The 115,343-nt window shown below is 69.9% G+C and carries 70 protein-coding genes and 5 pseudogenes (1 of these 75 running past the window's edge); 29 read left to right on the forward strand and 46 right to left on the reverse strand.

Annotation, left to right across the window (positions count from 1 at the left end; translation table 11 throughout):
• Positions 1 to 276: 276 nt before the first annotated feature.
• The 5 genes and pseudogenes from ACH4FX_RS34175 to ACH4FX_RS34195 form a co-directional block, all read left to right on the forward strand.
• Positions 277 to 783: pseudogene (locus ACH4FX_RS34175) on the forward strand (IS701 family transposase); the annotation flags it as partial.
• A gap of 696 nt (positions 784 to 1,479) precedes the next feature.
• Positions 1,480 to 2,532: a hypothetical protein gene (locus ACH4FX_RS34180; RefSeq protein ID WP_398485335.1), complete on the forward strand. Its 1,053-nt coding sequence runs from the start codon at positions 1,480 to 1,482 to the stop codon at positions 2,530 to 2,532.
• The gene (locus tag ACH4FX_RS34185) at positions 2,529 to 5,891 is read left to right on the forward strand and encodes a hypothetical protein (RefSeq protein WP_398485336.1); all 3,363 of its coding nucleotides are present in this window, start codon (positions 2,529 to 2,531) and stop codon (positions 5,889 to 5,891) included. The genes ACH4FX_RS34180 and ACH4FX_RS34185 overlap by 4 nt, the downstream gene beginning before the upstream one ends.
• Positions 5,892 to 5,896: 5 nt before the next feature.
• A complete protein-coding gene (locus ACH4FX_RS34190; protein WP_398485337.1) occupies positions 5,897 to 7,876 on the forward strand; it encodes a pPIWI_RE module domain-containing protein in 1,980 nt (659 codons plus the stop codon).
• A gap of 131 nt (positions 7,877 to 8,007) precedes the next feature.
• Complete coding sequence (locus ACH4FX_RS34195) at positions 8,008 to 8,661, forward strand: RNaseH domain-containing protein (RefSeq protein ID WP_398485410.1); 654 nt, start codon at positions 8,008 to 8,010, stop codon at positions 8,659 to 8,661.
• 70 nt (positions 8,662 to 8,731) lie between these two features.
• Here ACH4FX_RS34195 and ACH4FX_RS34200 read toward each other — a convergent pair.
• Positions 8,732 to 9,077 (reverse strand): annotated as a pseudogene (locus tag ACH4FX_RS34200) (citrate/2-methylcitrate synthase); the annotation flags it as partial.
• Between the two features lie 69 nt (positions 9,078 to 9,146).
• Here ACH4FX_RS34200 and ACH4FX_RS34205 point away from each other — a divergent pair.
• Both ACH4FX_RS34205 and ACH4FX_RS34210 read left to right on the forward strand, forming a co-directional pair.
• Positions 9,147 to 10,370, forward strand: a complete 1,224-nt coding sequence (locus ACH4FX_RS34205; protein WP_398485412.1) for a hypothetical protein — start codon at positions 9,147 to 9,149, stop codon at positions 10,368 to 10,370.
• 645 nt (positions 10,371 to 11,015) lie between these two features.
• A complete protein-coding gene (locus ACH4FX_RS34210) occupies positions 11,016 to 12,038 on the forward strand; it encodes an AMP-binding protein (protein WP_398485338.1) in 1,023 nt (340 codons plus the stop codon).
• On the opposite strand, the pseudogene ACH4FX_RS34215 reads toward ACH4FX_RS34210, so the two are convergent.
• Positions 12,001 to 12,952: pseudogene (locus ACH4FX_RS34215) on the reverse strand (IS481 family transposase). The gene ACH4FX_RS34210 and the pseudogene ACH4FX_RS34215 overlap by 38 nt on opposite strands.
• A 110-nt stretch (positions 12,953 to 13,062) precedes the next feature.
• Here ACH4FX_RS34215 and ACH4FX_RS34220 point away from each other — a divergent pair.
• Positions 13,063 to 13,284, forward strand: coding sequence for a hypothetical protein (locus ACH4FX_RS34220; protein ID WP_398485339.1), 222 nt, complete (start codon positions 13,063 to 13,065; stop codon positions 13,282 to 13,284).
• A gap of 123 nt (positions 13,285 to 13,407) precedes the next feature.
• Here ACH4FX_RS34220 and ACH4FX_RS34225 read toward each other — a convergent pair whose 3' ends face one another.
• Positions 13,408 to 15,333: a BTAD domain-containing putative transcriptional regulator gene (locus ACH4FX_RS34225; RefSeq protein ID WP_398485340.1), complete on the reverse strand. Its 1,926-nt coding sequence runs from the start codon at positions 15,331 to 15,333 to the stop codon at positions 13,408 to 13,410.
• A 99-nt stretch (positions 15,334 to 15,432) separates the two neighbouring features.
• Positions 15,433 to 16,806, reverse strand: coding sequence for a salicylate synthase (locus tag ACH4FX_RS34230; protein ID WP_398485341.1), 1,374 nt, complete (start codon positions 16,804 to 16,806; stop codon positions 15,433 to 15,435).
• A 671-nt stretch (positions 16,807 to 17,477) separates the two neighbouring features.
• Here ACH4FX_RS34230 and ACH4FX_RS34235 point away from each other — a divergent pair.
• Positions 17,478 to 19,172, forward strand: a complete 1,695-nt coding sequence (locus ACH4FX_RS34235) for a DUF885 domain-containing protein (protein ID WP_398485342.1) — start codon at positions 17,478 to 17,480, stop codon at positions 19,170 to 19,172.
• A 345-nt stretch (positions 19,173 to 19,517) separates the two neighbouring features.
• Complete coding sequence (locus ACH4FX_RS34240; protein ID WP_398485343.1) at positions 19,518 to 20,183, forward strand: TetR/AcrR family transcriptional regulator; 666 nt, start codon at positions 19,518 to 19,520, stop codon at positions 20,181 to 20,183.
• A 53-nt stretch (positions 20,184 to 20,236) separates the two neighbouring features.
• On the opposite strand, the gene ACH4FX_RS34245 is transcribed toward ACH4FX_RS34240, so the two are convergent.
• The 11 genes from ACH4FX_RS34245 to ACH4FX_RS34295 form a co-directional block, all read right to left on the reverse strand.
• Positions 20,237 to 21,850 (reverse strand): (2,3-dihydroxybenzoyl)adenylate synthase, encoded by a 1,614-nt coding sequence (locus ACH4FX_RS34245; protein ID WP_398485344.1) that lies wholly within the window; start codon positions 21,848 to 21,850, stop codon positions 20,237 to 20,239.
• 89 nt (positions 21,851 to 21,939) lie between these two features.
• The gene (locus ACH4FX_RS34250; protein ID WP_398485345.1) at positions 21,940 to 22,749 is read right to left on the reverse strand and encodes a thioesterase II family protein; all 810 of its coding nucleotides are present in this window, start codon (positions 22,747 to 22,749) and stop codon (positions 21,940 to 21,942) included.
• A gap of 7 nt (positions 22,750 to 22,756) precedes the next feature.
• A complete protein-coding gene (locus ACH4FX_RS34255; RefSeq protein ID WP_398485346.1) occupies positions 22,757 to 24,472 on the reverse strand; it encodes an ABC transporter ATP-binding protein in 1,716 nt (571 codons plus the stop codon).
• Positions 24,469 to 26,262, reverse strand: a complete 1,794-nt coding sequence (locus ACH4FX_RS34260; protein WP_398485347.1) for an ABC transporter ATP-binding protein — start codon at positions 26,260 to 26,262, stop codon at positions 24,469 to 24,471. Before ACH4FX_RS34260 ends, ACH4FX_RS34255 begins: the two co-directional genes overlap by 4 nt.
• Entirely contained in the window at positions 26,259 to 27,722 is a 1,464-nt protein-coding gene (locus ACH4FX_RS34265; protein WP_398485348.1) for an MFS transporter, read from the reverse strand. Before ACH4FX_RS34265 ends, ACH4FX_RS34260 begins: the two co-directional genes overlap by 4 nt.
• A 70-nt stretch (positions 27,723 to 27,792) precedes the next feature.
• On the reverse strand, positions 27,793 to 28,857 hold the full coding sequence (locus tag ACH4FX_RS34270) for a Gfo/Idh/MocA family oxidoreductase (RefSeq protein WP_398485349.1): 1,065 nt from the start codon (positions 28,855 to 28,857) through the stop codon (positions 27,793 to 27,795).
• A complete protein-coding gene (locus tag ACH4FX_RS34275; protein ID WP_398485350.1) occupies positions 28,854 to 34,382 on the reverse strand; it encodes an amino acid adenylation domain-containing protein in 5,529 nt (1,842 codons plus the stop codon). Before ACH4FX_RS34275 ends, ACH4FX_RS34270 begins: the two co-directional genes overlap by 4 nt.
• Positions 34,379 to 38,959 (reverse strand): amino acid adenylation domain-containing protein, encoded by a 4,581-nt coding sequence (locus tag ACH4FX_RS34280; protein WP_398485351.1) that lies wholly within the window; start codon positions 38,957 to 38,959, stop codon positions 34,379 to 34,381. Before ACH4FX_RS34280 ends, ACH4FX_RS34275 begins: the two co-directional genes overlap by 4 nt.
• 217 nt (positions 38,960 to 39,176) lie before the next feature.
• Positions 39,177 to 39,719 (reverse strand): MOSC domain-containing protein, encoded by a 543-nt coding sequence (locus ACH4FX_RS34285; protein WP_398485352.1) that lies wholly within the window; start codon positions 39,717 to 39,719, stop codon positions 39,177 to 39,179.
• A complete protein-coding gene (locus ACH4FX_RS34290) occupies positions 39,716 to 40,015 on the reverse strand; it encodes a hypothetical protein (RefSeq protein ID WP_398485353.1) in 300 nt (99 codons plus the stop codon). Before ACH4FX_RS34290 ends, ACH4FX_RS34285 begins: the two co-directional genes overlap by 4 nt.
• A 71-nt stretch (positions 40,016 to 40,086) precedes the next feature.
• Positions 40,087 to 41,886: a carbamoyltransferase gene (locus ACH4FX_RS34295; RefSeq protein ID WP_398485354.1), complete on the reverse strand. Its 1,800-nt coding sequence runs from the start codon at positions 41,884 to 41,886 to the stop codon at positions 40,087 to 40,089.
• 258 nt (positions 41,887 to 42,144) lie between these two features.
• Between ACH4FX_RS34295 and ACH4FX_RS34300 the strand changes: the two genes are divergently transcribed.
• Complete coding sequence (locus ACH4FX_RS34300) at positions 42,145 to 43,122, forward strand: alpha/beta hydrolase (RefSeq protein ID WP_398485355.1); 978 nt, start codon at positions 42,145 to 42,147, stop codon at positions 43,120 to 43,122.
• Positions 43,123 to 43,232: 110 nt separating this feature from the next.
• Here the strand turns inward: ACH4FX_RS34300 and ACH4FX_RS34305 are convergent, their stop codons facing one another.
• The 18 genes from ACH4FX_RS34305 to ACH4FX_RS34390 all read right to left on the reverse strand — a co-directional run bounded on the left by ACH4FX_RS34305 (position 43,233) and on the right by ACH4FX_RS34390 (position 64,276).
• The gene (locus ACH4FX_RS34305) at positions 43,233 to 44,981 is read right to left on the reverse strand and encodes a fatty acyl-AMP ligase (protein WP_398485356.1); all 1,749 of its coding nucleotides are present in this window, start codon (positions 44,979 to 44,981) and stop codon (positions 43,233 to 43,235) included.
• A gap of 254 nt (positions 44,982 to 45,235) precedes the next feature.
• On the reverse strand, positions 45,236 to 46,954 hold the full coding sequence (locus ACH4FX_RS34310) for a fatty acyl-AMP ligase (RefSeq protein WP_398485357.1): 1,719 nt from the start codon (positions 46,952 to 46,954) through the stop codon (positions 45,236 to 45,238).
• Positions 46,951 to 49,683, reverse strand: a complete 2,733-nt coding sequence (locus ACH4FX_RS34315; RefSeq protein ID WP_398485358.1) for an aminotransferase class III-fold pyridoxal phosphate-dependent enzyme — start codon at positions 49,681 to 49,683, stop codon at positions 46,951 to 46,953. Before ACH4FX_RS34315 ends, ACH4FX_RS34310 begins: the two co-directional genes overlap by 4 nt.
• Positions 49,680 to 49,940 (reverse strand): acyl carrier protein, encoded by a 261-nt coding sequence (locus ACH4FX_RS34320; RefSeq protein WP_398485359.1) that lies wholly within the window; start codon positions 49,938 to 49,940, stop codon positions 49,680 to 49,682. Before ACH4FX_RS34320 ends, ACH4FX_RS34315 begins: the two co-directional genes overlap by 4 nt.
• Before the next feature lie 34 nt (positions 49,941 to 49,974).
• Positions 49,975 to 50,541: a 4'-phosphopantetheinyl transferase superfamily protein gene (locus ACH4FX_RS34325; protein ID WP_398485360.1), complete on the reverse strand. Its 567-nt coding sequence runs from the start codon at positions 50,539 to 50,541 to the stop codon at positions 49,975 to 49,977.
• A 10-nt stretch (positions 50,542 to 50,551) separates the two neighbouring features.
• The gene (locus tag ACH4FX_RS34330; RefSeq protein ID WP_398485361.1) at positions 50,552 to 50,809 is read right to left on the reverse strand and encodes a phosphopantetheine-binding protein; all 258 of its coding nucleotides are present in this window, start codon (positions 50,807 to 50,809) and stop codon (positions 50,552 to 50,554) included.
• A complete protein-coding gene (locus ACH4FX_RS34335; RefSeq protein ID WP_398485362.1) occupies positions 50,802 to 51,665 on the reverse strand; it encodes an alpha/beta fold hydrolase in 864 nt (287 codons plus the stop codon). Before ACH4FX_RS34335 ends, ACH4FX_RS34330 begins: the two co-directional genes overlap by 8 nt.
• On the reverse strand, positions 51,652 to 52,653 hold the full coding sequence (locus tag ACH4FX_RS34340) for an NAD(P)H-dependent flavin oxidoreductase (protein ID WP_398485363.1): 1,002 nt from the start codon (positions 52,651 to 52,653) through the stop codon (positions 51,652 to 51,654). The genes ACH4FX_RS34335 and ACH4FX_RS34340 overlap by 14 nt, the downstream gene beginning before the upstream one ends.
• Entirely contained in the window at positions 52,653 to 53,480 is an 828-nt protein-coding gene (locus ACH4FX_RS34345; protein ID WP_398485364.1) for a hypothetical protein, read from the reverse strand. Before ACH4FX_RS34345 ends, ACH4FX_RS34340 begins: the two co-directional genes overlap by 1 nt.
• A complete protein-coding gene (locus ACH4FX_RS34350; RefSeq protein WP_103545809.1) occupies positions 53,477 to 53,722 on the reverse strand; it encodes an acetyl xylan esterase in 246 nt (81 codons plus the stop codon). The genes ACH4FX_RS34345 and ACH4FX_RS34350 overlap by 4 nt, the downstream gene beginning before the upstream one ends.
• Entirely contained in the window at positions 53,719 to 54,597 is an 879-nt protein-coding gene (locus ACH4FX_RS34355; RefSeq protein WP_398485365.1) for a diiron oxygenase, read from the reverse strand. Before ACH4FX_RS34355 ends, ACH4FX_RS34350 begins: the two co-directional genes overlap by 4 nt.
• Before the next feature lie 40 nt (positions 54,598 to 54,637).
• Positions 54,638 to 55,609, reverse strand: a complete 972-nt coding sequence (locus ACH4FX_RS34360) for a hypothetical protein (protein ID WP_398485366.1) — start codon at positions 55,607 to 55,609, stop codon at positions 54,638 to 54,640.
• A 255-nt stretch (positions 55,610 to 55,864) separates the two neighbouring features.
• Positions 55,865 to 56,470, reverse strand: coding sequence for a response regulator transcription factor (locus ACH4FX_RS34365; RefSeq protein ID WP_398485367.1), 606 nt, complete (start codon positions 56,468 to 56,470; stop codon positions 55,865 to 55,867).
• A gap of 111 nt (positions 56,471 to 56,581) precedes the next feature.
• Entirely contained in the window at positions 56,582 to 58,180 is a 1,599-nt protein-coding gene (locus tag ACH4FX_RS34370) for a (2,3-dihydroxybenzoyl)adenylate synthase (protein ID WP_398485368.1), read from the reverse strand.
• 314 nt (positions 58,181 to 58,494) lie between these two features.
• On the reverse strand, positions 58,495 to 58,998 hold the full coding sequence (locus tag ACH4FX_RS34375) for a GNAT family N-acetyltransferase (RefSeq protein WP_398485369.1): 504 nt from the start codon (positions 58,996 to 58,998) through the stop codon (positions 58,495 to 58,497).
• A complete protein-coding gene (locus ACH4FX_RS34380) occupies positions 58,991 to 60,247 on the reverse strand; it encodes an MDR family MFS transporter (RefSeq protein WP_398485370.1) in 1,257 nt (418 codons plus the stop codon). Before ACH4FX_RS34380 ends, ACH4FX_RS34375 begins: the two co-directional genes overlap by 8 nt.
• A 9-nt stretch (positions 60,248 to 60,256) precedes the next feature.
• Positions 60,257 to 62,242, reverse strand: coding sequence for a YcaO-like family protein (locus ACH4FX_RS34385; protein ID WP_398485371.1), 1,986 nt, complete (start codon positions 62,240 to 62,242; stop codon positions 60,257 to 60,259).
• A 564-nt stretch (positions 62,243 to 62,806) separates the two neighbouring features.
• Entirely contained in the window at positions 62,807 to 64,276 is a 1,470-nt protein-coding gene (locus ACH4FX_RS34390; protein WP_398485372.1) for an MFS transporter, read from the reverse strand.
• A gap of 142 nt (positions 64,277 to 64,418) precedes the next feature.
• Here ACH4FX_RS34390 and ACH4FX_RS34395 point away from each other — a divergent pair, with 142 nt between their 5' ends.
• Positions 64,419 to 65,102 carry a TetR/AcrR family transcriptional regulator gene (locus tag ACH4FX_RS34395; protein WP_398485373.1) on the forward strand — a complete coding sequence of 228 codons (684 nt, stop codon included), beginning with the start codon at positions 64,419 to 64,421 and terminating at the stop codon, positions 65,100 to 65,102.
• 17 nt (positions 65,103 to 65,119) lie between these two features.
• Here ACH4FX_RS34395 and ACH4FX_RS34400 read toward each other — a convergent pair.
• A pseudogene (locus ACH4FX_RS34400) lies at positions 65,120 to 65,520 on the reverse strand (transposase); the annotation flags it as partial.
• Positions 65,521 to 65,635: 115 nt separating this feature from the next.
• On the reverse strand, positions 65,636 to 66,406 hold the full coding sequence (locus ACH4FX_RS34405) for a transposase (protein ID WP_398485374.1): 771 nt from the start codon (positions 66,404 to 66,406) through the stop codon (positions 65,636 to 65,638).
• 71 nt (positions 66,407 to 66,477) lie between these two features.
• Between ACH4FX_RS34405 and ACH4FX_RS34410 the strand changes: the two genes are divergently transcribed.
• Positions 66,478 to 66,861 (forward strand): hypothetical protein, encoded by a 384-nt coding sequence (locus ACH4FX_RS34410; RefSeq protein WP_398485375.1) that lies wholly within the window; start codon positions 66,478 to 66,480, stop codon positions 66,859 to 66,861.
• A 306-nt stretch (positions 66,862 to 67,167) separates the two neighbouring features.
• Here the strand turns inward: ACH4FX_RS34410 and ACH4FX_RS34415 are convergent, their stop codons facing one another.
• A complete protein-coding gene (locus tag ACH4FX_RS34415) occupies positions 67,168 to 67,620 on the reverse strand; it encodes a hypothetical protein (RefSeq protein WP_398485376.1) in 453 nt (150 codons plus the stop codon).
• An 870-nt stretch (positions 67,621 to 68,490) separates the two neighbouring features.
• On the opposite strand from ACH4FX_RS34415, the gene ACH4FX_RS34420 reads away from it, so the two are divergent.
• Complete coding sequence (locus ACH4FX_RS34420; RefSeq protein WP_398485377.1) at positions 68,491 to 73,917, forward strand: sacsin N-terminal ATP-binding-like domain-containing protein; 5,427 nt, start codon at positions 68,491 to 68,493, stop codon at positions 73,915 to 73,917.
• 665 nt (positions 73,918 to 74,582) lie between these two features.
• Here ACH4FX_RS34420 and ACH4FX_RS34425 read toward each other — a convergent pair.
• Positions 74,583 to 75,839, reverse strand: coding sequence for an McrC family protein (locus tag ACH4FX_RS34425; protein ID WP_398485378.1), 1,257 nt, complete (start codon positions 75,837 to 75,839; stop codon positions 74,583 to 74,585).
• The gene (locus ACH4FX_RS34430) at positions 75,836 to 77,689 is read right to left on the reverse strand and encodes a DUF4357 domain-containing protein (RefSeq protein WP_398485379.1); all 1,854 of its coding nucleotides are present in this window, start codon (positions 77,687 to 77,689) and stop codon (positions 75,836 to 75,838) included. The genes ACH4FX_RS34425 and ACH4FX_RS34430 overlap by 4 nt, the downstream gene beginning before the upstream one ends.
• A 209-nt stretch (positions 77,690 to 77,898) precedes the next feature.
• On the opposite strand from ACH4FX_RS34430, the gene ACH4FX_RS34435 reads away from it, so the two are divergent.
• The 4 genes from ACH4FX_RS34435 to ACH4FX_RS34450 all read left to right on the forward strand — a co-directional run bounded on the left by ACH4FX_RS34435 (position 77,899) and on the right by ACH4FX_RS34450 (position 88,094).
• On the forward strand, positions 77,899 to 78,567 hold the full coding sequence (locus ACH4FX_RS34435) for a hypothetical protein (protein WP_398485380.1): 669 nt from the start codon (positions 77,899 to 77,901) through the stop codon (positions 78,565 to 78,567).
• Between the two features lie 91 nt (positions 78,568 to 78,658).
• The gene (locus ACH4FX_RS34440) at positions 78,659 to 79,885 is read left to right on the forward strand and encodes a serine/threonine-protein kinase (protein ID WP_398485381.1); all 1,227 of its coding nucleotides are present in this window, start codon (positions 78,659 to 78,661) and stop codon (positions 79,883 to 79,885) included.
• An 84-nt stretch (positions 79,886 to 79,969) separates the two neighbouring features.
• Positions 79,970 to 82,915 carry a DEAD/DEAH box helicase gene (locus tag ACH4FX_RS34445; RefSeq protein ID WP_398485382.1) on the forward strand — a complete coding sequence of 982 codons (2,946 nt, stop codon included), beginning with the start codon at positions 79,970 to 79,972 and terminating at the stop codon, positions 82,913 to 82,915.
• Between the two features lie 13 nt (positions 82,916 to 82,928).
• Positions 82,929 to 88,094, forward strand: coding sequence for a class I SAM-dependent DNA methyltransferase (locus tag ACH4FX_RS34450; protein ID WP_398485383.1), 5,166 nt, complete (start codon positions 82,929 to 82,931; stop codon positions 88,092 to 88,094).
• A gap of 50 nt (positions 88,095 to 88,144) precedes the next feature.
• Here the strand turns inward: ACH4FX_RS34450 and ACH4FX_RS34455 are convergent, their stop codons facing one another.
• Complete coding sequence (locus tag ACH4FX_RS34455) at positions 88,145 to 88,240, reverse strand: DUF397 domain-containing protein (RefSeq protein ID WP_398485411.1); 96 nt, start codon at positions 88,238 to 88,240, stop codon at positions 88,145 to 88,147.
• A gap of 103 nt (positions 88,241 to 88,343) precedes the next feature.
• Positions 88,344 to 89,189: pseudogene (locus ACH4FX_RS34460) on the reverse strand (helix-turn-helix domain-containing protein).
• 150 nt (positions 89,190 to 89,339) lie between these two features.
• On the opposite strand from ACH4FX_RS34460, the gene ACH4FX_RS34465 reads away from it, so the two are divergent.
• The 3 genes from ACH4FX_RS34465 (at position 89,340) to ACH4FX_RS34475 (ending at position 94,190) form a co-directional block, all read left to right on the forward strand.
• A complete protein-coding gene (locus ACH4FX_RS34465; RefSeq protein ID WP_398485384.1) occupies positions 89,340 to 89,780 on the forward strand; it encodes an ATP-binding protein in 441 nt (146 codons plus the stop codon).
• A gap of 112 nt (positions 89,781 to 89,892) precedes the next feature.
• The gene (locus ACH4FX_RS34470; RefSeq protein WP_398485385.1) at positions 89,893 to 90,318 is read left to right on the forward strand and encodes a hypothetical protein; all 426 of its coding nucleotides are present in this window, start codon (positions 89,893 to 89,895) and stop codon (positions 90,316 to 90,318) included.
• Positions 90,315 to 94,190 (forward strand): AAA domain-containing protein, encoded by a 3,876-nt coding sequence (locus ACH4FX_RS34475; protein ID WP_398485386.1) that lies wholly within the window; start codon positions 90,315 to 90,317, stop codon positions 94,188 to 94,190. The genes ACH4FX_RS34470 and ACH4FX_RS34475 overlap by 4 nt, the downstream gene beginning before the upstream one ends.
• A gap of 18 nt (positions 94,191 to 94,208) precedes the next feature.
• Here ACH4FX_RS34475 and ACH4FX_RS34480 read toward each other — a convergent pair whose 3' ends face one another.
• Positions 94,209 to 95,255 (reverse strand): beta family protein, encoded by a 1,047-nt coding sequence (locus ACH4FX_RS34480; RefSeq protein ID WP_398485387.1) that lies wholly within the window; start codon positions 95,253 to 95,255, stop codon positions 94,209 to 94,211.
• Between the two features lie 290 nt (positions 95,256 to 95,545).
• Here ACH4FX_RS34480 and ACH4FX_RS34485 point away from each other — a divergent pair, with 290 nt between their 5' ends.
• The 4 genes from ACH4FX_RS34485 (at position 95,546) to ACH4FX_RS34500 (ending at position 106,650) form a co-directional block, all read left to right on the forward strand.
• Positions 95,546 to 96,754 (forward strand): AAA family ATPase, encoded by a 1,209-nt coding sequence (locus ACH4FX_RS34485; RefSeq protein WP_398485388.1) that lies wholly within the window; start codon positions 95,546 to 95,548, stop codon positions 96,752 to 96,754.
• Positions 96,751 to 97,401 carry a hypothetical protein gene (locus tag ACH4FX_RS34490; RefSeq protein WP_398485389.1) on the forward strand — a complete coding sequence of 217 codons (651 nt, stop codon included), beginning with the start codon at positions 96,751 to 96,753 and terminating at the stop codon, positions 97,399 to 97,401. The genes ACH4FX_RS34485 and ACH4FX_RS34490 overlap by 4 nt, the downstream gene beginning before the upstream one ends.
• A gap of 79 nt (positions 97,402 to 97,480) precedes the next feature.
• Positions 97,481 to 104,410, forward strand: coding sequence for a DEAD/DEAH box helicase (locus ACH4FX_RS34495; protein WP_398485390.1), 6,930 nt, complete (start codon positions 97,481 to 97,483; stop codon positions 104,408 to 104,410).
• Positions 104,407 to 106,650 carry a UvrD-helicase domain-containing protein gene (locus ACH4FX_RS34500; protein ID WP_398485391.1) on the forward strand — a complete coding sequence of 748 codons (2,244 nt, stop codon included), beginning with the start codon at positions 104,407 to 104,409 and terminating at the stop codon, positions 106,648 to 106,650. The genes ACH4FX_RS34495 and ACH4FX_RS34500 overlap by 4 nt, the downstream gene beginning before the upstream one ends.
• Before the next feature lie 291 nt (positions 106,651 to 106,941).
• Here the strand turns inward: ACH4FX_RS34500 and ACH4FX_RS34505 are convergent, their stop codons facing one another.
• Entirely contained in the window at positions 106,942 to 107,640 is a 699-nt protein-coding gene (locus tag ACH4FX_RS34505; RefSeq protein WP_398485392.1) for a type 1 glutamine amidotransferase domain-containing protein, read from the reverse strand.
• Between the two features lie 337 nt (positions 107,641 to 107,977).
• Here ACH4FX_RS34505 and ACH4FX_RS34510 point away from each other — a divergent pair, with 337 nt between their 5' ends.
• Both ACH4FX_RS34510 and ACH4FX_RS34515 read left to right on the forward strand, forming a co-directional pair.
• Complete coding sequence (locus tag ACH4FX_RS34510) at positions 107,978 to 108,862, forward strand: helix-turn-helix transcriptional regulator (protein WP_398485393.1); 885 nt, start codon at positions 107,978 to 107,980, stop codon at positions 108,860 to 108,862.
• A 184-nt stretch (positions 108,863 to 109,046) separates the two neighbouring features.
• Entirely contained in the window at positions 109,047 to 110,447 is a 1,401-nt protein-coding gene (locus tag ACH4FX_RS34515) for an amidase (RefSeq protein WP_398485394.1), read from the forward strand.
• 122 nt (positions 110,448 to 110,569) lie between these two features.
• Here the strand turns inward: ACH4FX_RS34515 and ACH4FX_RS34520 are convergent, their stop codons facing one another.
• The 4 genes from ACH4FX_RS34520 to ACH4FX_RS34535 all read right to left on the reverse strand — a co-directional run bounded on the left by ACH4FX_RS34520 (position 110,570) and on the right by ACH4FX_RS34535 (position 113,773).
• Positions 110,570 to 111,010, reverse strand: coding sequence for a protein-tyrosine phosphatase family protein (locus tag ACH4FX_RS34520; RefSeq protein WP_398485395.1), 441 nt, complete (start codon positions 111,008 to 111,010; stop codon positions 110,570 to 110,572).
• Positions 111,011 to 111,157: 147 nt separating this feature from the next.
• Positions 111,158 to 111,643, reverse strand: a complete 486-nt coding sequence (locus tag ACH4FX_RS34525) for a PTS sugar transporter subunit IIA (protein ID WP_398485396.1) — start codon at positions 111,641 to 111,643, stop codon at positions 111,158 to 111,160.
• A complete protein-coding gene (locus tag ACH4FX_RS34530) occupies positions 111,640 to 112,899 on the reverse strand; it encodes an MFS transporter (protein ID WP_398485397.1) in 1,260 nt (419 codons plus the stop codon). Before ACH4FX_RS34530 ends, ACH4FX_RS34525 begins: the two co-directional genes overlap by 4 nt.
• A gap of 115 nt (positions 112,900 to 113,014) precedes the next feature.
• Positions 113,015 to 113,773, reverse strand: coding sequence for a DeoR/GlpR family DNA-binding transcription regulator (locus ACH4FX_RS34535; protein WP_398485398.1), 759 nt, complete (start codon positions 113,771 to 113,773; stop codon positions 113,015 to 113,017).
• A gap of 202 nt (positions 113,774 to 113,975) precedes the next feature.
• Between ACH4FX_RS34535 and ACH4FX_RS34540 the strand changes: the two genes are divergently transcribed.
• The gene (locus ACH4FX_RS34540) at positions 113,976 to 114,566 is read left to right on the forward strand and encodes an HAD family hydrolase (RefSeq protein ID WP_398485399.1); all 591 of its coding nucleotides are present in this window, start codon (positions 113,976 to 113,978) and stop codon (positions 114,564 to 114,566) included.
• 700 nt (positions 114,567 to 115,266) lie between these two features.
• Positions 115,267 to 115,343 carry the beginning of an aspartate aminotransferase family protein gene (locus ACH4FX_RS34545; protein WP_398485400.1) on the forward strand. 1,192 nt of this gene lie beyond the right edge of the window, so 77 of the gene's 1,269 nt are visible here — the first part of the coding sequence; it begins with the start codon at positions 115,267 to 115,269; the stop codon falls past the right edge of the window.

Consider the following 115,343-nt stretch of genomic DNA (forward strand, 5'->3'; position numbering starts at 1 on the left):
GGATTCCCCACACGTAGTGGTGGAGGTGCACTCCGCCGGCCTGCACGTCGCCGATCCCGGCCACGTCGATGTGGATGAGCCAGGTCAGCGGGCGCCTTCCGCCGAAGGTCAGGGCGAACCCCCACCAGGCCAGCACGAAGCACCGCCGCTTCGGGGAGATACCGGGCAGCAGTCGCAGTCAGGGCGAGGGACGGCTGGTGTGCCCGACCGGTGCGCGGCCGGATGTCTTCGAGGTCTTCATCCGGGCTCTCCCACCGTGAACTTCTCGATGATGCCTGGCAGCGGCTGTCCTGCGGCGACGGCGCGAAAGGCCCGCGCGTCTACGACTGGGCCGCGGCCAAGCTGCCCGCCAACCTGGTCTTCGACCCCGACCCACCGACCCATCATCGCTGGGTGATGGCCCGCCGCAGCCTGTCCGATCCCGAAGATGTGGCCTATTACCTGGCCTACGCACCCGTGGGTGTTGAACTCGCCGGGCTGGTCCGCATCGCCGGCTCCCGCTGGGCGATCGAGGAATGCTTCCAGGCCGCGAAGAACGAATGCGGCCTGGACGAGTACGAGGTCCGCCGCTACATCGGCTGGTACCGGCACATCACCCTGGCCATGCTCGCCCACGCCGTCCTGGCCGCTCTCGCAGCACAAGCCCGGGGCGGCGGCGAGGCAAAGGGGGCCGCCGAAACGGATCGGCCCCCGTCCCGCTTACCGTGGCAGAAATCCGGCGACTCCTGGATGCTCTCCTGCCCCGCCCACGAGCCGACCGCAATCTTGTCGCCCACGCACTGAAGTGGTCCGCCTGGAGAAGACATCGCCAGGCCGTCGCCCGCCGCTGCCACTACCGAAAACGCACCTCAGGACACGAACCGCTGCTGGAGTATTAGGCGGGCCGCGTTTTCGCAAGCCAGGGGCCATGCACGGAGTGATGGATCGAGCGCCTTCCGAGCACTTGACCGCAGACTCGGGGCAGTAGCTGAGCAGCGGTACTGCAGGAGGACTTCGTCGAGCGTTACAGCCAGCCCACCCCTCCCCGCCCCGCGCCAGGCCAGCCTGCATTCAGAAGTATCAGCCTGGGCACATGACATCAGGGGCACGAGCGCCCCGGCAGCGTGGGTGCGACCAAGGGAGTAGGCCAACCATGGGCTCACGCAGGCGCCGTACTCGACGCAGCGACTGCAGCCATCCCCCCTCAGCCTACTGACCACCACAGGCGATGGCGCGAACACGAAGCCGCGAAACTTAATACGCCCGCCACTACCACAACAAGCCACTTCTGTGCCACCCATCGAATACCCTCTGCTATGTTTCAATGGCGCTTCGTGATCACCGAGGGGTTCTGTTGGCCGCCCATGCAACGCTGCCCGGGAACTCAGTGCAACTATCGCGTCTGCAGCAGGTCTCTCCTGACCTGGGCGACGACTACATGACGCTCGAACTGCTGGCAGTGGGCCTGGCGGGAATTCAGGCCAACCAGCAGAAGGCACTGTGGAGCACCGCTCAGCCTTCTGGCGACCCTACGGGCTTCCCCCGGCGTGGAAGGCCGGGGTAACGCGTCTGCTGTGGAGGGCACTGGAGGCTGGCTGCCACGAACTAGTCTCATATGCAGATGCCTTCCGCTGGTGCTGTATGCCGCTCGGGAAGTGGCCCCTGGCACTGTCTGTTGCTCCGAGCGATTTCGAGCTCCGTTTGATCGAGAACGGTCGACCGTCGGCCTTTACCGAACAAGCAGCGCGACTGCTGTTGTCCAAGGACCCCGAAGCGGAGTTGATCGAGAATCGGTGCTACGAGCTGATGATCGCCGCAGCCGATCGCAATGGGGAGACCGAACAGGCGGTTCAAGACAACTACGTCCAGCTCCGAGGCTTTCTGACAACGCGCGCAGTCGCGTCCGACATCGATCTTCTGGGTCTGCTACGAGCCTTCCCTGCCAAGGATGCCAACGGACAGCCCTGGGTGAAGCGCTGGTTCAGTCAGTGCTACCGAGCCCAGCCAGCCAGCGGAGCCGTTACGCTCAGCTTCTGCGACGGCTGCGAAAACCCGGTCCCCGGTCAGCGTGACTGCGGCACGCCGGGCTGCATGGGAGCCCTAACCACTCGAACCGTAGAACTCATGTCCGAATACTTCGTTCAGAACAGGGCTGTTCGGCGCTTCTTCCATGATCCAGGGCTGGCAGAGCAACGGATGTTTGCCGCCCTGGAACCAGAATTCGGACAACGCCTGCGTCCCTGGTGGGGCATGGATGCGGTGGACGTGGCCATCGACTTCGACGGCACCGGGAAGATGGGAGTCGGCGAATGGTGGGCTGCCGACGTGAAGGATCACGCCAGCGCGACGCTTCTCGGGCGTTCCTTTCGCTGGAACCCTCGTGCTGCGTCGCAGCGGCGGGTCCTCGTCATCGCACAGCATCGTTTTGAACAGCCCGACTACGTGGATGACCTCACCACTTCTCTGGAAGGCCGTGCACAGGGCGTCGAGATTATGGGCGAGGACGCGTTCGTCGCCGCTGCGCTAGCGCATGACGGGCGGCGGCGCAGATGAGCCGGGATATCGAGAGCTGGTTCGAAGCGCTAGAGCGAACGGCCGTGTCGTCAGGCGTAGCTGAGACCGTCAAGCCCTTCTTGTCGATGCGTGAATTCTTCCGGGTAGAACTCGGGCTGTTCTTCATGTCTGAGTACGCGCTTGGCCAGCCGGCCACGCTAATGCGCAAGTTGCTTGACGGGTACGCCCTGCCCAGTGTCGGCACCGAGGCGGCCGTGCGGAACGTGCGACGCCGTATGGGGCCTACGGCGCGGGGCGGGCAATGGAGGCTTCGTCTGAACGACTACTGCAAGGTGCCAGCCTACTTGCGGTTGTTCGAGCTCGATGAGGGAGCCGGAACGCGTGTGGTCCACGGCAGCGTGTTCCGTCGCAGGGGAAGTTCCAAGCTGCCGGAGCGGGAGCAGGCGTATAGGGATGCGATGTCGGCGCCCGTGGCCTACAAGGTTGAGGCGGGCCGTGATTCCGCGTCCCCGGGGGTGCGAGTGCGGCTCAAACGAGCGGATGGAAGCATCACCCGGTTCCGGATTCCTGATTGGCTGGAGGAGTCTGCACCCGAGCGTCGCCTGGAGCCGAAGACGCACAGAATAAGGCGTCCCTTCCCGCAACTTACGGAGGCCGACTTCCGTCAAGCGGCCAAGGAGATGGATCAGCGGCTCAGTGCAAGCGAGCGATACCGGACGGAAGACTTCACCGGCCGCGTGGAGAGGATGGTCTTTTCGCGTACGGACAGCGAAGCCGGCCGCCTGACGGACGGCCTCGGCGTCTTCACCATCGACGGGCTTGCTCATGTCGTGGGCCTGATGAACTCGGGGAAAACGACCTTCAACGACGTTCTGGTCAAGATCTGTACTGACCGTGGGCTCCGGGTGGGGTACTTGGCCTCCTCTGTCGGGAACGTTCTGGAGAAGGTCCGGTTCTTCCGTGCTCTGGGCATCGACGCCGTTCCGTTGATCGGTCACAGGAACCGTCCCGCCCATGTGGCGCGCTACTGGGACGACCGTCTCTACGTACCCGACAACGGCCAGGCGCCGCCTTTCCCGGACGGCAACGACGAAGACGCTGTCTTCACTACCGACATCTGCCTGCTGGACAGCCTTCTGGAGCCTTCGGGTCCCCTCGCCACACCACTCTCCATGGATGAGCGTCCCTGCCGGGAAAAGCTCCGTATCGACACATCAGGCAAGCGAGCACCGATTATCGACTGTCCGCTGCTTTCGGTGTGCCCAGCTCAGGCCGCTGTACGCCGCATCCCGACGGCACAGGTTTGGGTTACGACGCCGGCTGCCCTTCTCGCCAGCAGGGCGGAGCCTGCGTCGTACAAGACGCAGTGGATTATTCCTGCCCAGCACGAACTCGATCTCCTTGTGGCCGACGAGGCCGACCAGGTGATGACACAGTTCGACAAGGCGTTCATGCACCACGAACCGCTGACAAGTCCCAACGGCTGGAGCAGCCGCATCGCGCTGGCCTGGCACGAGGGGCTGGCACGCACGTGGTACCGGCCGGTGGCGGACCGGCAAGGACGGCGATACCAGCAGTACGCGATCTATCATGCCGAGGCCCTGGCCGGGCTGCTGCCCCTGCTCATGAAGCCATCCGCCGAAAGCCACAAGGCCAGCCGAGACGCGGGCGGTGACCTCTTGGACGAGGTGACGGCTGACGGGCCGTTCGGCGGACATACCCTGCTCATGCAGCTCGCACGGGCCTTGCACGGCATCACCAGCCGAGTCGAAGAGCAACAGCAATCCCACCTGTGGGAGCGCGCCGAAGAGTACTTCCACACTCACTTCGCCCGGCTTGTCGAAGATCCTTTCGGTGCCCCTCCCACCGATCTGAAGCCGCTGGTCGACACGATGACCTCTGGCTACGACACCGAAGAGAGCGCCGAGGAAGTAGCCCAGGACTGGATCGCGCACCACGTCCCCGAAAACATGCCTGACCCCGCCGATCGCTTGGCCGAGCTTGCGCGAGTTCTCGTCGCGGGCTGCTGGAGTGCCCGCATCACCACCACCGTCTTCGAACTCTCCCACATGCAAGAGTCGCTCCGCGCGCTGATGGCCATGGAGAACACGAACAATCTGCTCGCCCACCAGCCAAGGCCAGAACTGCTCGCAGTCGTGCCCGAACAACCGATGGGCAACATGATGGCCCTCCAGTGGACCCCCAGCCATAAGGAGGGCAAAGGTTCTCTGGACCTGCTGTGGCTTCGCGGGGTCGGACGATGGCTGCTCTATCACCTGCACGACATGCTCGCCTGCGAAGGAGTCGAGGGCCCCCACGTCCTGCTGACCTCGGCGACCAGCCACAACCCGCTGTCCGCTCGCTACCACATCGACGTTCTCCCCACGCTGATTCTGCACGAGCCTCCTGACTGTGCCGCTGCCATCCGGGAAAGCAGGTTCTATACCCGCCCGCGGCGGCGCCCGGGACATGAACGCGGCATCTACATCTCAGGAGCCGGCGGTCGCGGCGCACGCCAGGCCGCCGTGCGGGCGATGACGGACGCCGTCTGCACTCCCGACCCCGGGGCGTCCCTGTCTCTCCTGGACCAGGTACTCCAAGGGTGCGGTCCTGAGCGCCGAAGAGCTCTTTTCGTGACGCTGAGCACCGAGGACGCAGCTACCAGCGCCCACTACATGAACACCCGGACGGCCGTTCGTGCCGTCCACGTCGTACCCGACCGCCAAGCTCCCGGGCTCTACGGCCTCAACCACCGCCGCATCTCCGCCTTCCCGAAGACCGATGCTCAGGTCATGGCCGCTGCCGAGGGGTCTGCCGGCCGCGGCCACAATATGCTCAACGTCCACGGGGTCGCCGCGATCCAGGCCATCTTCTACCTGGCGCGCCTCCACCCCCCGCCAACCGACCTCTCCTTCCCTCTCGCGGTCCTCAACGCCCAGGCCATGAAGCGGCTTCTCGATCCCGTTCTGTGCGACGCCCTGGGCACCGACGCGGCGGCAGAGATGAGAAAACTGGCGTACGGCGCCCGCACCACCTGGGGCACCATGATGGGCCGCCCCCTCAACTTCCGGGCGATGAAGGACGACTATCTCCGCCATGCCTTCGTAGCAGACCAGTCGAGCTCCCTCTACCAAACAACCGGTCGAGGACTTCGTGGCAATGTGCCCGTCCAGGTCTACCTCCTCGACGCGGCCTTCGCCCCTCGCGCGGCGGACCCCCGCGACACAGCGCCCGATACCGAGCGAACCAGTGTGCTCATCGCTTGCCGAGAACTGACGCACCGCATGCTCGCTGACCCAGGGCCGACAGCCGCCCCCCACGTGCGTCTCAACCACCAGGTCTATACCGCCGTATGGAGCCTCCTGGGGCACCTCCTCGACACCATCGATTGGGGATAACAAACATGCCCGAAGCCGACAGCGCAGCAACGGAATCCGACAGGAAAAAGCCGCCGCCTCGCTACGACCACATCATCACACCCGGCTTCGTGGCACGCCGCGGAGCCACACTGCCCATCACCGTATATACGGCGCACTTCCCTCCGTCGCTCCTGGCGCGGCTTGAACGTGCCTGGAGCAGCAACCCGAAAGCGCGCTCGCCATATCTGCCCACCTACGCCCTGCGCGAACTGATCGAACAGGTGGAGCCCGCCGTCCTCGCGGTCGAAGGCCGACTGGGAGAAGGCCCTTGGCTCCACGCCATGCGCGTTCCTCAAAACGAGCTCCCCCTGCAACTCGCCCTCGAATTCTGGATCACCGCACACGTCGCACCCCACCAGGATGACGTCGACTGGCCCACTCTCGTCAAGCGCGCCCTACCACTGGAATGGGCACAGGCCGAGGTCGACCTTCTGGCCCACGGAAGTGCCGCAAACGGGACAACAACCCCGCACACCAGCACATTCTCCCTGCTGGCCACCTACATCGCCGGACGCTGGGTGGACGACAAGCTCCCCATGCCTGGAGACACCGCGAAGGGATTCTCGGTTGTCGGCCCACTGACCGACCGCGGTGAGCGCAGCATCTTCAGCTGGCCTCCCCGAGAGCTCAACGGTGACGGGGCCTACGGCCTTTGGGCCCACCGAACGGCCCTACGCGTGGTGTCCATGCCCCACGACGGCCGGCTCATCCTCCGAGCCGTTCCCCACATCGCCCGCTTCGGCGGCACTCAGCCTGCCTACATTCCACGCCGCGGCGACAGTCTGGCTACGGCGACCATTTTGCTATACCTGGCCAAAGGCGCACTGCGTGACATCGAGCGCCCCATGCTGCTGCGCGCGCCGGTCACAGTCAGCGGCAAGAAACAGGACATGCGATGGCAGTGGCAGCCTGGCATCGCGCGCATCCTGCCCTCGCTCCCCTCCAGCAACCACTACCCCGACCCCGAAGAGGTCCGAACCGCCCCCCGCCGCACCGCCGGCATCGATTGCGTCGCCGGTGAAGGCACCGAGCCCACCGCGCTGCTGCTGCACGCCACCGGCTACACCTACCTCACCAGGACCGACCTCCCTGACGGCCAGCCGGAATTCAACACCCACGGCCATCCAGCGGAAAGCGGCCTGCAGCCCATCGACCACCTCACCCTCTTCGAGCACCTGAAAGAACCGCTCGCCAAGCTCAATTTCGACCCGCTCCCTGCTCTGGACAGGCCCCCCCAACGCCGAGCCCCGCAGCTCACCCCAGCACGTGAGGACGCCCACTACCACCTCGAACTCTGGCACTGCGCGCCAAAGACCTACCAAGCAGTCCACCTAGCCCTCACCAAGCAGCTGAACTACGAACACCTCGGAGAACGCGACACAGAACCCGGCGTTCACGACTACGCCGGCCCCACCAAGATCACCCTGGCACTACGCAATCCCGGAACCCTTGTCGCCGGTTTGCCCAAGCCACCACCGCACGCGACACCAGAGGCCCGCAAGACACACCGAAAGCTGGAACGGAAACGACGGGCCGAAGCCCTGCGCACGGCATTCCCCGAAGCCGACCATATGCTCGGCTGCCTCGTGGAGATCGACAAGCCAGTCAACTTCGCCATGGCCGGAGAGGACGATCCCAAGCGATTCCTCAAGGACACCCTCCCGGAACTGAACCGGCACGTACAGTGCTTGCACCCGGTCACCGCGGCTCCCCGGCCCAACGCCAAGAAAGCCGGGCTGAAGCCCTTCGAGGACAGTGACGTCCGCTGCGAGGACGTCCAGCGTGCCGCTTCCTCGGTAAAGGACCTCCTGCGCTCACTCGGACATCTGCCCCGCCTGCCCGCGCCCCGCAGCGTCAAGGACGGTTCGAACTGGCCACCGTGCACGTCGCCCAGGCCGGCCCATGGATCGTCCCCTTCATTCTGCGCATGGACACCGACGGCAACACGACAGCCCAACTCGTGACAGCATCTGGCCAATCGCATGAAGCGCCTATCCCCATCACACACCTACCCCGAGCGCTGGCAAGCGGACGCGGGCGAATGCGGCGACGTGACAGGGCCCAGTTGCATGACTTCATCAGCTAGGCACTCGCAATCGACTCCCGCACAGAACGGCTCTTCCTCGCCCGAGCGCAGACCCTGCGCCACAGGGAGGTGTGGTCCTGGCTACAGAACCCTCACATCACGCCGGATGTGCTCCGGCTTCCTGGCGAAGACTGCGCCCATCCCCACCGCGCCGAAGGGCGTCGCCCAGAGGATCTGCCGGGGCTGCGCATTATTCGCGTCAACGAGGAGCCCTACGAGATCCCTCTGGCATTCGGCGCCAACCTCGACGACGAGGACGACAGTCCCGCCGCCGACAACTCACCCGACGTGGTCATCGGCGAAGAGAAAGACGCAACGCCGACATGCAGTGGGGACGAGCTGCCATATGAGGAGTGGGGTAGGTACTCCGGCGTCGTCCCGTGGAACGACTACACCTTCCTGGCGATCAACCCAAGGCCAGATACTCATCAGCTGCCCAAGAACGTCTCCAAGTACGCGGGAGACGAACAGAACGCCACCCGTCACGGAGCCAACCCCACATCCCTGGAGATCCATGTCTCCTTCAAACAAGCCCACGACCACGCCCCCGACCTGGCCGCGTACGTGAATAACCTGCGCAGGTGCCACCTCCATACGGACACCGCGACGCGCATGCCGCTGCTCCTGCACCTGGCCAAGCTCATGGAGGAGTACATCAGCTAATGCCAGAATTGAGTCTCCCGGGGCTCGCTCCTCCCCCGAGAAATGGAGCCAGCCAGACTCCGCTCTGCTACGGGTTCGGCGGGATGGGGCGAGTACCCTGGCGGCGGCGCTGGTCGGCGGCGACAACGGTGGGTGGCTTCCTCATGAGGGTAATGAATTCAGCTCGGTTGGCGTCTTGGCTGCCGTCGTCCTCGGTGTGGGCCCTCGGCGCCGGCGCCGGAGAAGCTGACGGCGGTGAGCAGTGCGTCCATCGAGTGGCAGGGTCCTGGCAGCCGGGTCAGCAGTTCGGAGGTAGTGCGGCCCAGAGGGCGCTAGGAGCGTTCGCGAGCCTGTAAGTCGCGCAGCTGGGCCTCATCGGAGAGTTCACCGTGCCACAGCAGGTAGGCAACCTCGTCGAAGGTGCGGTGGACTGCCAGGCGCGGACGATTGTCAGACGCTCCCCGTAGCCTAGTGAGTCCTATTCGTGGCGGCTGTGGGGAGCTTCGATGGACGACGACCTTCAGATCGACAGCGACGAAGACCTGTTCCGTAATCCCGTCTACTACGAGCCGGCCGGTCGCAACCTCGACCTGGACCGCCCCGACCTCGGCGTTCCGCAAGGCCATGACCTCCTGAACGTGCTCCTGCGCATGCGCGGACGTGTACCCGTCGAAAAGCGCGGGCTCATCTGCCCCGACTGCCGGGATCTCCGCGGCCGGCGCGTCCCCATGTACCTCGTCCAGCGTGACGGCATATGGCTTGCCTCCCACTACCGGAAACCCGGGGAGAAGCCCATCAGCCATGAGTCCGACGAGCACCTCGCCCGCAAGGAACGCGTCGCGAAGGACTCCGAAGATCACGGCTTCCACGCCGACATCGAGTCGCAGAGCGCAGACGGGCACGCGCGCCTCGATGTGCGCATCAACGGCGCCGACGGCATCGTCCTGGGCTACGAGCCTCAGCTGAGCGCCCAGACAGCCCGCGGGATGCGTGCACGGGAGGGGTTCCGGCGCCGTGGCGGTATTCAGTCGGTCTGGGACTTCGCCGACCCCGACCACGCAGGTATCGGCACCGTCCCCTACGTCCGCACGCCCAACCTGCCGGCCTCCGTCATCCGCGTACAGAAGAACCCCATCGCGGTCCAGGACGGCAACTTCGTCCTGGAGGAGGGCCAGTGCAGCCCAAACGGCGCCCTCACCCGGTGCCCGGAGAAGCCGTACGACCCGGAGAACCCCACCGACACTGGGTACTGCGGAGGCTGGCACCGCGTCCTCGTGCCTGCCCATCAGTCGAGCACCTTCACAGGGGAAGGCGGCCTGACCCTCACCCAGTTCATCGTGGAAGCTGCGGCCGGTGAGCGGATCCCGTTCCAGCGGGGCGGCCACCACGGTTGGCTCCCCGCACAGCAGTGGCAGCAGTACCTGGAGGCGAACGGGCCCGCCCTGGACGACAAGGAGCGCCGGCCACCCGTACGGCAGGGGGCCCGGCGGGACAGGTGCACCGAGGACCGTCCGGCATCGGAGGTGCGGGCTGAACCGAAGCAGGGACGCGGCAGCCGCGCGATCGTCCTTGAATCCCGCCCCCTGGAAACCGAGGCCGCCAGGGTTCCGGTCGACGCATCGGGTCAAGCGATCCCGCTCTGCCGCTTCGGCTGCGGTCAGCCTGCCAGCCTTCCAGGACCCGAAGGGCTGCCCGAGCACTACTCGTGCCGCAGGAAGCATGAGGCGTGATCCATCGACCACCGCTGCCCGCCCCTCGCTGCGTCACCTGGCGCCAGAGCCGCCTGCCCGGTTCGGGGAACCGACGGAATCCGCTGATCAGTGGCTATCTAGGGGTCGGCAAAGATCCTTTCCCGCGCTGATGGAGATCGTTTCCCACAGCCCTGGTAAACGCCGTAACGACTCGGTAATGCCGTACCCCGCAAGCTCGCAGACGCGCGCGGGGCAGCGCACCGTGATGACGCCAGTGATCCAAACATAGAGAAGCGGACAGCCCGAGGATGGAGCCAGCGAGCCGCAGCATTGCGAGGCCAGAGAGTTTCGTCTGGTACGCCGAAGGTGGGCTCCGGGGGCTCAGCGCCATATGACGCACACGTTGCACGCAATCGCCGACCGTTCGGTGGCTGCACGCGCGATTCGGTGCCCACACTGTGGCCCACCGAAGCGTGGGCGTAGGCATCCATCTGCGTTCCCAGCGCCACTGTTGCGGGGAGTGCGCCGTCAGAGGAGGCGGGACGTTCATCAAGAACTTCCCCAGACGGGGCTACCAGGCTGGTTCCATCCCGACCGGGATGAAGCACCGTGACCACTGAACGCGCCATGACGCCAAGCCGCGTGCACGCCGTACGGACACCTCGCCCCGCACCCACCCTCGCCATGACGCGTGTCGCGAGCCCCGGCACGCGTACCACGACGGCCGGAGGGCCGCTCTCGTCATCGGAGGGCACCCTGGACGCCCTGTTCGCCCGGGCGGCCGAACGCCGCCCCGACGCGGTCGCCGTTCACGACGCCCACGGCGAACTGAGTGTCGCCGAGGCTGAACTACAGGCCACGCGGCTGGCGTCGGTGCTGATCCACGGCGGAGTCCAGCTCGGAGACCCCGTGATCATCCACTGCGACGACCACCAGCAGGCGCTGGTGGCGCAGCTGGCCGTCCTGAAAGCGGGAGGGGTATGCGTGCTGGCCGCGCACGGCCGCAGCCGATCGGAACTGAGTACAATCGCCGCGGTCAGCGGTGCCTCAACTGTCCTGTGCAGTCGTTCCACCCGAGGCGCATGGCCGCAGCGGTACACGGTGCTGCCACTCGATGACCATAGGACCGTGCGGCGCATCGCCGCTCACCGACGGGAGCCCGCACTCACCCTGTCCCACCCGAGGGAAGCCGCCTATTTGATGATCTCCGGCAGCCAGCGTGACGGATCCACCGGCTACCTGACCGACCACCACGCCTGGAGGCTCGCCACCGCTCAGCGGATCCGGGCGGCGGGCCCCGCGCCGCACCGAGTCTTCGTGGCCGGCCCTCCAGCCGGCCCGCGCGCGCTGTCCGCCATGTGGTGGGCGTTCACCTGCGAGGGCTCACTGTGCGCGCTGCCGGACACCGGGGCGCCGGTGGCACGTGACGGGCTGCTGTGCGCCGCCGTATTCAGTCCGGACGAGTACGACGCCGTCGTCGAGTCGCTCCCGATCCGGCCGCGACTCGTGCAGCTCCTCGGTGGCCCGGTGCCGGACGCACTGGCCGTCAGGCACTTCACGGCAATGCCGGGTACCCGGGCTGCGTGCCGACTTCGCCCCCATCGAAGGCGCGTTACCCTGGACCTCCCGAGAGGTCGGGCCGATGGGCGAGGACGAGTCACCGGACGCCCTAGGTATATTGAGTTGCAGGGTTGTCGACGCGGGTGATCGGTGGGTGGCCGCCGAGTGCGGTGTGGCAGCGGTGGTGGTTGTAGGCGTGGAGGAAGTCTGCCAGGGCTTCGGTCCGTTCCTCGTTGCTGGTGTAGGGCCGCTGGTAGGCCCATTCGTCGAGCAGGGTGCGGTTGAAGCGTTCGACCTTGCCGTTGGTCTGCGGTCGGTAGGCGCGGGTGAGCTTGCAAGCCGCGCCGAGGTCGGCCAGGGCCTGCTGCCAGGCGAAGCTCTTGCGGTAGGGCCAGGCGTTGTCGGTCAGGACCCGTTCGATGCGGTCGATGCCGTGTGCGGTGAAGAAGGCTGCGGCCCGGCGGAGGAAGGCTGCGCGGGTGGCGGCCTTCTCATCGCTGTGGATCTCGCTGTAGGCGAGGCGGGTGTGGTCGTCGACGGCGGAGTGGATGTAGTCGAAGCCCATGCCGCTGCACGTGGCCCGGCCCGCCTGGCGGCCGAGCACCTTGTGGCCGCCGCCGTCGGGGATCCGGCCGAGTTTCTTGACGTTGACGTGGAGGAGTTCGCCGGGGCGCTGTCGTTCGTAGCGGCGGATGAGCTGTCCGGTGGGCCGGTCCAGGAAGGCCAGGCGGTTCAGGCCGTGGCGGACCAGGACCCGGTGGGTGGTCGAGGCGGGCAGTCCCAGGATCGGGCCGATGCGGGCGGGTCCGAGTTTTCGGTCCTGGCGCAGGCGGCACACCTGGGCCTCGGTCGTCGCCGGTGTGCGGTGTGGTGTCGTCAGCGGGCGGCTGGGGCGATCATGGAGCCCTTGTTCGCCTTCCGTCCGCCAGCACCCATTTGTGGGCCATGACGCGGGAGATGCCCATCTCGGCTGCGACGTGTGCGACCGGGCGGCCGGTGCGGACACGCTCGACAAGCAGCCGCCTGCCGTGAACGGTCAGCCGGGCATTACGGTGGGACACGAAGACCTCCGTGCGGTGCAGTCCTAGACAGCTCCACCACACCGGAGGTCTTCGCCATGATCAAGCCCCATCGGTGTTAACAACGCTCGTGATCAATACACCTAGGCACCGTGGTGCCGCGTATCCGGGCGCGCGTGCTGGACCACCTGGGCCGCGCCCAGGAGGCGGGAGCAGCGGGTGAGCTCTGCGCCGCCGGTGACGCGCTTCCCTTCGACGCCGTCCGCCGCCCCGGCCGCGCGACGCCGACGTGGGAGGAGAGCACGCTGCTGCGCTCTGGAGTGTGGATTCGCCGTTCGGCGGACGGCGGCTTCAAACTGGCCGGACCGGCCTGACGAGGGCTGGCTGCCGCACCGCGCCGGATGGCAGGGCCATCCGGCGCGGTGCGGCAGCCACGATCCACGCGACGGCGGGAAGGGGCGGGTCCGGGGGGCGCCAGCCTCTTCACGATCAGTCGGTCAGACCATCGCCGCCTGGGGCCTCTTGTTTTCCTCCAGTGCCCCCACGCGGCGCGAGTCGACGTCCTCCTCCCAGCCGCGCAGCCGGAGACGCGCCAGGTCCTGGTGCTCCTTGGGCTCGTATTCGGCGCACTCTGCGGCGTAGAGCCCGATCAGGCCGTGGAACCGGTAGCAGTGCTGGGAGGTCCGCTCCAGCAGATGCCGGTCGGTGAGTACGTCAAGCAGGCGTCGGGCGGTCGCCGGGCTCGTGCCGACGAGGGTCGCGGCCTGCTGCACGGTGATCGGGCCCGTGGGATACAGGCCCAGGTAGCGGAACATGCGGGCCGCCTCCGCAGGCAGCGCCCGGTAAGACGCCTCGAACACCGTGCGCAGGTTCGCGGCCGCGTCGCCCTCCACGGTGAGGTGGTCCAGCAGCCGACGCCGGTCGGCGTAGCGCCTGACTGCTGTGGCCGGCGGAACGTCACGTGCCGCGATCAGCCCTTCCACTGCGCCGCGCAGGGCCAGCGGGAGCCCCTCACAGATGCGCGCAAGTTGCATCGTGACCCCCTTCTCGTGCCGGAGCCGGTCCCCACCGAGATAGGTGAGCAGCTCCACCGACTCGTGCTCGGACAGCGGCCCGAGCTTGATCAGGTAGGCGCCGTCCCGGATCGCGAGTCCGGTGAGCCGGTGCCGGCTGGTGGCGAGCACGGACGACGGCCCGCCGGGGATCAGGGAGCGGACCTGTTCGGCGCTGAGCGCGTCGTCGAGCACCACCAGCATCCGCCGTCCGTGCAGCAGACTGCGGTAGAGGCAGACCCGCCCGGCCAGGTCGCCGGGCATCCACGCGGCGGCGACGCCCAGGCTGCGCAGCAGTTGGGCGAGCGCCTCCGACGCCGTGAGCGGCTTGCCCCGCAGTCCCGTGCCGCCGAGATCGACAAACAGCTGGCCGTCCGGGAAGCGGTCGGTGAGCCGGTGGGCCAGCTGCAGGGCGAACTCCGTCTTGCCCACGCCCGCCAGGCCGTCCACGACGGCCACGGTCGCGGCAGCACCGGAGCGCGACGCGTCCTCGGACAACAACGTTTCAACCTCGCTCAGTTCCGCGCCACGGCCGACAAATCCCCGAGTCACCGCTGGCAGTTGGGCGGGGCGAGGCCGGTCGGGCGGCGCGCCGCCCATGAGGTCGGTGGCCGGGGCCCGGGATTCGTCCCGGCAGGCATTTACCTCGCGTCCGGCCAGGATGTCCTGGTGCAGGTTGGCCAGCTCCGCGCCCGGCTCGATGCCCAGTTCCCGGCTGAGCAGCCGCTGCGTCTCCGTGTACACGGCCAGCGCGTGGGCCTGCCTGTCGCAGCGGTACAGGGCGATCATCAGCAGCCAGCGCAGCTTCTCCCTCAGCGGCTCCTCGGCGACCGCGGCGGTCAGGTCGGCCACGACCTCGCCATGCCGTCCCGCCCGCAGCATGTCCGACGCCCATTCTTCGACGACCGTCATCCGGAGGTCCTGCAGCCGGGTGCGTTCCATGGCCGCGTGCGGGCCCGGGATGCCCCCGTACGCCTCGCCGTGCCACAGCGACAGGCCCTCCTGGTACAGCTTCAGGGCCCCTTTGACATCGCCGTCCGCGCTGACCCGGCGGGCCTGTGCGTGGCAGTGGGTGAACCGGGTGAGGTCCACCGCGTCGGGGCTGACGCGCAAGCAATAGCCACCCGCCGCTGAAGCGAGGACGGAGCCACTGCCCCGCCTGCTGCGGCCGGGATCCAGCACCCGGCGCAGGCCGGCCACATAGGTGTGCACACCGTTGGCGGCGGTCTGAGGGACATCGCTTCCCCAGACCGCGTCGATGATGTGCTCGATACTCACCACTTCACCGGCCCGGTCGGACAGCAGCGCGAGGACGGCACGCTGCTTCGGCGGCCCCAGGACGACCTCCGTGCCGCCTCTCCAGGCACGCACCGGACCCAGTAATTGAACAGAGAGACATTCCCCCACCGTCAGCATCGTGCCGTTGCCTCCAGGATCGGTCCGTTCCTCGCCAGCAGAGATGTGTCTCGATCAGTCGCCTGCCCCGGTACGGACGGTGTCCGTACCGGGGACCGTGGTGCTGGCACGGTCGGCGCACGCCACCAACGACGCGGTGACACACCGCAACTTCTCCCGTGTCTCCTCGAGTTCACGGTCCGGCGTGGACCACTCGACGATGCCGGCGCCGGCCCGCAACCAGGTCCGGCCGCCCTGCGCGTAGACGCTGCGCAGCACCAGAGCGGCGTCCATCGCACCGTCCTCGCCGAGCTTCAGCACGGCACCCGCGTAGGGTCCGCGCCGGTTCCGCTCGTACCGGCTGATGGCCTCGTAGGCGGCCCGCTTCGGCACTCCGGACGCCGTGACGGCCGGGAAGACGGCGGCGAAGGCGTCCCAGGGACTCGCGCCCTCGGGCAACTGCCCCACCACACGTGAGGCCAGGTGCTGGACCGAACCACGCTCCTTGATCGACATGTACTCTTGGACGACGACCGACTCCGGCTCGCACGGCCCGATCAGTTCGTCGACCGCGACCTTCACCGAGATGGCATGCTCGTGCAGCTCCTTGGCGTCCGCGAGAAGGTCGTCACGGAGCTTCTGGTCCAGCTGCGGATCCCCGGTCAGAGCACGCGTGCCGGCGAGCGGCTGACTTGACACGCGGCCGTCGGCGGATACCTCCACGACGGTCTCCGGGCTGAATCCGAAGCAGCGCAGCCCGCCCATGTCGAGGAGGAAGGACCGGGCGGGAGTGTTCTCCAGGCGTCCCTTGCGGTAGCTGGCCGGGAAGTCGATCTCGGCCGCGACGGGAATCTCCCGGGAAAGGATGGCCTTCTGCAGCTTGCCCGCACGGATGTCCTCGACGAGCGACGTGACTCTCCGGCGATATTCACCCGCGCCGATTTCCAGGTCGGCCGGAACGGTCGGCAAATCGGTCGGCATGGATTTCGTCGCGATTCGGACCACCGTGTTCTCGGCAGCGGTCAGCGCCTCACTTTCGAGGCTGCGTAGGTAGACCCGGGAGCCGACCAGTCGAAGCTCTGTCTCCGGGATCACGAGGTGCAGAAGCGTTCCCTCTTGTAACGCCATTCCGGCGATGGCGTGGGAGAGCTCGAACGCACACCAGCCGTACGCCGCCCAATCATGGATCGGGAGGTCGGCCAGGAATTTCTTGACCGCGGCCAGCGGGTCACCGGACCAGGGTTCCACGGTAGTGACACCGTCTCTCGTACACCGAATGCTTGCGGCATCGACCATCACCTCGGCGGCGACTCCGCCGGCTATGGACCACTCGCCCGCGGTTTCGTGGACCATGGTCGTCTCGAAAAGGCCGGAAGCGGCGACCCCCACGGCGATGTCCAGCGGTTCACGAGATGTTTGCACAACGGCAGTGCGGTAATGGGCCTTCATGTCACTTCCTCCGAGTTCAGGGCGACGCCACGTCCGGCCGAGCAGGGCTGAGCTCGCCGCCGGCCGGAGTCCTCGCCTCGCGGAAAGCCGAGCAGGTGGAGCAGGCCATAGGTAAAACAGGCATGACGGAGCGACGGGGAGAAACATCCCGGGTCAATCGCGAAGCAGCGTCACCCGCACATACCGATCGCGGGTTTCAGACAGAGAGCGGATGCAGTCGCACATCGCGCGACACGATCACCGCTTCATCAACGGGCTGCGGAAGTCGTGGAATTGGTGCACTCGGCGGCGAGGGCCGAACGTCCCACTATCGCCGTACTCCGACCAGACATTGCTTCCCCCGTATCAATGATCGTTTTGTCGATGGGTTCACCACATCGACCGAAACAGCCAGCGACTATACCTAGTCAACCACACTGCCTTCAACAATCGTTACTCAAAACTGGCCAGTACCCATAAGCCAGAAGTCAAAGAGATAGGAAAACCTTGACAAGGAGTCAAGAAAGCGACGGCAGGGTTGACGGGGGATGGCAACCCGGCCGTCGCAGCTCACGGAGAGCCTCCGGCGAGACCGGTGACGCAGCCCCGGGCACTTTCGCACCCATGCAGTGTACGCGTACAATATTCATAGCCGCAAGGCCACCGACCGGCCCGCTACAAGGATGGCCTGCATGCCCAACTCCACCACCACCGAGGGAAGTCGGCTGCCCCACCAGGTCGCGGACGCGTACGTGGACGCCCTCGTGGACCTCGACCCGATCATGGGCACCTATATCGGTGTCACCGCGAGTTCGGGCCGGCTCCCCGACTTCTCGCCGGAGGGTCAGGACGCGGTGGCCGACCTGGCCCGCGCCACCCTGAAGCAGCTCACCGCGGCCGAGACCGCGCCCGGCGCGGACAGTGCCGTCGAGCGCCGCTGCGCCCGCCTGCTGCGCGAGCGGCTCACCGCCGAACTCGCCGTGCACGAGGCGGGCGAGGGACTGCGCACTGTCAGCAACATCAACTCACCACTGCACGAGGTCCGCACCGCCTTCACACTGACCCCCGCCGACACCGACGAGGACTGGGTGGCGATCGCCCGGCGGCTGCGCGCCGTACCGGACGCCCTGCGGGGCTACCAGGCCGCCCTGGACACCGGCCGCCAACGGGGCCTGCCCGCAGGTGGCCGCCAAGTCACTGCTGTGATGGGCCAGTTGACCGAATGGATCGGCGCGGACCGCGGTTGGTTCACGCGGTTCACCGACCCGGGGCCCGAGCGACTGCGCGCCGAACTCACCGCGGCCGCCCAGGTGGCCACCGGCGCCCTGGTGGAGTTGCGCGCATGGCTACGGGACAGCTATGCACCGGCCGTCGAGGGAGCCCCGGACATCGTCGGCCCCGAACGCTACGGCCTGCTCGCGCGCTACCACAACGGCACCGACCTCGACCTGAAGGAGGCGTACGCCTACGGCTGGGCGGAGTTCCACCGTCTGCTCGACGAGATGCGGACGGAGGCCGAGAAGGTGCTGCCGGGCACCCGGGATCCCTGGCGGGCGCTGGCCTGGTGCGACCGGCACGGCGAGGCCGTCGAGGGCGTCGAGCAGACCCGGCAGTGGCTCCAGTCCCTGATGGACGAGGCCATCGACGCCCTGGACGGCACCCACTTCGAGCTGGCCGAGCGGATCCGCCGGGTGGAGTCGTGCATCGCTCCGCCGGGCAGCGCCGCGGCCCCCTACTACACCGAGCCGTCACTGGACTTCTCCCGCCCCGGCCGCACCTGGCTGCCGACGATGGGCGAGACCCGCTTCCCGGCTTACGATCTGGTCACCACCTGGTACCACGAGGGCGTACCCGGCCATCACCTGCAGCTGGCCCAGTGGGCGCACGTCTCCGACAGCCTCTCCCGCTACCAGACCACCGTGGGCGTCGTCAGCGCCAACGCCGAGGGCTGGGCGCTGTACGCCGAACACCTCATGGACGAGCTGGGCTTCCTGACCTCGGCCGAACGGCGGCTGGGCTACCTGGACGCCCAGATGCACCGCGCCATCCGCGTCATCATCGACATCGGGATGCACCTGGAGCTGGAGATACCAGCCGACTCCCCCTTCCACCCCGGCGAGCGCTGGACCCCGGGACTGGCCAAGGAGTTCCTGGCCGGCCACAGCAGCCGCCCGGCCGACTACGTCGAGAGCGAGATCATCCGCTACCTGGGCATGGCGGGCCAGGCCATCGGCTACAAGCTCGGCGAGCGGGTCTGGCTCCAGGGCCGGGAGGCGGCCCGCGCCCGGCACGGTGCGGCCTTCGACCTCAAGGCCTGGCACATGGCGGCGCTCTCCCAGGGGTCCCTCGGCCTGGACGACCTGCTGAGCGAGATCTCGGCCCTGTGAGCGTCCCCTCGGCCCGCGCCGCGGGTTGCCCGGGCCGGGGATCGGGCCCCGATGTACCGAGGGGGCCTGGTGCTAAGGTGTGGTTTCAACACACCCTCATGGGTAATCCCACACGTCCTGGCGTGTTTCGAGCATGTCGCCAGGTTGCGGACGTCAGGGCAGCCGACAGCGGGTCCACCCGCACGCTGTCCGATGCGGCCCCCGGCGGTCCGGCCTCCTTCCGGCGCCGGGCGGACCACCGCGCCACCCGCGGGGTCCAGGCTCTCTTCCCGACCAGATCACCGTCAGCCGTCGGGCTATGACGTCCACGGAATCGCTCACCAAGTTATGAAGGAAGAGGGACGGATGGAGTCTCGAACCAAACGCGTTGGCAGAACCGGCCGTCCCCCCCGGCTGTCGCAGGAAGCGATCATCGCGGCCGCTCAGCGCCTGCTCGCGGAGGAAGGCGCCGACAGCCTGTCGATGAGGCGCCTGGCGAAAGAGCTCGACAGCACCCCGATGGCGATCTATCACCATGTACGCGACAAGGACGAGCTCCTGCTGCTCCTGCTGGAGGCGCACGCCCAGAGCATCCCGCACCCCGAGCTGCCCGAGGATCCGCGGGAGCGCATGATCGCGGCGGCGCAGCTCCTGCACGACGTGCTCGCCGACTGCCCCTGGATCGTCGAAGTGCTCGCCACGGACAACCTCATGGCCGCCTCCGCGCTGTGGATCGTCGAGGCGATCGTGGACGCCGCCGTCGGCTGTGGTCTCACCCCCGAGCAGGCCGTCGACGCGTACCGCACCGTCTGGTACTACACGGTGGGCGAGTTGATGATCCGTGTGACCCGCGCGCGTCACCAGGCCAAGAGCGACCAGCCCTCGCACCGGGACCGGGCACTCGCCACCCTGCCGGCGGAGACCTACCCACGGCTGGCGTCCCTGGCCGACCGGTGGGCCGAGCTCACAGCCCGCGACACCCACTACCAAGGCCTCGAAGCGGTGATCGACGGGCTGATCACCCGGGCCTGACCCGGCACGCCTGTGGCCCGCCCTTCCCCGGGCGGGCCACGGACGGAGGCGGTTCAGCCGGCCGATCCCTCATCGAGCACCTGGGCGCGCAGTGCCTTCTTGTCGACCTTGCCCACGCCCGTCAGCGGCAGCTGTGCCCGCACCACCAGGCGGTCGGGCAGCTTGTAGGCGGCGATGCCGCGCGTCCTCAGGGCGGCCTGTAACTCGCGGAGGGTGGGCGGGTCACCGAGGTCGTCGGGTACGACGCACGCGCACGTGCTCTCCCCCATCAGCTCGTCGGGCAGCGCGATGACCGCGGCGGCCTTGATGCGGTCGTCGGCGAGCAGGTGCTCCTCCAGCTCCTGCGCCGGTACCTTCTCGCCGCCCCGGTTGACCACGTCGTTGACCCGGCCCACCACTTCCAGGTTCCCGTCGGCCGTGCGGGTCACCAGGTCACCGGTGCGGAAGTAGCCGTCCTCGGTGAAACTCGTCCTGTTGTGGTCGGGCGCACGGTAGTAGCCGCGCAGGGTGTAGGGACCGCGGGTGAGCAACTCGCCCGGCTCGCCCGGGGCGGCGGGTCGGCCGTCCCGGCGCAGTACGAGGATCTCGTCGGCCGACGACATCGGGCGCCCCTGCGTGCCGCACACGACGTCCCACGGGTCGTCCAGGCGGGTGAAGTTGAGCAGGCCCTCGGCCATTCCGTAAACCTGCTGCAGCCTGCAGCCGAGCTCGGCGGGCACACGCCGCGCGGTGTCGGTGTCCAGCTTCGCCCCGCCCACCTGGAGCAGCCGCAGGGACGAGAGGTCGCAGTCGTTCCACTCCGCGGCCTCCAGCCACAGCCGCAGCAGCGGCGGAACGAGAGAGGAGGCCGTGGCCCTGGCCTGCTCGACCAGCGGAAAGCACACGTCCGGTGTCGGGGCCGGCGCCAGTACGGCCGTTCCACCGAGCCGCAGCACGCCGAGCACGCCCGGACAGGCCAGCGCGAAGTTGTGCGCCATGGGCAGCGCCGCCAGGTAGCGGCTGTCCGGGCCGAAGTTGCACAGCCGTGCGCTCTCCCGCAACTGGTACGTGTAGTCGGCGTGGGTGCGGGGGATCAGCTTGGGTCGGCCCGTGGTGCCGCCGGAGAGCAGGAACAGTGCCACGTCGAGTGGATCGGGCGCGGGCAGTTCGACGGGCTCCGCGTCCACCTCGTCGAGTGGCGTGAAGGTACCGCTGCCGCCCGCGACCAGCACCTCCCGCAGGGTGCCGCAGCGGGCCGCGACTTCCTTGGCGAGCCGTGCGTAGTCACCGTCCACGGACTCCGACGGGCAGACGTAGACGGTGGCCTCCGCCGTGTCCACCAGGTGGGTGATCTCCGCCTCTCGGTGGGCGGGGAGCGCGAACACCGGCAAGGCACCCAGCCGAAACAGCGCCAGCGAGAGCACCACCAGCTGGGGTGTGTTGGGCAGCTGCACGACCACGCGCTCGCCAGCCCGCAGTCCGCGGGCCCGCAGTCCCGCGGCGGTCCGGTCGGCGGCCAGGTCGAGTTCGCCGAAGGTCAGGGACCGGTCCGGGGTGACCACGGCGGTCCGGGTGCCGTGGTCGGGTGCCCGGTACGGCCACTCGCCGAGCGTCTCGTCCGTCCAGTACCCGCGTTCCTGGTACCGCCGGATCGCCTCGGCGGGCGGTCTCACAAGGTCGTTGCTCATCGGGGTCCCCCTACAGGTCCGCTGGGATGGATTCGGCCGGGTCCGTGATCGAGTGCCGGCCTGGTCGCGGCACGCCGCGGGCGTACAGGTCACGGCATGCTGGCCCACCGCTGGGGCGTGACGGCCACCGTCCTGCGAGCCTGGGCCACGACGTGGTCGAGGACCTGCTGGCGGTGCGCCTCCAGGTAGAAGTGGCCGCCCGGCAGGGCGTGCACTTCGCAGGGGCCCTCGGTGGCCTCGCGCCACGCCGCGGCCTCCCGCTCGTCGACCTCGGGGTCCTGGTCGCCGTACAGGACGGTGACCGGGGCGCGCAGCGGCACGCCGGGCAGCGGCCGGTAGGTCTCGATGAGCCGGTAGTCACGGCGGATGGTGGGCAGGACGGCGGCCATCAGGGACGCGTCGCCAAGAACTCGGCTGCTGGTGCCGCCGAGCCGGTACAGGTCGGCCACCAGGTCGTCGTCGCTGCCGAGATGTACGGTGCCCGGCCGTGACAGCGGCGGAGCGGGGCGGCCGGACACCGCCAGGGCGGCGGGTGCCCGGCCGGCGGCGGTCAGTCCCCGGGCGACCTCGTACGCCACGGCGGCACCCATGCTGTGCCCGAAGAGCACGGTGGGCAGGTGCGCGCCTTCGTGCCGGTCGGCCAGGAGTTCGGTGGTGATCGCGCCGGCCAGCTCGGCCATGTCCGTGGGTGCCGGTTCCTCGTACCGGTCCTCGCGTCCTGGGTACTGGATCACCGCGAACTCGACGTCCCAGGGGGCGTCCGCGGCCCACGCCCGGTAGTGGCTCGCGGCGCCGCCGGCGTGAGGGAAGCACAGCACCCGGGCTCGGGCGCACCGGCGGGGCACCGGGCGGCGCACCGCCGTCCCGGTGCGGTGGGGTATCGGGGGGTCGGTCAGCATTTCCGCCTCACTCGCTCGGTACGGGGGTCAGGGAAACCTGCCAGAACTGGGCGTAGCGGCCGCCGCGACTCAGCAGCTCCTCGTGGGTGCCCTGTTCGACGATCCGTCCGCCGTCCAGGAAGGCGATCAGGTCGGCCTGTTGGACGGTGCGCAGCCGGTGGGCGACCACCACCACGGTCCGCTCCGCCAGCAGGCGGTCGAGGCCGTCCTGGACGGCTCGCTCGTTCTCCGGGTCGAGGCCGGAGGTCGCCTCGTCCAGCAGGACGACGGGGGCGTCCTTCAGCAGGGCCCGGGCGATGGAGACGCGTTGGCGCTCCCCGCCGGAGAGGACGGCGCCGCCCTCGCCGACCGTGGTCGACCAGCCGTCCGGGAGCCTGGCCACGACCTCGTCCAGGCGGGCGGCCTCGGCGGCGGCACGGACGTCAGCTTCGTCGGCATGGGGGCGGCCGAGACGCACGTTCTCCTCGATGGTGCCGTCGAAGAGGTAGACGTCCTGGAAGACCACGGAGACGCGCCTCACCAGGTCCTCGGTGCCGATGTCGCGCACGTCCACGCCGCCGAACCGCACGGCGCCCGCGTCCACGTCGTGGAACCGCGCGAGGAGCTGCAGCAGGGTGCTCTTGCCCGCGCCCGAGGGACCGACCACCGCGAGACGCTTGCCCTCGGGCACGGTCAGGGAGACTCCGTCGAGCACGGTGCGGCCTCCTCGGCGGAAGACCACCGAGTCGAGGACGAGGTCGCTGCCGCGCGGCTCGGCCGGCTTCCCGGGCTCCGCCAGGGGCGGTTCGCGCAGCACGGCGTCCAGCCGCTCCAGCTCGCCCCGGGAGGCCCGCATCTGGCCGCTGAGGTCGGAGAGCGACAGCAGCGGGTCCACGCAGCGGGCGGCCAGCACCAGCAGCGCGAGCACCTCGGCTGGCTCGATTCGGCCGCCCAGGGCGAGCCAAGTGCCCAGCACGAGCAGCGCGGTGAACACCGCCTGCACGGTGAAGGACAGTCCCAGTACGCCGGGCAGCGCCGACAGCGCAGAGCGCCGTACCGCGCGTCGCTGGCCGTCGAGCGCGTCGTCCAGCAAGCGGAACCGTTCGCTGCTCCGGCCGCCCACGCGCAGGACCGGCTGGGCGCGGACGTACTCGATGACGCGTCCCGCCGCCTCGTCGCCCCGTCGCGCGCGCTCCGCGTCCTGGGCCGCCGTGGCCCGGCCGGTCCAGATCAGCGCCGCCGCGACGACGGGCTTGGCCACCACCGCGGCCACGCCCAGCCGCCAGTCGTAGCACAGCATCACGATGACCACGGTGAGCGGGAGCACGCCGGCGGAGACGAGCGGCTGGAGGCGGTGGGCCGGGACGGCCATCACCTGCAACACACTGCGGCTGGCGAGGACGGACACGTCGCCCACGCGGCGCGGGGTGAACCAGCCCAGGGGCAGCCGGGCCAGATGGTCGCCGAGCCGGTGGTGCAGTCCGCGGGAGAGCGCAGCGCCGACGCGGAAGCCCGACACGTCCGCGCGGTAACGCAGCAGGGCGCAGACGGTCGCCGCGGCGGCGAAGGCACCCAGCCATCCCCAGGCGTGCTGTGGCTCGCTGCCGAAGAGGGCACGCAGTATGGGGATCAGCAGCGCGTACGCCAGGCCCTCGGCCACCGCAGCCACGGTCATCAGTGCGAGCGTGCGACGGAGCGGGCTGGCGTGCTCGTCGCCCAGGACCCTCAGCAACAGGGGGATCATCGATACTCTCCTCCTTCCACGGCCGTTTCCGGGGCCGGCGGCACGCTGTCGGGCCAGGTCCGCTGTGCCTCCCACATCGCCGCGAACTTCCCTTCCCGTGCCAGGAGTTCCGCGGGCGTTCCCTGCTCCAGTACGACGCCGTCCTCCAGGACGACGACCTTGTCGGCCTCGGCGACGGTCTCCAGGCGGTGGGCGATGACGAGCTGGGTACGGTTCTCTCTCAGCGTGTCCAGGGCGCGCCGTACGTCGTACTCGGTACTGGGGTCGGCGAAGGCGGTGGCCTCGTCGAGCACCAGCACCGGGGCGTCGGAGAGCAGGGCCCGGGCGATGGAGATCCGCTGGGCCTCTCCCCCGGACAGCCCCGCGTCCTCGCCGATCACGGAGTCGTAGCCGCGGGGCAGTTCGAGGATCCGGTCGTGGATGCGGGCGAGCCGGGCCGCGCGAACGATGTCGTCGAGGTCGGCGTGCGGGACCACGAGTGCGATGTTCTCGGCCACGCTCGCGCGCAACAGCCGGACGTCCTGCAGGACGAAGGAGACCAGGCGGTACAGGTCTCGTGACCCGATCTCGCGCAGGTCGACGCCGCCGAGCAGCACGCTGCCGCGTGTTGGGTCGAAGAACCGCGGCAGCAGCTGGGCCAGGGTGGACTTGCCGCTCCCGGAGGGCCCCACCAGAGCCGTGACCGTGCCGGGTTCGAGGACGAGGTCGACGCCCCGCAGGACCTCGCGTCCGGGCTCGTAGGAGAAGGAGACGTCGCGCAGCTCCACCCGGTGACCGCGCGGTGCCACGGGCGTGGCCGGCTCGGGCAGGGGAGCGACGCGCAGCAGCTCCTGGATCCGGCCGGCCGCCCGCTGGGCCGCCTGGACGTCGTCCAGCCCGTGTCCGAGCGCGGCGACCGGGGCGGTCAGACCGAGCCCCAGCAGCAGGAAGGGCAACAGGTCGGCGGGCGGCATGGTGTCGGTGGTGATCAGTGCCGTGCCGCCGGTCAGGATGACGACCAGGACGAACGTGGGGGACAGCGCCAGGGAGGCCAGGGCGCCCAGGGCAGCCACGCCGCGCACCCAGCCGAGGAAGTAGTCGGCGAAGTCGTCAGCCGCCTCGATGAAGGCACGGTGTGCGCGACCGGCTCCGCCGAATGCCTTCACCACGGAGATGCCCTCGACGAACTCCACGGCGGAGCCGGCGATCCGGCCCATGGCCGCGTCCAGGGCCAGCTGGTCACGGCGGCGGCTCTCCGACATGAGCATGAGGTTCAGCGCCAGGCCGAGCACCACCGGGACCAGGGCGATCAGAGTGAGCCGCCAGTCGACGACGAACAGGTAGACCAGGGACACCAGCGGCACGACGACCGCGGAGGTGACCTCCCCGGGGGTGTGGGCGGTCAGCGGGTGCAGAGCGGCCACGTCGTTCTGCACCACCTGGCCGAGTTCGCCGGAGCTGCGCCGCGCGTACCAGCCGAGCGGCACCCGGCCGAGGTGCTCGGCGAGCAGCCGCCGCACGGACAACTGCAGCTCGCCGTCGATGAGGTGCCCGATGCCCGAGGACAGGGCTCCGAACAGGACGCGGACGAACAGTCCGACCGCCCCGACGGTGACGACCGTCCACACGTGGCCCTTGTCCAACGGACCGGGCAGCAGCAGCGCACGGCCCAGCTCTACGACGGCGACCAGCGGGGCGAGGCCCCCGAGGGCGCTGACGATCTGCAGCAGGAGGACGGCGGTCAGGCCGAGCCGGTGCGGACGCAGCAGCCCGGTGAGCGGCCGTCCGGTGGGCACCGCCTCGGTGGTCATCGCCCCACCTCCGTCACGGGGTCGCCGGCATGGCCGGACGCCTGGGCCGGCGCGGTCTCGCGGGAGCGCCCGGGCAGGATGACGGCGGCCACCAGCGCGGCCACGGCCAGAATCGCCCCGGCCAAGCCGAGCCCAAGCCCGAATCCGCTGGTCATGGCCTCCTCGGTCGACTCGCCCGACCGGAGAGCGCCGCGGGTGTGCTGCACCTGGACGGTCACCAGCACGGCCAGGCCGAGGGCGCCGCCGATCTGCCGGGCGCTGTTGAGCAGCGCCGAGGCCATGCCCGCCTCATGGGGCGGCAGCCCGTGGGTGGCCGCGCCGGTCGGTGGTACGAAGCACACTCCGATACCGAAGCCCGCGACCAGGGACGGCCCGAGGATGTCGGCCAGGAAGCTGCCGGTGGGGCTGATCAGGCCGAACCAGCCGAATCCGGCGGCCGCCACCAGAGCGCCCGGGACGAGCAGGGCCTTGGCCGAGAACGTACCGAGCAGCCTGGTCGCGACGGCGCTGCCGGCGATCATGCCGGCGCAGAACGGCAGAAACGCCGCGCCGGTGGCGACCGGCTTCAGTCCGAGCACCTGCTGGAGGTAGAGCGAGACGAAGTAGAAGCCCGCGAACTGCCCCGCGCACACTAGGAGCAGGAAGAGATTGGCGCCGCCAATGCCCCGCCGGGCCAGCAGTCCTAACCGGACCAGCGGGTCGGTCACCCGGGACCGGGTCTCGACCAGGACGAAGGCGAGGAGCAGCACCGCCGCCCCCGCGAGGGTGCCGATGGTCGTCGCCGAGCCCCAGGCGTACTCATTGGTGCGTACGACGCCGAGAACGAGCAGTCCGATGCCACCGGTGCCGAGCACGCCCCCGAGGACATCGAGCCGGCGCGTCCCCGTGGCGGTGCCCGCGGGCACGTGCCGCATCGCCAGCCAGGCGACGGCCAGGGCCAGCGGCACGTTGACGAACATGACCCAGCGCCAGCCGCCGTACTCGGTGAGCAGCCCGCCGGCGAGCACGCCCACCGCTCCGCCGACGGCCGACACGGCGGCGTACACACCGAGCGCCCTGGTGCGCTCCCGGCCTTCGCGCTGGGTGGTGGTGAGCACCGCGAGCGCGGCCGGCGCCATGGCTGCGGCGCCCAGGCCCTGCACCACCCGCGCGACGATCATCTCGGCCGGGTTCTGGGCCAGCGCCCCGCCGAGCGACGCCGCGGCGAAGACCACGGCGCCGAGGACCAGCAGCCGGCGCTGGCCGTACACGTCGGCTGCCCGGCCGCCCAGCAGCAGGAGGCCGCCGAACACCAGCGCGTAGGCGTTGACGACCCACGAGAGCTGTTCCGGTGCGAATCCCAGGCCGCTGCGGATGGCGGGGAGCGCCACGTTCACGATCGACATCACCATCGTCACCGTGAACTGTGCCAAGGCCACCGCTAGGAGCACTCGCCCCCGGTCCGGACCCTTCTCGTCCACTGCTCCTCCATGATTGTCGTACGCATTATTTGTACGCGTACGATAACTGTACTCGGGGCCCAAATCCCTGTCACCCCATGACGGGAAGCAGGTCGGCCGCCGTCACCGCGGACCCCGGCCGAGGAACAGCCACCTGCGGATAGCCGAGAGCGCCGGTGAGCTCCTGCCAGGCGTGAGCCACCGACAGATTGCGCTGGGCCCCGCGCAGCGGGTCGGCGCCCTCGGCGATCCGCGCCGCCAGCTCGTCCAGGGCGTGCAGCACCCCCTCCGGCCAGACCTCCTCCAGCACCCCCTTCCAGGAGGGCGGCCCGTCCGGTCCGAGCACCTCGGCACTGGCGCCCGGACCGGGCACGAACCTGCCCACCGGGTCCGGCACGGTCCGCTGCACCGGGCTCCAGACCACGGGGCCGTGGGTGTTGACCAGCGTCAGGTTTCCGGCATCCGTACCGACGGTGACGCGGTGCAGGAACAGACTCGTGCTGTCGTCACCGGGCTCCATCCGGTTCTCCACCCGCAGGGTCAGCGGAACCCCGGCGACCGTGGCGTCGACGGAGGTGAGCGGACGATCACCGGCCGCGGAGACCGAGGCCAGGGACCAGGGCCGCACCCCGCCGAAGATCTCACCGAGGATGTCCAGCAGGTCGAAGGAGACCTGGACGGCGCACATCGCGTCCACGAACACCGGCGCCCGCAGCTCCAGCAGTCGACGCGCCGCGGCGACGAAGCGACGCACGGGCTCGATGTGCGGATAGAAGGTGTTCAGCAGGTACTGCGTCCCGGTGCCGCGCGCCGTGCGCAGACAGTCCGCCAGCTCGGCCGGGTGCACCGGATGTTCCTGCAGGACGTGCATCCCACGCTCCAACAATTGGCGGGCCAGCACGGCACCCTGGCCGCCGCCGACCGAGCTGGAGACCACCACACAGGCGACGTCCACGTCCCCGGGCAGCTGGTCGACCGAGGAGTACAGCGGGACGCCGTGCTCCTCGGCGAGCGCCGCGGACCGGGCTCCGCCGCGGGCGAGGATGCCGACGAGTCGGTGGCGCTCGGGGCACCGGCGCAGCGCCGACAGGTACACCTGCCCGAAGCGGGTTCCGCACACCACGACGCGCAGCGGGCCGCGCCCCGCGCCGCTCATCGCCCGGCTCCCGTCCGCCGGGTCAGTGCCGCGGCGGTCCGCGCCACGTGCGGCGGCTGGACGCAGGTGAAGTGATCCCCGGGCACGTCGACGACCGTCAGCTCGCCGAGGCACAGCTCCCGCCAGAAGCGCGTCATGTCGTCCTGGAAACCGGGGATGAAGTGGGTCGGCGCGAGCGGGCGCAGGAAGGTGATGTCGCCCGCGTAGGGCAGCGGATCGTAGGCCGTGACCGCCTCGACCGTTTGCGAGAACACCCGGTGCAGCGCGGCCACTTGGCCGACATCGCCCAGGCCCGCCTCGGTGCGGGCGAGCGCCCGGTGCAGGTCCGCGCGCCGCTCGTCACGGGAGCGCTGAGCCAGCAGCCGGAAGCGGCGCGCCACGGCGTTCAACCGTTCGTCCCCGCCGAGCCGTTCGAACGCCCCCGGCTCGAGCACCTTCGGCGAGCCGGCCAGCGCCGCGGCGAGCGCCCGCCCCATGTCACCCTCGTCGGCGGGCCAGCCGAGGGCGTCCAGGTCGCCGCCCATGACGCGGGCGAAGGCGTAGTCGACCAGGAGCTCGTCGTCCAGCCGGTACGGGATGCGGTAGCTGGACACCACCGTCAGCCCGCGGACCACGGCCCCGCCCTCACCGAGCGCGCGGGCCAGTTCGGCGGCGATGAGCCCTCCGGAGCAGTAGCCCACTACCTCGACCTCGCGATGTCCGGCGGCGAGCACCTCGCGTGCGTACGCCGCGCCGAGGTCCTCGACGAGTCGTTGCGGGGCGAGTTCGAGATAGCCGTCGCTGTCGGGCACGGCGAGCCCCAGCAGGGGACCGTCGGCCGTGAGCTCCTTGATGAGCGGGCGGTACGGCGCGAGCGTTCCCAGCCCCTCGTGCACCAGCAGCCGCAGCGGACCGGAACCGCCGCCGCCCAGGTCGACCAGCGCGGACCGCCGGTCGGCGCCCGCGACCGAAGGCGCCGGGGTTCCGCCGCCGGGGTCCGCCGCCGTCAGCCGGGCGGCCAGTCCGGCGACCGTCGGGGTGTGCAGCAGCGCCCGCAGCAGAACGTCGAAGGAGACGTCCGCCGCCTCCGGCACGCATTCGCGCACCCGCCCCACCAACCGCGCCGCGAGCAGCGAGTCGCCGCCCGCGTCGAAGAACCCCTGTTCGCGGTCGGGGAGTTCACCGCCGAGCAACTCGGCCCACAGCTCGGCCAGGCGCCGCTCCGTCCCGGGGCGCGGCGGCTCGGCCGTCCGGTCAGCCGCACGTTCGCCGCGCCGCGGCACCCAGCCGAGCAGCCGCTTGCGGTCGACCTTGCCGTTGGAGGTGAGCGGCAGCGCGTCCACGACCTGGATGTGCGCGGGGACCATGTGGGCGGGCAACCGCTCGGCCACCCACCGACCGACCTCATCGGCGTCCAGCTCGGCGCGGTCCTGCTTGAAGGACGCGGCGAACACGCCCTGGCCGAGCGCGGCGAACGGGTCGTCGGGGCCCGGCAGGCTCAGCACGTCCTCGGCGCCCGCCTCGACAAGCAGCCGACGCCACTCCTCCTCGTGGAGGAACAGGTTTCCCCGCTCGCGCCGCAGGTCCTCGGGCTCCTCCATCATGAACGCCTGGGTGGCCGTGATCTCCGGGTGCTCCCGGGTCATCTCCAGCAGGCAGAGCCAGCCCCGCGGGGCAAGCAGCGTCCGCAGCCGGTCGATGACCCGGACGGTGTCCTGGGCGTTGTTCAGCGCTCCGGCGCTCAGTGCCACGTCGAAGGAGTTGGGCAGCAGGCCCTGCGCCCGGGGGTCCCGGTTCATGTCGAACAGGCCGAAGCTCGTCCCGGGCCGGGAGCCGAACCGCTGCCGCGCGTCGGTGAGGAAGTACTCCGAGACGTCGGTGAACAGGTACTCCACGGGCCGGTCGCCCAGCGCCTCCAGCACCGGACCGGTGGCCGCCCCGATGCCGCCGCCCACCTCCAGCACCCGTAGAGGCCGGTCCCGCACCCCGCTCGCCACGCCCCGGACGGCCGCCGCGAGCGTCGCGAGCAGGCGCTTCGCGGCCAGGTTGTCGGCGTACCAGACACGCGCGATCTCCTGGCTGCCGCCGGGGAAGAAGAGCCGCACCGCCTCCTCCTCGCCGCGCAACAGGGCGGGCAGGACGTCGGCGTGAGCGCGGAAGTAGGCGAGCAGCGGGGGCGGACAGACTTCGGCGGGAGCGTGGGCGGCGAGGTCCGCCCAGGCCCGCTCCACCTCGGCGCGCTCGGGCGCGGCGGTGCCGCGCCAGGTGCCCTCGGCTCCCTCGCGCCGGACGAGCCGGGCCCGCTCCAGGGCGTGCAGCCAGCGGCGCAGCAGCCCGTGGTGGCGCTCGTCGACCTGGAGCCGACGGATCAGTTCCGCCTCCGAATGGGCCTTGTCGCCCGCGAAGATGCCCGACGGGGCGAGCGCCTCGGCCATGGAGAGCAGGAAGGCGTGGTTCAGGCGGTCCACGTATCCGGCGATCCGCCCCGGGTCCGGCGAGACGCCCTGCGTGAACCGGGCCCTCACCGCGGCGGTCTCGGCCGCGACGGCGTGGGTCACGCAGGAGTCGGGCGCCCCCGCGCGGACCGCCGGCTCCACGAAGGCGACCAGCGAGCGCTCCAGCGCCTCGGCGCCTTCCACCAGGACGGCGCTGGAACCGACCGCCGGGTGCTCGCCAAGGACCGCGTCGATCTCGCCGAGCTCGATGCGGTGTCCTCGGATCTTGACCTGCTGGTCGGCGCGGCCCAGGAACTCGATCTCGCCGTTCGGCAGATAACGGCCGAGGTCGCCGGTGCGGTACAGGCGCTCCCCGGTCTCCGGGTGCCGAGGGAAGCGCTCGGCCGTGCGCTCCGGGTCGTTGAGGTAGCCCTCCGCCAGTCCGACACCGGTGATGTACAGCTCGCCGGCCACCAGGTCGGGGCGATCGCGCAGAGCGCTGTCCAGGACCCGGAAACCCTGGTTGGCGAGCGGAGTTCCGTACGGGATGCTGCGCCAGTGCGGTTCGACGCGGCGGATGCGGTGGTGGATCGACCAGATCGCGGCCTCGGTCGCCCCGCCGAGGCTGACCAGCTCGGCGCCCGGCAGATGGCGCCCGGCGTGGGCGGGCAGCGCCAACGGGATCCAGTCCCCCGACAGCAGCGCGAGCCGGAGCCGGCCCAGCTCACGCGGCTCGGCGTCGAGATAGTGGGCGAGCATCTGCAACTGGGCGGGCACCGAGTTCCACAGCGTCACCCCGTGGCGCTCCACCAGGTCCGCCCAGTGGGATGGGTCGCCACGGCGGGCCGGGTCGGGCAGCACCAGGGCCGCGCCGAGCGCCGTCGGCCCGAACAGGTCGTACACCGACAGGTCGAAGCCGAGCGCGGCGAGGCCGAGGACGCGGTCGGCGTCCCCCACCGCGAAGCGCTGGTTGATGTCGTGGACGGTGTTCGCGGCGGCCCGGTGACTGATCATCACGCCCTTGGGCTCACCGGTGGAGCCCGACGTGTGAATCACGTAGGCGAGGTCGCCGGGCGCCACCAGGCGCTCGACGCGGACCTCCGACGACGGCAGCGGCGCGGCGCCGGACACGTCGACCGGGCGGCAGCCGGCCGGCAGCGTCCGGGCCAGGCCAGGGTCGGAGACGACCGCGTACCGCGCCCCACAGCCGGTGAGGATCCGGTCGCGGCGCACCTGCGGCTGCGCGATGTCCACCGGCACGTACACCCCGCCTGCGAGCAGGGCGCCCAGGACTCCGACCACCTGATCGCGGCCCTTGTCCATCAGGACGGCGACGAAGTCTCCGGGACGGCATCCCGCAGCCCGCAGGTCCCCCGCCACCCGGGCGGCGCGGCGGAGCCACTCCTCGTACGTCATCGAACCGGTGGCGTCGATGACCGCCGTCCGGCCGGGGTGGTGCCGGGCGTACGCCACCAGCGGCTCGTGCAGCAGTCCGCCGGGCTCGGCGGCCGCGGTGGCGTTGACAGCGTCCCGGCGCGCCCGCTGCGAGGCGGGCAGTCCTAGCGGGTCGGCCGCGGCCCAAGGGGCGTCCTGCTCCGCCAGCCGGCGCAGCAGCCCGGCGAAGGCCGCGAACATCTCGTCCACCAAGCCGTCGGGGAACACGCCTTCCCGGACGTCCCAATTGACCTCCAGGCCGCCGAACTGGTCGGTGGCCTGGCAGTCGATCCACACCTGCGGCGTCTGGCTGATCCCGTACACCGGCCGGAGCCTCTCGGCCCCCTCGCCCAGGGCCCGGCCCACGACGCCGATGCCGCCGGTGAACACCACGGGCATCAGGGCGGCTTCGCGTCCGCGCCGCCGGGCGAGTTCGCGCAGCACCTCGACACCGCCGCACAACCGGTGGTCGAGGTCCTCGAACAGCCGCTCGCCGAGGGCGCGGGCCCGGTCGGCGAAGGCGGCCCGCCCCGACTGGTCCACCGCGAGCAGGCTCACCGAGGTGAAGTCACCGAGCAGCCGGTCCACGTGAGGGTGCAGCGGCATCCGGTTGAGGACGGTGAGCCCCAGGCTGAACCGCTCGTTGGCGCTCCAGCGGCCGATCGTCTCGGCGTACGCGGCGAGCACGGCGTTGGCCGCGGTGATGCCGTTCGCGGCCGCTCTGGCCTTCAGCGCCTTCCACGCGTCCTCGGTCAGCGAGGCGGCCAGGCGGCGGAACCGGGGCGGCGCGTCGGCGGGCGTGTGGCCGTCGGCCAGGGGAAGGGCGGGTGCGGCGGGCAGCTCGTCGACCCGGTCCCACCAGTAGGCGCGGTCGCGCGCGTAGCGCTCGGTGTCGTGCAGCCGACGCTCCGCGGCAACGTAGTCGCGGAAGGTGGCGTCGATGGGCGGGAGCGGGCATCCGGGCCGCTCGTAGCGGCGGTCCAGTTCGGTGAGCAGCAACTGGATGCTGATCCAGTCCAGCGTCATGAAGTCCATCGACAGGTGCAGCAGGCTGTGGTCCGCCAGCCGCGTCAGCCGCAGCTCGTACATGGGCCGTTCGCCCGCCGGATGCACCCGGTGGGACAGCTCCTCGCGGACGGCGGCCGTCGCCTCGGACACGGCTTCGGCGGAAGCCTCCCGCAGGTTGGTGACCCGGATACGGGTGTCGGCGAGGGCCGGCGTGATGCGCTGGGTGCCGTCCTGCGCGATGACCGACCGGAGCATGTCGTGGCGCTCGACCAGGCTGTCCCAGGCGTGCTGCAGCCGGTCCGGGTCGAGGTCGGCGGGGCGCCGGAATTCCAGGTAGATGTGGCAGGAGACGCCTCCGTAGTCGAAGGCCGCGTCCCGGCCGAGCAGATAGGCGGACTGGATGTCGGTCAGCGGGAAGGGCTCGTGGCGGGCCTCCGGCTCGGCCACCCACCCGCTCTCCGGCGCGCCCGGGGCGCCGCCGCCGCCCGCCCCGCCGGACGGGGTCCGGTCGGGCAGCTCGGACAGGAGCTGCTCCTTGCTGCCGCGCAGGGTCGCGAGACGCTCGTCCGTCATGGCGCCGCGCGGCGCTCGGAAGCGCAGCTGCCGCCCCTCCCGCCAGAGCTGGATCCCGGCCAGCTCGAACTCGCTGATCAGCTCACCGACGGTCACAGCACACCTTCCTCGAAGTCACCGGCCAGGGTCTGGTCCCCCGGCGTCCTGTCCTGGGCCGCGGCGAGCAGCCCCTCGACCAGCGCGCTCAGAGCGGCTACGGTCGGCGCCCGCATCACGTCCCGCATGGGCAGTTCGACGCCGAGGGCCCGGTGCACCTCCGCCACCAGCCGGGTGGCGAGGAGGCTGTCCCCGCCGAGCGCGAAGAAGTTCTCGTCGCGGCCCACCGAGGCGACCGGGAGCAGCTTGGTCCACAGGTCGGCCACGGTCTGCTCCGTGGCTCCCCGGGGCGGCTCGGTGGACTCCCGCGGCCGACCGGTTAGGGAGGCGAGGACGCTCTGTACGGCGCGCCGGTCGACCTTCCCGTTGGCGCTCAGCGGCAGCCCGGGCAGCGCCGCGAAGTGTCCCGGCACCATGTGGGCCGGCACCCGGTCGGCCAGCCAGCGGCGGAGGTCCTCCACGTCGGCCCCGCCGGCCGTGCGGGGCCGTTCCGCGGTCACCAGGACCTCTCCGGTGGCCTCCGCGCGCTCCACGCGCGCGTTGACCAGCCCGGCGGCGGCGCAGGCCCGCGCCCACCGCTGACCGGAGTGCAGCCAGGACGCACTCGGGCCGCCCGGCCGGAGCCGGCCGGCCTCCGCCTCCAGCGGCAGGGCGATCAGCAGGGCCAGCGGGGTGAGGCGGGTGGGTTCGAGCACGTGGAGCCGGCCTCCGGGTCTGAGCAGCAGCGCCATGGTGGCCGCGGCGGTCTCCGGGCTCGGCATGCGGTGCAGGACGTTCGCGGCCACCACCGCGTCGTAGGCGTGCAGGTGCGCGGCGGGCAGGGCGGCAGCGCCCTGGTGCACGGTGCGCACCCGGTGTCCGGAGTCCGCGAGCCGGGCGTCGGCCGCCGCCAGGAGCGTGGGGGACGAGCCGAGCAGTCTGTAGTCGACGGAGCCGGGTGCGAGACCGGCGAGCAGCCGTCCGGCACCGAGCCCGCTCATCGCATCCCACTCGGCGACCGCCAGGGGCTGCGCGGCGTCCGCGGCGTCGGCCCGCAGGGCGGCCGCGATGGCCGCGAGGCAGTTCTGGGTCGCAGGCATCGCGTCGGCCAGGCCCTCCGGCGACAGCACCGGGTCGTCCAGGAGCACCGAGGCGTGGGCCTCGCCGGTCAGTACGGCGGTCAGCATCGGCGCCGCCCAGGTCAGCGCGTTCGCCACCGACTCCAGGTGGCTGCCGGCCGCCCGCTCCCGCAGCTCCTCCAGCCGCCCGGGGGCGCGCACCTCGGCCCAGCGCGCACCCGGACGGACCGCGGCGCCGTCGCGCCGCACGACCTTGTGCCGGGCGAGGTGGTCGAGCCAGGCGTCCAGGACGGGGCGCTGCTCGGCGCGCACCGGCATGGTCACGGCCGGGGCCGGGGCGTGTGCCACCACCGGAGCGATCACCTCGGCCAGCACCGCCTCGACGAGCCCCAGTTCGAGCGGGTCGGCATCGGGCGTGGGCCCGCTGTCCGCGTGCCGCGACGGACCGGCGTCCTCGGTGCCGCTGTCCTGGCCGGTGCCGAGCGGAGCGCGCTCCACGACTGCGGCGGCCAGTTCGCGGCGGCGGTCGCCGACGGTGACGACGACCGCCGCGGAGACCTCGGGGTGCGACTGCAGGGCGGCCTCGATCTCGCCGAGTTCGACCCGGAAGCCGTTGATCTTCACCTGGTGGTCCAGTCGGCCCAGGAACTCCAGGTTCCCGTCGGGCCAGTAGCGGCCCAGGTCGCCGGTGCGGTACCAGCGTTCCCCCGCCACCACGGGGAACCGTTCCGCCGTCAGGCCGGGGTCCCCGCGGTACCCGAGGGCCACGCCGTCGCCGCCGATCCACAGCTCGCCCGGCACCCAGTCGGGGCAGTCGCGGCCCCGGCCGTCGACGACCCGGAACTTCTGGTTGCTCAGCGGCTTTCCGTAGGGGATGGACACCCACTGCGCGGGTACCTCGGTGACCTCGTACGCGTTGGACCAGATCGCGGCTTCTGTGGCGCCACCGAGCCCGACGAGGCGACATCGCCCGTGTGTCGCCGCGGCCAGCCGTCCGGGCAGGTCCAGGCCGATCCAGTCGCCCGACAGCAGGGCCAGCCGCAGCGAGGCGGGCAGCGCGCTCCCGTCCGCCGCGGTGAGCGCCATGTCGAGCAGCGCGGGGACGCTGTTCCAGACAGTCACCCCGTGCCGGGCACACAGGGCCAGCCACCGGTTCGCGTCCCGCCGGTCGGACTCGTCCACCAGGACCAGGGCACCGCCCTCGGCCAGGAGTCCGAAGATGTCCCACACCGAGAGATCGAAGTCCAGGGCGGAGACGGCCAGCACCCGGTCGCCCGGGCCGATGCCGAACCGCTCGTCGATGTCCTCGACGGTGTTGACCGCGGCCCTGTGGCTCACCTCGACGCCCTTGGGCGTACCGGTGGAACCGGAGGTGAAGATGACGTAAGCGGTGTCGTCCGGAGCGGCGGGCACGGGGGCGTCGAGCGGCTCCTCGGCCAGCGCCTCGGCGAGGGTGAGCACCTCGGCGGCGGCACCCGGCGACCGCGGCAGCCCGGTGCCGTCCAGGACGAGCCGGGCGCCGCTGAGCTCCAGGATGCGGGCGCGGCGGGCGGCCGGCTGGTCGACGCCGACGGGTACGTAGGCGGCTCCGGCGGCCAGGACGCCGAGGACCGCGGCGATCTGGTCCGGGCCCTTGGGCGCGGTGACCACCACGGACGTGCCCCGTCCGACGCCCCGACGGACGAGGGAGCCCGCGACGCGCAGGGCCCGCTCGGCCAGTTCGCCGTGGGTGAGCCGCCCGCTGTCCTGCCAGAGCAGCGCGGGCTCGGCCGCCCGCTGTCCGGCGCGCTCGAAGAAGGCCGTGTGCAGCAGGCGACCGCTGTGCTCACGGACCGCGGAGTTGACCTCGTCGCGGCGGCGCCGCTGGGCGACGGGCAAGGCGAGATCCACGTCAACGGGGCTGTCGCCGCTGGCCAGGTCGTGCAGCAGCGTCGTGTACGCCGTCATCATCGCGGCCGGCATCTCCGCGGGGAACAGGTCGTCCACGGTGTCCCAGGCCAGCAGCAGCCCCCCGTCCCGGGTGACGTAGACCTGGTGGTCGAGCCAGACCTGCGGGGTCTGGGAGAGCATCCAGGTCAGTTCCCCGAACCGGGCGGCGCAGGCGTCCGGGACCAGCGGGGCGTCGAGGTTGCAGGCGAAGACGACGGGCGCGCTGCGCGGCGCGTCCCCGTCGGCGCGGACGAAGTCGCGCAGCAAGTCCACGCCGGTGTACGCGGCATGCGCCACGTCCTCGTGGAGCCGGCGCTGCACGGCCCGGGCACGCTCGGCGAAGTCGTCCCCGCTGGTGAGGTCGACCTCCAGCAGGACCAGGCTGGTGAAGTCGGCGACGATGCGCCCGATCTGGGGGTGCGCCTCGAGATCGCGGTCGAAGAGGGGCAGGTTGAGCAGGAACCGGTCCTCGCCGCTGAAGCGGGCGAGGACCTCGGAGAAGGCCGTGGCGAGCAGGACGGCGGGCGTGACACCGGCCCGGGCGGCCCGCTGCCGCAGGGCGCGCCACTCGCCGGGTGCCAATTCGTGGGTGCGCCGCACGAAGCGGGTGACCGGGAGGGCGGCGGGCTCGACGGCCAGCGGCAGCCGGGGACCGCCGGGCAACTCCGGCAGCCGCCGCTGCCAGTAGGCGCGCGCCGTCTCGCGCTCGCCCTGCCGGGTCTCGGCGCGTTCGGCGAGATACCGCTGGAACGTGTACGCTGGCCCGTTTACCGACGTGGGGTCCTCGTAGAGCGCGGCCAGGTCAGCGAGCAGCAGCCGGATGCTGTGCACATCGGCGACGAGCAGGTCGACATTGAGGTGCAGCCGGTGTCCGGCCCCCGGCAGCCTGCTGAGCTGAAGGTCCAGCACCTCGCCGGCGCCCACGTCCAGGCGGCGGTGCGAGAGCCGGCCGCGCAGCTCCTCCAGGGCGCGGGCGGTGGCCTCCGCGGACAGGCCGCCGAAGTCGTGCACGGTCAGGCCGGGCCAGGGGGACCGGGCCAGCACCCGCTGCGTCCCGTCGGCCTCGAACCTGGCGCGCAGCATGGGGTGCAGATCCAGCAGGGCACGCACGGCACGCTCCAGACGGCCGGCGTCGACGTCCCGGGCGTCGATCTCGAGGTAAGCGTGGCAGCCCACACCGCCCAGCGGCTGGTCGTCGCCGCGCCCGATCCAGTACGCCTGCTGCACCGCGGTGAGCGGGAAGGGTTCCCCGGTGTCGAGGACGGCCTCCCGGACGGGCCGGCGGTCCGCCGGCTCCGGTGCGGGCGCGGCTCCGGCCGCGTTCGCCAGCAGCTCGTACCACGCCGAGAGACGGGGCTCTGCGGACAGCCGCCGGAAGTCGACCCGGGCACCGGCGCGGTTGAGCTTGTTGGTGAGAACCATGAGCTGGATGGACTGCAGGCCGAGTTCGAAGAGGTTCACGTCGTCGTGCTCGGGGCGCAGGTCCATGTCCAGCAGCCGGGAAACCTCCTGTCGCAGGGTCTCCGGGTCCCATACGGGAGCTGCCGTGCTCACCGGCACGGCCTTGGGCGGCACAATCTCCTGTGACATCCGTCAACTCCGGTTCATCGGTCTGGGGCGAGCGGCTCTGCGCACCCTGGCCTGGGGATGGCGGCTCAGGAGCGACCGGAAGCCCGGCACAGCCTCACATCTGCGACTGGCCAGAATCTGGATGTTTTCTGGGGGCCCGCGGACGTCGGGCGGCGGACATGCCGAACCGCCCGCGTAGTCGGAACGCGGGCGGTCGGGCGAGGCGGCGGCCTGGGGGTCAGACCCGGCCGAGCGGCAGATGGGGCTCCTGGGGGAATTCCACCTCGATCGCGTCACCTGGACGCACCACACCGCCCGCCCGTACGACGCTCATGATTCCGGCCTTGTGCGTGACGGCACCGGCGTCGTCCCGGCCGACGACGTGTTTCAGCAGCCCGCCCTGGAAGTCGTCGATCTGCTTGCAGGGCGCGCGCAGGCCGGTCACCTCCAGCACCGCGTCACCGCCGATCCGCAGGACCGTGCCTACGGGCAGGCCGAGCAGGTGGATGCCGCGGGTGGTGATGTTTTCCCCGAGCGCCCCGGGCGCCACCCGGAACCCCGCGGCGCGGAACTCCGCCAGGGCCTCCTCGGGCATCAGATGGACCTGGCGCAGGTTCGGCCGGGTGGGATCCTGCTCGACTCGCACCCGATGCCTGACCGTCCGACCGGCGTGGGCGTCGCCCGCAACACCCAGGCCGGCCAGCAGGGTGATGCTCTCCCGGTTCGGTTTGCTGAACGCGTGTCCGCTGTCGCGGCTGACCGCCGTCACCGTCCCGGTCACGCGCCGGAACCTCCCGCGCGGGCCCTCGCGCGCTCACGGCACGCGACCTTCGTCGCCTCGACCGTGCTGCGGGCCAACGCGACTGCGTCGAAGAGGAGTTCGCGGCGCATCGCGTCGCCGCCGGGGACGTGCTGCTGGGTGCGCAGCAGCACGGCGGCGCAGGACAGGGCGTCGCAGGCTGCACTGATCTCCGGAGGGATGCGCCGCAGCCGCGGGGCGCGCAGCTCCGAGGCCAGCCTTTCCAGGTCGCGCACGACCGTCGTGAGGTCCACGGTCGTCTCCTGAACGGTACTCACCGAACGACTCCCTTCTCGTCCCCGGCGCCGGGACGCCGCTCACCGGCGTCCCGGAGGGAGGACCACAGATGTCAAGCGGACTGGTCCGTCTTCGTGACGAGGTAGTTGCCGAGCACCAGGTAGTCGATCTCCGTGCCCAGGAAGCAGTTCACCGCGTCGGCCGGCGAGCACACGATGGGCTCGCCCGCCACGTTGAACGAGGTGTTGATCAGGCAGGGCACGTCGGTCAGCGCGGTGAACCGGCGCAGCAGCGACGTCAGCAGCGGCGCGTCCTCGTCGGTGAGCGTCTGCACCCGGGAGGTGCCGTCCACGTGTGTGGCACCGGGGATGATGTCGTGGTACTCCGGCCGCACCGGGAAGACGAACGTCATGTACGGCGAACGCTTCTTGCGGCCCATCTCGAAGATCTTCGGGGCGTCCGACTCCAGCACGATCGGCGCGAACGGCCGGAACGGCTCGCGGTGCTTGACCCGCGTGTTGATGACGTCCTTGATGTCCGGGAACTTGGGGTTGGCCAGGATGCTGCGGTGTCCGAGGGCCCGCGGACCGTGTTCCAGCCGGCCCTGGAACCAGCCGATCACGACCTTCTCCGTGAGCAGCTTCGCCACCTGGTCGACGACCTCTTCCTCGGCCAGCCGGGTCCACCACACCCGCCCGGTGAACTCGCGCAGGGTCTGCTCGATCGTGGCGCTATCGTACTCCGGTCCGAGGTAGGGAGTGACCGAGTCGGCGAACTTCACCTCGGCGGTGTTGTCCGGGTGATTGGCCCAGGCGTGGACGGCGGCGCCGATGACGACTCCGGTGTCACTGGCACCGAAGCTGACCGACATGTCCTCGAAGCGCGAACCCTCGAGCAGCTTGGTGTTGTTCACGCAGTTCAGCGCGAGGCCGCCCTCGAACAGCAGGTGGTTCAGCTCGGTGCGGGCCTCCAGCGCGCGGAGCTGGTGGCTGGTGACGACCGTGAGCATCTCCTGTGCCGCGGCGGCCAGATTGGACTTGTACTCGATGGTGTCCTCGTGGGGTCCGAAATACTTCTCGAACAGGTCGTCGAAGGCACGGCCGTTCTCCGGGTCGTGCGGCCGGCAGAGGGTGTAGCGCCCGTCCTCGTGCAGCTGGACGATGTGTTCGAGGAACGGGTTCGGGGAGGGCGGCTCGGCGAACCCGGAAAGGCCCATGACCTTGTACTCGTCGTTGTTGGGCACGAAGCCCAGGTACCGCGTGATGGAGGCGAAGAGATTGCCGAGCGAGTCGTTCGCGCTGATCGTCGACTCGTCGAAGACCCGGATCCGGCCGTCGCGGATCTCACCGATCAGGGAGGAGAACAGTTCGGCGCGGCCGTCACTGATCAGAAATGCGGTGTCCTTCTTCCCCGCCATGTAGTAACCGGTCATCGCATGCGCGAGGTGGTGCTGCACGAAAACCACCTTGTCCGGATCCGGGGTGAACCCGGTACGTGCGGCGAAGTCGGCGAGGATCGCGTCCGGGCCGAGTGCCCCGTCGAACAGCGCGCCGAGGTGGCTCAGCCGGAAGACCTTGTCCGCCGGCTTCATCGGAGCGGCGGCCAGTTCGGCCATCATCGCGTCGAACACCTGGTCGGAGAATTTCCACGGTATGGCGATGAGATCGACGTCGGAAAACTCGATCCCCGCCTTTTCGAGGCACCACTTCACCGCGTTGGCGGGGAAGTCGGAGGTCTTCTTCTCCCGGTTGAGCCGCTCTTCCTCGACGGCGGCGACCAGCTTGCCGTCGATCAGCAGCGCGGCACCCGCGTCATGACCGAGAACGTAATGCTTTTCGGTGCCAACCGCGCCATAGTGCTCGGCGAAGAGTTCTGCGCCCCGGGTGAACCCGTTGCACCCCAGAACAATCATGGCAAATTCCTTCTCTGTTGTGCTGAGTCGCGCGGACACTCGAGCGGCTTGTCCCGCCAGCGAATTTCCCGGTCAGGCTACCGGCGCAGATCAACCCGCCGCAATGTGCGAGATCCACCGCCGGATATGCGTTTCTCACATCCGCACAAAAAAACGTGACTGTCGAGTACAGTAAGAGCCCAACTGCCGCTGACTGATTTCCAGCGGCATTCGTATGCGCCGTAATTCCGCATCGAGCCAGTCCTGGGGAGGGCTGCTATGCCACTGGACCGCATACTCCGCAACCTGATCGCCTGGCAACGCGCCGACGGCCCTCCGGTTCCGGTCCGCGACCTGGGGATCACGGAGGCCCGCGAGCGGTATCTCGCCAACGCCACCAGCCAGCCCCGGCAGGACGGGGGCCCGCGCGACGCCGTCATCGCCGTCGACCGGACGGTCGACGCCGCGGACGGGGCGACGTTCCGGTGCCGGGTCTACACACCGGGGACGGACGAGGGGCGGCTGGTCACCTATCTGCACGGCGGCGGCTGGGCGCTGGGCGACGTCGACAGCCACGACCAGGTCTGCCGCATCGTGGCCGCGTCGCTGGGTGCGGTGGTCGTCTCGGCCGACTACCGCCGGGCACCGGAATTCCCCTATCCCACCCCCCTCCTCGACGCCGTCGCCGCGGCGCGCTGGGCGAGTGGCGCCTTCCCCGGACGCGACCACGTGCTCGCCGGTGACAGCGCGGGCGCCAGCCTGGCAATCGGTGTCACACTGGACGCGCGCGACACTGGCGACCTGAGGTTCGCCGCCCAGCTCCTGCTGTACCCGCCGGTGGACCCGCGGCTGCTGTTCGCCGCGGCCAGCGACCACGCCGAGGGCTATCTGCTGTCGGTCGACGACATGGCGTACCACTACGACCTGTACGTCCCCGACCCGCAGCGGCGTTTCGACCCCGCGATCGACCTGCTCAGCGCGGACTTGCGGCACCTGCCGCCGGCGGTGGTCGCGACGGCCGAGTTCGACCCGCTCCACGACGAGGGCGTCGAACTGGCCGACAAACTGGCCGTCGCCGGGGTGCCGGTCCGTCATGTGCCGGGGCCGGGTCTGGTGCACGGCTACTTCCTGATGCAGGACATCGTGCCCGCCGCCGCCGCCCGCTCCCGGGTCGTTCTCCAGAAGCTGGACACGGCGCTGCGCACGACGCGCCGTCCCGCGGCCGGGCGGTACGCCGAGACGGTGGGGGTGGACTGAGCCGCCGGGGCGTCCGGGCCGGCCGGGCGTCCGAGCCGACGAGGCGCCGACCGGGACTTTTCCCCGGTCGGCGCCTCGGCCTGTCGGCGGCCGGCGTCAGGCGGCCGGCGTCAGGAAGCGGCCCGCTTGCGGCGCCGCTCGCGCAGAACCTCCGTCACGCCCGGCTCGTGGTCGGCGTACATCACGTTCAGTTCCTCGTCCAGGAACAGCCGGCGCATCACCACGCGCTGGATCTTCCCGCTCGTGGTGCGCCGCACCCCGCCGCGCCGCAGCAGGCAGACCCCGCCGACGGGGACCCCGAACGTCCGGGCCACCGTCTCCCGGATCCCGTCGGCCAGACCGCGCAGGCGCTCCTCGGCCGGGCGGCCGTGGACCTCGTGCGTGACGACCAGCGCCTCCTGCGGGACGAGCCCCGCCGTCGGCACGGTGAACGCGGCCCCGGCGGAGGCCAGTTCGGGGTACCGCGCCCGCAGCTCCCGCTCGACGTCCTGCGGATGGAGGTGCCGGCCGCCCACGGTCAGCACCTCCTGGAGCCGGCCCGCCACATAGAGCTCGCCCTCGTGCACGGCCCCCAGGTCGCCGGTGCGCACGTACCCGCTCGGTAGGAAGGCGTGCTCCGTCGCCGACCGGTTGTTCCAGTACTCCCGGGCGAGGCTGGGGCCCCGCAGCCATATCTCGCCGATGTCCCCGGGCGCCGCTTCCTCGCCGGTACGCGCGTCGGCGATCAGCACGTCGTAGTCGTGAGGTGTCCCGCAGCTCACCAGCTCGACCCCGGCCTCGGCCGGTACGAACCGGTGCCGCTTCAGCTCGTCGGCGTCGACCGTCGTGACCACCGCCTTGCGCCGCGCCGCGGTGGAGACGAAAACCGTCGCCTCCGCCATGCCGTAGCAGGGGCAGAGCGCGTCGTCGCGCAGCCCCGCGGGGGCGAAGCGCTTCGCGAACGCATCCAGCGTCGCGATGTCGATCCGCTCCGAGCCGTTCGAGGCGATCCGCCACCGGGACAGGTCCAGGCCGGCCAACTGCTCCTCGGTGACCCGGGCGCAGCACAGTTCGTAGGCGAAGTTCGGTGCCGCGGACGAGTAGACGTCGTAGTCACTGATCAACCGCAGCCAGTGGTGCGGCCGTTGCAGGAACGCGCTGGGACGCATCAGCACGCAGGTGGCGCCGAGGAGCAGCGCGGGCAGGAGCTGACCGAGCAGCCCCATGTCGTGGTAGAGCGGCAGCCACCCGCCCAGCCGCACGTCCGCCGTCAGTCCGAAGGCGCGGCGCTGGCTCTCCACGTTGTGCAGGAGGTTGCCGTGGCTGAGCACGACGCCCTTGGGCTCGCCCGTCGTACCGGAGGTGTACTGGAGCATCGCGACGGTCCGTTGGTCCGGCTCCCGAGGTGTCCAGGGCCCCGGGTCTGGCAGGGCTCCGCCGTCCGTCGCCACCACCCGGGCGCCGAGCCCGCCGGTCTCTGCCCCGGCCCGGACCTCGGGCAGGTTCTCGCCGTCGGTCAGCACCACGGAGGCCGCGGCGTTGCGGGCGATGCCGCTCACCCGCTCCTGCTCGTGGCGGTAGCGGCCGGGCAGCGGGGCGGGTACGGCCACCACTCCGGCGTACAGGCACCCCGCGTACGCGGCGGCGAAGTCGAATCCGGTCGGGTACAGCAGCAGCACCCGGGTACCGACCGGGTAGCGGGCGGCCAGCCAGGCGCCGATCCTCCTGGCCTCGGCGTCCAGGTCGGCGTACGACCACCGGGTGGCGCCGTCGGGTCGTTCCACGTCGTCCACGAAGATCACCGCGGTGCGTTCCGGTGTCGAGAGCGCGTGCTCACGCATCACCGCAGCAGCACTGATGGCATGCGGCAAATCGACCATGACCCTCAATTCCTCTTTCCTGCCGCGTGCACGGCTCGATACCCCGGGACGTCGTGCCGACGCCTCGTCAGGGGCGGGTGGGTGGAGTGACGGATGTGCAGGAGTCGGGCATCACGACAGGTGGGTGGCCGCGACCGGCCGCCGAGGCGGGCGCGACGGGGAAGGCGGCCCGGCCGCCCGGGGGGAAAGGTGGCCGGGCCGCCCGGCTGGCGCGGGGCCGACGCGGTGGCGTGACCGCGGCGGGCCCGCGGCTGTCACCGGGGCGCTGCCCCGCTCTCGCCTCGGATCGGGGCGGCCGCGCCCTCGACGAACAGCTCCCGGGCCTTGGCCCGCTGGAGCTTGCCGCTGGTCGTCTTGGGGATGCTCCGCTTCGGCACAAGATGGATCGCGGCCGGGGTCACACCGGTCCGTGAGCTCACCGCGGCCCGCACGGCCTGGCGCAGCGCCTCGTGCTGCTCGCCGTCCAGTTCGGTCTCGACGATCAGGTGGAGTTCCTCGGAGTCGGCGTCCTCGGGCCGGTGCCCCACCGCAATCACGGCGCCCAGGCGCACCCCGGGCACGGTCTCGGCGGCCTGCTCGAAGTCCGAGGGGAAGTAGTTGGCCCCCCGCATGATGATCAGGTCCTTGGCCCGGCTGGTGATCCGCAGGCTGCCGTCGCGCAGGTAGCCGATGTCGCCGGTCCGCCACCAGTTTGTCGCGTCCGTCGCGGCGGCGGACTCCTCCGGCAGGTCGAAGTACCCGGTCGTGCGCGAGGGACTGCGGAACTGGACGTGTCCGATCTGGTTCTCCCCCAGGGGCTCGCCGTTGTCGTCCACGACACGGACCTCCGCGCCGGCCACGGGCACGCCGCAGTCGACCACCTGCACCGCGGTCGGGCTCTGCGGGTCGACGTCGACCACCCGTCCCCCGGTGACGGCGGTCTCCCGGTCGATGGAGTCGTACCGGAACGGCGCGTCGGGCCGCTTGACGGTGATGACCAGGGTGGCCTCGGCCATCCCGTAGCCCGGTGTGAACGCCCGTGGCGGCAGACCCCACCGGGAGAACCGCTCGACGAAGCGCCGGGCGGTGGCGGGCTGGACGGGTTCCGCGCCGCAGACCGCCATGCGCCAGCAGGACAGGTCCACGCCGTCCAGCTCCTCGTCGCGCACCCGCGAGGTGACGTAGCCATAGGCGAAGTTCGGCGCGGCGGCGACGGCACCGCGGTAGGTGCTGATGTGCCGCAGCCACTCGCCCGGGGCGCGCAGGAAGCGGGTGGGGGGCATCAGCACCGTGCCGCCGCCGACGTAGACGGGGCACAGGACGCCGGTGATCAGCCCCATGTCGTGGTACAGCGGTGCCCAGCTGACCGTCGTGTCCGCGCGCGTCCACCCCGTGGCGTCGGTGAACTGCTGGCAGTTGGCCGCCAGGGCGGCGTGCGAGATCATGACGCCCTTGGGCCTGCCTGTCGAGCCCGAGGTGCACTGGATCAGCGCCGTGTCGTCAAGGTTCGGCCGTCGGATCGGGTGCGTGGGAGCGTCACTGGCGGTGGCCCGCGCGTACAGTGCGGCGCCGGCGAGCAGGGTCGCGCCGGCGAGCTCGGGCAGGGCCTCGATGACGGCTTCCGTGGTGACGACCGCGGCAGGCCGCAGATACGCCACCAGTTCCTTCATCTGGCCTGCGAACCCGGCGGCGCCGCCGAACCGTATGGGCACCGCGATCGCCGTCGGTACGGCGCCGAGCAGCTGGGTGCCGAAGAAGGCGGTGAGGAACTCTACGCCCGTGGGCAGGCAGAGCAGCACCCGGTCGCCGTGTCCGACTCCCCGCTCGGCGAGGGCGGCCGCGCACCGGGCGGCGTTGCCGACTAGGGCGTCGTAGCGCAGGGTGTCCTCGATGCCGGGCTCCGGGATCAGCGTGAGCGCCGATCCGTCGGAGCCACGTTCCGCCTCTGCCAGCAGAGCGTGCCACACGCTCGGGAACGGGTCTGTCGCGGTCATCCGATGTTCTCCTCGATAACGCTGCTGAGCTGATCGACGACCCACGGCCGCACCGAGACGTCGTCGGAGACGATGCGGGCGGGGTGGAATCCGTGCCGGCCGGCCAGGTCCCGGGCGGCCAGCACGCCGGCCGAGGTCAGTCCGCCGTACGACGGGCTCGGCGTCGTGGGCTCGAAGCCGAGCAGAATCGTCTCGGCCAGGCAGGAGTAGAGAATCCCCGGCGGCAGTGTGATGCCCGGGAAGCGGGGCGTCTGCAGTCCGGGAAGCTGGATGCGCCCGCCGGAGACCAGGGTGACGTTCGACAGGCCCGCCACCGCCGGGTGCACGTCACCGGGGACCGCGAGGTCGCAGACCAGCACCTTGCGGTCGCCGGCGAGGTGGTGGGGCAGGATCACCGGGTCGGCCGAGTTGGTGGCGCTCACCACGATGGGGCAGTCCCGCAGCGCTTCGAGGTCCTCGGCGACCGACACGTCCGTCACACCGGTGAGCCGGTCGGTGACGGTGGCCAGCCGCCGCGCCGAGCCCGGCCGGCCGACCAGCACCAGCGACTCGCAGTGCGGGGCGACCAGTTCGGCCATCACCGCGCCGATGTTGCCGACGCCGCCGACGAGTCCCACGCGGCGCTCGCCCGCCCCGGACTCCAGCAGCGTCAGACGCAGCAGGTCGTAGGCGCAGGCGGCGGTCAGGGAGTTGCCCGACGTCACCCTCGTACGGTCCTCGACCACGTCCCGGGCGGCGTTGGTGACGATCGACGTGTGGCCGCCGAGACCGATGACGTCGGCACCGAGGGAGACGGCCAGCTCCACCCCGTCGAGCACCGTCCGGCGCAGCCACGGCCCCTGACCGGCCCGCAGCGCGGCATTGGCCTGGGCGGCGGTGAACGGCACGGCCACCATGACGACCTCGACGGTGCCCCGGGTCTCGGACGTGACGCGGTGCCGGACGACCTCGAACGGGTCGAGCTCCCCCTGGATCCGGTCGAGCGCGGCCGCGCACTGCTCGTCCGACCAGGCCGCCAGTTCCGGCGCCATCGCCCCCAGCTTGCCCGGCACGTCCAGGTTGGCGAGGAACACGACGCGGGGCACCTCGGCCCGGCGCGCACCGCGGCGGACCAGCCGGCTCTCGCGAGGCTGCGGTACATGCTGCCGCGGCTGCCACTCACCGGTCGGCGGTACGGTCAGATGCTCGAGGAGCGAGGCGTAGTCGCCGCGCGAGAGCAGCCCGGCGACGTCGTCGAACGCCGCCGCGACGCGGTCCACGTCGGCCGGCTGGAGCAGCGCGGACGGCTGGACGCGGACCGTCGTCGGCGCCGACAGGGTAGGGATGACGCGGATCCGGTGCGTGTGCAGCAGGCGGCCCGCGATGAGGTAACCCAGCGACTCGGAGTCGAACACCTCGCGCAGGAGCCCTGATTCGGGCCGCGGCAGACGGAACTCCACTCCCAGCAGCAGTCCGCGTCCGCGCACCTCGGCGACGGCGTCCGGCCAGCGGGCCGCCACCTCGTCGAGCCGTTCCCGCAGCAGCGCGCCCACGTCGCCGATCCGCTCGCGCCAGTCGAGGGCCAGGCGCACCGCGGCCGCCGCGATCCGCGAGGAGAAGTCGTCGTCGGCGAAGGTGGACGTGTGGTGCCGGCCGAATTCCGGTACGTACCGGTCGGCGGTGACCAGCAGCGCCGACACCTTGGCCAGTCCGCCGCCGAGGGACTTGGAGAACAGGTAGTAGTCGGCGACCACGCCCGAGGACTCGGAGGCGAGGAAGGTGCCCGTGCGCGCCATGCCGCACTGGATCTCGTCGAAGACCAGGGCCGCTCCATGACGGTCGGCCAGTTCACGCAGGGCCGTCAGGGTCTCGACGGGCACCTCGTGCACGCCGGCCTCCCCCTGCACGGGCTCCACGAAGCAGGCGGCGAGCGGCGACAGATGGCGTACGACGGAGTGCGGCACACCGTCGGCGTCGATCGTGACCGGGTACACCGGCAGGAGTTCTGCGTCGAGCGCGGTCACCACCGCGCGGGGCGTCCAGTCGTGCAGCCGCAGGTGCCGGGGGCCCGGTACGTGCAGGTCCGCGGGCACGTTGCCGCCGTGCGTCAGCGTGCCCGCGCCGGTCGTCTTGCCGTGGAAGGCGTTCTTCAGCGAGACGAAGACCGGGTCGGCCCGTCGCATCGCGGCGATCGTCTCCAGCCCCTCGGTCAGCAGCTCCTCGCACGGCAGCCCGGCCGCGGGCCCGCTCGCGCACAGGACGTGCCCGACACCCTCCCTGCGCACGCGGCGCAGGGTCAGCTCGAACTCCTCCTGCAGTGCGCCGAGTCGCCGCCTGCGCTCCACCGTGGCGTGCTTGACCGCGGCCTCCACCGCGTCCGCGCCGGTGCTCCCGAGGGTCACCACGTACCTCGCACCGGTCGTGGCGCCGACGGTGTCCGACAGAAGCCGGGCCAGCTCGGCGGCGCCCGGACGGAAGCTTCCCTGGGCGTTGAAGGGGACCTCTTCGTCGAGGCACCGCCGCGCCACCTCGACCAGCGCCGGATGGTTGTGCCCGAACAGCGACGAGCCCGCACCACCGACGAGGTCCAGCACCTGGTCCCCGGTGCCGGAGCCCGCCTCGCCGTCCGGCCGCTCCAGCGTCAGGTGATCGCCCCGGCCGGCCCGGTAGGTGACGTCCAGATGCAGGGCGCGGAAGAGCCGGGCGAATTCCGGCCGGGCGTACCGCGCGAAATCCGAGTCGGCACTCATGCGGCGTTTTCTCCTTGCCCCGGCCGCACCATGAGCGACGCGGTGACGTGGTCGACGGCGTCGCGCAGGGTCAGCATCGACGCCGCCTGCTCGTCCGAGATCCGTATGCCGAAGGTGTTCTCCATCTCGATGACCAGATCGATGGACCGGACGGAGTCGAGCCCGTAGTCCACCAGCGGGACGTCCGGGTTGATCTCGGATATGTGCAGTCGTTCGCGGAAGAGTTCTTCGATGACCTCGAAGACATCGTGGATCATTGGTTCTTTCCCCATTCGAGGCGAGATGTGAAGTTCAACGCCGTATCGCCACGGCGAGCGAGAGATCTGTCTGCGAACGCACCCGGACCGGCACCGACGCCCCGCCGTACGAGGCGCGCAACGCGTCACCGGGCCGGCTGAGTTCGATCTGCCAGAACACGAAGTCGCCCAGGGCGGCGATGGCGTTCAATGCCTTGAAAGCCGCTTCCTTGGCGACGAACAGCTCACCCGGGCTGTACTCCCCGTCCGGCGCGAGCAGGGTCTGCCGCTCCCGCCGGCGAAAGACGAACCGGGCCATGCGCTCCGTCACTGCCGTGTCCTCGATGTCGACCCCGACCGCCCGGGCACCGGGCACCACCGCCGCGACCGCCAGGCGCTCGGTATGGGAGATCGAACCGGGGAACCCCCGCGGGAAGACCGGCCGGCCGTCGGGGGCGCGGGGCACGACCCGATCGGCCGACCCGGCCGAGGCCAGCGCCGCGCCGGCCGCGCGGCGCCCCGCCGCGAACTGCTCGGCCGGTCCGTGGGGCCACGGCACCGGGTGGAAGCCCAGTGCCGTCTCCGCCGCGACGCCCCTGGGGAGCTCCAGATCGACGGTCACCACGGGCCCCTCAGCCGCGCAGGGCGACGACGTGGCCGGCCAGCGAGTCGATGGAGCGCAGTACCTCCGGGTGCACTTCGTCGTCCCATTCGAAGCCGAACGCGTCCTCCATGGCCACCAGCAGGCTGACCAGCCCGGTGGAGGACACGCCCGCCTCGCGCAACGACATGTCGTCCGGCACACCGCTGACGAAGCGGTCGTTCCCGAACAGGTCGGTCAGCAGCCCGCGAATGCGCTGCCGGGCGGCCTCGACTTCCTGGTCAGACATGTGCTTCCGCTTCTTCGACGAACTTTAGGACCAGCGTCTGGAAGGTCTCGGGGTCATCGAGGTAGGGCACGTGACCGGCGTTCGACATGATCTCGCAGCGGCCCTTGGGGAACAGCGCGGCCAGATCGCGGCCGCGTCCCGGGCTGAGCAGGATGTCGTCGTCGCCGAGGACGATCAGGGTCGGCGCGACGACGCGGGACAGCAGCTCGGGGCTGGTGTCGCCCTGCTGGGCCAGGGTCAGGCCGTTGATGAGCTCCTCGGGGGTGTTCATCGCCATGAAGCTCTCCCGCAGCCCCAGGAAGCCCGGCGTACCGCCCTCCTCGTTCATCTCGCCGGCGATCACCTCGGGGTACATGTGGTTGTACAGCGCGGCGATGCCCTCGTTCTTCAGGGTCAGCAGCCAGGCCCGGTTGAGCTGCCGGTGCCGCCGCATCCCGCGCAGACCGAACACCGGGCCCGCCAGCACCAGCCCCCGGACCCGGTCCGGGTACTCCAGCGCCACGTCCCGGGCAAGCTGGGTGGAGGCCGAGGTGCCGACCAGGTACGTCGACTCGATCTCCAGGGCGTCGAGCAAGCCGATCACGTCGGCCGCGTGCTCCTCCCAGGTCGGCTCCTGGGACAGCCGCGTCGACGCGCCGTGGTTGCAGAAGTCGTACGTCACCACGCGGTGGCGCCGGGACAGCTCCCCGGTGTACTCCCGCCAGAACGGCGCGGTCAGGAAGAAGTTGTTGAGGAAGGTGATGGCCGTGCCCTCACCGACGGACTCGTAGTAGAGCTCGACCCCGTCCCTGGTGCGGGCGCGCGGCGCGTCCTGGTGGTACGACAGGTCCTGCTGCGTCTCTTCATCGACTGGCATTGCTTTCCACCCTTGTCTGATTTCTGGCTTCCGCGCCCGGGAGGACGCGCGCGAACTCGGCGACGACGGCGGCCGCGGGGACCTCGTGGGAGACGGCACCGCAGGACAGGCCGCAGTACATCGCCATCTCATCGATCCGGCCGGTGGTCGCTTCGGTCGGCACCGCGGAACTGAACCGCGGCACCAGGTAGGGCTTTCCTTCGACCACCGTGCGGCCGATGAACTTCTTGGCCTGCCCCGGGTCGGCGGTCGCGGAGGTCGCCAGCACCCGGTGCCGTCGACCCGGCCAGCCGATCTCGTAGACATCCGTGATCACGGTGTCGCTGCCCTTGGCGGCGGTCACCGCCCCCTTGAAGTAGGGGTGCGCCCGGGACTCGGTGGCGACGACGAAGGCGGTGCCCAGCAGTACGCCGTCGGCGCCGGCGGCAACGGCCCGGCCGGCCTCCTCGGGCGAGCCGATCCCGCCCGAGGCGACGAGGCAGGCGTCGGGCATCCGTGCGCGCAGCGCGCCGACCAGCTCGTCGCGCCGGGCCGTGCCGAGCAGATGACCGCCGGCCTCGACGCCCTGGGCCACCACCACGGCGCCCTGCTCGGCCGCGCAAACCCCGTCGGCAACGGTCCCGACCTGGACTACGACGGGCCGTCCCGCCGCGGCGACCCGCTCGAACACGGCGTCCTCGGGCAGACCGAAGAACGACAGGTGCACGCGTTCCGGGGTCTCGTCGAGCACCTGCGCCACCTGCCGGTCGAGTTCCCGCGGCCCGACCACCTCCGGGATCAGGTTCACCCCGACGGGCCGGCCGGTCCCCTCGGTGAGCCGGGCGAGCATGGCCGACAGCGCGTCACCGACCAGCTTGTAGCCGCCGGCGCAGCCTGCGGCGCCCGCATCGGACACCGCGCAGGCGAGCTCCGTCCCGGCGACGCCGCCCATGCCCGACTGCAGCAGGCTGACCTCGACGCCGAGCGCCTCCGCCAAGGAACGACGCATCAGCCCAGGCCCTCGACTGCCGACACCGCGGCGGCGACGCCGCCGAACCGCTGGGTCAGAGTGTGCACCCAGCGCTCCAGGCCGAAGGCCAGGCAGCTGGTGTGCGCCGTGGCGTCGCCGGCCTGGATGGCGCATCGCTCGCCGAAGAAGTTCCGGTGGTAGTTCACCGACCCGATCGCCAGGCCCTCGACGACGAACTCCTCCTTCACCGGGAACAGCCGCTGCATCTTCGCCTTGCCACTGTTCTTGTCGAAGAAGGGGTCGGTGGCCACCTCCACCCGGACGTCGAGGCCCAGCTCGGCGCAGAGGGCGAGCACGGCGTCCTTGGCGCGCTGAAGGTGGTTCTTCGCGCCGTCCTCGGGGCCGACGAAGACGATCTCGCGCATCGAGAAGCCGAGCAGCCGTTGCAGGCCGTCGTAGTGGTTCTCGTTGCGGAAGCAGGTGCCGACGGTAGTCCGCGTGGTGCCCTCGGCGGGGACGGCCGTACCCGCCAGGTCGACGTAGATCGCATAACAGGCCGCCGACGGCAGCGCGAAGCCGCTCGGCTCCATCACGTCGGTCGGTATCCGGTCCACCGGGCGGGACGACTCGGCCAGCATGGGGCCGACGCGCTCGGGGTCGAGCCGGGTGGCGGTGAGGCCGAGGTGCGGGAAGTTGTCGTAGTAGTCGAACCGGTCGAGGTCCTGGCACCGCATCAGGAACGGGTACCGGAACTCCGGGGCGTCCCAGCCGTCGGCCAAGCGTCGGAACACCGAGTCGACGGCCCGCAGCAAACGCAGTTGGCCACCGTCGATGGTGCTCAGGCCGTTGTCGGTCACTGTGGTCATCGCGCTGCTTTCTGCTCGAAGAATCGCGCCTCGATCGCCTTGACGGTGCGGAAGTCGTCCAGATTCACGTCTTCCGGGTCGATGGCCTCGCCGGTGATCTCCTCCAGCAAGAAGATGAACTCGACGAATGCCAGCGAGTTGATGGCCCGGCTGTCGATGAGGTCTAGATCGTCGGGTACCTGGCCGAGCTGGGGATTGCGTCCGAGGATGAATTCCCGGACCGTCTGTACGGGATTGGTCATTTGATGATTTCCCTGCCGACGCCTGACTTGGTGAGGAACTTCCTTGTCCGCTTGAGCACGTCGTCGTGCGCCTTCAACCGGGCGGGGTGCTCCAGCGCGCGCCGCCGCAGCGCCAGGGCGTCCGGGATGCCGGCGTCGCGGTAGGCCGCCGGGTTGTAGAGCGTGGCGATGCTGTACTGCAGGTAGTTCTCCAGGTACTCGGCGACCAGCGGCACCTCGTCCGGGTCGCGCCTGGCCATCTGGCCGAGCAGATGGGTGAAGATCATCCGGCCGAACGCGACGTGCCGGCTCTCGTCCTGGTGGTGGACCCGGTTGATCTCACGGGCGATGGGCGGCAGCGACTGGTCGGTCGCCATGTGCGCGTTGTAGTAGTCGACGATCTCCTCGAAGATCAGGATGCGCGCGAACACGATCAGCTCGCGGGCCACCGGGGAGAGGTGTTCGACCGAGTCCGCCTTCAGCGTCGGCTGCGCCGGGTAGAGCTTGCCACCGTAGCGCAGGCAGAACTGCGCGAAGAACCACATGTGCTCGTTTTCCTCACCGATGAAGTGGTGCAGGAACTCCGACACATCGGCGTACGGGCGCTCGTGGATGCGCATCACGACTTCGCTCATCAGCTCGCGGATGCCGTGGATGTTGAGGCTGAAGAAATTGATCGCCTCGAACCTGGTCAGCGCGATCTGCTGTTCGCGGGTCAGCTCGTCCCACATCGGTGTGCCGGCCAACGTGGTCAGGCTCTCGCTCATCCACGGCTGGTCGGGCTCGATGGCCTCGGGCCAGTCGAACATCGTGTAGGGGTTGTAGTAGCCGGATTCGGCCAGGTTCTCCAGCCGACCCAGGTCAAGGACAATCGGCTCGATTTCGCGTACCGCCATTTTCACTCGTCTTTCCCGACGCAGTGGCCGAAGATTGGATTCAACGAACCGCACGAATGTCCGCGCGCACCTGGATCGGCAGCTGCGAGCCGCATTCGTGATGGCCGAGGGCCGCGTTACCGGACGCGGTGGAAGGGATCACCTTGTTGTAGATCGACCCGAGGCACAGTTCCTGGAAGGCCCCGGTGTCCGCCGAGAGCCGTGCGGCCAGCTGCGCCTTGGCGATGTCGACGGTCCTGAGCGCACCGTCCTCGTCCTCGACCTCAACACAGGCATGCGGCAGATCGAGAGCCCCGCCGAGCACGCCGCAGAACCAGCCCCGCTTCGCCTCGGCCCGGTATCCGGCCGCGCGGAACCGCTCGGCCAGGAACAGGCTCGCCGCGATACAGCTCGTGGCACCGAGAGAGTGCACCAGCCGGTAGTCGGCCTGCATGGGTACGGGGATCATCTGCCAGCGGTAGCCGGCGTCCAGGTAGTCGTGGACGAGCTGCCGCAGCACCGGCGAGACCAGGGGCGTACGCGCACCGGTCGTGGTGACCGTCGCCGTGTACTCGGCCGAACCCGCGCTCGCTGTCGGCGCCGTCACCTTCTCGACGCGCCCGCCGAAGCGCTGGACGTCCGGTTCCTCGAGGTGCCAGGGCGCCACGCCGGCGCAGTCGACACACTCCATGCGGACCCGGAAGTCCCAGGACTTCGGGCGCAGGAGATCGTCGACGGGCCGGCCGGCGAACCGGAACAGCATGCGGAAGGCGAGCTCCGGCTGTGTCGTCGACTTGTCCGAGTACATGCCGAGGTTGTAGAGGTCGTTGGCGTCGAAGCAACGCACCCCGGCGCGGTCCTCGAACGGCAGACCCGCCTCGACCAGAGTGTCGATGTCCGCCGCGTCGCAGCCGAGCATTTCCCGCGCCAGGGATTCCGGCTGGATCCTGTTGGAATACTGGCCGGGAATGAATTCGATGGAATCCGCCACTTTCCCCCAGGACACCTGCGAGACGGCGGCTTGGTGCGGCACGACCTACCTCCCCAGTCAGCAATTACTGGCCGGATTCCAACCAGTGCCACAAACCTAGCAGCCGACAATCACACCGCGACAGATTCACTTCACATTCGTCGCCATGCGTTTTGCATGGCGACGAATGGAAAAACAATGCCGCCGAGTGGCATCAGGTAGTTGTGGAACGTGATGCGGGGCACACCGCACGTCACACGTGTGACGCCCGGGACCGGCGCCGGGGCGCGCCGGGATCCGCCCGCGCGCCCGGGCGCCTCAGATCCACTGCAGATCCCGGGCAATGCGCAGCGCGTCAATACGGTTGCGCGCACCTATCTTCGCCACCACGGACGAAATGTAGTTGCGCACCGTCCCCTCGGACAGACACAGCCGATCGGCGATCTCCTCCATGGTGTCGCCGCGGTCCAGGTGCTCCAGCACGGACAACTGCCGCAGCGTCAGCGGACAGTCCCCGCCCGCCACCGCCGCCACCGTCAGCTCGGCGTCGAAGGCGCGCTCGCCTTGGTGCACCAGGTGGACGGCCTCGAAGAACCGGCGGGGCGGGGCGCTTCTGCGCACCATTCCGTCGATCTCACCAGTGAAGGCCCTGCGGACGACCGACCGGATGCACACGGTGGCGACCAGCAGGGTCCGGCATTCGGGAAGGATCGCGATCTTCTCGGCGAGGTCGATCGTTTCACCGTCCCTGCCGTCGAAACTGATGACCACGACGTCGGGCCGGTGCAGCTCGGCGAACTCCAGCGCCGCCAGCTTCCTGTCCACCGAGCCCGCCACTTTGATCTCCGCACGCTGTTCCAGTAAAGCCGTCAGTGCGGACCTGGACAGATGCAGCTCGTCGAAAACCATTACGTCGATGCCCACTCGACTCCTCCGATCGGTTCGTATCGCATATAACGCTGACCTACGCGTACGGAAATCGGCCTTTCTCTTGTCCCGGGAGCGCGGGTGAGAAGATTTCTCGTGCATTCCACCTCAGTCTTCGAGCCGGGCCCTGAGCGCGCTCTTGTCGATCTTTCCGACGGCGGTCAGCGGCATCCGGTCGAGCACCACCAGCCGGTCGGGGAGCTTGTACGGCGCGATGCCGCGGTCCCTGAGCCCGTCCCGCACCTCCGACAGCGTCGGGGGGTGCTCCGCCTCCCGCGGGACCACGCACACGCAGGTCTGCTCGCCGAGCTCCGGGTGCGGCACACCGATCACGGCAGCCAGGGCGATGTGCGGGTCGCCGAGCAGATGCTGCTCGACCTCTCTGGCCGGCACCTTCTCCCCGCCCCGGTTGACCACGTCGTTGGTGCGCCCCACCACCTCGAAGTAGCCCGCGGCCGTCCGCCGGACCACATCGCCGGTGCGAAAGAAGCCGTCACCGGTGAAATGAGCGCGGTTGCTCTCCTCGGCCCGGTAGTAGCCGCGCACGGTGTAGGGGCCGCGGGTCAGCAGTTCCCCTTCCTCACCCGGCCCCGCCTCCTGACCGTCCTCGCGGATCACCCGTATCTCGTCGGCCGGCGCCAGGGGGCGGCCCTGCGTGTGGAAGACGACGTTCTCGGGGTCGTCCAGCCGCGTGTAGTTGAGCAGGCCCTCCGCCATGCCATACACCTGCTGCAGGACACAGCCGAGTCCCCCGGGCACCCTGCGCGCCGTCGCGGGAGGGAGCCTGGCCTTGCCGACCTGGAGCAGTTCGAGCGACCCCAGGTCGTGCCCGGTCCGCTCGGCGGCGTCGAGCCACAGCGACACCAGCGGCGGCGACAGCGAGGTGACCGTCACCCCGGCGCTCTCGATCAGGGGGAAGCACAGCTCGGGGGTGGGTGCCATGGCCGGCACCACCGTGCCTCCCATGCGCAGCGTGCCCAGCACGCCGGGGCACCCCAGGGCGAAGTTGTGGCCCATGGGCAGCGCGCACAGATAGCGGGTGTCCCTTCTGAACCCGCACAGCCGTGAGCTCTGGCGCAGCTGGTACGCGTAGTCGGCGTGCGTGCGCGGGACGAGCTTCGGCGGCCCGGAGGTGCCCCCGGAGAGCAGGAAGAAGGCCACCTCCCGCGCGTCCGGCACCGGCAGGGCCACCGGGTCCCCGTCGACCTCCGCGAGCGCCGCGAAGGGGCCCGGGTCGCCGGCCACCAGCACGTGCCGCAGCATGCCCGCGCCCGCCAGCACGCCCTTGGCGATGATCCGGTAGTCGCAGTCGAGCGCCTCGTCCGCGCAGACGTACATCACCGCTTCCGCGCTGTTGACGAGGTGGACGATCTCCGCCGTCCGGTGCGCGGGATACGCGAACACCGGCAGCGCCCCCAGCCGGAAGAGGGCGATGCACAGCACCACCAGCTCCACGTCGTTGGGCAGTTGGACGACGACGCGGTCACCGGCGCGGACACCGAGGCCGCGCAGTCCGGCGGCGAGCCGGTCCGCCGCCCGGTCCAGCCCGCCGTAGGTCAGGGTGCGGGTGGCGGTGACGACCGCCGGCCTGTCCCGCGCGTCCGGTGCGGACATGGGCAGGCTGCCGAGAATCTCGTCGTTCCAGTACCCCCTGGCCCGGTAGTCGTCGGCGCACGGCTCGGGCCACGGCACGCAGCCCTCAAGCATGGTGCGCCCCGGCCCTCGGCACAGAAGTGGCCCGGTGGGCCCGTCGGCCGTGCCGTCCCGGCTTCTCGTACCGCGAGACGCCGAGGGCGCCGGCCTCGCCCACATGCTCCTCCACCCGCATGTCGCCGCGCCTCCCTCTGTCCGTCGGGTCCCAAGGACCTGCGGCAGAGCAGCCTGGCACCGGGAGTCTGGCGACTTTCTGTACGCGTTCTTTAGAAGGCGTGGCCAAGGGCTGTGACCGAGGCCTCCGGAGGGTGGGACGGCCCCGCGTCACATGGGGTCGACCGGCCGGCGCCGTGGCGCCGTCAGCCCGCTCATGGCGGCGGCAGAGGGCGGGCGAGGAGATCGACGCCGTCCGGCGGACCGGTGAGTTCGCCGGCCTTCGTCCAGCCCCACCGCCGGTACAGCTCGCGGGCCGGCGCCAGGGTCGACGCGGCCAGCACGGCGTACCGCTCGGTGCGGTCGGCCAGCAGCAGCTCCAGCAGCGCCCGTCCGTGCCCACGGCCCCGCAACTCCCGTACGACCGCCAGCTCGTAGACGTAGAACAGCGGCTGGCGCAGCCACCGCGGGGCGGGTGCGACTGCCCGCGGGTGCCACCAGCTCTCCTCCCGGCGCACCCCGTAGGCGAAGCCGCCCATAGCGCCGCCGTCGAGGACGGTGGTCACCGAGAAGCCGGGCAGTCGCGCGTGCTCGGCCAGCTGCGCGGCGAACGCGTCCGCCGCCGCGGCGTCCTCGTGGTACGGCGGCTCCCGGTAGACACGGCGGTAGACGTCACGGAACTCCTCGGGCCGGCGGACCTCGGCCGCGCGCTCAGGCATCGGCAGGCTCCCGCACGGCGTGCGCGGGCAGCACCCGGTCCAGCCGGGCCAGCACCAGGACCGCGGCGAGGCAGCACAGGCCCAGCGCCAGCCACGGCAGGCCCGGCCCCCTCACCAGCAGCCAGGTGAACACCGTCGGCGCCAGCACCCGGGCCAGGCTCCACATCAGCTCCTCCAGCCCCAGGTAGCGGCCCCGCACCCGCTCGGCGGCGATCGCCACGGTCAGCGCGCTGCTGGTGGGCGCTTGGAGCAGCTCGGCGGCGGTGAACACGACCATTCCGAGGACGAGCCCGCCGAAGGCCACCCCGGGGTGGCCCGTCGGTACCGTCGCGAACAGGGCGAAGGACACCGCCCACAGGGCGGCCGCGGCCTGCAGCACCCTGGGCCTGCTGCGCCGCTCGACCGCCCTGGCCACCAGGGTCTGCGCCAGCACCACCAGCACGGTGTTGATGGCGAACAGCGTGCCCGGCTGCCACGCGGGCAGTCCGCGGGCGTCGATGACGTAGGCACTGAGCAGCACGGTCAGCGCGAGATCGCACAGCGCGAACACCCCGACGGTGACCAGGACGCCGAGGAACGCCCGGTCGGCGAGCACCTCCCGATACCCGCCGGGCGGCAGCGCCGTGCCGTCCGCGGCCGGCGCCGGCCCACCGCCACGGGGCGCGGCGGACCGGCGCCAGGTCCCGACCAGCCCGGCCGCAACGAGGAACGACACCGCGTTGAGCACCACCACAGCGGTGTAGCCCCCGGTGCCGCCCCAGCCGACCAGTGCGCTGCCGAACAGCCCGCCGACGCCGATCCCGACATTGCGCAGCGACCGCTCCATCGCGTACCAGCGCGCCCGCTGACCCTCGTCGGCGACCTGCGCCACCAGGGCGGCGGCAGCGGGACGGAACTGGCTCTCGCCCCACAGCGTGACCGTGACGAGCGCGACCAGCTGCCATGGCGTGTCCGTGAAAACGTAGCCGCTGAAGGTCACCACGCGGATCAGGTTGCTCGCAACCACCACCCGCCGCGGCCCGATCCGGTCGATCACCGGTCCCGCCAGTGGTCCGGCGGGCAGCGAGAGCAGCGCCGCGGCCGACAGCATCAGGCCGACCGTGGTCAGCCCGATCCCCTTGGCTCCATGGAAGTACACGACGGCGAACGGAAGAAACATCCCGGTGCCCAGCGCGTCCACGACCTGCGCAACGATCAGCGGCCCGCGACCGCGCGTGTTCGGCAGACCAAGTGAGTCGATGACGGCCATGGGTGCTCCTTACGCGTGAGGCAGCGGAAAGACGTTGAACTCTTCCTCGGCCAGCGGCTCCGACCGCCAGCCGAGCCGGACGCCGACGCGGCCGATCCGGCCTTCGCCCCACATCGGCATCCCCGCGGGAAAGTTCGAGACCAGGCCGGGCACGATGGTGTGCACAGCGCTGAAGCCGGCCGCCTCGACGTCACAGGTGGTCAGGTCGACACTGATCACCTCGAAGCCACGCGCTTCGACCCGTTCCCGATACGCCGCGAGCCGCCGTTCCGCGAGCGCCGGGAGCCCGTCCCAGGAACCGGTGGGCAGGTCCCGCACCCAGGGGGCGACCCGCTCCCCGGCCCGCGGGTCGAGATGGAGCTGCTGCTGGCACAGCAGGTCCCGCACATCGGCGAAGTCTGCGCGGTAGGAATCGAGATAACGTCGGTCCGCGCGGTGCGGCTTGAGGTTGCCCAGGTGCGGCAGCTGCTCCTGGCCCTCCGCCAGCGCCTTGTCGTTGTCGAGGTAGTGGCACGTGTGGTGCAGGGTGAATCCCTCGGCAAGCGCTTTCTCCGCCGCCTCCTGCGCGTCGGGCCGCGCGGCGAACCCGATGGTCAGCCAGCGGTTGGCGCGGTCGAACACGGCCGCGGCCAGCACCGGGACGTCGAACTCGTTGTCCAGGTGGATCAGGGTGATCTCGTAGACGTCCAGGCTGTCGTGGACCAGCTCGCGGATCCGGTCGGGTATCGGCAGACGGGGCAGGCGGGGCGCGTTGGCCCACCACAGCATGGTGGTGTCACGCTCGATCACTTCCTCGAGACCCGAGGTGACGGCCTGTTCCTCGGTCACCCCGGCCGCCACGCCGGCCACCAGGGGATCGGAGTAGGCGACCGGGTCGTGCTCCCCGTGGGCGACCAGGAAGGCGGGTACCCACACCGGCTCTCCCGTCGTCCACGAACGGCCCTCGACCCAGGCGCACTCCGATTCGGTGGTCAGCGGCGCGAAGGGGAAACCGTCGCTGTGGTACTGCCGCTGCGAGTACAGATGCAGCCGGCGGGGGTCCAGCGCGGGCACCCCAGCCCTGCGGAGCGCGGCGTGGCTGCCGTACCGGAGCCGGTCCTGCGGTAGCCAGCTGCCGCAGTAGCGTTCAACGGCCTCGCCCACGGCGCTGCGACGGGCACCGTCGAAGCCGGACCACGAGGTACCGAACGCCTGCCGGTCGTTGGGCCAGTCGGCGACGCGCCGCATGTCGGCGACGTCGACCGCGCACACGCGCAGCCGGGTCGGCATACCGGGCAGCGGGGCCAGCTCCTGGACACCGGTGACCACACCCACCTGGTCGTCCACGAGCAAGTCCGCCTCGGCGTCACCCCGCGCCACGGGCCGGGGCCGGGTCGGCACCGGCAGCACCGTGCGATGGATCCGCCCGAAGTCGCGCGCGTCGAGCTCGATCTCGCCCACACTCGCCCCGTCCGTGACCCAGCGCTCCAGGTACGCGCCGAGCTGTGCGGACACCCAGCGGGCGTCACCGCCGCGCAAGGGGACACCGGCCGGTTCGGTCGCGTCCCTCATGGCCACCAAGACCCGGGGGTCGGGAGCGGCGGCAAGCCGGCGGTCCAGTACGTCCATGAAATCGGCCGTCGCGCCGGGCGTGATCGCCGGTCCGAGGACGGCACGGCCGCGTTCCCGGCGCAGCGGCAGCCAGCGCACACCGAGGCCGCCGCAGAGCTCGTCCAGGCGGGCCAGTTCCGCGTGGGCGGGATACGCGAAGGCAGCAACGAGCACGGTGTCGCGGGCGTCGACGCCGACGAGGTCCCGAGGGGCCCGCTCGACGCTCGCGTAGCCGGTGGGTCCAAGCGCGTGGGTGATCGGGGCGATGAGCTCCGGCGAGCCGGTGAGCAGGACCGTTGTGCGCGCGAGCCGGGCCGCTCGCTCGGCGTCCTCCGTGGCCGGGGCCGTGCGCAGGCAACCGTCTTGCCGCAGGACCTCGACCACCTCGGCGTATTCCGGTGCCATTCCGGAAAGCAGTTCGGACCGCGTCCTGGTCCCGTCACAGCGAGCCGCCCAGGCGCGGAACTCGGACGGGGGAGCGGAAATATGGAACTGCCCGCCAGCGGCGGTCACGAGAAAGCACAGGTTCTGCTCGATGTCATAGATTTCCGCATCCACGAGCCGCAAGGTGACGTCATCCGCTGACACATCAGTCCCCGTCGCAGGAATTTATTCTGCAAAAGGCCACGGCCCCGGGCGCCACCCGGGACCGTGGCAGGCCGACCTAGCAGGTCAGAGTCACTTAGCCACCGAGCGGTTGTGGACGACGGCCCGGTTGTGCACGACGGCGCGGTTGTGGACTACAGCACGGTTGTGCACGACGGCGCAGGTGACGTTGGCCTTGACGGTGGAAATCATGGAATTACCTCCCATCGGTCGGTCACTGACGTGAATAACGTTACCGGCTTTCAACACCATGACCTAGATGAGTCACGCATCTATGGGTATGCATAATTCATGAACAAGTGCGCGCTTTCAGTCACGGCGAAGACTCGGCGAATTGGCGCGGATTTGCGGCAGGGCACTGATTCAGTCGGCGGCCGTCTCGGACGCGGCGGGCTCGGGCACGCTCGCCGGGGCCTGTCCCGGTTCCCCGGGCCGCCGCAGAACTGCGAGCGCGGTGACCACGGCAACGACCAGCAGTGCGGCGCAGAGGTTCAGGCCGAGGGCGTACCCGTCGTTGAGGGCCTGCGGTGTGAGGGCGTGGCCGGTACGGTGTTCGGCCGCGGTGCCGAGGGCGGCGAGTCCCAGCGAGGCACCGATCTGGCGTGAGCTGTTGAGCAGGCCGGAGGCGGTGCCAGTCTCCTGGGGCTCGACTCCGACGGTGGCGGTGGAGACGACCGGGCCGAGGCAGAGGCCGAAGCCGACGCTCGCGGCGACCGAGGGCCCGAAGACGTCGGTGAGGAAGCTGCCGTCGGGGCTGATCAGTCCGAACCAGGCGAATCCGAGCGCGGTGAGCAGGCCGCCGCAGGCCATCAGGGTGCGGGGGGCGACCTTGTAGCCGAGCTTGACGGCGAGAACGGAGCCGACGACCACGCCGAGGGCGAACGGCAGGAACATCAGTCCGGTCGCGGCCGCCCCCTCGCCGAGGACACGCTGGAGGTAGAGCGACATAAAGTAGAAGGCCGAGGCCATGGCCGCGCCGACCAGCAGGTTGTAGCTGTTCGCTCCCGCCACCGACCGGTTGGCGAACAGGCCGAGCCGGACCAGCGGTTCCCGGGCGGTGGTCCGCTCGACCCGGACGAACGCGGCCAGCAGGACGACGGAGACCGCCAGAGTCGTCACGGTGACTGCCGACGTCCATCCATGCTGGTCGGTGCGGACGACGCCGAAGACCAGCAGGACCAGGCCGCCTGTCGCCAGGACTGCGCCGAGCACGTCAGGACGTCCGCCGCGCGCGGCCGGCTTGCTGTCGACGGTGCCGCGCCAGGCCATGGCCAGCGCCAGGGTCGCCATCGGTACGTTGACAAACATCACCCAGCGCCAGCTGGCGTACTCGGTGAGCAGGCCGCCGGCCAGGACGCCGAGGGCGCCGCCGGCCGCGTTCATTGCACTCCAGACCCCGAAGGCCTTCACGCGGGCCTTTCCCGTGGGAAATGTCGCGGTCAGCAGTGCCAGTGCGGCCGGAGCCAGGGCGGCGGCCCCGATGCCCTGGGCGGCCCGAGCACCGACCAGCTGGCCGGGTGCCTGGGCGAAGCCGCCGACCAGGGAGGCCAGCCCGAACAGGCCGAGTCCGAAGAGCAGAACCCGCTTGCGGCCGTAGCGGTCGGCGGCCTTGCCGCCCAACAGCAGCAGCCCTCCGAAAGTCAAGGCATAGGCGTGGATCACCCAGGTCAGATCCACGGTGCTGAAGCCCAGACCGCTGCCGATCTCCGGGAGACCGACGTTCACGACCGACAGGTCCAGCGACACCATGAACTGCACGACGGCCACTGCGGCGAGCGTGAGTCCTGGGCGGGCACCGGGACTCCTCGTTGCTTTCTCATTCGTCCCATTCATCACCGTGGGATCCCTTCCCGGAGAGGGCTGCTACTTTCGGAACGTGTTCCGAAAGTAGCAGCGAGGAGCCCCCACTGTGAACTCGAAAGCCGAAGATCCACCGGTTTCACCGACCTGGACAGCCACCCGGCATGATGAGGAGATGCCCAAACCGTCCGCACCGCTCGCATCGCACGGCCGCACCGGCCGACCGCCGGTGACCTCCCGGACACAGATCCTGACGGCGGCCCGTCGGCTCATCGACCGGGACGGCTGGGAGAAACTGACTATCCGACGCCTCGCCGCCGAGCTCGGCATCGGCGCGACGACCCTGTACCACCACATCCAGAACAAGGAGGACCTCCTGGTCCTCCTGCTCAACCACTACATCGACCAGCTTGAGCGCCCGGACCTGCCGAGCGACCCGCAGGAGCGCATCGTCACCGCCGCCACCGCGATGCACGACGCCCTCGCGGGCTGGCCGTGGGCCGCGGAGATCGTCACCGTCGACGGGTTCGTCGGCCTCCTCGACGAATCCGCGCTGTGGATGGTCGAAGCCATCCTGTCCGGAGCCGGCGACCGCGGGTGCACGCCCGAGCAGGGCGTGGAGGTCTTCCGCAGCATCTGGTACTACACCGTCGGCGAGATCCTCGTTCGCGCCCACTCCGACCGACGGCAGACCGACGACGGGCGGTCCCTTACCCGCGAGCCTTCCTTTAGCGGTCTCGACGCGTCCCAGGTGCCGTGCTTGGCCGCCATAGGCGACCGATGGACCGCACTGGCCGCGCGCGACACCTATCGCCGGGGACTCCGCGCGTTCGTCGACGGCCTGCTCGCACAAGCGTAGATCCCGCGCCCAGCGAGGACGATCTCCAGCCAGATCTGGTTCTGTGCGGCGTCGTGCAGGGCAGGTTGCGCAGGCCGGTGGCGCGGGCGCGCGGATGCAGTCCTCGGCGCGGGCTCGCTGGCGGTGTCGCAGCTCCAGCTCAGCGATCGGGGTGTTCTTGGTGTTCATCGCGAAGCAGGTCAGCCGCATCCCGTCGGCGTCGGTGAACCGCAACTGGGCGCCCGGGTGCAGGGGCGTTCCTTGCGGACGATCAGCCGTAGCCCCTTCGGCCATCCGGCTAGGCAGTTGCTGCCGGCGTCGATCTCGTCGCCCCGGCCGCCGTCACGGATCTCGCCGTCCGGCTCGACGCCAGTGTCCACACCGACGCAGGGATCTTCAAATCAGTGGCCGTTCCCCCTGTTCCAAGGCTGCCTCGCCGTTCGGCACGCACTGTGGTCAGCAGTGCTCAACCGAATCGATCACGCCTAAAGGGTGTCCCGTAAATGATCTCCGAGTCGCGTCGGGCCTGCTCTGTGGTCGTGTGGCCCGCACACCTATCCGGCGAGGGCGAGGTTGTGCATCCGGGCGATGCCGAGCATGGCGTGGTGGACGCCCTCGCCTTTCAGACGGCAGTCGCGGAGGATCTTCCATGTCTTCATCCGCGCGAAGACATGCTCGACGCGGGCCCGGACCTGCTTGTGGGACTTGTTGTGCTCCGCTTTCCACTCCGGGAGTTCGGCCTGGCCGCGCTCGCGGCGGTGCGGGATGACGAGGCCGGTGCCCGGATAGCCGCCGTCGGCAATCGTGAGGGTCTTGCCGACGGCTGCCTTGGCACCGGACTCCTCCCACGCCTTGCAGTCGTTTCGGTTCCCGGTGAGTGGCTGGCCGACTACGACGACCAGGCGGGTATCGGCGTCGACGACGACCTGGTGGTTGGTGGAGTACCTGTAGTTCTTCGACTGCGCGGCGATGGTGTGGTCGCGGGTCGGTACGAGGGTGCCGTCCACGATCAGCACGGTGTCCTTGGCAAACCGCTTGCGGGGCTGGAGTGCGAGCATCGGCCCGAGGTGGTCGATGATCCGGTCCGCCGCCGACTTCGACACCCCGAACAGCGGGGCGAGCTGCCGCATCGTCAAGTTCGTACGCCAGTACGCCGCGACCAGCTGTGCCCGGTCCTCCAGCGGAAGACTCCATGGCCGGCCCTTGCGGACCGCATCCGTGCCCTCCCGCCGCAGCACCGTCACCAGCTTCCCGAAGGCACGCGGGCTCAGCCCTGTGAAGGGGGCTATCCAGGAGGGCTCCGACGCCGTGATCACACCAGCCACACCAAGATCATCCCAGTTGCCGAGGCCGACCCATGTCCTCGATCCTGTGTGCTCGGCAAGCAGGAGGGCACATGGGGCTGGTCCTTTTCCCGGGCGACGGAGACAACAGCAGTCCGGATGCGTCCTGGTCCTACAGCGGCTTTGCCGCGTTCCGGCGGCGCCTGGCCGAGGCCGAGGGGTTCGTCCTCTCGGAGATGCGGGGCTTCGGCGGCGAGCGCCCGTGGAGCGAGGTGTCCACCGCTCTGGAGCCACTCCTCGATCATCCAGATGCCGGCGGTGACGACCTCTCGCCCGCCGAGTGCGCGTCGATTCTGGTCCGGCTGGAGGCGATCACCGACCAGTGGGCACGGGAGGAAGGCGACCAGCTCCTCCAGGAGCACATCGAGGACGCCCGCCAGCTGGCGAGCGTCCTGCGGCTCTGCATCGATAAGGACGTCCCGCTGGCGTTCCTCTGAAGCCCACCAACCAAGGAACCCACTTACGGGACAGCCTTTAACCGACATGCGCTGCCACAGGAATGCAGCACCTGCGTGATCTTCGTCCGGATCCGTGCAGCCGTCGCCAGTCGTCTCACCACGAAAGGCTCGCAGCATCCGTCGGCCGGCCTCACCGGCGGCGGCCAGGTCGCCCTCGGTCTCGGCGAGCCTGGCCTTCAGCCTCATCGCGTTCAGCGCGTATCTCGTCGCGTGCCCGGGTAAGCCGTTCCACGGCCGCCAGCAACTCATTGATCCGGGCGGTCAGCTCTCAACGGCGGCCTGGCGCTACTCGAGCGAGATCTCTCCGTCCGGCAGCCAGCCGTCCCAGTAGCCGTCCATGAAGTCGAGCAGTCCAGCGGGCTCGACCTGCACTTGGCCGGAGCGCAACATCGCAGTCGTCCACCAGCAGGCGTCCGGGGAGATAGCGAAGCGCACGGCCGACGGCCAGCTTTCCGCGGCGGGACGGACCACGATGACGTACTGCACACCTTCCGCCGCGTCCGTGCGAGGGAGCCGACCGATGAGAGGCGAGATACGCAGCGGAGGGAGGCGGCAGATGCTACGCAGATGACGGGTTGCCGCGCGGCGCATGGTTTCGCCGGGGCGCATGAGAACTTTCGGCAACGTCCAACAGGTTGCACCGTCGGAGTCAGACGGGATCAGGAGGAGCAGGCGCTGCGGAGAATCAATGACAACGGGGCGTACTACATCGCGCCTGTACGAGTGAGTGTCGTTCATACCTCATCCCTCCCGTAGCGCTATTCGAATAACACCGTCATGCAGTTCGGGTGGGAGGTGTCGCGTTTCCGCCCGACACGTCAGCCCCCGGCGCCAGGTGACGCAGCCCCCCAGCGCCCCCTTCCCGAAAAGCCGACCGTGTCCCATAGCACCACTCCCGCACCAGCACCAGCAGAACACCCCCGCGCCGACCATCTTGTGAACGTCCTCAGCCGGGTCTCCCGCGCACTTCGGAACTTGGCCGACTCGGCTGACCACGCGGCGAAGACGGTGCAGGCAGCGGAGGCGGCACGGCGAAGCTCAACCAACACACCGAGCTAGGCCAGCAGACGTGCTGCCGTGGCCAACTCGGCCCCGGCCAAAGGTGTGGCAGTCGGCCATCAAGCTGCCCGGAGCAACGACACCCCGACCAGAGCCCGACGCAGCCGAGCGGCATCGATTCGGCCCTGGTCAGCCTGCCGCAGAGGGCATGTGTCCACGCCGGTGCTCGGGAATGGGGGCCAGGTCCACGAGCGTGCGGACCGGACCGACCATGCACAGCAACGCGTCACACAGCTCGAACAGGACATCGCGCGAAAGCAGGCAGGAGTACAACTCGGTCCGCCATGCCGTCACCGCTGCGAACACGGCCTTGCACCCCGTGTTCAACCCGTTCCACGATCTGGCCTTCACGCGCCACGGCAACCTCTCCTCGCAGGATCAGGCCCGGCCTCACGGACACGCCATGAAAAGGGAAATCCCTGAACAAATTCGAGCCCGTTCGACAGCGGACCGAAACATCAAGCTCAGCTCCGAGCAGCGCACCACACGGGCCCCCGATGTCAGTGCGGCGGGATACCGTCCTCATCACGCTCAGGTGAGGGGAGAACCATGGCGAGGAACGCCCGGGCCGAGCAGCTGCGGGAGTACGGCCGGTCCGTGCTGGAGGGGGCCCGGTCGGAACAAGTCCTGCGTATGGCACGGCAGGTGAACGCCGTGTCGTACACAAGCGCGCGAGAGTACGCCGGCCGCTCGCTCTTCGAGTTGCTGCAGAACGGCTACGACGCACATCCAAGGGACCGCCGCGACGGACGAGTCCACGTCCTGCTGGACGAGGCGGAGGGCAAGTGGGGGACACTGTACGTAGCCAACGGCGGCACGCCCTTCACCTGGCGGGACGTCGAGCGGGTCTGCGAGCTCGCGCAGAGCTCGAAGGAGGTCGGCGAGGGCATCGGGAACAAGGGGGTCGGGTTCCGCAGCATCCTGCTGATCAGCGACGCGCCCGAGATCTACAGCGCAGACCCCGACGAACCGCTCGGCTCGGAATTGGACGGGTACTGCTTCCGCTTCGCGCAGACGGTCGACGTGGAGGAGTTCCTCGCCGGTGAGGACAACGCTCATGAGATGGCCGCCAAGTATCCGCCGCTTCAGGCGCCCCTGTCGCTGGACGAGGTGCCTGCGACCTGTCGGCAGCTCGCCGCCCAGGGGTACGTGACCGTCGTCCGGCTGCCCTTGCTGGGCGAGGCCGCCCGGGCCGAGGTCCGGCTGCGGATGCGCGAGCTCGCGGGGGCGAAGGTACCCGTGATGCTGTTCCTCGACCGGCTCGCCGGCCTGACGCTGGAACGGCGGTCCGCCGGTGGCGAGACGGGCGAGTTGGATGACCGCCATGAGACGCACGAGCGGTACGAACTGACCCGCTCCGAGGAGCGCTTCGCGGTGGCGCAAGACGGCGCCGGGCACGGGCTTCCCGTCTCCTGCGCCACCGTGGACCTGGGGCCGTCCGGCACCTTTCTCGTAGTGCGGGGCACCGTGGAGAAGGAACGGCTGAACAGCACGCTCGCCGATGCTGTGGGCTCCGGGCTTCTCGACGACACGTGGCAGGAGTGGAAGCGGTCCGCCGTCGTCGAGGTCGCGCTCCCGCTGCCCGCCCCGCGCCGACCGCGACGCGGGCAGATCTACACTTTCCTGCCGATGGGCGAGGACCAGGCCGCGCCGCTCCCGGGGCACATGAACGCCCCGTTCTTCACCAAGTTCGACCGCACCGGGCTTCCCACCGACAACCCCCTCAATGTGCTGCTGCTCGACGCGGTCGCCGAGACCTGTCTGGCGGCCGCCGCGGTACTGCGTACCATGCCCGAGCCGTCCATGCGGCAACTGGCCGTGGACCTGGTGAGCTGGGAGAGCGAGAAGGGCTCGGCGGGGCGGCTCCGCGCGGCGGCTCCGCGCGTGCACGGGAGCGAACTCGCCGACGTACCGCTCGTGCCCGTTTTCGCCGCGGACGGCGCCCCGCCGGAGGCGGGCTGGGCCCCGCCCCGGGGCGCGGCCCTGTGGCCGGACCTCGACCTGACCGTCCTCACAGCACACCGGGCGCACGAGGCCGGGATCGTAGTGGCGGACCCCGACATCGGCGGCGACCGGCTGAAACGGCTGGCCACCCTGTGCAAGGCCCTCACGTGCCCGTGGGAGCCAAGCCCGGAGATCCTCGCCGAGTACGTGGAACGGATCGTCGGCGGCCTTCCTCTCCCCCGGCCCGGTGAGTCTCCCAAGCAGTGGAGCGCGCTGTACGAGGACCTGGCCGACCTCTTCAAGGACGACGGACACGTCCTGCACGGCAGGCAGTTGCTGCTCGCGGAGGACCACACACTGCGGCACACCAACCGTCCCCTCGACAGGACGGGTACAGCCACAAGTACACGCGCACAGGGCAAGCCGAGCGGTCAGGGTGCCCGCCGCGAGGCGTTCTTCCAGCCGGCGCGTACAGAGGCGAACCAGACCAAGGCGCCATCCATCCCCGCCCTGCTCGGCAAGCGGTTATTCGCACTGCACCCGGGGCTGGTCTGGAGGGACCGCGGCGAGCGTACGCGCGGATGGTCTGCCCGCGCCTTCCTCGAGCAGGAGGGACTTGTCCGGCCGTACGACACGAGGGGCCTGCTGGACCACGTGCGGCAGGCACTCAGCACAAGCACCGATGTGCGGCTGCGGCTCCAGACCCTGCGGTCCGTCTTCCGGCTGTGGCAGCCGCAGCGTTCACTGGGCGGGACGGAGATCTCCTCGCTCGGACTGTACGTACCGTCGGCGAACGGCCGGCTGATCAGGGCGAGCGGCGCCGTCTTCGGCCGGGGCTGGGGCCGCGCGTCCGTCGGTGAGGACCTGGCGGCGGTGGTCGCCGCCGGGCAGGACGTGTCCAAGAGCCTCAAGGCGATCGCCGGACGACTCCTTGCCACACCCGAGAAGTTCGCCAAGCGGGGCGAGACCGAGGAGTGGCGGGCGTTCCTCCTGGAGGCCGGGGTGACCGACGGGCTGGTCCCGGTCAAGTCCTCCAACGCCTCGAACTGGATAGGCCAAGGTCGGGAGCTCACTGCCTGGCAGGTGGTCCGCATGGCGAAGGTGTCCGCCGAGGTGCGGGAGCAGTGGAAGCCACACGTCCGCAACTGGTCCGGTGCCTGCTACCCCCGGACGCCGTACCGGGGAACCCCCGCCTGGCGGCTCCCCGGCCAGGACGTCGTCGGACACCTCGGGCAGGAGGCCCGGCTGGCGTACGCACGGCTCATCCTGCACGGCCTGGCCATCTGGAATGACGATAGGTTCACCAGCGTCTGGACCAGTGCCGGCAGCCAGAGCTCGCTGGACAGGGAACGGGTCCCGACCCCGCTCGGCGCCTTCGTCCGGGAGCAGCCGTGGCTCCCGGTGCGGGGCCGCGACCGGGCCGTCCGGTTCGTCCGGCCGGCCGACGCCTGGCACTGCCCGCCCGGGCTGGAGGAGGAGCCTTCCTACGCGCCGGCCGTCGACCATCGGCTGCGCCACCTCCTGGAACGCGGAAAGGTGGGCGACCGCCTGCGGGAGATGCGGCTGCCGACCTGGGACGACCCCCGGGACAGCGACCGCCTCATCGCCGCGCTGGGACGGCTCGCGGCGGAGGGCGCGCTGGGGGCCGAGGACCGGCCCGCAGCGCAGCGCGCCAACGAACGCGCCTGGGGTCACCTCGTACGGCGGTCCCATCCCGCACTGCCCGAGGGCGCCAGTCTGCTCGCTGAGTCCGGGGATCAGTTGATCAGCGTACCGCTGTCCGCCCTGGACGGCGGGGAGAGCGATGGCGATGGTGATGCCGGGACCGTGCTCTACGTCAGCGGTGAACGCGACGGCCTGACGCCCCTGCTGATACGGGAGATGGCGCGCCCCCTGCTCACCCTTCCCGGTGTCTCGGCGGAGGCCGCCGAGCTGCTGGCGGCCGAACACTCCGCCACCGTCCGGCACACCGACGACCTGATGTTCACGGTGACCGTGGACGGCACGCGGGTTAACCCCGCGGCCATGGGAGAGCCACTGGTCCAGCAGCTGCCCTGGCTCACGCTGGCCGTGGGTGTCCTCTGCGACCACCTGGCGCGCGGCCCCCGGACGAGCGAAGCCGAACTCAGCGAGCTAACATCCCTGGTCCGGAGCATACGTCTGCACCGCTACCGCTCCTGGGACATCGAGCTCGACGGCGGTCCTGTGACGTTGCCGGGCCGCCTCGGCGGAGTGCTGCCGCTGCCCGATCCAAAGCATCCGCTCGTACTCACCCCGGCAGGCGAGCCGGGCTGGCCCGAGACCACCCGCATCGTGATGGCGGTCGCCGAGCTGCTGGGACGGCGGGATCTCGGCGACCGGCTGCGCCTCGCCGCCCGCCAACTCGCCTCCCGCCACACCGACCTGCGCGACCCTGGCAAGGAAGAGCTGGCCGACGCCCTGGAAGTCACAGCTCACCAGGTCGAGGAGACAAGCCGCCGGATCGACGGGGCCATCGGCGTGGTCCTGGAGCGCTGCCGGCCCTTCCTCGTCCACCTGCTCGGCACGGAGACGGCGAACTCGCTGTTCCTGCCGCCGCCGGGCGACATCCGGGAGCTCCAGACCCACCTCGCGGAGCACGCCGCCCAGCTCCCGGTCCCCGTATCCGAGTTCATCGCCAAGGCCCGCGCGGCCCGCGGTACGGACGAACTGCGGCGCGCCCTGGGCATCGGGTTCGCCGAGCTGAACGACACGCTGCGCGCGATGAGCCCGTCCCTGGGCCCGGTCAGCCACGCCGCCGAGCACGAAGAGGCGCTCCGCACCTATCTGGGCCTGCGTAAGAAGGAGCTCGTCAACCGGCTGCGCTGGGCAGTGCTGGAGGACTTTGACGCGCGCCGTCCGATGCCCGACTGGCCCTCGGTCCGGGCGCTGGACTGGATCACCGCGCCGGAGGCATGGGCGTACACCATGGACACGTCCGACACAGGGATCCTGGAAGCACACGTGGAGGAGCAGCTGGCGCTGCACCTGGGCCGCTCGGTGCCGTTGCCCCGGTCGGGCGAACGCCTACCTGCCTCCGACCAGGTACGCGGCGCGAACTTCCGTACGATCACCAGTCTGGCCGCTGAACTCGTGGTGCTGGTCAGGGCAGCCGGACATCCGTTGCCGGCGGCCCTGACCGGAGACGAGCCCGCCCAGGAGGTCACCGCGCAACTGGAGGCCGCGGGCGCGCTCGACTTCCGACCCCTGTCCCCCACCGATGTCGTCGGCTGGCTGGCGGCCCTCGGCCAGTGGCCTGACGGGATGGCGGTGGCGACGGATCCCGAACGGCACGGGCTGTCCGAGGCCGACCTGAAAGGGGTGCGCGACGCGGCGGAACACGAGCACCACGAGCGGGAGCGCAAACGGCGGTCAATCTCCGTCGGCGGCCGCGACTTCGACGTGTACTCCGACGACTTCACCGCACTCACCCGCGAGCTCGACCGGATCCTGCAGAGCGGCTCGGCGCCAGGCATCACCACCACCGGGCCCCTCCGCTTCACAGACCCCCGCCCCCAGGCCGAGCGCACCCGGGCCACCGGTCGCACGCGCGGGCGACAGTACGGGGACGGCACGGACAACGGGCTGACCAACGCCCAGCGGGAGGCCATCGGGTACGTCGGCGAGTGGTATGCATATCAGTGGCTGTGTGCGCGCTACCCGGACCGCCTGGACGAAACCTGCTGGGTGTCCAGCAACCGCCGCAAAGCCTTCCCCGGCCCGTCCGGCGACGACAACCTCGGCTTCGACTTCCGGATCGGCTCCGGCAGCCGGCCCTACCTGTACGAGGTGAAGGCAACCCAGGGCGAAGGCGGCCGCTTCGAGCTGGGAAGCAGCGAGGTCCGCGCGGCCCGCCAGCACGCGGGCAACGACCACTGGCGCCTCCTGGTAGTCACCCATGCCCTCACCCCTCACAAGATGGCCATCCAGGTGCTCCCCAACCCCTACGGAAAGCGCGGCCGGGGCCGCTACCGCGAGGAGGGCGGGGCACTGTACTTCTCGTACCTGCTGTGACCTTGGCGTTCAACTCCATGTCGAAACTGGTAGCGGCTGTCCTCAGTGACCTCCACGAGTGCTTCCCTGCCACTCCGATTGCCCCCTACAACCGCCGATCACACAAGACATAAGCCGACCGCCAATCCCCCGGCGCCAGGCTGCAGGATGCTCATCACCGGCTGCGAACCATTCGAGCACCTGCGCGTTGCCGTTCATTCTAGTCAGACCGTCGATCCACTCGCATGCCCTGTACGGAGCAGAAAGAGCGGCTCCCGCCCATGGGAGTTCTCTGGGACTTTCCTGGGACTTCCGGCCGCATCAGCCAGTACGAGCGTGAAACAACCGAAAGGGCATTCACGCAGGTCAACGACCTGCGACGGCCAGACATAGCAGGTCACCGCGCTGGCTGGTCTCTTCCGGGACATTTGAGCAGCCTCAGATACAACGCCGTTAATCCCCTCGTGACCTGGATGTATGCGAGCCAGGAGGGGATTCGTCGGCGTCTGTGGGACTTTGGGTCGGGATCGGGAGACTGCCGGCCCCCGGAGCCTGGGGGACGCTTGGTCGGTGCTCCATGTGATTCGTCATCGGAATCATGCGGAGCAGCCACCCAATCGGAGAAAATCCGGTACAACGAGCTGTCACCCACTCGAGATGCGCGGCCGTGCGTCCCATGCACCGGCTCAGGTATTCAAGGAACTCCCAGAGGGCGCGCTGTCCTGACGCGACATTGCTGAGCCGCGAAGCATGTGCCGAGCCAGCGCGTCGATCTCGGCAAGCAACCCCGTGGACTGCTGTTCCAAGTCAATGGCGTGCTGATGGAGGACTGTACCGGCATGTCGCACACGGTGGCTGATGTGTGGAGCGTTGCCCTTCGCGTACACCAGGTGCCCCTCCGGCAGCCCCAGGGCAGTGCAGTAGGCCAGCATTTGGTACAGGTCCTCATTCGGAAAGCCGCGTTTTCTGCGGGCCTTGTACTTGGCGTCCGCGACGATCAGTGGGGTGCCGGTCTCTCCGTACCAGACGAAATCGGGTCGCAGGCGGATCGAATCCCCTTCGTCCATGTGGATGCTCCGGGCCTGGAGGACACTTCTGCCACCGTAGGGGCGCATGGCCTCCCGTAGTGCCGTACAGATGAAGTCCTCATAGATGCCGTTCATATCGAACAGGAATCCGTTCATGCGCACCTGACCGGGCAGGTGCTCGGCCGACCATCCCCTCAGCACCGCCTCGGAGAGGTGGAGTGCCGAGTGATAGCGGGTGTTGAGCCGCGTCGGATGCCAGCCGGGTGGTGTCTGCCCCCGGATGAGCGGTGTGATGTCCATCAGCCGGGACCGCTGATGCATCAGGCGCGTACGTACGGTCCGGTGGACACCGGGGAGGCGCAGAAGCCGGTCGACAGCCGCGCGGAGGAGGCGGTTCTCGGCGATGTCCGTGGTGAATTCGTCGTACGTCACCTCTACGGGCAGAGGCATTCCGAAGCGGCGCCGGATCTGTTCGGCCTCACGAAATCGTCCGCGTACGACAGGGGACGACTCCTCGGCCGTCCGATAGCCCTGGAGCAGCCCCTGCCGCAGGGCGCGGTCGATCTGGCGCTCGACGGTGTGAGCGAACGCCGGGAGCAATTCGTCGTGCGTGGCCAGTTCGACGGCTCCGTCCCGCCACCACCCCCGGGGGTCGCTGCTGTAGCCGATCAGGAAGAGCAGACGTGCGATGGGCACCTTGGGGAGGATCCGCACCGTGACACCTTCGCCACCCGGGGCGGTCAGCGTGACGGCGCCGACCTTGCTGCCGGCGCGCAGCCGCCAGGCGCCCGGCTCGTACGGGTCCGGCCCGGCCTCTTCGAGGATCCTGGAGGTGACCAGTGCGCGGCCCACGACATCGGGGAGCCGGACCGAGCGCGCGGGCCCGTGCTCGACGAGCCGGACGTCGGACGTCACTGCGGGCCGGTCCCTTCTTCCGGTTCCGGCGCGACGATGCGTGATGCAAGGGCCTTGCGGAGCGCCGGCAGACCGTAACGACCCTCGATGTCCACATCATCACCGTAGCGATGTTCCTCCAGCAACGGGAGGATCTTGGTCCGCCATGTCCGTTCCAGGCCGCCCTCGCGATAGACGCCGGGCTTCATCAGGTACGACGGTCCGATCCGGAAATCGGGGTCGTCGATGCGAGCATTGAGGGCCTCCAGCAGATCCGCGGGCTCGGGGTCCTTCTCCTTGGCCTTCAGCCAGGACCGCAACAGCCCTCGGGTCGGATCGATACGAGGAGACAGCTCGACGAAGGCGAAGCGGCGACGCATCGCCGCGTCGACGAGGGCGATCGAGCGGTCGGCCGTGTTCATCGTGCCGATGATGAAGAGGTTGCGAGGGAGGAAGAAATCCTCGTCGGAGTAGGTCAGCCGCACCGACCGGTCCCGGTATTCGAGAAGGAAGTACAGCTCGCCGAAGACCTTGGCGAGGTTGGCCCGGTTGATCTCGTCGATGACCAGGAAGTGCGGGATGTGCCTGTTCCCCTCCCTGCGGGCCAGTTCGGCGAACTCCCGCAGAGGGCCGGCCGTAAGCCGGAAGGCGACCTCCCGCGTACCGGGGTCCTCGCGAGGGCGGAAGCCCTCGAAGAAGTCCTCGTACGAATAGGACGGGTGGAACTGAACCAGTTCGACCTGTTCCCGCCCGCCTCCAAAGAACTCGGCGAGCTCCTGCGCCAGGAAGGTCTTGCCCGTCCCCGGAGGGCCGTAGAAGATCAGCTGCTTTTCGTCGTCGAGCAGCTGCCTGATCTCCTGCAGCCATTCGAGGCGGTGTATGTGGAGCTTCTCCCGCAGCTCCTCGGTGGGCTCGGGCAGCTCCACTTCGCGGCGGGCCGTGACGGCCAAGGGATCGGCGCTGATCCCGGCGCCGTCGGCCAGGGCCTCCTCCACCAGCTCCTCGTCGCTGACTCCGAGCCCGTCGACGATGGCCTTGACCGTGGTGAGATCGACCACTTCGTGACGCAACGAGACCTTCTGACGCAGCTCCTCCGGAAGTTTGTCCAGAGGAAAGCCGTGGCCGCCCCACTCCACGGGGCGCCAGAGGATGCGGCTTCCGTCCTCGGCGACGAGCTGCTCGACGTAGCCCGTGATCTTCCCGGGGTAGAGCAGCCCGTCGGAGACCGCGCACACCGTGTCACCCGGTCGCATCCGGGAGAGGAAGGCGTGCAGCTCCTCGACGAGCTGCGGCTTCTCGGTGTACGTCGCCGTCGCCCCGTAATCCTCGTCGACAAAGGCACGCAGCTGTTCCTTGCTGATGCCCTGGGTCGCGGCCGGGCGCAGGCGAGCGGCGGTCAGGGACACCCTTCCCTCAGGGAGCCAGGCACGCCGGAAAAGGTCGGGACCGGCGGAGTGCGGCCCCCGCACCAGCCAAGCGCGGCTGGGGCCCGACCACACCTGGTCGAGGAAGTCGGCGAGCGGTCGGCCGTCCTCAGTCTTCCACTCCATCCACCCGTTGCAGCTACGACCCACGAGGATTTCCCCGGCCGCGGAGGGGGAGTTGCATTCCACGTCCTCGACCACTTCGAGCCACCCCGGCCACGTGGCTGTTTCGCGTATCACCCCGTCCGCGATCAGCCGTTCGCGCAGCCTGTGCGAGGAAGGTGTCTTCTCCGGGAACGACGGGACGACATCTGGTCGCGCCGCGGAGCCCGCGAGCACCTTCATCTTCTGGCTGCCGTTGGTCCCGCTCTCGGAGAGTAGCCGGCCTCTGGCCGTTGGCCCGCCGTAGGGCAGGCGCAACTGGAACTCCGGGTACGAATCGAGCATCGGTGTCCTTGGGTCGGAGGGTACGGCCGGGTGCATTGTGGGGCGCTCGTGGCCCACTTCGGCATCTCTCCACGCATTTCCGGCCATCCCCGATGCCTCGGCGGTCACAGAACCGGCCGTGCATTGCCGTGTGCGGCCGCCGACGTTCATGATCTACGGCAGAATACCGTCGGAGCGAGGGGGGAACGGTGGGCGCCGACACAACGAACGTGCCGACCAGGCAGCGGCACACCGAGGAACTCCCCGCGGCGGTCTCCATGACGCCCTCGGAGCTCGCCCGGGCGATCGGCCGATTCGACGGTGACACCTCGGCAATGGTGACGGCCGCTGTCCGCACGGCCGAACGCGCCTTCAAAGAACTCGACGCCTGCTACGACGTCATCGACAAGGCGTCGGAGACCGGCCAGGCGATCGCCGCCCGGTTGGGTGCGCTGCTCACCGCGGAGGCCGAGGAGGACATCGGCCCTGAGCTGGACGCCCTGGAAGCGGTCTCCGATCGCGTCCGCGACACGGACCGGGCCCGCCTGCTGCTGCATCGCGTCCTCGGACAGGAGGAGGCGGCCAAGCGTGCCCTGCCGGCTGTGTGCCGTCTCGCCGCGTCGGATCTGCCCAGCCTCCCTTCCTCGTACACGGACGACGCGGGCTTCGACGACTTGATGGCGATGGCCGCCCGCGAGGAGGAGCTGGCACCGCGGTTGCGTGAGGTGCACGCCGAGCGGCTCCGTAGGGTGGCCGCCCATCTGGTGCGCGTGGTGGAACAGGCTGCGGCCAGGGGCTTCGCCGACGAGGCCTTCGCCCGGGAGACGCTCCAGGAGGCGCACCGGGCCTACGAGCTGTGGCTCCATTGCCTGGCAGAGCGCAGGCGGGACCTCGGGTAGCCCGGCGGTATCTCTCTCCGGCCGGATAACGTGTGCGGTGCAACCGGACACGTCAGCTCCGCCCCCACACGTCCGAGCAGAAAGGCCCCTCGTGCACATCGCCCCTCTGAGCCCGCATGACCCCGTCGAGCTCGGGGGCTACGAGCTGCTCGGCCGCATCGGGCACGGTGGCATGGGGCAGGTGTACCTGGGAGAGTCCCCCGGCGGGGAGCCTGCCGCCGTCAAGGTGATCAAGCCGACGGTCGTGGACTCCGAGACCCGACAGCGGTTCGCCCAGGAAGTGGAGATCCTCAAGACGATCTGGGGCGCGCGGATCGCGGCACTCCTCGACGCGGATGCCGAGGCCGATCCGCCGTGGCTCGCGACCGAGTACATCGAGGGGCTGGACCTGAGCCGGCATGTGGCGCTCCACGGCCCCCTCCCCTCGCTGCTCACCGCTTCCCTCGGGGCAACGCTCGCCGAAGCACTCACGACCGTGCACAAGCAAGGTCTGCTGCACCGTGATCTGAAGCCCGCCAACGTGCTGCTCGGCCCCAACGGGCCCAAGATCATCGACTTCGGGCTGGCGGTCTTCGCCGAGTCGAGCGTGTCACTGACCGCCCCCAACACCGTGGTGGGAACCCCGTCGTGCATGGCGCCGGAACAAGCGAGGGGTGACCGGCCGCTGACCCCTGCGGTCGATGTGTACGCGCTCGGCGCCGTGATGCTGTTCGCCGCTTCCGGCCACCTCCCGTACCAGGCGGCAAACATCCACGTCCTCTTCCACCAGGTCACCGCCCCGGAAACGCCCCCCGACCTGTCATCGGTACCCGACGAGCTCGTGCCCCTGCTGACGGCCATGCTCGCCCACCAGGCCGAGGACCGGCCCGCCCTGGGCAACGTCGTGCAGCGATGCCGCGCGGTGATCGAGGCGCAGGGCTACAAGGTCGCCCAGGCACGGCGTCGGCTCACGACGCACACGGCGTCCCCCTCGCCCCTGCTGGACAGCCTGTTGCCGACGGTTGTTGCCCCGTCACTTGCCGCCGCCCCGACGGACCCGGCGGGTGCCGGGACGGGGACGACCATGGTGCTTTCGCCGCACGCCCCCGAGCGGACGCCCACGCTCGTCGACCGTCCCGCATCCGGCTCCGGCTCGGCCGAACCGTCGCCCGGTCCTGCCGCTCCGGAACCCGCCGCAGGCGCAGACGGCTCCGCGCCCGCCCCACCTGCTGCGGCCCGTTCGCCCCGAGGCCGCTCCGCGCAACGACTGCATTCGGCTCAGGCCCGGATCACCGCCCAGCGGCTCCGCGAGGCATACGCGGCGCGGGCCGCATTTTGACACCGACGGCCGTTGATGCCGGCGGACCCGCGATACTGGAGGGCCTGCCACATCCGCCAAGAAACACCACAAAGGAGGTCACGGGTGACCGCCGTCCAGACCAGCCCCGAGCAGAACGGTGACGCACCGGACGAGGCTGGGCAGGAGCAGTTCCCCGCCGGCGCGCAGGTCCTCGTACGCGACGAGGTGTGGCTGGTCAGGAACGCGGTGCCGACCACGGACGACGGCACGAAGGTGGAAGTGGTCGGAGTGTCCGACTTCGTCCGGGACCAGGAAGCCGTGTTCTTCACGGGTCTGGACACCGTCGAACTGATCGATCCGCGCGACACCCGGCTGATCGCGGACGACTCCCCCAACTACCGGCGCTCACGGCTGTTCCTGGAAGCCGTGCTGCGCCGCACGGCGCTGCCCCAGTCCGAGCGGCGGCTCGCGCTCGCGGACTCCTTCCTCCTGGATCCGCTTCCCTACCAGCGTCGACCTGCCGAGCTCGCGCTCTCCGGCGCCAATCTGCGCCCGCGGTTGCTGATCGCGGACGTGGTCGGCCTGGGCAAGACGCTGGAAATCGGTCTGACGCTCGCCGAGCTCATCCGTCGCGGCCGGGGCGAGCGCATCCTCGTCGTGACGCCCCAGCACGTACTGGAGCAATTCCAGCACGAGCTGTGGACGCGGTTCGCCATTCCGCTGGTCCGTCTGGACTCGGTGGGCATCGAGCGGATCCAGCGAGAGATCCCCGCCGGCCGCAATCCGTTCACGTTCTTCAAGCGGGTGATCGTCTCCATCGACACGCTGAAGAACACCGACCAGTACCGACACCACCTGGAGCAGATCCGCTGGGACGCGGTCGTCATCGACGAGTCGCACAACCTGATCAACCGTGGCTCCCTGCGCAACCAGCTCGCCCAGACCCTGGCGCCGCGCACCGACGCGCTGATCCTCGCCTCCGCCACGCCCCACAACGGCGACGCGAAGTCGTTCGCCGAGCTCATCGCCCTGCTCGACCCGGCGGCCATCCGTGACCCCGAGAACTACCGGGCCGAGGACATCGAGCACCTCTTCATTCGTCGTACGAAGATCAGCACCGAGGTCCGCGAACAGATGAAGGGCCAGTGGGCGGATCGCGGACCGTCCCAGGCGGTGCACTGTGCGGCCACCCCGGCCGAGGAGAGGATCTTCAAGGAGCTGGCCACCGTCTGGCTCCCTCATGACGGCAGCCCGTCCGTGAGCTCGGTCCCCCTTTTCCCGTACACCCTCCTGAAATCCTTCCTCTCGTCCCACGCGGCGCTCAAGGCCACCGTGACGGCGCGCACCAAGACTCTGGAGAAGAAGGACGACCCGCAGGGCACGGCAGCTGAACTCTCCGCCCTAGGCCGGCTCAAGGAGCTGACCGCGGACCTGACCGAGGCGGACTCGGCGAAGTTCGGTGCACTGGTGGAACAGCTGAAGGGCATCGGTGTCGGCCCGTCCTCCGACACGCGCGTCGTGGTCTTCTCCGAGCGCGTTCAAACGCTGGAGTGGCTCGCGACCGTTCTGCCCGCCGCCCTCGGGTTCCGGGGCCGCACGGCCAAGGAATGCCTCCGTGTGATGCACGGTGGTCTCTCCGACGAACAGCAGATGCAGGTCGTGGAGGAGTTCGGGCTCGCCGGTGCTCCGGTACGGGTCCTGCTGACGGGCGACGTGGCCTCCGAAGGTGTCAACCTGCACCGCCAGTGCCACCAGCTGGTCCACTACGACGTGCCGTGGTCACTGATCCGCATCGAGCAGCGCAACGGCCGCATCGACCGTTACGGGCAGGCGCACCCACCGCAGTTCCGTGCCCTGATCCTCACCAGCGAGACCGAGGGCGCGAAGGACGACACCCTGGTCTCCGAACGGCTCCTGGAGCGGGAGGACCAGGCACACCGTTCGCTCGGTACGGCGGAGGCCGTCACGGGCCTGTACCGCGCGGAGACCGAGGAGAAGTCCCTCATCCAGGATCTGCTGCGCGGCAGGACCGTGGACGAGTCCCTGGACGGGCACCGGTCCGGCGAGGACGTCGGCACGGCGGCGATGGACGACTTCCTCGCGGACTTCTTCGGTTCGGTCGGTGAGGAGCCGAAGGCGGAGGCCGACGACGACGTCGAAGAGTCGGTCGGAGGCGATGCCGGTACGGGTACGAGCACGGCCTCCGTGCTGCCACGCCTCTTCGACTCGACCGCCCACTTCCTCGACGAAGCGCTGCGCGAGGTGTATCCGGACGCCCGCGACCGCCTGGACTTCGACCGCGACGAGCAGTCGGGCCTGCTGTCCTTCCGTCCCCCGGCCGACCTGCTCCACCGCCTCAAGGCCCTGCCCGTGGACTATCTGCGTGAACAGCGGCTTCGTGAACGGCTGTTGGTCACCTTCAACCGCCGCCTGGCCCAGCACTCTCTCCAACGGGCCCGCGAGGCGGGTTCCACCTCCAGCTGGCCGGAGATCTCGCTGCTGACCGACCTCCACCCGGTCGTCGAGTGGCTGACGGACAAGGTCCTTGTGCGGCTCGGTCGCCAGGAAGCGCCGATGATCACGGCGGAGGTGGCGGAGCCCACCTATCTCGTCCAAGGCGTGTATTCGAACGCCCTGGGCAGGCCGACGGTCGTCAAGTGGATGGGCGTGACGCGAAGCGGAGCCGTGGACGACGACATGGTGTCCCTGCTGCGCCGCTCAGGAGTCGGACCGACGATGGCGAACAAGCTCCGCTACCGGGACCCGGCCCCGCTGGTCGACGCCATTCCGGCCGTACTGGAGGCCGCCGAGGCATTCATGGAACAGCACCGGGACGCCTGGGACCGGCCGCTGCGCGAGTCGATCGAGTGCCACAAGCTGCGGCTCGGCGACTGGGAGCAGCCCACGCTCGAGGGCGAGCGCACCAAGCGACGGCTCACCGATCTCGCCGACGACCTGCTGACCACCGGGCAGCGCCCGATGCTGCGCGTCCTCGCGGTGCTGCTGCCCGACCCCGACGCACCACCGGCCGCGTCCGCATCCTCGTCCGCCACGCCCGCCGCCCTGTGAGAAGAGCCCTGTCATGACGTACGACTCCCTGGTCAACCGCGGCGACTACTTCTCGGCCCACTACCTGGCCGAGGTACTGCCCAAGGACCTGAAGACGGGCCTGCTCCAGATGTGGAAGGAGCGGGAGGAAGCCGCCAAGCCGCCGACGGGTGCGGACGAGGCGGCCCCTGCCGGCGGCCCGGACACCTCGCACGAGGATGCCGCCCAGGCGCTGCCCGTCACCCCGCGGGCCGGGCTTCGGGCACTGCGCCGCGATTACTTCCGGGCCCGCTCGTTCTTCGCCCTCCCCGAGGACTCCGAGGGCACCGCCTCGGCACCCGACACCGGGGACGACTCGGTGACGTACGACGCCCCCGCCTGGCGGGAGCGGGTGCGCGCCCTCAACGCCGAGGTACTGCGCGCTCTGGGCTACGACGCCAAGGCGGGCACGCTCACCGTGGAGCGGGCGGGCCAGAGCTACGACATCTCGGTCGCACACGCCGAGAAGGGCCTCGTCGCCGTCGACTGTGGCTGGGCCGTCGAGACGGACGCCGCCCTGGACCCCGACGGCCCGGGCCGTCTCCTCGAGCCGGTCGTCCTCGACGGCTCGAACAGCCTGGTCACCGGATCCAAGCTGGCCTCGTTCCTGTTCGCCTGCGACGAGGCCCCGCGCTACGTGTTGCTGCTCGTCGGCGGAGTCGTCGTCCTCGCCGATCGCATGGTCTGGGGTGAGGGCCGCTACCTGGCCGTCTCCCTGGACACCGCGCTCCAGCGCAACGACACCCAGCCGGGCGGCGAGATCGACACCGTCGCCGCGCTGTTCGGCGCCGACTCGCTCCGCACTCCCGAGGAAGGCGGCGAGAACCCTCTCGCCGAACTCGTCGGCAAGTCCACCAAGCACGCGGTGGGTGTTTCCAGCGAGCTGCGCGACGGACTGCGGCTGAGCGTCGAGCTGATCGCCAACGAGGTCCTGGAGCGCCTGCGGGAGCAGGGCGTACGCCCGGAGGACATCGGCGAGCTTCCCGAGCTGGGCCGCCAGTTGACGCGCGAGTCGCTGCGGTACCTGTACCGCATCCTGTTCCTGCTGTACGCCGAGGCCCGCCCCGAGCTGGGCATTCTGCCCTCCGACTATCCCGAGTACCAGCAGGGCTACGGACTCGGACGGCTCGGCGAGCTCGTGGCTGAGCGGGACCTCGTCGACGAGAAGTCCCGCCGGGGCTTCTACCTGTACGAGTCCCTGGACCTGCTGTTCCGCAAGGTCCAGGACGGCTACCGGCCGCGCCGTACGCACGGGAAGGCCGCCGAGGAGGCCGAGACCGCCGGCCCCGCCGGCTCGAAGACCAGCGAGGACCTCGGTCTGCGTTTCGAGCCCCTCCACTCCACGCTCTTCGAGCGGGACTCGATCAAGCTGATCGGCGCGGACACCGTCGTCGACCCCCGCCACGACGCCGACGAGGCCCTCGCCCGGGGCGAGCGCGTCCGGTACCTCGACACCCGACTCCGCAACGCCACCCTGTATCAAGTCCTGCACAAGCTCATGCTCACCAAGGGCAAGAAGGGCGAACGCGGCGGCTTCATCTCGTACGCCCAGCTGGGCATCAACCAGCTCGGCGCCGTGTACGAGGGCCTGATGTCGTACTCCGGCTTCATCGCCGGTGAGGAGCTGTACGAGGTCGCCAAGGGCGGCGACCCCAAGGACGGCTCCTGGCTGGTGCCCAAGTCCAAGGCCGACGAGTACCCGGACGCGGTCTTCGTCCGCCGCCCCGACCCGGACACCGGCGAGGAAGTGCGCGTCCGGTACGCGCCCGGCTCGTTCGTCTACCGGCTCTCCGGCCGCGACCGCCAGACCTCCGCCTCGTACTACACGCCGGAGTCGCTCACCAAGGTCACCGTGCAGCTGGCCCTCCAGCACCGCCTGGACCAGGACGACGCGGTCACCGAGGCACGCGAGCTCCTGGACTGGAAGATCTGCGAACCGGCCCTCGGCTCGGGCGCGTTCCTCAACGAGGCCATCAACCAGGTCGCCGCCGAGTACCTGCGTCGCCGGCAGAAGGAGCTCGGCCGCTCCATCGACACAGAGCAGTACGCCGTCGAACTCCAGAAGGCCAAGGCGTACATCGCCCTGCACAACTCCTACGGCGTCGACCTCAACGAGACCGCGGTCGAGTTGGCCGAGGTCTCCCTGTGGCTCAACACCATGCATCCCGGCATGGAAGCCCCCTGGTTCGGCCTCCACCTTCGGCGCGGCAACTCCCTGATCGGCGGCCGACGCGAGGTGTACGGCCCCGAGCACCTGAAGAAGGGCGGCTGGCTGGGCACGACGCCGGAGCGTTACCCGCTGGCAGACGCGCAGGCGGGTGTGCCGCTGCCGGAGGGCGCGGTGCATCACTTCCTCCTCCCGGCGAAGGAGTGGGGCGCGGTCGCCGCCGAGAAGGAAGCGAAGGCGCTCGCGCCGGAGGCTGCGAAGGCGCTCGGCGCCTGGCGCAAGGCGATCACGAAGTCCCCGACGCCCAAGCAGACGGCCCGGCTGCAGGGCCTGGCGCGGCGCGCCGAGTACCTGTGGGACCTGGTGGTGCAGCGCCTGACGATCTCCGAGCGGGAGATCTCGCGGCGGGTGGACGTGTGGGAGGCGGAGCCCGAGTGGCTGCGCCGGACGAAGGAAGCGGTGCCTCGGGAGAAGGTGCTGGCCGACCTGACGGCGGTGGACACGCCGTACTGGCGGCTGAAGAAGCTCATGGACACGTGGTGCGCGCTGTGGTTCTGGCCTGTGCAGGAGGGTGCGCTGCTGGACGGCACGGACCGCCGGTACGAGCGGGCGGAGGTCGTGCCTCCGTCGCAGGGCGGAGACGGTGTGGGGTGGGCGTCGGACGTCATCCGTACGTACGAGGAGGTCGACCTCCTCGGCAACGTCACGGTGAAGAAGGTCAAGCGCGGCGACATCGACAAGCGGCGGAAGGGTAAGCGGCAGGGCGAGCAGGCGTTCGCGGGCCAGCGCCGCGAGGTGATCCCGCTGGCCAACCTGGACGACTGGCTGGACTTCGCCGAGGCGCTGCTTGGCACGCACGACGTACCGGCGGAGTCGCTGGTGGCGTCGTTCGACTCGCTCGACGCGCTGGAGCGGTACGAGGACGAGTTGCCGGACTGGATGGGCATGGACCGGTGGCATTGGCTGGAGAGCCGGTTCCCGTGGTCGGGTGTTGCGGGTGACGTGGCCAAGCGGCAGGGCTTCTTCCATTGGGAGTTGGAGTTCGCCCATGTGTTCTCGGGGCGGGGTGGGTTTGACCTGCAGGTGGGGAACCCGCCGTGGGTTCGGCCGGACTGGAAGGAGGATCTGGTCCTGGCGGAGCTTGAACCCTGGTTCGCACTAGTAGAGAAGCCAGGCGCAGCAGAGTGGCGGCTACGCAAAGAAGAGACCCTTGGATCGGGTAAGAGCAACCGAGACTTCCTGCTGGGCGAGTTGTCCGCGCATGCGGGCGCTGCCGGTGTGCTCGGCAGCGTGACCACCTACCCGCTGCTTGTCGGCACCCGAGGGGATCTTTATCGGGCCTTCATGGCGCGAGTGTGGCAGAACATCCCGAGGCAGGGAAGTGCAGGGTTGCTTCATCCGGATACGCACTTCGGCGGTGTAAAGGAGGGCGCGATCCGAGCCAAGACGTATCAACACCTCCGCATGCATGCCCATTTTGTGAATTCAGCGAACTGGGCCTTCGAAGATCTCGATCGCGGCTGGGAATTCGGCATGCACATCTACGGCGCACCGCAGAAACCCAGTTTCCAGCACGTAAGCGAGCTGCGCGGCGCCGACGTGCTCCCAAACTCGCTAACTCACAATGGACATGGCGAGGCACCTGGCATCAAACACAACGGCTCCTGGGACATTCGACCGCATCGTGACCGCGTTGTGCATGTGGATGTGCCGCTGCTCGCAAGTTGGCGGGATTTGACAGGTGCGGGAGACAGTCCGTCAGAGTCCCCTCTGCTGTACCCCGTCCATAGCGGCGAGCAGGGAGCGATCGAAGCACTATCCAACTATCACATTCACCTCGCTGAATTCCAACCGTTGATCACTCCGGGATACAACGAAACCAATGCAACGAAGGACGGTCTAATCCACTGGGAAAACCGGGCCGTTCTCGACATCTCAGACGTCATATTCCAAGGCCCTCACTTCGCTGCGGCGCTACCATTCTCGAAGCAGCCCGCAATTCCCTGCCGAAGCAATCGAGACTGGAATCTTGTCGCGCCAACAGATTTGGCGGAGGATTTCGTCCCAGTGACCAATCATGCACGGTCCACCGATGTCGACTCGTATCTTGACGCCCAGGACTCGTGGAACGGGAAGCCATCCACGTCGTATTACCGCTTGGCATGGCGACGGATGATCCCCTTCAACAGTAGTCGCAGTTTGCATGCCGCTTTGATCCCGCCTGGACCTGCTCACGTCCACGCAGTGCAATCGCTTGCCATGGCTGACAAAACCCTAACCGCACTCAATGCAGGTTTCTGGGCTTCGCTGCCTCTTGATTATCTCCTGCGGATCACTGGACGTGCTGACCTTACGCCAGCTGGCGCCAGGCAGATGCCCGCTCCGGACCCCAGTCATCCCCTCGCCCCCGCCCTCCTACTCCGCACCCTCCGCCTGAACGCCCTGACGAACCACTACGCCCCTCTATGGGAGGAGCTGTTCGAACCCCGTTGGGCGGGCTACGAGGACTGGGCCACCGACTGGCCGGGACTGACGCCCCTCGCCGCCGGCCTGAAGTCCACCTGGGAGTACAGCACTCCGCTCCGTACAGAGCACGAACGGCGTGCTGCCATGGTCGAGTTGGACGCCCTCGTCTCCGTGTGGCTCGGCATCACCGCCGACCAGCTCGTCGCAATCTTCAAGTCGCGCTACCCGCAGCTGCACGACTACGAGGCGAAGACCTGGTTCGACGCCAACGGTCGCAAGATCGCCGAGAACTTCAACACCTACGGACACGGCCAGACCAAGCAGGACTGGCTCGACTTCGAGGCCCACCTCGCCGACCCCGCCAACACTCCGCCCCCCGCCGGCTACGTCGCGCCCTTCTACAAGGCCGACCGCGAAGCCGAGATGCGGGCAGCGCACGCGCACTTCCAGGCGCGGCTGGACAAGGAGATCGCCCTCGGGCGATGGACACCCCCGGCGCGCAAGGCGGCCGGGGAGAACGCGGCGTGACATGCGGCTGCCCCGGACCCTTCGAGGTCCGGGGCAGCCACCTTGCAGCTCTACCGGCTTGCGAAGCCGACAAACGCAGCCCAGGCAGATGCGTCGGCGACGAGGCCAGGGCGGTTCGTGTCCTTGGAGTCCCTACATGGACGCAGCCCAGGCGTTCAGCCACCTCGACGCACTACCCGCCCTCGCCACTGCTGTAGCTGCTCTTGGCCCAGTGAAGGTCCGGCACGATCGGGTCACGCGTTGCATTGTTCATGTCGCTCCAAGCAACTTCTCAACGAGTTCCAGCGATTCACGCGGAGTGAGGGCCTGGGCTCGGAGAAGGCCGTACCGCTCTTCAAGCTCCCGGACAGACTTCCGCTCCGTGTAGAGACGACTGTGCTTGTACGCCTCCACGTAGGCAATCCTCCTGCCCTCGACCGTTTCGATCAGGGTGAAGGGGCCAGCCAGTCTGGCGTGCTCTTCCCGCCCGTTCGGCATCACCTGGATCTCCACGTTGCGCCGCTGGCCGCAGAGCAGAAGGTGCTTCAACTACCCTCGCATCACGCCCCCGCCACCGAGCGGTCGCGTGAGTACCGACTCTTCGATCACGAAGCTGATGGTCGGCAACGGCTGTCGAGCGAAGACGTTCTGCCTCGCCAAGCGGGCCTGCACCCGCTCGTCGATCGTTTCCTCGTCCAGAAGCGGTCGCCTCACGGCGAAGATCGCCCTGGCGTACTCCTCGGTCTGCAAGAGGCCGTTGACGACATGCGTGTCGTACACGTGAAGCTCAACCGCCTCCGCCTCCAACTTCGCCGCGTCCCGGAAGAACGCCGGATACTGCGCCCGCGCCACCTCCTCCTTCATCTCCTTCAGGACCTCACCAGCGTCCAGCAACTCGTCCGCCTGGTCGATGAAGCGGGGCGGCGGCACCCTCCGCCCCTGTTTGTATGCCGCGATCGTCGACGCGGAGTACCCCAGCCTCGCTCCGAACTCCGCCCGCTCCAACCCCGCCCGCATCCGGAACCGTTTCAACTGGCGGCCAAAGAGGCGCAGAATGCCCGAACCGGGGTCCGGCGACGCGTCGCCGTCGTCCGGCTGCTGGGTGGATTCGTTCATGCCCGCGTCACCTCTCCACCGGCCAACGCCGCTCCGCGTCGGCCGTCACGCTCCGCGCCGCTTACGGGCACCGACACGTCGCCTACCGCTACCCTCTGTAAGCGCTTCGCGTCTTACTCAGCGTAAGCGGCGCCCGCCAGCCCGTGTTCCATGAACAGCGAAACTTCCCCCGCACCAGCGGCCCTTGAGTTCTCCATGCGCTTCACGTCCTCACCTCGCGGAGCCCGCCTCGCCCGCCAGCTCGTCTCCCACCGCCTCGACACATGGGGTCACCCCTACACCTCCACCATCAACGAGACACTGCCGCTGATCACCGCCGAACTCACCAGCAACGCCGTGCGCCACGGTCACGTCGCCGACCGGGACTTCCACCTCCGGCTCACCGGCTCGGCCGACATCCTCCGTATCGAGGTCACCGACACCCGTACCGAACGCGTACCGCTGCTCTCCTCCCCCGAGCCACCCGGAGACGCCGAGTCGGGGCGCGGGCTGCTCGTCGTGGCGCGGCTGGCGAGTCGGTGGGCGGTGGCGCCGCGCGTGGGCGCTCCCGGGAAGACCGTCTGGGCAAAACTGTGTCTTTCACGCCAATGACCAGCAGGTTTCGGAAACGGACCGACGGCCTGTCCGTGCGTGCCGCTAGCGTCGTCCGTCCGTGTGTGCAGTGTGTGCACCGCACGGGGGAGCCAAGAGGGAGACAGCGAACGTGAGCACCACCCACACCGACCCGGCCGCCGGCTACCGCATCTCCATCCTCGACGAGGATCCGCTGCGCGCCCGGCGCGAAGCCCGTGAGCTGCTCGCCGCTCTCGCCGAGACCAACCCGCAGGCCGCGCTCGACGTGCCGGCCCGCCCCGCGGGCACCAGCGAGACCGAGACCGTCAAGGGCGGGCCGGTCGCCGACCTGCTCGGCCTGGCGTTCAGCGGCGGCTCCCTGGCCGCCGCGGCCATTCAGATCTGGCTGGCCCGCGTTCCCCAGCGGACCATCGTCGTCACGAGGCCCGACGGGGCGACGCTGACGATTTCCGGCAAGCAGGCCCGTGCGGACGATGCGCAGATCGAGCGGTTCCTCAACGGAAGCGAGGGCCAGGCGAACGAGGGCGGCGAGCAGGACGGGCCGGGCGCGGCGTGAGCGACAACGACCGGTACGCCATGCTCATCGGCGTATCCACCTACGACAGCGACCGCTACCACGATCTGCCGGCTGTGCGGGCGGATCTGCACTACATGCAGGCGGTACTGGAGAACACCGAGATCGGCATGTACAACGACTGCGCGATGGTCGCGGAGCCGACGCGCGCGGAGATGCTGCACGCCATCGAGGAGTTCCTGGAGGAGCGGCGGGCCAGCGAGACGGCGCTGCTCTACTTCAGCGGACACGGGGAGTTCTGCGAGACCGACGGGCAACTGTACTTCCTCACGCGGGACGCCGATCCGGACGACCTGCCGGGCACCGCCGTGCCGGCGGAGTTTCTGGAGCGGATGCTCCAGTCCTGCCGGGCCGCCTCGAAGGTCGTGCTGCTCGACTGCTGCTCCAGCGGCTCCGTCGTCCAGGGCTGGACGGCCAAGGGGGCGTCCGACGGCGGCGAACGGCCCGTTCCTAGCACGCTCCTGCGACCGACCGGCGTGTACTTCATCACCGCATCGGACGCCCTCCAGGCCGCCTCGGCGATGGCGCCGGCCGGGTCGTCGCTCGGCACCTCCCGGTTCACCGGTGAGATCGTCGAGGGGCTGCGCAGCGGGCGGATCAAGGACAGCGGCTGGATCACGCCGGACGACCTCTTCGAGTACCTGACCGCGCAGATGGTCCGGAACGGGGTGCCCGAGGAGCAGCGGCCCACGAAGTCCACCATCCGCGCGACGCACACCCTGCCCCTGGCCCGCTCGGTGGCGCGATCCGTCCAGCTCCCCGACCCGCCAAAGGACTTCACCGAGGGCGGGTCCCCGCCCTCCTCGGCGCTGCTGAAGGCACGCAGCCTCGCCGCTCAGGACGCGCAGGACGGCGTCGACTGGCAGCGCCTCCTGCGGTACTACGCGCACTGTCTGGGGGCACAGGCCGCGTCGGGCATGCTGCCCGACCGAGACAGCGGCCGGGGTTCCGCGTACTTCCTGCTGGGGCAGGGGTCGGAGACGATTCAGTCCGGGCTGGAGTCCGGTCTTCGCGCCCCTGCCCAGCTGCCCAAGCCGAAGAGCACCGGTGCGAAGGTCGACGAGGCCGCGCTGCAGGAGTACTGGTACGGGTACCCGGCCGTCACCCTGCCCGAGCGCGGTGGTAGCGGCGGGCGTCGGGCCGCGGTGCGCATCGCGCCGTTGCTCATCCAGCCGATGGAGCTGGCACCGGACGAGAACGGTATCGACCAACTGCGACCGAGCGGCGTGCCCTTCCCGCACAGCGGCGTGCTCACGGAACTGCTGGAGGACGAAGAGGCGGCCGAGCTGCTCGCCCGCTGGCAGCCGACCTGGCAGGAGGGAAACGCCGCCCAGATGCTCAAGGCGGTGCGGGAACTCCTGACGCGGCTCGAACTCCCGGAGCTGGAACCGCTCGACCTGTCCTCGCTCAGTGACCGTTCCGTCATGGACTCGCTGCGTCCGGGTGCCCACAACGCCGCCGTCCTCCTCGCACCGTCAGGCCTTGAGCGGACCGCCACTGCGGGCCTCGTGGAGAACCTGCTCCAGATGTCCACGCGCACCGCCCAGATCTCCGGCACCGCACTGGACACGCTTCTGACCGGTGGTGGCGACGGCGGAACCCTGGGGCGTGGCGCGCCGGTCGTGGTCTCCCCCGGGCCCTGCAACGAGAGCCAGGCGCAGGTGATCACGTCCGCGATGACCCGGCCGCTCACCGTCTCTACCGGGCCGCCCGGCACCGGGAAGAGCGAGGTGGTGGCGGCGGTGGTCGCCACCGCGGTCACCGCCGGACAGTCCGTCCTCGTCGCGTCCACGAACAACGAGGCCGTGAACGTGGTGGCCGAGCGCTGCGACGCGATCTCCCCCGGGCTGCTCATGCGGACGGGGAACAAGGAGGCCCTGGAGGCCGAGGCCGCGAAGCTCAAGCGGCTGCTCTCCCAGCCGGACGAGGGCCCGGCGCGAAGTGCGTCGACCGTGGCGGGCGACCTCAGGAACCGGCACGCCCGCGCCGCCGCGCACGAGGCCGAGGCAGCGCGGCTGATCGGCGAGGAGGCGCAGTTGCTGGAGCTGCTGCGGGAACGTGCGCGCCAGGCGGACGAGCTCCTGCTACCGGTGGAGCTGCTGGACCGGGCATGGGCCGAAGGCGGAACCGCCGCGCTCGCCGGCTGGGAGGAACGGGCGCGGCGGGCCGCCGGCGCCGGCTGGTTCTCCTTCGGCAGGTGGCGCAGAGGGCGGGCCCTGGCCGCGTTCGTCGCCTCGGTAGGTGAGACCGGGGCGGGGGTCTGGCCAGCCTGGGCCACGGAACGGCCGGTACCGCCCGAGCTCCTGCTCGCCCTGGCGGAGGTCGCGGCGGTGGAAGGAATGCTCAGGAGCCTCGTACCGGGGCATCTCGCCCTGAACGAGGAGGCGCTGAAGCAGGCGCGTCTGGAGAGCCGGGCGGGATTGTCGGAGACCTCGGGCGAGCTGGCCCGGGCCGTGGCCGCCGAGGCGATAGCCCGTGGCCGGTCGCTGATGGCCCAGCGGCTCCAGGCCCTGCGTCAGCGCTCCAACTTCCGCAAGAGCCAGCGCAACCTGATGGCCCATCTGAAGGGCTGGGCCATCAGCACACACTCGGTCCGCCAGCTGGAGCTGGCCCCGGAGCTCTTCGACCTCGTCGTCATCGACGAGGCCAGCCAGTGTTCGATCCCGGCGGTGCTGCCGCTGCTTTTCCGGGCGAAGCGGGCGCTGATCATCGGTGATCCGATGCAGCTCGGCCACATTCCCGGGATCACGGCGGAGCAGGAGCGGCAGGCCCGCGTACGGGCGGGGCTGAGCGCGGCGCAGCTGGAGGATCACCGGCTCACGTACCACGTGTACGCCTCGTATCACGCGGCGGCGCAGCACGGCGAGGCGGCACTGCTGCTCGACGAGCACTACCGGTGCCACCCGGCGATCGCCGACGTCGTCAACGGCTACTGCTACGCAGGGCAGTTGCAGGTCCTCACCGACGTCAGGAGGCAGTTCCCGGCGCTCGATCCGGTCGGGCTGAGCGATCCTGCTCCCGCGCTGGGCTGGGTCGACGTGCCGCACGGAGCGTCTGCGCTGGGCCCGGGAGGTCGGTCCTGGCGGAATCCGGCGGAGGCCGCACAGGTGCGGGAGACGGTGGACGAGCTGCTCGCGCGGCTTCCGGAAGACGCGACGGTGGGCGTCGTGACGCCGTTCCGTGCCCAGAAGGAGACGCTGGCACGGGTGTGGGCGGACGACGACCGTGTCCGGGTCGGTACCGTGCACGCCTTCCAGGGCGGACAGCGGGACGTCATGGTCCTCAGCCCGGTGGCGACCGGCAACACCCCTCCCCGTACGACGCACTGGGTGGCGAGCGAGGTCAACCTCTGGAACGTTGCCGTCACGCGGGCCAAGTCGCAGCTGATCACGGTGGGCAGCCATGCCTTCTGGCAGGGACGGGCGGGGCTTCCGGCGCTCCTCGCGGAGCGGTCGAAGGTCCTGGGCGCGGGGGCCACGGTGGACGGGACCGGCACCGCCTTCGGCGCGAAGATCCGGAGCGGCTTCCATGAGGAGCTCACGGACCGGCTCCAGGACTACCTCGGTCGCCGCGGCCTCACCGATCTGGAGCGCGAGGCGGTGGTCGGCGGGCACACCGTCGACCTGCTGTTCACCGCAGACGGGGCGAACACCGCGGTCCTCATCGACACCGGCCCCGAACACGGGCTGGAACCGGCCCGCCATCTGCGGTTGACACACGCGCGGGGCGACCTGCTGCCCGGGCTGCCGTCCGGCGGGGCCGGGGCGAAACCCGGACCGGTGACGCGGACGGTCCGCGTGCCGGCGTGGCGGATCCTGGCCGGCGAGGCGATGCTGGAGCCGCTCTTCGTCTGAGCCGGCACCACGACACGGTCAGGGTTGCAGGCTCCGGACGACGTACGTCATGTGTTGGACGTTGCCCGCCTGCAGCCAGACCGCGGCGTTTCCGGTGCCTTTGGGACCCTGCCCGTGCGCGCAGTCGCGCAGCCAGGTCTCACCCGCGCTGGCCCCCGCACCGCGGAAGCCCGGCAGCGCGAGCACTTCCCGCGCGGCGGTCCGGATGGCGTCGGTCCGGTCGGGCCCTCCTGTCGGGACCTTCAGGAGGACAAACGCCTCGTCGGTGGTGTAGCACAGTACGCCCCAGGGCGGGCCGCCGTGGCCGGAGGAGGGCCCGCGAGCGATGCCCTGGGTCGACTCGATGCCGTAGTCACCGTACGCGAGCCCGCGGACGAACTCGCGGGTGCTGCGGTTCAGATCTCGCCACACGTGCCAGTCCCAGCGTGGCTCCACGGCCGTGCCGTGTTCCACGAGCCGGGCGGTCACCGCGGGAAAGCCACCACCCAGGACAGCGGCCGTTCGCCAGGGAATCAGCGGCATCAGGGCTTCGAGCGCGCGCAGGGACTCCTTCGCCGCCTCGGTCCGGTCGGCACGGACGGCACCCAGGTCGAGCAGGAGGTCCGCCTCGACGGCGGAATCGACGCGCGCGACCAGGCCACGGACGGCATGATCGAGAAGGTCGTCCCACTCGCCGGGCATCATGACGCGTATGGCGAGCCCGTTTCCGGTGGACCGGGCGTGCTCGAGCATCGCGGCCTGATGCGTCGCGGAACGGTCGGGACCCGTCACCGGGCGCAGCGGACTCACGTCGGCGTCGGTGGACAACACGTCGGCCAGCACCGACAGCTGTGCCTCGTCGGCGAACGGGGCATCGATCCAGGCCGGATGATGACGGTGAATCCGTCTCACGCCCCACAGGTCCTTTCGCACACCCAGGGCGAGTGCATCAGGGTGCTGGCCCACTCGGGGCGGAAGATTCCACAGCGGCATGACGGCCGCTTGTACGGAGAGACTCAGTTGGCGGTACGCCTGGCGGGCGTGCGGCTTCGCGGGCAGAACGGGAACGTACAGCGGTCCGGACATGGCGGCTCCCCCTCGGCTCTGCCTGCGTCCTCTTCGCTCGCGCCTTTCCTCGTTGTTCCTCCTTGTGCTTCAGGATCCGCCGCATCGTTGCCGCACGTAATGACGCCTTTTCAGCCTTCATGGCTGGAATGTTCCAGAACCTGGTAGCGCTGTGACCAGCGAGGTACTGTTCGTGAAGCTCGGCAGCCGAACCCCACGAGGTCTGCACGTACATGACGTGCGTCTGCCGTGGCACCGCTTGTCGACTTCGGCCGCTCTGCGGCCGGCTGCACCACGATTGGGCCCGCGTTGTGAACCATCGGATTCTCGGACTGACGGTCCGGAACTTCCGCACCCTGACGGACGTGAAGCTTCCGATAGGCCCTCTGACGGTCATGGTCGGCCCCAATGCCGCGGGCAAGTCGAACGTCCTGCACGCCTTGAACTTCCTCGGCGACGTGTCCCGCGAGGGGATCGAAGCGGCGCTGGACGCCCAGGGCGGGTTCGACGTGCTGGCCTTCCGCGGGGGCCCGAAGCCGGTGTCACGGATATCGGTCGGCATCGAGGGCATCTGGTCGGACTTCGCCTCGGAGGACGAGCCCGACCGGTACGAGCTCCGAATCGATCGCCCCCGGCTGCCGGAAGGGTCCCGTCAGAGCCACACCACGTACCGACGCGAGCGGTTCACTCAACACCCCGAGGCCGGAGCACCCACCTCGGTCGAGTGCGCGGGCGACCGCATGACCCTCACAAACCCGTCGGAGGCCGAAAACTCGCGCCTGTCGCTGGCTGTCAGACGCATGGCATCCGGCTTGCACCAGCCATGGGACGTCTCCGGTTTCCCGTCCTCCGCAGCGGCCGCCGATGCTCTGACGCGTCACCTCCGGCAGATCCGCGTCTTCGATCCTGACGTCCGTGCCGCCCGCAAACCCTGGGGGATCACCGAGTCCGGCGGCCGCCTGGAGAACGACGCCTCCAACCTCGCCGATTTCCTCAAAACGCTCAAGGACCACGGGGAAGCCTGGGCGATGCTCCTGGAGGATGTCCGGACGGTGGTTCCGCAGATCCGGGACATCCATCTCGTGGACGTGCCGGGTGTGGCCGGTCGCCTTGCGGTGGAGCTGGAGGAGGACGGCCTCCGTGGGCGCACGCGGCTGACCGAAGCCTCCTGGGGCACCGTCCGCATCCTGTGCATGCTGGCGCTCTTCCACGATCCTGAGCCACCGCTGCTGACCTGTATCGAGGAGATCGACCACGGCATCCACCCGCATGCCCTCAGCCTCCTCGTCGGCCGGCTCCGCGAGGCGAGCGCCCGCGGCCAGTTCCTGGTGACCACCCATTCGCTCGTCGTCCTCAACGACCTGTACCCGGAGGAGCTCGTCGTCTGCGAGCGCCGCGACAGCGGCGCATCGGTCATCCCCGCACGCCGTCCCAAGGACATCCAGCGGATCATCGAGAAAGCCGAGTATGAGCCGATCGGTGAGCTCTGGTACTCCGGAGCCCTGGGAGGTGGCCTGTGAGCCGCGGATCCAAGCCGTCCCGCCGACGTCGCTCGGTCATCGTGGTGGCCGGAGAAGGAGACTACGACCGCAAGGTCCTCCAGCACCTGGTGCCCGCCCTGCACCCGGGCGAGTGCCCCGAGGTGCGCATGTTGAAGAAGCCCATCCGCCTCGCTCGGGCCCATACCACACTCCATCCGCGGCTCCAGGAGATCAAGAAGCACGCCACGGGTATCGCCGACACGGCGGAGCTGGCCGGCATCGTGATACATGCCGACCTCGACGGCGTCGCCGACGACTTCTACGACACCCTGCGCCGTCGCCTCCGCGAAGAGATGGACGGCGTCTTCAAGGGCACCCCCTCGGCTCTGGCACTGGCCGCCTATGAGATCGAGGCCTGGCTCATGCTGTTTCCCAAGGCTTTCACCGCGCTCCATCCCGGCTGGAAGCTCCGGGAGGCGGACTGTCGCCGCGACCTCGCCAAGCTGGAGAAGGCCAAGGAGCACCTCAAGAAGCAGCTCACGAGGCCCGGCTACCTGGAATCACACGCGCCCAAGATCATGGAGAAGGCCGTCAAGGGTGGCCACGTGTCTCCCAAACCGGCCGGCAACAATCGCTCCTTCCTGGACTTCGCGAAGGACATCGCGGCCTGGCGCGAGGCGGCATAGCCCCAGCTCACCGAGAACGCAGGAAGCTCTATACGGTGGTACGGATCATCGTGGCATCGGCAAGACAGAGGGGACCGTCGTGAAGCCCACCATGGCCGCCGCCCAGTTGCGCGGCAGTCTGACGCAGTACCTCACGACGACGTACGCCCTCGCCGACGAGGACACCCGGCGCGCCCTGGAGCGCTTCCTCGGGCACCCCGAGACCGGGATCTTCCGAGGGCCGTACCTCCGAATCAGGACACCGTTCCACGTGGCCGACGACGGCTGGCAGCGGGAGCTGGAGTGGACGGCCGGGTTCCCCGGCTTCACCCCGTACCGGCATCAGGCCGAGGCATGGGCACGCCTGTCCACGCTGCACGGGCCGGCTCGGCCAACCCTCGTGACCACAGGCACGGGATCAGGCAAGACGGAGTCGTTCCTCGTCCCGGTGCTCGACCACTGCCGCCGGCAGCGCGCCCAGGGCCACCGGGGCGTCAAGGCTGTCCTGCTGTATCCGATGAACGCCCTCGCCACCGATCAGGCGAGCCGCATCGGCGACTACCTGGCTCGACCGGAGCTGGCGCAGGTCACGGCCGGCCTGTACATCGGTGACCGGCCCGACACCGATTTCCGCCGCGTGATGACGCGGCGCGAGGAGATGCGCGTATCGCCGCCGGACCTGCTGATCACGAACTACAAGATGCTCGACCTGCTGCTCCAGCGGGGCGAGGACCGTTCACTGTGGGAGGGCGCTGACCTCACGTACGTCGTACTGGACGAGTTCCACACGTACGACGGCGCGCAAGGTACCGATGTGGCCATGCTGCTGCGGCGGCTGGCCGCAGCGACGGGTGCTTCGCAGCCGGGCAGGCCGCTCGGGTCGATCTGCCCGGTGGCGACGTCGGCGACCCTGGGTGAGGGCGCGCCGGGCAAGGAGGCCGGCGGCATCCTCGATGTGGCGTCCCGGGCGTTCGGAATGCCCTTCCCTGCCGACGCCGTGATCGGTGAGGAACGGATGTCGGCCGAAGAGTTCACGGGCGCCGTGGACTACGAGCTCCCCGAACCACCGACGCCGCAGGAGGTCATCGAGTTCTCGGGCGGGCCCGGCGTCGAGGCCCAGCCCGAACTGCTGGACCTGGACAGGCTGGCCGCGCGGCTGCTCGGCCGCTCCGGCCTCGACGCGTTCCGCATCGGGCGGCTGCTCAAGCGCCATGACTTCACCCACGGCGTGCTGTCGCTGCTCGGCGGTGAGCCACTGGACGAGTGGGGGCTGCGGGACCGGCTGGCCCGCTTCGGGTACGCGTGGGGACGCACGGCACGAGAGAATCCGCAGCTCGCCCTACAGGCGCTGTCCCGGTTCGTCGCCCTGCTGTCGGCAGCGCGGGACCCGGAATCGGACGAGCGCCGGCCGCGGCCGCTGCTGCACATCGAGGCACACCTGTGGGTCCGGCCCGTCACCCGTGTGCTGCGCGGTGTCGGGTCCTCCCCGGAGTTCCGCTGGTACGAGGACGACCGCACCGCGGCCCGCCGTGCCGCTCTGCACGCCGCTCCGGCCACCGACGAGGAGTCCGACGGATCGTCCGGCGGCTGGCCGTCGTCCTCCGCACGGCCGCAGCCGCTGCCCGGGGCCGACACCGCGGTCCGGCCCGCCGAGGTACATCTGCCCGCCGTGTACTGCCGCAGCTGCGGTCGCTCCGGCTGGGCGGCCCTGTCGCCCGAGGCGGATCCCCAGCGGCTGGTCATGGCGCAGGACCGGATCTGGCGGGCCGCCGTGGGCCGGGACAAAAGGCTCATCCGCTACTTCATCGCCGCCACGCAGAGCGAGCGGCAGCAGACGCTCGACGCGGTGACCGGCGCACGGCCTTCGGACGGCAGCGGGGTCGTCCCTCTGTCTGTGGTGGTGCTGGACGGCGGGCAGGGCACGTACCGGCTGCCGACACCGTCGGACGCGGGCGAGCTGATCGACGCCTGGTTCGCCCTGGCTGTGCTCGACAAGAAGTCGGCCGACCGGGCCGCCAAGGACGACCGCTGCCCGGCCTGTCACACCGACAACAGCATCCGCTTCCTCGGTACCGCGCAGGCGGCGCTCGCCTCGGCGACCGTCACCCAGCTGTTCACGGGCGGCGACCTCGCGCTCGTACCGGAAGAGCGCAAGACGCTGCTCTTCAACGACTCCACCCAGGACGCGGCTCACCGGGCCGGATATGTCGCGAACGCCTCGTACAAGTTCTCGCTGCGCTCGCTGCTCGCCCACAACCTGGACGAGTCGGGTGTCCCGACCGCGCTCAACGACCTGATCGGGTACGTACTGGAATCGGTGGACGATCCCGAGGCACTGGCTGCCGTCGTGCCTCCCGACCTCCATGACGAACCGGGGGTCGACCGCCTCCTCTCGGGACGCGGAACCGGCGACGCGCGGACATGGAAGCTGATCGGCGAGCGTCTCGCCTTCGCCACCGTCATGGAGTTCGGACTGCGCAGCCGCATGGGGCGCACCCTGGAACTCACACGGACCGCCGCGGCCGAGGTGGTGGTCGCAGAGCCCGACCGCGTCACGGCTCTCGCCCGCGACATCCATCTGTCCCTGCCGGGCCAGCTCCTTGTCACGGGCGCACTGCCCACGTCCGACCGCTACCTCGCCTATGTCCGCGGCCTTCTGGAACGCCTGCGGTTGCGCGGCGCGGTGCATCACCGCTGGCTCGACACCTGGATGAAGGAAGCCGGTACCAACCGGTACCTCATCTCCGGTCGCAGGCCGGACGGCATGCCCGCGTTCCCCGAGGGTGTCGCTCCTCCCCGCTTCCTTCTGGACGGGCAGAAGGACAAGTCCGAGTTCGACACGGTCACCGGGCGTCTGGGCTGGTACCAGGACTGGACCCGTCGCTGTCTGGGTCTGGACGCCGCAGGTGCCACCGAGTACCTGCGGCGGCTGCTGCCCGCCCTCGCCGACGAGCGGGTGCTCGCGGTGCGCACCACCCGTGACCGGCAGACGCGGCTCTACGGTCTCCAGCCGGGGCACATCGAGGCCCGGCTGCTCGACGACGCCGCCGTCAACAAGGCCTTCGTCAGCTGTGAGGACTGCGGCTGGCAGCAGGTGGTGGCGCCGGAGCGCCGCACCCGCTGGTACGGGCACCCGTGCCCTCGCTACCGGTGCAAGGGACTGCTGACCGCTCCCCAGCCGGGCACGCCGCGCAGCGGCGCCAGCACCTCCGGGCTCGGCCCGACGGTCCGCGAGCGGGACTACACCGGCGACTACTACCGCCGCCTCTATCTGACCGGCGGGACGTTCCGCGTGGTCACCGCAGAACACACGGGCATGCTCAGCAGACCCGAGCGCGAGCGGGTCGAACGCAGCTTCAGGGCGGGCACGCACTACACCGACCCGAACGTGCTGTCGTGCACCCCCACGCTGGAACTCGGCATCGACATCGGGGAACTGTCCGCCGTTCTGCTCGGCTCCCTGCCCAAGGGCCCCGCCAACTACGTCCAGCGGGCGGGCCGAGCGGGACGTCGTACGGGCAATGCGCTGGTGGTCGCCTTCGGCGGGCGCCGCGCTCGCGATCTGTACTACCTGGACCAGCCGCGCGAGATGATCGCGGGGACGATCCTGCCTCCCGGCTGCTATCTGTCGGCCGTGGAGATCCTGCGCCGTCAGTACACGGCACGGCTGCTGGATCTGGCGGCTCGCGGCGAGCTGAGGACGTCCGACGGCGAAGTCCTGCCACCTGTCCCCCGGTTGTCGTCCGCTCTGTTCGGCACCACGGGCTGGTGTCAGGACTTGGCGGACGCCGCGCAGGCCCACGGTGCCTCACTGGTCGAGAAGTTCCTCGAACTGTTCCCGGCCGGCAGCGGCGCGGACGACTCCGAAGGTGGTGTGTCGGCCTACGCGGCGGAGGAACTCAGGGCGTACGCCACGGGTGGCATCGTCCGGGCGCTGCAGGAGGCGGAGGAGGACTGGACCGGGCGACGTGAGGAGCTCCGCCGCAGGATCGCGGCGATCGACGATGCCGCCGAGCATCTGGTCCGTACGGACGCCGTGCAGGACCGCGAACGCCGGGAGCTGCTCGCCGAGCGGCGCAGCGCCGGGGATCTGCTGAGGGAACTGAGCCAGTCGAGCGCACACGGCACCCTGGTGGAACTCGGTCTACTGCCGAACTACAGCCTCACCGACACCACCACCCAGCTGGAGGCGACGCTGTACTGGGCGGAAACACCGGACGACGAGGAGGACGCCCGGTCGGAGGGCTCGGCCGGAGACCCGGCCAAGCGGGTGTACCGCAGCGAGACGAGGGACTACGAGCGGTCCCGCAAGCTGGCCCTGACGGAACTGGCTCCCGGGAACAGCTTCTACGTCAACGGCTATCGGCACGTCGTGCGCGCCCTCGACGTCGGCACCCCGGACCGCCGTGCCTGGGCGGAGTGGCGACTCTGCCCGGGATGCGGGTACGCCCGTACGCACAATGCCAAGAAGGACACCAGTCCGTGCCCTCGCTGCGGAGGGCGGGAGATCGCCGACGCGGGCTGCGTGCAGCATGTGCTCCAGCCCCGACGCGTCGTCTCGCGCGACAAGCGGGACGACGCCCGGGTGCGTGACGACCGCGACGAGCGGGACCGCCGGCACTACGCGGTGCTGACAACGGTCGACATCGATCCGGAGCGGATCCCCCCCGGATCCTGGCGGCACGAAACGGCCGTGTTCGGGGTGGACTTCACGCGGCAGGCGAAGATCCGTACCTTCAACCTGGGTCTCGACCGCGAAGAGGGCAGCAGCACCGTGCCCCTCGCCAGCGTGGACGTGCGGCTCAACCCCTTCTATGTGTGCACCAGTTGCGGTGGCGCGACGGCCGAGGGGCGCCCTGTCGTGGACATACCCCAGCATGCGCTGACGGACTCCGGCGCGGCAAGTACTGCGCCCGCCGCCCATCACCTGCTGTGGTGTCCGCGCCGCCGGATCAAGGGCGCCTTCGGGGCCGGATCGGCCGAGCAGCAGGGCAAGGGGGAGGACGTACCGCTGCTGCTCGCGCACGAGCTGACCACGGAAGCGGTACGCATCCTGCTGCCCGCCTCCATGGCCCGCGCCAAGGAACGGCTGGCATCGTTCACGGCCGCCCTTTTCGCGGGCATCGCGGCACAGTACGGCGGCGATCCCGACCACATCGACATCGCCGAGGCGACGATGCCCGACCACGCGGGCGCCGACGGCTCCGACTGGCCGCGACGGTTCCTCGTGGTCTACGACCGCCTTCCGGGAGGCACCGGCTACCTGCACCGGCTCGCGTCCGCCGACGGATTCCGGGACGTGCTGCTCAAGGCGCGGGACGTCATCGAGGGCTGCGCCTGCCGCGAGAAGGGACTGGACGGCTGCCACCAGTGTCTTCTGCGTCGCGTGCCGGCGGGCGACTACGACAAGGTCAGCCGCAACGAGGTGCGGCAGATGCTGGAGGACCTGCTCGGCGAGGACGGTTCGCGCTGGCGGACAGCGCCCGTCGCGACGACCCGGCACATCCCGCTGGAGCGGCAGGCCGAGAGCGACCTCGAAATCCTGTTCATCGACACACTCCAGGAATGGGCGAAGCTGACCGAGTCCGGGGCCACCGCTGACACGTACGCCACATCGGCCGGTACGTACGCGCTCGACCTGCGGCTGACAGGAGACGACGGGGCGACCGTGAGCTGGCGCGTCTCGCAACAACGTGCGCTGGACGGCACACGGCCCGACATACTCCTCGAACGCCTCGACGCGCCCAGCCCGCGCGTCGCCGTGTACCTCGACGGCTACGCCTATCACGCGACTCCCGCGCACAACCGGCTGGCCGATGACGCCACGAAACGGACTTGTCTGCGCAGCGAGGGACTGCGGGTCTTCCAGCTGACGTACGACGACGTCAAGGAGTGGCGTGCGCGGGTACAGGACATGGGGTATGCAGGGGCGGGCCCGGCCGACCCGGTCTGGGAGCCCTACCCGGCAGAAGCACAGAACCGGGCACGTGACTACTACAGCCGTATCGGCGGAGGGCTGCCCGGCGAACTGTCCGATGCCGTCTGGGTGAACCCCTCCCGGCTCCTGCTCGCGTACTTGCGTTCGCCCGACGCCTCGCGCTGGCAGCGGCGGGCCGAAGCCGCCGCCGCAGGACTCAGCGGCGCGGCCGGTGCCCGTGGCGCCGCCCTGGGGGCCGACGGCCTCGGGCCGGCCCTTCTGTCGGCGTTGCGTGGCGGAGCAGCGACGGGAGCAGCGGGACCGGTCCGGCTGGTGTACGGATCCGACGCCTCCGGCTGCCGGCTCGTCCTGGCTGCGGACGGCAGGCGTACCCCGCCCGTGTGGACCGGTCTGACGATCCTAGACGACAGCGCCGAGGCCATGGCTGACGCACGCGCCCACCGGCGTCGTTGGCGGGCATGGTTGTACTGGAGCAACGTGCTGCAGTTCCTGGACCACGGCGGCGGCGACAGCGCCCAGCTCACTACCAGCCTGCTCGACGGCTTCGCCCCCGAGGTGCTGACCGTGACCGGCGGCGAGGGCTGGCTGCCGTCCACCCGCACCGAGATCACCCGTGAGGCACCCGCACCGGTCGCGGCCGAGGCGGCCGCTGCGGAGGTCGGTGCCGTCCGGGACGGCACACCGGAAAGCGCTGTGGCCGAGGACTCCACGTCCCCGGCCGCCGGCCGGGACCCGGGCTGGGACCCGGTCCTCGAATACCTTGATCCTGACGAGGCCGGCCTCGCCGCGCTTGCCACGGCCCTGGCCGACTCCGGGGTACCGGCGCCCGAGGACGGCTACGAACTCGACGAGCGGGGATGGCAGGCCGAACTGGCCTGGCCCACGGCCCGCGTCGGCGTGGTCCTCGCCGCCAAGGACGACGGTCCGGAGCCCGACCACGAGGCCACGGACAGGGACAAGGCGTTCACGGCAGCTGGCTGGGACGTCCGAACCGCGACGGCGTGGGACGCTGCGGAGCTGGTCGCCCGGCTGCTCGGACGAGACCAGGACACGAACCACGACAGCACCAGTGACGGGGAGCACACACGATGACCGCCTCGGGCGTGACGCTGCGCCTGCTCGACAAGGCCGACAAGGAGATCCTCAAGCTCCCTCGCACGGTCAAGGGCGCCTTCTTCGACTTCCAGCACAAGTTCAAGGCCAACCCGCACACCACCGGTCTCAAGCTTCAGCAGCTCAAGGGAGGCAGCAGACTGTGGTCGGCGCGCATCAGCGACGACTACCGGGCCCTGCTGATCCGGCTCGCCGAAGACGACTGGCTGATCGTCTCCGTCAAACACCGCAAGGACGTCTACGACCGACTGTCGGCTCAGGTCAACCAGGTCACCGGTGGTATCGAGTACGTCGACCTGGAAGTCGTGGAGGAAAGCATCCTTCGCCGGCTTCCCGCGCCGCCCGCCACCGCGACGGCCGCGCCGGAAGCGGCCACGCCCCAGGAACTCTTCGCGGCCTGGTCCGATACCCAGCTGTCGGCGCTCGGAGTCGCCGAACCGCTGCTCCCGGTCATCCGGACGCTCACCACCGAGGACCAGCTGCTGGGCTTGGTCGAGTACGCGCCCCAGCTCACGGGCGAAGTACTGCTCGCACTCTTCGACGGCAAGCCGTACGACGACGTCCTCGACCACGTGACCGCACCCGTCGCCGTCGCCGAGCCGGTCGACCCCGACGATTTCCAGGCCGCGGCACAGCGTCCGGCGACGGTCGTCACCACATCCGACGAGGCGCTCCGAGAGGCCCTGGAGGGCGGCGACTTCAGCCGCTGGAAGGTCTTCCTCCACCCTACGCAGGCCAAGCTCGTGGAACGGCGTTACTCAGGCCCCGCCCGGGTCGGCGGGGGGCCCGGCACGGGCAAGACCATCGTCGCCCTGCACCGGGTGCGTCACCTGGCGGGGCAGCTGCCGCCTGGTCGCAACAAGCCTATCCTGCTGACCACCTACAACAAGAACCTCGCCGCGGATCTCCGGTCCCGGTTGCTGGAACTGGGCGGCGAAGAGCTGCTGGCCTGTGTCGAGGTCAGCCACGTCGACCAGCTGGCACTGCGCATCGTGCGCGAAGCCGAACCGGGCAGCGGCAAGCAGGTGATGGACGACAGCCAGGCCGTACGGGAATGGCGGGCCCTGCTGGACGAACTGGGGCAGGAAGGCTGGGACCCCGAGTTCCTGCACGACGAATGGACCCAGGTGATCCTGGGGCAGGCAGTCGCCACACGCACCGACTACTTCCGTGCCCGGCGTGCCGGACGCGGCCGGAACATCACTCGCGGTGAACGCGCCGAGATCTGGCAGCTCGCGGAACGTTTCACCCAGCGTCTGGACCGACTCGGACGTCAGACGTGGGACCAGGTCGCCGAGCGCGCCGCCCGTCTGGAGATGGGACGCGAACAGCGGATTCTCTCCATCGCACGTCAGCGGGGGGAGGCCGGCGGTCTCGACAACATCCACCTCCAGGACGGATCGGGCGGCTGGCTGCGCTTTCGGTATCGACACATCGTGGTGGACGAGGCCCAGGATCTGCGCCCAGCGCACTGGAAGATGCTACGTGCGATGGCCCCTCGGGAAACGGACGACCTGTTTCTTGTCGGCGACACCCATCAGCGTATCTACAAGAACCAGGTGACGCTCGGCAGCCTGGGCATCAACATCCGCGGGCGCTCGTCGAAGCTGAGCCTGAGCTACCGCACGACACGACAGATTCTTCGCTCCGCGCTCGACGTGCTGGGCGAGACGGACTACGACGACCTCGACGGCGACAAGGAGACGCTCGCCGGCTACCGGTCCGTGCTCAGCGGACGGCAGCCTTCAGGCCACTCGTTCCCGGATTGGGGCACAGAGCGTGAAGGCATCGCTGCTCTCATCGAGGAATGGGACGGAGACCCTGACCTACGCATTCCCCACGAACAGATCGCCATCTGCGTGCCGACGAACCAGATGGCCGCCGAGATTGGCTACACGCTCGCCTCGCATGGCATTCGACCGGTGGAAATCCGTGCCGATGGTCCGCAGGGGAACGGTGGAGTGCACATCGGTACGATGTTCCGGTTCAAGGGACTCGAGTACCAGCGAATGATCATCGCGGGAGTCTCGGACGGCCTGGTGCCCCGCGATGCGGTGAGCCGGCTGCGCACAAGCGATCCAGCACGATATCGCCATGAGATCCAGCGTGCTCGATCCCTGCTGTTCGTGGCAGCCACCAGGGCTCGGGACAGCGTGGATGTCTTCTGGCATGGCAACCCCAGTCCGTTCCTGGGCCCCGGGCTGACGCAACAGGAGTAGAGCGGGGCTGGGCGAGAGCCCACGAACACGCCCGATGGAGCCCTCTGGGACTTCTCTGGGACTTTCGGCCGTGTCAACGGCCACGACCGTGAAACAGCCGAAAGACGATCTGCGCAGGTCAGTCACTTAGGGAGATGGATCGTGGCAGGTCACAGCACCGCCAAATCTTTTCCGGGACATCTGACGAGCGAATGCCGCCGCGCCCTTCCCGACCTGCGGACGCGGGTCTGGAGGGGGCGCGGCGGCACCTCTGGGTCTTCCCTGGGTGCCCTGGGCGGATACGCGGGTGCGTCAGCCCAGCGCGGCGATCATGTCTTCGGCCAGCCTGGCACTGGAGGCGGGGTTCTGGCCGGTGAAGAGGTTGCCGTCGGTGATGTTGTGCTGCTGGTACGCCGCCCCTCCGATGTGGTCCGCGCCCAGCTCCCGCAGACGGGAAGCGAGCAGCCACGGAGCTCCCTCGGCGGTGCCGAACAGCTGCTCCTCCTCATCGGTGAACGCCGTCATCCTGCGGCCGGCGAAGAGCCAGTCGCCGTCCTCGTCCTCGGCGCTGAGCAGCGCGGCCGGACCGTGGCAGACCGCGCCGATGAGCTTCCCGGCCTTGTCCGCCTCGGCCAGCAGACGGCCCAGGTCGGCGTCCTGGAAGAGGTCGACGACCGGGCCGTGGCCGCCGGGCAGCACCACCGCGACGTAGTCGTCCATGCCGACCTCGTCGAGCTTCAGCAGCGGGCCGAACTCCTCCAGTGCCTTCCGGGCGTGTGCCACGTAGCGGCCGCACTCCTCCCCCGCGACCGCCGGGTCGGCGCTGTGCTCGTCCAGCGGCTGCAGCACCCCACCCGGGGAAGCGAAGTCGACCGTGTAACCGGCCTCCACGAACTTCTCGTGCGGAGCAGCCAGCTCCTCCGCCCAGTAACCCGTCGGGTACTGCGATCCGTCGGTGCGTTCCCAGACGTCGGCGGCCGACATGACGAGGAGAATCTTGCCCTTGCTCATGAGAAGTTCCTTTTCCGTGAAGAGACATCCGGAGCAGGCGGCAACCTGCTCGGGGAAAATCAGTGGCCGGGCATGACGTAATGGCGACAGGGTGCAAAGGAGCGCCGACCGTAAGCCCGCTCGTCGGCCGTCCGTCCGAGGAACGCCATGGGCGCCCCTTGGTGCCGTGCGCATGCCGCAATCCGTCCTCTGTCGCTCCTCCGCAGGACGTACATCCAGCATGGCCTGCCACCAGCCCCCGCAGACGCCCCTAGCAGGCCCTGCGCAACAGCGGACCCGGCAGCCTAGGACTCGCAGACCCACGCGGGAAACATCCACACCCGCGATACTGCGTGGCATGGCCAACAACAACCGTGAGCTGGGGAACTTTCTGCGCAAGGCGCGCAGTCAAGTGGATCCCGAGCAGGCCGGTCTGCCGCCGGACACCCGTACGCGGCGTGTTCCGGGCCTGCGCCGTGAAGAGGTCGCCCGCCTGGCGGGTGTGTCGACCGACTACTACGCCCGGCTCGAACAAGGACGTCCGATCACCCCGTCGCCCGGTGTCGTGGACGCGCTCAGCCGCGCCCTGGGCCTCGATGAGGCGGGACGCACGTACCTTCACAGCCTCGTCGGAGTGACGGCCGCGCCATCACGGCGCCACAGCCGGGGCGTGCAAAGGCTCCGCCCCGGTCTTCACCGACTCATCGACGCGTTCGACGGCGAACCGGTCCTGGTTCTCGGCCGCCGCAGCGACGTCCTGGCGGCCACCCGGATGGCCAAGGCACTGTTCACCGACTTCGACCGGATGCCCGTCCGACACCGCAACTACGCACGCTGGATGTTCCTCGGCGAGGAACCCCGGTCCTTGTTCGTCGACTGGGAGGACCAGGCACGGGCCGCCGTGGAAAGCCTGCGCCTGGAGGTGGGACGGGACGCGGACGGCCAGGCCACGAACGATCTCATCGCCGAGCTGCGCGGAAAGAGCACGGAATTCGACCACTGGTGGGAAAAGCACCGGGTCCATCAGCGCACCCACGGTTCCAAACGCCTCCACCATGCACTGGTGGGTGAACTGACAGTGGAGTACGAGACGCTGACCCTGCCGGGAGACCCCGACACCACCCTCTTCGTCTACACCGCGGAACCCGGCTCGTCGTCCAGACAAGCACTCGACCTCCTGGCCATGTGGTCCCTCACCGGCACCACAACCCCCCGGGCCGGCACAGCGAAAGAGCGCGATTGACACGGGTTTTCGTCCCGTATCTGGCGGCCTCGTCCCAACAGGACTGGCATCCCCTCTCCGGCGCCTCGGTGAGGGCTCCTGCCACCCGAGCAGGCCCGGGGACCTACTCTGACCCCGGGCACAAGGTAGCGGGACAATCACGGCCCATTGGGTGAATTGAACAGACAGGCTCGGAGAGTTTGTTGTGAAGGAAGGGGTCCTGGAGCCGATGGAGCCGAGCGATCTCGTATGGCACGACGCAGTCGGCCTCGCGAGTCTGATCTCAGCGGGCACGGTGAGCGCCGTCGAGGTGGTGTCCGCCCACCTCGACCGGATCGAGGCGGTGGGAGACCGGGTGAACGCCTTCGTGACCGTGCTCGGTGAGCAGGCGCTGCACGCCGCAGCGCGACCGGCCGACGGCCCGCTCAGCGGAGTCCCCTTCACGGTCAAGGACTCCTTCGACACCGCGGGGACCCCCACCACCTGGGGGTCGAGGCTCTTCGCCGACCGGGTGCCCGATAGCGATGCCACCCCGGTGGCCCGCCTTCGGCAGGCCGGCGGCATCCTGCTGGCCAAGACGAACCTGCCGGAGATGTCCTACTGGACCGAGACGGACAACCGCCTGACCGGCAGGTCCCTGAACCCCTACGATCCGCAGCGCACTCCCGGGGGCTCCAGCGGCGGTGAGTCGGCGGCCATCGCGAGCGGGCTCTCGCCGCTCGGTATCGGGAGCGACGTCGCCATCTCCGTGCGCGGACCCGCCGCCGACACCGGGATCGCCTCGATCAAACCCACCCACGGCAGGGTGCCGATGACCGGCCACTTCCCCGCCGTGCCGCGCCGCTGGTGGCACGCCGGCCCCATGGCCCGCAGCGTGCGCGACCTGCGCTTGGCACTCTCCCTCATGGAAGGGCCCGACGGCAGCGACCCCTACGCCGTGGCGCTGCCCGCCGCGGGCCGCACCCGCGGCGGGGACCGGCTGCGCATCGGCTGGACCACCGCGGCGTTCGGCGCGGTCGATCGACAGGTCGCCGCTACGGTCGCCGCGGCGGCCACGGCGCTGACCGAACTCGGGCACGACGTCCGGGAGAGCGAGCTGCCATGGCTCGCCGAGCGGGACTGCACGCTGCTCTCGGCGACGCTCTTTCCCGCAGAGGTACGGCCCGCCCTGCGCGCCGTCACCTCGGGCCGTGAGACGGAGGTGCACCCGGTCATCGCGGCCACGCTGGAGTCCGCCGATGTTCCGCCGGCCGACTATGTCGCCGCCGAACACGAGGTGGCGCAACTGCGTACACGTTTTGCCGCATGGTTCGCCGACCACGACGTCCTGCTGTGCCCCGTGACGCCCTTTCCCGCGCTGCCTCATGGCCGCAGCCGTCTCGACGTGGACGGTGTCTCCCTGCCGGCACGCGCGGTGATGCGCGCGACCGTACCGTTCAACCTGACCGGCCTGCCCGCCGTCGCGCTCCCCTTCGGGGCCACGGATGACGGCCTGCCTCTCGGCGTCCAGTTGGTCAGCCGATGGTGGGCCGAGGCACTCCTCCTCGACCTCGCGGAGCGCCTGGAGGAGGTCAGCCCCGTCCGAGGCCGCCGCCCCGCCTTCTGAAAGAGCCGAGTACGTGCTGCCGCCGATTGGTCGTCGGTGCCGCGGCCGTGGAAAGGGGCCTTCGGGTTGCCGTAGGCGGAGGTACGGCAACCCGGGCGCCATAGGCGAATGCTGATCCCGGTTCACTTCCCGGCGGTCAACGCCTGGCGGATGAAACGGCGTTGCCATGGCACTTCGACCGCGCGGGAGTGGTAGTTCCGCCGCACCCATGTGACGGCCTCCTTGGGGTTCATGCCCTCGAAGACGCACATTACGGAGAGAGCCGTGCCGGTCCGTCCGACGCCGCCCCCGCAACAGACCTCCACACGTTCGCCGGCAGCGCGTTCATATGCGGTGCGGAGTGTGCGCATTGCGTCCACGGGGTCGGCGGGGAGCCAGAAATCCCGCCAGGAAACCCACAGGGACTCCCATGGGGTGGCGTCCGGCTGATGGCCGATCAGGTGCACGGCCAATGTCGGGGTCTGTCCTTCCGGAAGGCCGTACCTGAGTCCGCGTCCGCGAATCCGCCGCCCCGAGGGAAGTGTGATCACTCTGGGGGCGTCGGTATTCCACAGTTCGGTCACGATGAATTCCGTTCCGGTCGGTCGCGTGGAGCCGGCTTGCGACTATCACCGTCATTCCCAACGGGCGCCGGGAAAGTACTTGTTGGGCATGGGAGACTAGCGCAGGGGCCAAAGCTTCGGCCGCGCTGACGCAGCCGGACCGCCGGGTCAGCGGATCAGTCGGAACAAGTCGTACAGGTCGTCGGTCGTACGGGCCTCCGTCAGCATGCGCCGGAAGCCGGGGTGGGCGGTGTGGCGGGCGAGGACGGAGTACGCCTGTACGCAGCCGGGGTCCTTGAGGTGGTGCGGGGCGGCGAGGAGGAACACGTCGCGGACCGGGTGGTCGTCGGCGCCGCGCCAGTCGAGTTCCTGTGAAACCCGCGCGAAGGCGGCAGCCGGGGCGTTGACCGTGCGGCTGCGGGCGGTCAGCAGGGCGATGCCATGGAAGCCGTTGGCGCCCTGGGTCATGCGGACACGTACCGCGCAGGTGAAGGCGCGCGGGTCGGAGACGGTGCCCGCGGCGTGCAGGCCGTGGACCAGGAATTCGAGTAGGGAGTCCTTGGTGGCGGCCCGGGCGTGGGGGTGGATTCGCCGTTCGTCCACGTAGTCGGCGAGGCTCGTGGTGCTTCCGGCCCACGCCTGGGGCCGGTTCACGCTTCGGCCGGTGCGGGTTCGGGAGCGGCTTTTCCCCTGCGGACGGGGCGCAGGATTCCGGCGGCGAAGGCCGCGGCCACGCAGAACGCCACGGGGAGGAAGAAGGTGATGTTCAGGGGGACCAGGTGGGTGAGCGGGCCGATGACGGCGGGGCCCGCCAGCATTCCGATGTATCCGAGGCCGGCCACTTTGGAGACGTTCGCCCCGGACGATTCCGGGTCCATATTGCCGGCCGCGGTGAAGAACTGCGGAATGCAGCCGGACAGGCCGATGCCGAAGACGGTCCAGCCCAGGAGGGCCAGGGGCGCCCACGGGGACAGCGAGGCGACCGCGAGGCCGAGGGCCGCGAGGCCCGCGCCGTACCGCACCACGGACACCCGGCCGAAACGTGCCACCACACGGTCGGTGACGAAGCGGCCCACCGTCATGGCGGTGGAGAAACCGCCGTACGCCAGGGCGGCCGTCGCGGCGGGCGCGTCCAGCACGTCCTTGAGGTGGAGCACACTCCAGTCGTTCGCCACGCCCTCGCACAGCATGAGCATCAGGGCGAGTGCGCCCAGCGCCCAGACCTGGGACGGGGTACGGCGCCTGGCGGGCGGCACCTTGGCCGCGGACGCGGTGGAATCGGCGGTCCGGGGCCCTTCCGCCGCAGGTGATGAGCTTTCCGGGGGCAGCATGCCGGGCACCAGGGCGAGCGTGACCAGCACGCCGGCCACTGCCACGGCGGCGAGGGTGACGGACGGCCGCCAGTCCCAGCTGATGGTGCGCGCGCCGATGAGCGAGGCGAGAACACCGCCGACCGAGTACACCGCGTGGAAGGCCGACATCACCGGACGGCCGTAACCCCGCTCGACCTGAACAGCCTGGGTGTTCATGCTGACGTCCAGGCAGCCGTTGCCGAAGCCGAGGGCCAGCAGGGCCGCGGCGAGGGTCCAGGGCGAGTCCGCCAGGCCCGGCAGCACCACCGTGGCACTGCACAGCGCGCCACCGGCGAGGACGATGGTACGGCTGCCGAACCGGTCGACCAGCGCCCCGCAGACCTGCATGCCCGCGAAGGCGCCGCCGCCCAGGAAGAGCAGCAGCCAGCCCAGCACGGCATGGGTGATGCCGACCTGGTGCTCGATGGCGGGGATGTGCACGATCCACATCCCCATCACGAATCCGTTGAGCGCGAAGGCCACGAACGTACAGCCCCGCGCTGTGCGCAAGCGCCGCGACAGCGGCGACCCAGTGGTGGAGCCAGTCGATTCACTCATCACGGGTGACCATAACGCACAGGTTGAGTGTTCGTCAGGGCTTGGGGCGGCTTTTCGTCACGTCCGGTGCGGGCGCTGAACGATGGGCAGGACGCCTCCTGGGAAGGGGCGGGCCTCACACGTGGACGATGTTCACACCCGCGGCGCGCATCTCCTCGACCACCGGTGTGCCCTGGGCCGCGTCGGTCACCACCACGTCGAGCTGTTCGACCGAACAGATGCGGCCGAGCGCCACCCGCCCCAGCTTCTCCGCGGTCGCCACCAGGATGATGCGCCGCGCCGCCCGCGCGGCCACCCGCTTCACGTGCACGTCGTCCAGGCTGTAGGCGGTGGCGCCGCTGGCCGCGTCCACGCCGCAGCACCCGAGGATGAAGGTGTCGTAGCGCAGGTCCTCGAAGGTGCGCAGGGCGGTCTCCCCGTAGAAGGACAGCTCGCCCGGCCGGACCTGGCCGCCGGGGAGCAGCAGGCGGATGCCCTCGTGCTCGGCGAGCGGCATCGTCGCGTGCAGGGACAGCGGTGTGACGGTCAGCCGGCGGCCCGCCATGGCGTGCGCGATGGCCACGGCGGTGGTGCCGGTGTCCAGGGCGACGGTCTCCCCGTCGTTCAGCATCCGCACCACCACGTCGGCCAGTTTCGCCTTGGCCTCGCTGCCGACCATGGCCCGTACCGCGTACGGCGGTTCCACGCCGCTGAGCAGCGCGGTCACCGCGCCGCCGTGCACCCGGCGCAGGGCGCCCCGGGACTCCAGCAGCTCCAGGTCCCGGCGGATGGTCATCTCCGACGTCTTGGTGGAACGGGCGAGTTCGGCCACGGAGGCCCGGTTGCGCTCGGTCAGCAGGGCCAGGATGAACCGGTGGCGTTCGGAGACATTCATGTCGCTGATGTAGCACAACAACACACCGGGTGCGAGTTGCGGCCCTTCCGCCCGCTGGCCTGCGGAGTCTGTCAGGGCCTCGGCGGTTGACAACCACCCATGCCGAGTGTGTACTCACACGCACGTTGTGTGAGTACGGGCGTTCGCTCGCACCGGCCGGGCGGGGTGCGGGCGGAAGCGGAATCCTTCGAGGGGTGATGGCATGACCGCGGTGCTCTTCGACATGTTCGGCGTGATCGCCCGGCAGCAGTCCCCGGCCGCCTGCACCCGGCTGGAGCGCACGGCCGAAGTCCCCGCCGACGCCTTCTGGGAAAGGTACTGGGCCCTGCGGCAGCCTTATGACCGGGGTGACCAGAACGGCGCGCAATACTGGCGGACGGTCGCCGAAGCGCTCGGGACGCATTTCGACGAGGCGCGGATCGCGGAACTGATCGCCGCGGACGTGGCGAGCTGGAGCCGGGTCGACGAGGAAATGGTGGAATACCTCGGCGGTTTGGCGGACCGCGGCACCACCATCGGTCTCCTGTCGAACATCCCGGCGGAATTGGCGGCGCATTACGAGGAGCACCACGCGTGGCTGAAGCGCTTCTCGGTTCTGGCCTTCTCCTGCCGTATCGGCCACGCCAAGCCGGAGCCCGGTGCGTACACATGGTGCAGTACGGCCTTCGGCCTGCCGCCCGAGCGCATTCTGTTCGTGGACGACCGGGACGCCAACGTCCGGGCGGCCGAGAGCCTCGGCATGCGGGGCCATCTGTTCACGTCGCTGGCGGAGTTGCGCCCCGCCCTGGACTGACACCACCCGCTCCGCACCGACACCGCTCGGCCGCGTGCCCCCTCGTACCGGCGCCGGGCCGGGGGACCTGACACCCCCGGCCCGGCGCCTTGCCGTGTCGCGACCCGACGCAGCGAGGCGTGGCACCACAGCCCCGTACGCCGCCACAGCCCACCCAACGCCCCGTACACCTCTACAGCGCACCCAGCACCCCGCCCCCGCCGTACCGCGCCAAGACAGCCACTGCCCAAAGGCGCACCAACGGTGTTTGAAATTTGCGTAAGACGTTGAAACGGACGGCACTCTGTTCCGTATGTCGCGTCTTCGAATCTTGTCGAAGGCCCTTCCACTCCCGACGACGGAACTGCGCCAACGTCCGTCCGCCGGTCCGGCCGCCCGGACAACTCCCCATCATTGCTGGTCAGATGAGCCCTCTCGACACCCGCAACAATGTGGTCCACACACCGCCCTGATGGATTCCAGCCGATTCACGGTCGATCAAGCCAAACGAACACCCACGCTGTTAGGGTCGGTGTCGTCAAACGTTGAAGCGCCCGGCCGGGAAGCCCCGGCCCCCGAGCCGCACCGGCCGGGGAATCGGGACACCGGTCAGGACACCACGGCCGAACGGCGGCCCGCGCACCGCGGGCCCGGTCGGCGTGCCCGTGCCTCCCTCCCAGCCGTCCCGGCACCAGCATGTCTTCTGCGAGGAGAACCGTTCATGGACGCCACGAACGTTCGCGATCTGCTCTATTACCCGGTCAGCGCCCAGAAGATGGTGCGCGGCGAGGGCGTCTT

The organism is Streptomyces sp. NPDC018019, from assembly GCF_044327805.1.
In the GTDB taxonomy this organism is placed as follows: Bacteria; Actinomycetota; Actinomycetes; order Streptomycetales; family Streptomycetaceae; genus Streptomyces.

What these genes read in the sequence shown, in the direction of transcription:
- ACH4FX_RS34430 (WP_398485379.1), bottom strand. Translation starts at nt 77,689, where the DNA reads ATGCTCGATTCGTACCCGGAGTTCCAGTTGCGCCTGCCCTACGGCGGG.
- ACH4FX_RS34505 (WP_398485392.1), bottom strand. Translation starts at nt 107,640, where the DNA reads ATGAGCAAGGGCAAGATTCTCCTCGTCATGTCGGCCGCCGACGTCTGG.
- ACH4FX_RS34540 (WP_398485399.1), top strand. Translation starts at nt 113,976, where the DNA reads ATGACCGCGGTGCTCTTCGACATGTTCGGCGTGATCGCCCGGCAGCAG.
- ACH4FX_RS34340 (WP_398485363.1), bottom strand. Translation starts at nt 52,653, where the DNA reads ATGCGTCGTTCCTTGGCGGAGGCGCTCGGCGTCGAGGTCAGCCTGCTG.
- ACH4FX_RS34250 (WP_398485345.1), bottom strand. Translation starts at nt 22,749, where the DNA reads ATGCTGACCGACCCCCCGATACCCCACCGCACCGGGACGGCGGTGCGC.
- ACH4FX_RS34305 (WP_398485356.1), bottom strand. Translation starts at nt 44,981, where the DNA reads ATGGTCGATTTGCCGCATGCCATCAGTGCTGCTGCGGTGATGCGTGAG.
- ACH4FX_RS34310 (WP_398485357.1), bottom strand. Translation starts at nt 46,954, where the DNA reads ATGACCGCGACAGACCCGTTCCCGAGCGTGTGGCACGCTCTGCTGGCA.
- ACH4FX_RS34350 (WP_103545809.1), bottom strand. Translation starts at nt 53,722, where the DNA reads ATGACCAATCCCGTACAGACGGTCCGGGAATTCATCCTCGGACGCAAT.
- ACH4FX_RS34345 (WP_398485364.1), bottom strand. Translation starts at nt 53,480, where the DNA reads ATGACCACAGTGACCGACAACGGCCTGAGCACCATCGACGGTGGCCAA.
- ACH4FX_RS34410 (WP_398485375.1), top strand. Translation starts at nt 66,478, where the DNA reads ATGGGGCTGGTCCTTTTCCCGGGCGACGGAGACAACAGCAGTCCGGAT.
- ACH4FX_RS34230 (WP_398485341.1), bottom strand. Translation starts at nt 16,806, where the DNA reads ATGAAGGCCCATTACCGCACTGCCGTTGTGCAAACATCTCGTGAACCG.
- ACH4FX_RS34240 (WP_398485343.1), top strand. Translation starts at nt 19,518, where the DNA reads ATGGAGTCTCGAACCAAACGCGTTGGCAGAACCGGCCGTCCCCCCCGG.
- ACH4FX_RS34300 (WP_398485355.1), top strand. Translation starts at nt 42,145, where the DNA reads ATGCCACTGGACCGCATACTCCGCAACCTGATCGCCTGGCAACGCGCC.
- ACH4FX_RS34530 (WP_398485397.1), bottom strand. Translation starts at nt 112,899, where the DNA reads ATGAGTGAATCGACTGGCTCCACCACTGGGTCGCCGCTGTCGCGGCGC.
- ACH4FX_RS34380 (WP_398485370.1), bottom strand. Translation starts at nt 60,247, where the DNA reads ATGGCCGTCATCGACTCACTTGGTCTGCCGAACACGCGCGGTCGCGGG.
- ACH4FX_RS34480 (WP_398485387.1), bottom strand. Translation starts at nt 95,255, where the DNA reads ATGTCCGGACCGCTGTACGTTCCCGTTCTGCCCGCGAAGCCGCACGCC.
- ACH4FX_RS34280 (WP_398485351.1), bottom strand. Translation starts at nt 38,959, where the DNA reads ATGTCACAGGAGATTGTGCCGCCCAAGGCCGTGCCGGTGAGCACGGCA.
- ACH4FX_RS34500 (WP_398485391.1), top strand. Translation starts at nt 104,407, where the DNA reads ATGACCGCCTCGGGCGTGACGCTGCGCCTGCTCGACAAGGCCGACAAG.
- ACH4FX_RS34320 (WP_398485359.1), bottom strand. Translation starts at nt 49,940, where the DNA reads ATGATCCACGATGTCTTCGAGGTCATCGAAGAACTCTTCCGCGAACGA.
- ACH4FX_RS34205 (WP_398485412.1), top strand. Translation starts at nt 9,147, where the DNA reads ATGGACGACGACCTTCAGATCGACAGCGACGAAGACCTGTTCCGTAAT.
- ACH4FX_RS34395 (WP_398485373.1), top strand. Translation starts at nt 64,419, where the DNA reads ATGCCCAAACCGTCCGCACCGCTCGCATCGCACGGCCGCACCGGCCGA.
- ACH4FX_RS34255 (WP_398485346.1), bottom strand. Translation starts at nt 24,472, where the DNA reads ATGATCCCCCTGTTGCTGAGGGTCCTGGGCGACGAGCACGCCAGCCCG.
- ACH4FX_RS34355 (WP_398485365.1), bottom strand. Translation starts at nt 54,597, where the DNA reads ATGGCGGTACGCGAAATCGAGCCGATTGTCCTTGACCTGGGTCGGCTG.
- ACH4FX_RS34420 (WP_398485377.1), top strand. Translation starts at nt 68,491, where the DNA reads ATGGCGAGGAACGCCCGGGCCGAGCAGCTGCGGGAGTACGGCCGGTCC.
- ACH4FX_RS34210 (WP_398485338.1), top strand. Translation starts at nt 11,016, where the DNA reads ATGACGCGTGTCGCGAGCCCCGGCACGCGTACCACGACGGCCGGAGGG.
- ACH4FX_RS34185 (WP_398485336.1), top strand. Translation starts at nt 2,529, where the DNA reads ATGAGCCGGGATATCGAGAGCTGGTTCGAAGCGCTAGAGCGAACGGCC.
- ACH4FX_RS34260 (WP_398485347.1), bottom strand. Translation starts at nt 26,262, where the DNA reads ATGACCACCGAGGCGGTGCCCACCGGACGGCCGCTCACCGGGCTGCTG.
- ACH4FX_RS34535 (WP_398485398.1), bottom strand. Translation starts at nt 113,773, where the DNA reads ATGAATGTCTCCGAACGCCACCGGTTCATCCTGGCCCTGCTGACCGAG.
- ACH4FX_RS34375 (WP_398485369.1), bottom strand. Translation starts at nt 58,998, where the DNA reads ATGCCTGAGCGCGCGGCCGAGGTCCGCCGGCCCGAGGAGTTCCGTGAC.
- ACH4FX_RS34335 (WP_398485362.1), bottom strand. Translation starts at nt 51,665, where the DNA reads ATGCCAGTCGATGAAGAGACGCAGCAGGACCTGTCGTACCACCAGGAC.
- ACH4FX_RS34510 (WP_398485393.1), top strand. Translation starts at nt 107,978, where the DNA reads ATGGCCAACAACAACCGTGAGCTGGGGAACTTTCTGCGCAAGGCGCGC.
- ACH4FX_RS34465 (WP_398485384.1), top strand. Translation starts at nt 89,340, where the DNA reads ATGAACAGCGAAACTTCCCCCGCACCAGCGGCCCTTGAGTTCTCCATG.
- ACH4FX_RS34370 (WP_398485368.1), bottom strand. Translation starts at nt 58,180, where the DNA reads ATGCTTGAGGGCTGCGTGCCGTGGCCCGAGCCGTGCGCCGACGACTAC.
- ACH4FX_RS34270 (WP_398485349.1), bottom strand. Translation starts at nt 28,857, where the DNA reads ATGAGCGGCGCGGGGCGCGGCCCGCTGCGCGTCGTGGTGTGCGGAACC.
- ACH4FX_RS34295 (WP_398485354.1), bottom strand. Translation starts at nt 41,886, where the DNA reads ATGATTGTTCTGGGGTGCAACGGGTTCACCCGGGGCGCAGAACTCTTC.
- ACH4FX_RS34450 (WP_398485383.1), top strand. Translation starts at nt 82,929, where the DNA reads ATGACGTACGACTCCCTGGTCAACCGCGGCGACTACTTCTCGGCCCAC.
- ACH4FX_RS34245 (WP_398485344.1), bottom strand. Translation starts at nt 21,850, where the DNA reads ATGAGCAACGACCTTGTGAGACCGCCCGCCGAGGCGATCCGGCGGTAC.
- ACH4FX_RS34315 (WP_398485358.1), bottom strand. Translation starts at nt 49,683, where the DNA reads ATGAGTGCCGACTCGGATTTCGCGCGGTACGCCCGGCCGGAATTCGCC.
- ACH4FX_RS34190 (WP_398485337.1), top strand. Translation starts at nt 5,897, where the DNA reads ATGCCCGAAGCCGACAGCGCAGCAACGGAATCCGACAGGAAAAAGCCG.
- ACH4FX_RS34390 (WP_398485372.1), bottom strand. Translation starts at nt 64,276, where the DNA reads ATGAATGGGACGAATGAGAAAGCAACGAGGAGTCCCGGTGCCCGCCCA.
- ACH4FX_RS34235 (WP_398485342.1), top strand. Translation starts at nt 17,478, where the DNA reads ATGCCCAACTCCACCACCACCGAGGGAAGTCGGCTGCCCCACCAGGTC.
- ACH4FX_RS34330 (WP_398485361.1), bottom strand. Translation starts at nt 50,809, where the DNA reads ATGTCTGACCAGGAAGTCGAGGCCGCCCGGCAGCGCATTCGCGGGCTG.
- ACH4FX_RS34385 (WP_398485371.1), bottom strand. Translation starts at nt 62,242, where the DNA reads ATGGCACCGGAATACGCCGAGGTGGTCGAGGTCCTGCGGCAAGACGGT.
- ACH4FX_RS34415 (WP_398485376.1), bottom strand. Translation starts at nt 67,620, where the DNA reads ATGAACGACACTCACTCGTACAGGCGCGATGTAGTACGCCCCGTTGTC.